This window comes from Algoriphagus sp. Y33, from assembly GCF_014838715.1.
Classification (GTDB): Bacteria; Bacteroidota; Bacteroidia; order Cytophagales; family Cyclobacteriaceae; genus Algoriphagus.
This window is the reverse complement of record NZ_CP061947.1, coordinates 4,849,043-4,964,385: the sequence shown is the minus strand read 5'-3', so window position 1 is coordinate 4,964,385 and position 115,343 is coordinate 4,849,043. Positions and strand designations below refer to the sequence as shown.

Annotated in this window: 111 protein-coding genes and 3 pseudogenes (2 of these 114 running past the window's edge); 59 read left to right on the top strand and 55 right to left on the bottom strand. The window is 41.5% G+C overall.

Going from position 1 to position 115,343, the window contains the following annotated elements:
• Positions 1-356, bottom strand: partial view of a LemA family protein gene (locus ID165_RS20265; protein ID WP_192347246.1) — the 5' portion only. The gene continues 235 nt to the left of window position 1, outside the view; the window shows 356 of its 591 coding nt (coding positions 1-356); the start codon lies at positions 354-356; its stop codon lies beyond the left edge, outside the window.
• A gap of 116 nt (positions 357-472) precedes the next feature.
• Positions 473-1,726: an aspartyl protease family protein gene (locus tag ID165_RS20260; protein WP_192347245.1), complete on the bottom strand. Its 1,254-nt coding sequence runs from the start codon at positions 1,724-1,726 to the stop codon at positions 473-475.
• A 211-nt stretch (positions 1,727-1,937) separates the two neighbouring features.
• Here ID165_RS20260 and ID165_RS20255 point away from each other — a divergent pair, with 211 nt between their 5' ends.
• Entirely contained in the window at positions 1,938-2,408 is a 471-nt protein-coding gene (locus tag ID165_RS20255; RefSeq protein WP_192347244.1) for a Fur family transcriptional regulator, read from the top strand.
• A gap of 233 nt (positions 2,409-2,641) precedes the next feature.
• Here the strand turns inward: ID165_RS20255 and ID165_RS20250 are convergent, their stop codons facing one another.
• The 8 genes and pseudogenes from ID165_RS20250 to ID165_RS20210 form a co-directional block, all read right to left on the bottom strand.
• On the bottom strand, positions 2,642-3,076 hold the full coding sequence (locus tag ID165_RS20250; RefSeq protein ID WP_192347243.1) for a hypothetical protein: 435 nt from the start codon (positions 3,074-3,076) through the stop codon (positions 2,642-2,644).
• Between the two features lie 4 nt (positions 3,077-3,080).
• The gene (locus ID165_RS20245) at positions 3,081-3,695 is read right to left on the bottom strand and encodes a cytochrome c oxidase subunit 3 (protein WP_192347242.1); all 615 of its coding nucleotides are present in this window, start codon (positions 3,693-3,695) and stop codon (positions 3,081-3,083) included.
• 120 nt (positions 3,696-3,815) lie between these two features.
• Positions 3,816-4,988 (bottom strand): annotated as a pseudogene (locus ID165_RS20235) (DUF4221 family protein).
• A gap of 77 nt (positions 4,989-5,065) precedes the next feature.
• Positions 5,066-6,205 carry a DUF4221 family protein gene (locus tag ID165_RS20230; protein ID WP_192347239.1) on the bottom strand — a complete coding sequence of 380 codons (1,140 nt, stop codon included), beginning with the start codon at positions 6,203-6,205 and terminating at the stop codon, positions 5,066-5,068.
• 4 nt (positions 6,206-6,209) lie between these two features.
• Positions 6,210-7,343 carry a DUF4221 family protein gene (locus tag ID165_RS20225; protein WP_192347238.1) on the bottom strand — a complete coding sequence of 378 codons (1,134 nt, stop codon included), beginning with the start codon at positions 7,341-7,343 and terminating at the stop codon, positions 6,210-6,212.
• Positions 7,344-7,349: 6 nt separating this feature from the next.
• Positions 7,350-8,492: a DUF4221 family protein gene (locus ID165_RS20220; RefSeq protein ID WP_192347237.1), complete on the bottom strand. Its 1,143-nt coding sequence runs from the start codon at positions 8,490-8,492 to the stop codon at positions 7,350-7,352.
• 6 nt (positions 8,493-8,498) lie between these two features.
• Positions 8,499-9,647 (bottom strand): DUF4221 family protein, encoded by a 1,149-nt coding sequence (locus ID165_RS20215; RefSeq protein WP_192347236.1) that lies wholly within the window; start codon positions 9,645-9,647, stop codon positions 8,499-8,501.
• 225 nt (positions 9,648-9,872) lie between these two features.
• The gene (locus ID165_RS20210; RefSeq protein ID WP_192347235.1) at positions 9,873-10,181 is read right to left on the bottom strand and encodes a DUF4286 family protein; all 309 of its coding nucleotides are present in this window, start codon (positions 10,179-10,181) and stop codon (positions 9,873-9,875) included.
• A gap of 112 nt (positions 10,182-10,293) precedes the next feature.
• Between ID165_RS20210 and ID165_RS20205 the strand changes: the two genes are divergently transcribed.
• The 10 genes from ID165_RS20205 (at position 10,294) to ID165_RS20160 (ending at position 20,862) form a co-directional block, all read left to right on the top strand.
• Positions 10,294-10,962: a carotenoid biosynthesis protein gene (locus ID165_RS20205; protein WP_192347234.1), complete on the top strand. Its 669-nt coding sequence runs from the start codon at positions 10,294-10,296 to the stop codon at positions 10,960-10,962.
• Positions 10,963-11,032: 70 nt separating this feature from the next.
• Positions 11,033-11,479, top strand: coding sequence for a sterol desaturase family protein (locus ID165_RS20200; RefSeq protein WP_192347233.1), 447 nt, complete (start codon positions 11,033-11,035; stop codon positions 11,477-11,479).
• Entirely contained in the window at positions 11,476-12,366 is an 891-nt protein-coding gene (locus ID165_RS20195; RefSeq protein ID WP_192347232.1) for a MerR family transcriptional regulator, read from the top strand. The genes ID165_RS20200 and ID165_RS20195 overlap by 4 nt, the downstream gene beginning before the upstream one ends.
• Before the next feature lie 668 nt (positions 12,367-13,034).
• Positions 13,035-13,547 (top strand): RNA polymerase sigma factor, encoded by a 513-nt coding sequence (locus ID165_RS20190; protein WP_192347231.1) that lies wholly within the window; start codon positions 13,035-13,037, stop codon positions 13,545-13,547.
• A 268-nt stretch (positions 13,548-13,815) separates the two neighbouring features.
• Entirely contained in the window at positions 13,816-15,294 is a 1,479-nt protein-coding gene (locus tag ID165_RS20185; protein ID WP_192347230.1) for an NAD(P)/FAD-dependent oxidoreductase, read from the top strand.
• Positions 15,295-15,315: 21 nt separating this feature from the next.
• A complete protein-coding gene (locus ID165_RS20180; RefSeq protein ID WP_192347229.1) occupies positions 15,316-16,158 on the top strand; it encodes a phytoene/squalene synthase family protein in 843 nt (280 codons plus the stop codon).
• Positions 16,159-16,160: 2 nt separating this feature from the next.
• Entirely contained in the window at positions 16,161-16,862 is a 702-nt protein-coding gene (locus ID165_RS20175) for a lycopene cyclase domain-containing protein (RefSeq protein ID WP_192347228.1), read from the top strand.
• A gap of 12 nt (positions 16,863-16,874) precedes the next feature.
• Positions 16,875-17,720, top strand: a complete 846-nt coding sequence (locus tag ID165_RS20170) for a 4-hydroxy-3-methylbut-2-enyl diphosphate reductase (protein WP_192347227.1) — start codon at positions 16,875-16,877, stop codon at positions 17,718-17,720.
• Between the two features lie 23 nt (positions 17,721-17,743).
• A complete protein-coding gene (locus ID165_RS20165) occupies positions 17,744-18,460 on the top strand; it encodes a fatty acid desaturase (RefSeq protein WP_192347226.1) in 717 nt (238 codons plus the stop codon).
• Complete coding sequence (locus ID165_RS20160) at positions 18,460-20,862, top strand: TonB-dependent receptor (RefSeq protein ID WP_192347225.1); 2,403 nt, start codon at positions 18,460-18,462, stop codon at positions 20,860-20,862. The genes ID165_RS20165 and ID165_RS20160 overlap by 1 nt, the downstream gene beginning before the upstream one ends.
• Before the next feature lie 2 nt (positions 20,863-20,864).
• Here the strand turns inward: ID165_RS20160 and ID165_RS20155 are convergent, their stop codons facing one another.
• Together ID165_RS20155 and ID165_RS20150 are read right to left on the bottom strand one after the other, a co-directional pair.
• Positions 20,865-21,320 (bottom strand): DUF1905 domain-containing protein, encoded by a 456-nt coding sequence (locus ID165_RS20155; RefSeq protein ID WP_192347224.1) that lies wholly within the window; start codon positions 21,318-21,320, stop codon positions 20,865-20,867.
• Between the two features lie 47 nt (positions 21,321-21,367).
• Positions 21,368-21,814 carry an outer membrane insertion C- signal gene (locus tag ID165_RS20150; RefSeq protein WP_192347223.1) on the bottom strand — a complete coding sequence of 149 codons (447 nt, stop codon included), beginning with the start codon at positions 21,812-21,814 and terminating at the stop codon, positions 21,368-21,370.
• Positions 21,815-22,151: 337 nt separating this feature from the next.
• Between ID165_RS20150 and ID165_RS20145 the strand changes: the two genes are divergently transcribed.
• A complete protein-coding gene (locus ID165_RS20145; protein ID WP_192347222.1) occupies positions 22,152-23,195 on the top strand; it encodes a putative zinc-binding metallopeptidase in 1,044 nt (347 codons plus the stop codon).
• Positions 23,196-23,199: 4 nt separating this feature from the next.
• Here the strand turns inward: ID165_RS20145 and ID165_RS20140 are convergent.
• From ID165_RS20140 to zwf, 5 genes and pseudogenes are all read right to left on the bottom strand, one after another.
• Positions 23,200-23,566 (bottom strand): annotated as a pseudogene (locus ID165_RS20140) (DMT family protein).
• A 61-nt stretch (positions 23,567-23,627) separates the two neighbouring features.
• Positions 23,628-24,953 carry a glycoside hydrolase family 28 protein gene (locus tag ID165_RS20135; protein WP_192347221.1) on the bottom strand — a complete coding sequence of 442 codons (1,326 nt, stop codon included), beginning with the start codon at positions 24,951-24,953 and terminating at the stop codon, positions 23,628-23,630.
• Positions 24,954-24,994: 41 nt separating this feature from the next.
• Complete coding sequence (locus tag ID165_RS20130) at positions 24,995-25,885, bottom strand: fructose bisphosphate aldolase (protein WP_192347220.1); 891 nt, start codon at positions 25,883-25,885, stop codon at positions 24,995-24,997.
• 369 nt (positions 25,886-26,254) lie between these two features.
• Complete coding sequence (gene pgl / locus ID165_RS20125) at positions 26,255-26,968, bottom strand: 6-phosphogluconolactonase (RefSeq protein WP_192347219.1); 714 nt, start codon at positions 26,966-26,968, stop codon at positions 26,255-26,257.
• A 180-nt stretch (positions 26,969-27,148) separates the two neighbouring features.
• Positions 27,149-28,654, bottom strand: coding sequence for a glucose-6-phosphate dehydrogenase (zwf, locus tag ID165_RS20120; RefSeq protein WP_225586848.1), 1,506 nt, complete (start codon positions 28,652-28,654; stop codon positions 27,149-27,151).
• A gap of 215 nt (positions 28,655-28,869) precedes the next feature.
• Between zwf and gndA the strand changes: the two genes are divergently transcribed.
• Positions 28,870-30,285, top strand: a complete 1,416-nt coding sequence (gndA, locus tag ID165_RS20115) for an NADP-dependent phosphogluconate dehydrogenase (protein ID WP_192347217.1) — start codon at positions 28,870-28,872, stop codon at positions 30,283-30,285.
• 290 nt (positions 30,286-30,575) lie between these two features.
• Here the strand turns inward: gndA and ID165_RS20110 are convergent, their stop codons facing one another.
• Positions 30,576-31,166: a carboxymuconolactone decarboxylase family protein gene (locus ID165_RS20110; RefSeq protein WP_192347216.1), complete on the bottom strand. Its 591-nt coding sequence runs from the start codon at positions 31,164-31,166 to the stop codon at positions 30,576-30,578.
• 288 nt (positions 31,167-31,454) lie between these two features.
• A complete protein-coding gene (locus tag ID165_RS20105; RefSeq protein ID WP_057936839.1) occupies positions 31,455-32,012 on the bottom strand; it encodes a peroxiredoxin in 558 nt (185 codons plus the stop codon).
• A gap of 101 nt (positions 32,013-32,113) precedes the next feature.
• Here ID165_RS20105 and ID165_RS20100 point away from each other — a divergent pair, with 101 nt between their 5' ends.
• A complete protein-coding gene (locus ID165_RS20100; RefSeq protein WP_192347215.1) occupies positions 32,114-33,043 on the top strand; it encodes a hydrogen peroxide-inducible genes activator in 930 nt (309 codons plus the stop codon).
• Positions 33,044-33,049: 6 nt separating this feature from the next.
• On the opposite strand, the gene ID165_RS20095 is transcribed toward ID165_RS20100, so the two are convergent.
• The 3 genes from ID165_RS20095 to ID165_RS20085 form a co-directional block, all read right to left on the bottom strand.
• Complete coding sequence (locus tag ID165_RS20095; protein WP_192347214.1) at positions 33,050-35,455, bottom strand: ABC transporter permease; 2,406 nt, start codon at positions 35,453-35,455, stop codon at positions 33,050-33,052.
• 198 nt (positions 35,456-35,653) lie between these two features.
• A complete protein-coding gene (locus ID165_RS20090; RefSeq protein ID WP_192347213.1) occupies positions 35,654-36,157 on the bottom strand; it encodes a hypothetical protein in 504 nt (167 codons plus the stop codon).
• Positions 36,158-36,438: 281 nt separating this feature from the next.
• Positions 36,439-37,005 (bottom strand): TIGR00730 family Rossman fold protein, encoded by a 567-nt coding sequence (locus ID165_RS20085; RefSeq protein WP_192347212.1) that lies wholly within the window; start codon positions 37,003-37,005, stop codon positions 36,439-36,441.
• A gap of 323 nt (positions 37,006-37,328) precedes the next feature.
• On the opposite strand from ID165_RS20085, the gene ID165_RS20080 reads away from it, so the two are divergent.
• The 11 genes from ID165_RS20080 to ID165_RS20030 all read left to right on the top strand — a co-directional run bounded on the left by ID165_RS20080 (position 37,329) and on the right by ID165_RS20030 (position 48,291).
• A complete protein-coding gene (locus tag ID165_RS20080; RefSeq protein WP_192347211.1) occupies positions 37,329-37,904 on the top strand; it encodes a non-canonical purine NTP diphosphatase in 576 nt (191 codons plus the stop codon).
• 271 nt (positions 37,905-38,175) lie between these two features.
• Complete coding sequence (locus tag ID165_RS20075; RefSeq protein ID WP_192347210.1) at positions 38,176-38,793, top strand: uridine kinase; 618 nt, start codon at positions 38,176-38,178, stop codon at positions 38,791-38,793.
• Positions 38,794-38,917: 124 nt separating this feature from the next.
• A complete protein-coding gene (locus ID165_RS20070) occupies positions 38,918-39,274 on the top strand; it encodes a hypothetical protein (RefSeq protein WP_192347209.1) in 357 nt (118 codons plus the stop codon).
• A gap of 92 nt (positions 39,275-39,366) precedes the next feature.
• The gene (gene secDF / locus ID165_RS20065) at positions 39,367-42,345 is read left to right on the top strand and encodes a protein translocase subunit SecDF (protein WP_192347208.1); all 2,979 of its coding nucleotides are present in this window, start codon (positions 39,367-39,369) and stop codon (positions 42,343-42,345) included.
• 139 nt (positions 42,346-42,484) lie between these two features.
• Positions 42,485-42,889, top strand: a complete 405-nt coding sequence (locus ID165_RS20060) for a molecular chaperone DnaK (protein ID WP_192347207.1) — start codon at positions 42,485-42,487, stop codon at positions 42,887-42,889.
• Between the two features lie 158 nt (positions 42,890-43,047).
• Complete coding sequence (locus ID165_RS20055; RefSeq protein WP_225586846.1) at positions 43,048-43,671, top strand: histidine kinase; 624 nt, start codon at positions 43,048-43,050, stop codon at positions 43,669-43,671.
• On the top strand, positions 43,658-44,413 hold the full coding sequence (locus ID165_RS20050; protein ID WP_192347205.1) for a sensor histidine kinase: 756 nt from the start codon (positions 43,658-43,660) through the stop codon (positions 44,411-44,413). Before ID165_RS20055 ends, ID165_RS20050 begins: the two co-directional genes overlap by 14 nt.
• A 55-nt stretch (positions 44,414-44,468) precedes the next feature.
• Positions 44,469-45,095: a response regulator transcription factor gene (locus ID165_RS20045; RefSeq protein ID WP_192347204.1), complete on the top strand. Its 627-nt coding sequence runs from the start codon at positions 44,469-44,471 to the stop codon at positions 45,093-45,095.
• Between the two features lie 2 nt (positions 45,096-45,097).
• Entirely contained in the window at positions 45,098-46,144 is a 1,047-nt protein-coding gene (locus ID165_RS20040) for a Gfo/Idh/MocA family oxidoreductase (RefSeq protein ID WP_192347203.1), read from the top strand.
• Positions 46,145-46,201: 57 nt separating this feature from the next.
• Entirely contained in the window at positions 46,202-46,636 is a 435-nt protein-coding gene (locus ID165_RS20035; RefSeq protein WP_192347202.1) for an outer membrane insertion C- signal, read from the top strand.
• A 188-nt stretch (positions 46,637-46,824) separates the two neighbouring features.
• On the top strand, positions 46,825-48,291 hold the full coding sequence (locus ID165_RS20030) for a glycine--tRNA ligase (protein WP_192347201.1): 1,467 nt from the start codon (positions 46,825-46,827) through the stop codon (positions 48,289-48,291).
• Positions 48,292-48,471: 180 nt separating this feature from the next.
• Here ID165_RS20030 and ID165_RS20025 read toward each other — a convergent pair whose 3' ends face one another.
• The gene (locus tag ID165_RS20025) at positions 48,472-48,810 is read right to left on the bottom strand and encodes a hypothetical protein (RefSeq protein WP_192347200.1); all 339 of its coding nucleotides are present in this window, start codon (positions 48,808-48,810) and stop codon (positions 48,472-48,474) included.
• Positions 48,811-48,914: 104 nt separating this feature from the next.
• Here ID165_RS20025 and ID165_RS20020 point away from each other — a divergent pair.
• Positions 48,915-49,172 (top strand): annotated as a pseudogene (locus ID165_RS20020) (phytoene desaturase family protein); the annotation flags it as partial.
• A 256-nt stretch (positions 49,173-49,428) separates the two neighbouring features.
• On the opposite strand, the gene ID165_RS20015 reads toward ID165_RS20020, so the two are convergent.
• The 5 genes from ID165_RS20015 to ID165_RS19995 all read right to left on the bottom strand — a co-directional run bounded on the left by ID165_RS20015 (position 49,429) and on the right by ID165_RS19995 (position 52,590).
• Positions 49,429-50,289: a protein kinase gene (locus ID165_RS20015; protein WP_192347199.1), complete on the bottom strand. Its 861-nt coding sequence runs from the start codon at positions 50,287-50,289 to the stop codon at positions 49,429-49,431.
• A 1-nt stretch (position 50,290) separates the two neighbouring features.
• Positions 50,291-50,710, bottom strand: coding sequence for a hypothetical protein (locus ID165_RS20010; protein WP_192347198.1), 420 nt, complete (start codon positions 50,708-50,710; stop codon positions 50,291-50,293).
• Positions 50,703-51,188 carry a hypothetical protein gene (locus ID165_RS20005; protein ID WP_192347197.1) on the bottom strand — a complete coding sequence of 162 codons (486 nt, stop codon included), beginning with the start codon at positions 51,186-51,188 and terminating at the stop codon, positions 50,703-50,705. The genes ID165_RS20010 and ID165_RS20005 overlap by 8 nt, the downstream gene beginning before the upstream one ends.
• A complete protein-coding gene (locus ID165_RS20000) occupies positions 51,145-52,320 on the bottom strand; it encodes a DUF4221 family protein (RefSeq protein ID WP_192347196.1) in 1,176 nt (391 codons plus the stop codon). Before ID165_RS20000 ends, ID165_RS20005 begins: the two co-directional genes overlap by 44 nt.
• A 105-nt stretch (positions 52,321-52,425) precedes the next feature.
• On the bottom strand, positions 52,426-52,590 hold the full coding sequence (locus ID165_RS19995) for a hypothetical protein (RefSeq protein ID WP_192347195.1): 165 nt from the start codon (positions 52,588-52,590) through the stop codon (positions 52,426-52,428).
• A 341-nt stretch (positions 52,591-52,931) separates the two neighbouring features.
• On the opposite strand from ID165_RS19995, the gene crtD reads away from it, so the two are divergent.
• Positions 52,932-54,398 (top strand): 1-hydroxycarotenoid 3,4-desaturase CrtD, encoded by a 1,467-nt coding sequence (gene crtD, locus ID165_RS19990; RefSeq protein ID WP_192347194.1) that lies wholly within the window; start codon positions 52,932-52,934, stop codon positions 54,396-54,398.
• A gap of 386 nt (positions 54,399-54,784) precedes the next feature.
• Here crtD and ID165_RS19985 read toward each other — a convergent pair whose 3' ends face one another.
• Positions 54,785-55,291: a regulatory protein RecX gene (locus ID165_RS19985; protein WP_192347193.1), complete on the bottom strand. Its 507-nt coding sequence runs from the start codon at positions 55,289-55,291 to the stop codon at positions 54,785-54,787.
• 72 nt (positions 55,292-55,363) lie between these two features.
• On the opposite strand from ID165_RS19985, the gene tpiA reads away from it, so the two are divergent.
• From tpiA to ID165_RS19960, 5 genes are all read left to right on the top strand, one after another.
• Positions 55,364-56,125: a triose-phosphate isomerase gene (tpiA, locus tag ID165_RS19980; RefSeq protein ID WP_192347192.1), complete on the top strand. Its 762-nt coding sequence runs from the start codon at positions 55,364-55,366 to the stop codon at positions 56,123-56,125.
• A 5-nt stretch (positions 56,126-56,130) separates the two neighbouring features.
• On the top strand, positions 56,131-56,958 hold the full coding sequence (gene prmA / locus ID165_RS19975) for a 50S ribosomal protein L11 methyltransferase (protein ID WP_192347191.1): 828 nt from the start codon (positions 56,131-56,133) through the stop codon (positions 56,956-56,958).
• A gap of 362 nt (positions 56,959-57,320) precedes the next feature.
• A complete protein-coding gene (gene recJ, locus ID165_RS19970) occupies positions 57,321-59,045 on the top strand; it encodes a single-stranded-DNA-specific exonuclease RecJ (protein ID WP_192347190.1) in 1,725 nt (574 codons plus the stop codon).
• A gap of 1 nt (position 59,046) precedes the next feature.
• Complete coding sequence (gene lptB / locus ID165_RS19965; protein WP_192347189.1) at positions 59,047-59,784, top strand: LPS export ABC transporter ATP-binding protein; 738 nt, start codon at positions 59,047-59,049, stop codon at positions 59,782-59,784.
• Complete coding sequence (locus tag ID165_RS19960) at positions 59,784-61,322, top strand: GH3 auxin-responsive promoter family protein (protein WP_192347188.1); 1,539 nt, start codon at positions 59,784-59,786, stop codon at positions 61,320-61,322. The genes lptB and ID165_RS19960 overlap by 1 nt, the downstream gene beginning before the upstream one ends.
• Before the next feature lie 82 nt (positions 61,323-61,404).
• Here the strand turns inward: ID165_RS19960 and ccsA (ID165_RS19955) are convergent, their stop codons facing one another.
• The 4 genes from ccsA (ID165_RS19955) to ccsA (ID165_RS19940) all read right to left on the bottom strand — a co-directional run bounded on the left by ccsA (ID165_RS19955) (position 61,405) and on the right by ccsA (ID165_RS19940) (position 65,401).
• Positions 61,405-63,927 (bottom strand): cytochrome c biogenesis protein CcsA, encoded by a 2,523-nt coding sequence (ccsA, locus tag ID165_RS19955; protein ID WP_192347187.1) that lies wholly within the window; start codon positions 63,925-63,927, stop codon positions 61,405-61,407.
• Positions 63,928-63,953: 26 nt separating this feature from the next.
• A complete protein-coding gene (locus ID165_RS19950) occupies positions 63,954-64,370 on the bottom strand; it encodes a cytochrome c maturation protein CcmE (protein ID WP_192347186.1) in 417 nt (138 codons plus the stop codon).
• A gap of 12 nt (positions 64,371-64,382) precedes the next feature.
• Positions 64,383-64,625 (bottom strand): CcmD family protein, encoded by a 243-nt coding sequence (locus tag ID165_RS19945; RefSeq protein ID WP_192347185.1) that lies wholly within the window; start codon positions 64,623-64,625, stop codon positions 64,383-64,385.
• 101 nt (positions 64,626-64,726) lie between these two features.
• Positions 64,727-65,401: a cytochrome c biogenesis protein CcsA gene (gene ccsA / locus ID165_RS19940; RefSeq protein WP_192347184.1), complete on the bottom strand. Its 675-nt coding sequence runs from the start codon at positions 65,399-65,401 to the stop codon at positions 64,727-64,729.
• A gap of 161 nt (positions 65,402-65,562) precedes the next feature.
• Here ccsA (ID165_RS19940) and ID165_RS19935 point away from each other — a divergent pair, with 161 nt between their 5' ends.
• On the top strand, positions 65,563-66,858 hold the full coding sequence (locus ID165_RS19935) for a serpin family protein (protein WP_192347183.1): 1,296 nt from the start codon (positions 65,563-65,565) through the stop codon (positions 66,856-66,858).
• A 118-nt stretch (positions 66,859-66,976) separates the two neighbouring features.
• On the opposite strand, the gene ID165_RS19930 is transcribed toward ID165_RS19935, so the two are convergent.
• Positions 66,977-67,642: a heme exporter protein CcmB gene (locus tag ID165_RS19930; protein WP_192347182.1), complete on the bottom strand. Its 666-nt coding sequence runs from the start codon at positions 67,640-67,642 to the stop codon at positions 66,977-66,979.
• Between the two features lie 289 nt (positions 67,643-67,931).
• Here ID165_RS19930 and htpG point away from each other — a divergent pair, with 289 nt between their 5' ends.
• The 11 genes from htpG to metK all read left to right on the top strand — a co-directional run bounded on the left by htpG (position 67,932) and on the right by metK (position 80,034).
• Complete coding sequence (htpG, locus tag ID165_RS19925; RefSeq protein WP_192347181.1) at positions 67,932-69,818, top strand: molecular chaperone HtpG; 1,887 nt, start codon at positions 67,932-67,934, stop codon at positions 69,816-69,818.
• 313 nt (positions 69,819-70,131) lie between these two features.
• A complete protein-coding gene (locus ID165_RS19920) occupies positions 70,132-70,548 on the top strand; it encodes an Rrf2 family transcriptional regulator (protein ID WP_192347180.1) in 417 nt (138 codons plus the stop codon).
• A 75-nt stretch (positions 70,549-70,623) separates the two neighbouring features.
• The gene (locus tag ID165_RS19915; RefSeq protein ID WP_192347179.1) at positions 70,624-70,896 is read left to right on the top strand and encodes a DUF2061 domain-containing protein; all 273 of its coding nucleotides are present in this window, start codon (positions 70,624-70,626) and stop codon (positions 70,894-70,896) included.
• On the top strand, positions 70,871-71,575 hold the full coding sequence (locus tag ID165_RS19910; RefSeq protein WP_192347178.1) for a phosphoadenylyl-sulfate reductase: 705 nt from the start codon (positions 70,871-70,873) through the stop codon (positions 71,573-71,575). The genes ID165_RS19915 and ID165_RS19910 overlap by 26 nt, the downstream gene beginning before the upstream one ends.
• Positions 71,576-71,789: 214 nt before the next feature.
• Positions 71,790-72,689: a sulfate adenylyltransferase subunit CysD gene (cysD, locus tag ID165_RS19905; protein WP_192347177.1), complete on the top strand. Its 900-nt coding sequence runs from the start codon at positions 71,790-71,792 to the stop codon at positions 72,687-72,689.
• Between the two features lie 203 nt (positions 72,690-72,892).
• The gene (locus tag ID165_RS19900) at positions 72,893-74,149 is read left to right on the top strand and encodes a sulfate adenylyltransferase subunit 1 (RefSeq protein WP_192347176.1); all 1,257 of its coding nucleotides are present in this window, start codon (positions 72,893-72,895) and stop codon (positions 74,147-74,149) included.
• Between the two features lie 111 nt (positions 74,150-74,260).
• The gene (locus tag ID165_RS19895) at positions 74,261-76,360 is read left to right on the top strand and encodes a HEPN domain-containing protein (RefSeq protein ID WP_192347175.1); all 2,100 of its coding nucleotides are present in this window, start codon (positions 74,261-74,263) and stop codon (positions 76,358-76,360) included.
• On the top strand, positions 76,357-77,127 hold the full coding sequence (gene cobA, locus ID165_RS19890; RefSeq protein WP_192347174.1) for a uroporphyrinogen-III C-methyltransferase: 771 nt from the start codon (positions 76,357-76,359) through the stop codon (positions 77,125-77,127). The genes ID165_RS19895 and cobA overlap by 4 nt, the downstream gene beginning before the upstream one ends.
• 219 nt (positions 77,128-77,346) lie before the next feature.
• Positions 77,347-77,925 carry a bifunctional precorrin-2 dehydrogenase/sirohydrochlorin ferrochelatase gene (locus ID165_RS19885; protein WP_192347173.1) on the top strand — a complete coding sequence of 193 codons (579 nt, stop codon included), beginning with the start codon at positions 77,347-77,349 and terminating at the stop codon, positions 77,923-77,925.
• 67 nt (positions 77,926-77,992) lie between these two features.
• Positions 77,993-78,574 (top strand): CPBP family intramembrane metalloprotease, encoded by a 582-nt coding sequence (locus tag ID165_RS19880; protein WP_192347172.1) that lies wholly within the window; start codon positions 77,993-77,995, stop codon positions 78,572-78,574.
• Positions 78,575-78,780: 206 nt separating this feature from the next.
• Positions 78,781-80,034, top strand: a complete 1,254-nt coding sequence (gene metK / locus ID165_RS19875) for a methionine adenosyltransferase (protein ID WP_192347171.1) — start codon at positions 78,781-78,783, stop codon at positions 80,032-80,034.
• Between the two features lie 50 nt (positions 80,035-80,084).
• On the opposite strand, the gene ID165_RS19870 is transcribed toward metK, so the two are convergent.
• Entirely contained in the window at positions 80,085-81,068 is a 984-nt protein-coding gene (locus ID165_RS19870) for a D-alanine--D-alanine ligase (RefSeq protein ID WP_192347170.1), read from the bottom strand.
• A gap of 324 nt (positions 81,069-81,392) precedes the next feature.
• Positions 81,393-81,632, bottom strand: a complete 240-nt coding sequence (locus tag ID165_RS19865) for a hypothetical protein (protein WP_192347169.1) — start codon at positions 81,630-81,632, stop codon at positions 81,393-81,395.
• Between the two features lie 107 nt (positions 81,633-81,739).
• Here ID165_RS19865 and ID165_RS19860 point away from each other — a divergent pair, with 107 nt between their 5' ends.
• Positions 81,740-82,219, top strand: a complete 480-nt coding sequence (locus ID165_RS19860) for a C40 family peptidase (RefSeq protein ID WP_192347168.1) — start codon at positions 81,740-81,742, stop codon at positions 82,217-82,219.
• A gap of 443 nt (positions 82,220-82,662) precedes the next feature.
• Here ID165_RS19860 and ID165_RS19855 read toward each other — a convergent pair whose 3' ends face one another.
• From ID165_RS19855 to ID165_RS19830, 6 genes are all read right to left on the bottom strand, one after another.
• Positions 82,663-83,718, bottom strand: coding sequence for an HmuY family protein (locus ID165_RS19855; protein ID WP_192347167.1), 1,056 nt, complete (start codon positions 83,716-83,718; stop codon positions 82,663-82,665).
• Between the two features lie 23 nt (positions 83,719-83,741).
• A complete protein-coding gene (locus ID165_RS19850) occupies positions 83,742-86,006 on the bottom strand; it encodes a TonB-dependent receptor (RefSeq protein ID WP_192347166.1) in 2,265 nt (754 codons plus the stop codon).
• A 54-nt stretch (positions 86,007-86,060) separates the two neighbouring features.
• A complete protein-coding gene (locus tag ID165_RS19845; RefSeq protein WP_192347165.1) occupies positions 86,061-87,107 on the bottom strand; it encodes a hemin-degrading factor in 1,047 nt (348 codons plus the stop codon).
• 2 nt (positions 87,108-87,109) lie between these two features.
• The gene (locus ID165_RS19840; protein WP_192347164.1) at positions 87,110-87,913 is read right to left on the bottom strand and encodes a heme ABC transporter ATP-binding protein; all 804 of its coding nucleotides are present in this window, start codon (positions 87,911-87,913) and stop codon (positions 87,110-87,112) included.
• Positions 87,913-88,974, bottom strand: a complete 1,062-nt coding sequence (locus ID165_RS19835) for an iron ABC transporter permease (protein ID WP_192347163.1) — start codon at positions 88,972-88,974, stop codon at positions 87,913-87,915. Before ID165_RS19835 ends, ID165_RS19840 begins: the two co-directional genes overlap by 1 nt.
• A 106-nt stretch (positions 88,975-89,080) precedes the next feature.
• Complete coding sequence (locus ID165_RS19830; RefSeq protein WP_192347162.1) at positions 89,081-89,941, bottom strand: hemin ABC transporter substrate-binding protein; 861 nt, start codon at positions 89,939-89,941, stop codon at positions 89,081-89,083.
• A gap of 300 nt (positions 89,942-90,241) precedes the next feature.
• Between ID165_RS19830 and atpD the strand changes: the two genes are divergently transcribed.
• Both atpD and atpC read left to right on the top strand, forming a co-directional pair.
• Complete coding sequence (gene atpD, locus ID165_RS19825) at positions 90,242-91,744, top strand: F0F1 ATP synthase subunit beta (protein ID WP_192347161.1); 1,503 nt, start codon at positions 90,242-90,244, stop codon at positions 91,742-91,744.
• A 112-nt stretch (positions 91,745-91,856) separates the two neighbouring features.
• The gene (gene atpC / locus ID165_RS19820; RefSeq protein WP_192347160.1) at positions 91,857-92,102 is read left to right on the top strand and encodes an ATP synthase F1 subunit epsilon; all 246 of its coding nucleotides are present in this window, start codon (positions 91,857-91,859) and stop codon (positions 92,100-92,102) included.
• A 118-nt stretch (positions 92,103-92,220) separates the two neighbouring features.
• Here atpC and ID165_RS19815 read toward each other — a convergent pair whose 3' ends face one another.
• The 3 genes from ID165_RS19815 to ID165_RS19805 form a co-directional block, all read right to left on the bottom strand.
• Complete coding sequence (locus ID165_RS19815; RefSeq protein ID WP_192347159.1) at positions 92,221-93,336, bottom strand: hypothetical protein; 1,116 nt, start codon at positions 93,334-93,336, stop codon at positions 92,221-92,223.
• Between the two features lie 6 nt (positions 93,337-93,342).
• Positions 93,343-93,543 (bottom strand): hypothetical protein, encoded by a 201-nt coding sequence (locus ID165_RS19810; RefSeq protein WP_192347158.1) that lies wholly within the window; start codon positions 93,541-93,543, stop codon positions 93,343-93,345.
• A 230-nt stretch (positions 93,544-93,773) separates the two neighbouring features.
• Positions 93,774-94,445 carry a hypothetical protein gene (locus ID165_RS19805; RefSeq protein ID WP_192347157.1) on the bottom strand — a complete coding sequence of 224 codons (672 nt, stop codon included), beginning with the start codon at positions 94,443-94,445 and terminating at the stop codon, positions 93,774-93,776.
• A gap of 185 nt (positions 94,446-94,630) precedes the next feature.
• Between ID165_RS19805 and rpsU the strand changes: the two genes are divergently transcribed.
• The 4 genes from rpsU (at position 94,631) to ID165_RS19785 (ending at position 97,754) form a co-directional block, all read left to right on the top strand.
• Positions 94,631-94,825, top strand: coding sequence for a 30S ribosomal protein S21 (gene rpsU / locus ID165_RS19800; RefSeq protein ID WP_057940466.1), 195 nt, complete (start codon positions 94,631-94,633; stop codon positions 94,823-94,825).
• A gap of 128 nt (positions 94,826-94,953) precedes the next feature.
• Positions 94,954-95,838 carry a tyrosine-type recombinase/integrase gene (locus tag ID165_RS19795; protein WP_192347156.1) on the top strand — a complete coding sequence of 295 codons (885 nt, stop codon included), beginning with the start codon at positions 94,954-94,956 and terminating at the stop codon, positions 95,836-95,838.
• 35 nt (positions 95,839-95,873) lie between these two features.
• Positions 95,874-96,179, top strand: coding sequence for a ribosome hibernation-promoting factor, HPF/YfiA family (hpf, locus tag ID165_RS19790; protein ID WP_192347155.1), 306 nt, complete (start codon positions 95,874-95,876; stop codon positions 96,177-96,179).
• A 69-nt stretch (positions 96,180-96,248) separates the two neighbouring features.
• Positions 96,249-97,754 (top strand): glycosyltransferase family 39 protein, encoded by a 1,506-nt coding sequence (locus ID165_RS19785; protein ID WP_192347154.1) that lies wholly within the window; start codon positions 96,249-96,251, stop codon positions 97,752-97,754.
• A gap of 2 nt (positions 97,755-97,756) precedes the next feature.
• On the opposite strand, the gene ID165_RS19780 is transcribed toward ID165_RS19785, so the two are convergent.
• Entirely contained in the window at positions 97,757-99,424 is a 1,668-nt protein-coding gene (locus ID165_RS19780) for a glycosyltransferase family 39 protein (RefSeq protein ID WP_192347153.1), read from the bottom strand.
• 295 nt (positions 99,425-99,719) lie between these two features.
• Here ID165_RS19780 and ID165_RS19775 point away from each other — a divergent pair, with 295 nt between their 5' ends.
• The 3 genes from ID165_RS19775 to ID165_RS19765 all read left to right on the top strand — a co-directional run bounded on the left by ID165_RS19775 (position 99,720) and on the right by ID165_RS19765 (position 102,857).
• On the top strand, positions 99,720-100,715 hold the full coding sequence (locus ID165_RS19775; protein WP_192347152.1) for a glycosyltransferase family 2 protein: 996 nt from the start codon (positions 99,720-99,722) through the stop codon (positions 100,713-100,715).
• Between the two features lie 13 nt (positions 100,716-100,728).
• Entirely contained in the window at positions 100,729-101,610 is an 882-nt protein-coding gene (locus tag ID165_RS19770; RefSeq protein ID WP_225586843.1) for a lysylphosphatidylglycerol synthase transmembrane domain-containing protein, read from the top strand.
• 71 nt (positions 101,611-101,681) lie between these two features.
• Positions 101,682-102,857 carry an ATP-binding protein gene (locus ID165_RS19765; RefSeq protein ID WP_192347151.1) on the top strand — a complete coding sequence of 392 codons (1,176 nt, stop codon included), beginning with the start codon at positions 101,682-101,684 and terminating at the stop codon, positions 102,855-102,857.
• A gap of 35 nt (positions 102,858-102,892) precedes the next feature.
• Here ID165_RS19765 and ID165_RS19760 read toward each other — a convergent pair whose 3' ends face one another.
• From ID165_RS19760 to ID165_RS19735, 6 genes are all read right to left on the bottom strand, one after another.
• Positions 102,893-103,282, bottom strand: a complete 390-nt coding sequence (locus ID165_RS19760) for a hypothetical protein (protein WP_192347150.1) — start codon at positions 103,280-103,282, stop codon at positions 102,893-102,895.
• A gap of 35 nt (positions 103,283-103,317) precedes the next feature.
• The gene (locus ID165_RS19755; RefSeq protein ID WP_192347149.1) at positions 103,318-103,875 is read right to left on the bottom strand and encodes a hypothetical protein; all 558 of its coding nucleotides are present in this window, start codon (positions 103,873-103,875) and stop codon (positions 103,318-103,320) included.
• 610 nt (positions 103,876-104,485) lie between these two features.
• Complete coding sequence (locus ID165_RS19750; protein WP_192347148.1) at positions 104,486-104,899, bottom strand: hypothetical protein; 414 nt, start codon at positions 104,897-104,899, stop codon at positions 104,486-104,488.
• Positions 104,900-104,902: 3 nt separating this feature from the next.
• A complete protein-coding gene (locus ID165_RS19745) occupies positions 104,903-106,363 on the bottom strand; it encodes a glycoside hydrolase family 108 protein (protein ID WP_192347147.1) in 1,461 nt (486 codons plus the stop codon).
• A gap of 164 nt (positions 106,364-106,527) precedes the next feature.
• Positions 106,528-107,370 carry an IS3 family transposase gene (locus tag ID165_RS19740; RefSeq protein WP_304503157.1) on the bottom strand — a complete coding sequence of 281 codons (843 nt, stop codon included), beginning with the start codon at positions 107,368-107,370 and terminating at the stop codon, positions 106,528-106,530.
• Positions 107,355-107,864: a transposase gene (locus tag ID165_RS19735; protein WP_192347146.1), complete on the bottom strand. Its 510-nt coding sequence runs from the start codon at positions 107,862-107,864 to the stop codon at positions 107,355-107,357. The genes ID165_RS19740 and ID165_RS19735 overlap by 16 nt, the downstream gene beginning before the upstream one ends.
• A 124-nt stretch (positions 107,865-107,988) precedes the next feature.
• Here ID165_RS19735 and pyrF point away from each other — a divergent pair, with 124 nt between their 5' ends.
• From pyrF to ID165_RS19710, 5 genes are all read left to right on the top strand, one after another.
• On the top strand, positions 107,989-108,804 hold the full coding sequence (pyrF, locus tag ID165_RS19730; RefSeq protein WP_192347145.1) for an orotidine-5'-phosphate decarboxylase: 816 nt from the start codon (positions 107,989-107,991) through the stop codon (positions 108,802-108,804).
• A 103-nt stretch (positions 108,805-108,907) separates the two neighbouring features.
• Positions 108,908-110,203, top strand: coding sequence for a DUF2851 family protein (locus tag ID165_RS19725; protein WP_192347144.1), 1,296 nt, complete (start codon positions 108,908-108,910; stop codon positions 110,201-110,203).
• Positions 110,204-110,257: 54 nt separating this feature from the next.
• The gene (locus tag ID165_RS19720; protein WP_192347143.1) at positions 110,258-110,893 is read left to right on the top strand and encodes an acetyltransferase; all 636 of its coding nucleotides are present in this window, start codon (positions 110,258-110,260) and stop codon (positions 110,891-110,893) included.
• 172 nt (positions 110,894-111,065) lie between these two features.
• The gene (locus ID165_RS19715; protein WP_192347142.1) at positions 111,066-112,034 is read left to right on the top strand and encodes a rhodanese-related sulfurtransferase; all 969 of its coding nucleotides are present in this window, start codon (positions 111,066-111,068) and stop codon (positions 112,032-112,034) included.
• Positions 112,035-112,042: 8 nt separating this feature from the next.
• Positions 112,043-112,900 carry a nucleoside phosphorylase gene (locus tag ID165_RS19710; protein WP_192347141.1) on the top strand — a complete coding sequence of 286 codons (858 nt, stop codon included), beginning with the start codon at positions 112,043-112,045 and terminating at the stop codon, positions 112,898-112,900.
• Positions 112,901-112,914: 14 nt separating this feature from the next.
• Here ID165_RS19710 and ID165_RS19705 read toward each other — a convergent pair whose 3' ends face one another.
• From ID165_RS19705 to ID165_RS19695, 3 genes are all read right to left on the bottom strand, one after another.
• Entirely contained in the window at positions 112,915-113,190 is a 276-nt protein-coding gene (locus tag ID165_RS19705; RefSeq protein WP_192347140.1) for a hypothetical protein, read from the bottom strand.
• A gap of 111 nt (positions 113,191-113,301) precedes the next feature.
• Positions 113,302-113,937, bottom strand: coding sequence for a response regulator transcription factor (locus tag ID165_RS19700; RefSeq protein WP_192347139.1), 636 nt, complete (start codon positions 113,935-113,937; stop codon positions 113,302-113,304).
• On the bottom strand, positions 113,930-115,343 hold the 3' portion of the coding sequence (locus ID165_RS19695; protein WP_192347138.1) for a sensor histidine kinase. It continues 404 nt past the right edge of the window; the window shows 1,414 of its 1,818 coding nt (coding positions 405-1,818); the start codon falls outside the window, past its right edge — the gene reads right to left on this strand; the stop codon is at positions 113,930-113,932. The genes ID165_RS19700 and ID165_RS19695 overlap by 8 nt, the downstream gene beginning before the upstream one ends.

Here is a 115,343-nt window from a genome sequence, read left to right as displayed (position 1 = left end):
TCTACACTAACCAATAATCTACCCAGGGCTCCCGATAGCTGATCCTGTGCTCCTTGGAATTCAGCCAATTTCTCCGGTGTAAGGTTCGATGCATCCACATTTACAGAAGTTGCTTTTGCCCGTGCTTCGATCACACCGGTCAATGTCTCTTGCTCAAAGTCCGCATACCCCTTCACTGTATTTACCAGATTGGGAATCAAGTCAGATCGACGTTGGTACTGTGTTTCTACCTCAGCCCATTGCCCATTGATCACTTCTTCCTTTTGGACAAAAGTATTATAGGTCCCTACGGCCTTCGTGTAGATGAAAACACCCACAACCACCAAAATCAGAATAGGAATAAGAAACTTTTTCATGTTTTATAATTGGTTTTATAACTTGGATACACACGTATTTAAGAATAGGAGGTTGGATTATTTTCCTGTCTTCACTCAAAATTACCGCTTTTATCTTAATACAACCCAAAAGGCTCCTAAATCTGTTTCTTTAGAATAATGGTGTATTTATGATCTGTCCAATTGCTTAGATCCTCTCCTTCGTATCTACGAATTTCAAGTTTGACTTCTTTGTCTGGCTCTGATTTTAGCAGTTTGTTAAGTTCGGAAAGTTCCCAAATGAACATAGGTACCCCATTTACCGATAATAGCTCATCGTAAATCTGTATCCCCGCACGCTGGGCCACTGATCCTTGGCGTAGATCGGATACATAGATTCTATTGTTATCATTGGGTATTTTTTTCAAAGTCATTCCGCTCATATCATATTCAAAAGGTGAATAAAAGTTCTCGGCTTTTCGCACCCAGAGACGGCTTCTTGGGTAATCGAAAATAAGCCGTGTTCTCCCCAGTACCTCTGCACCCAAACTGCCAAAGCGACCGGAATCTTTGATTACATAGCTGAATGCCGTTTCCTCGGGATAGGAAGTAAGCACATCATTCAATTTGAAATTTGCAAATTTCAGATAGTCTACCCGACCGATATATCCGTACAAAATACCACCGAGACTTTGGCCCAATGCCGACTCTATGAAAAGCGAGGGCATGGTGATTTTTTCTGTAGTCTCCCGATTGAGGAGCAACCCATGATTCGCACCTGTATCGATAAGCAGCTTGGGGTAGATAAAAGAGCCATCTTTTTGTTTGACTGTAGCATTGATATAAGGCTTGTTTTCATGAATGGCCATATCTAATTTTCTGAAGAAAAAAGGTTTCCATTTTAGGGCATTGGATCTGTAGAAAACTATTTTCTCTTGGTCGTAGTTAATTTTTACGGGATTGTATTTGAAAAATTCATAGCCCACAATCCCATAAACGGGAATTCCGATAACAGACTCCAATTCTAGAAATTCCTGTTCCAATACCAGTAGGCTTTGGAATATACCCTCTAAAGGCCCCAAGTCAAAGTGATTGATGGGAGAAACTGAAGCCATTAAGTTATCAGTGCCATCGGCGCCTACCAGCTTTAATCTTCGTGTATATTCCAGCCCCAAAGCATCTCCAAGCTTTTTGCTAAACAAAATGTTGGATCGGACTCCGGTATCTACCAGAAAATTCAGCGGGGTATTACCATTGATGGAAACAGGTACAATGATGAGACTATTGGAAGAATAGAAAGGGATCTCTACTTTACGTTTTTCTTCCTTCATAAAGAATCCAGGCACTTGAGCTAGACACAGAGCATGCGTGGCAAGAACAAATGCAAGGGATAGAAGTAGACGTTTATTCATAAATTTATGTAAACCCTGATGTCCCAAATAAGTTACTCTGTTTTTCGAGATTTAGAAGGATATTCAGCAAAAACTAGCGGTTTCGCCAGTTCTATTAATGATTTTGGCAATCAAGTTTTAATTAGATTGAAACCAAATTACAAGGATTATGCACTCAGGTTTGCCAAAAAATGGATTATGACTCATCTTTAATTCAAATTAGTACAAAAGCATGGCAGACAAGGCCCTCATAGAAAAGGCTAAAAAAATCTTTGAAAACTTCCTTACAAAGCAGGGAAGCAGGAAAACTCCTGAAAGATTTTCAGTAATAGACGAACTTTACTCTCTTCCGGAAGATGAGCACATGGATGTGGAAGGATTATTCTTGAGCATGAGAAACAAGGGATATACCATCAGCCGTGCTACCATTTACAATACGCTGGACTTACTGGTGGAGAGTGGGTTGGCAGTAAAACACCAATTCAAAGATAAGGTAGCGCTTTACGAGCAAGCACTGACTTACAAGCATCATGATCACCATGTATGTAATCAATGCCGGAAGATTAGGGAATTTTCTGATCCCAAAATCAACGAGATCAAAGAAGAAATAGGCAAGGCTTTTAGATCATCCATCAAAAGTCACTCGCTCGTGCTGTATGGGGATTGTGAAATAGAAAATTGCGAAAATCTGGAAGTGATTTAAGTTTATAACTGTAATGAGCATAAAGGGTAATGTATAGGCTACAAAGCTTTTCACATTGGGAGAACTTGGTTCTAGTCATCGCTTCGGTTCAGCTCTGTGAACGGAAAAATTGATATTCGTGAAGACCTGCCTACCGACAAGGTAGGCTCAAGTATCAGTAAAGTGTAATTCCTATCACTTATTCAACTGCGTTCTCTGCGAATAACTCTGTGCTCTTCGAGGTAAATTTTAATCTAAGAAAAAACCTTCTTATAAATAGGTTTACGGTACAAAAACTGCAGATAAATCAGTGGATATAAGAATAAAGTTGCTAGGCCAAACGGCCCTGAAAACTCCACTTCATCCCTGATTTCTGCATGATTTTCCAGATTTATGATCCGATGTTTGTGCCTCCATTTTTTTAGGAAAAAGGGGAGGACTATACCGATATCTATAAAGTAATATTCCTTTGGGGTCATGCTGTTCTCCGTGATTTTGCTTGTCCATTGCTGCTTGAAAAGTAAGAAACTCAACTCCAGCGAAACCAAGTCTCCGATTTCTGATCCGTCGAAGCGAAGTAATTTTACAGGAGGAAACGGGGGACTTAGCTTAGTAAAAAGGGTCTCATCAAAACCGTTTTTCACAGAGATGTAGTCTTGATTGACTTTGGTAGATAGATTAATCTTCATTTTTTCAGAAGCTTAAGACAAATAAAAGAAAGAGAATAAGCCAAATACCGTCCATGAAATGCCAGTAAAAGGTGAATAAGCGAACACGCATTTTCTCAAATGGATTGGTGTGAAGGATTAGTTTTTGAATTTCATCCTTTCTGCTTTTGTCCAGTTGGAAATACAGAATCAGCGCAAAAATCATCGCTCCCAACAGGTGGAAAATATGTATACCGCTCAGTACGTATAAAAAACTACCGCTTGGAATACCTGTGAATTCTATGCCTTTGGATTTTAATTCAAACCATCCAATTACCTGCAAGAAAGTAAATGCCAATCCCAGAACAACCGTATTTCTTAGCGGCCTAAGTAGTTGATCAGTGTTTTCTTCGTGGTAAGCAATTTTAATGGATGTTGCCGAAAACCCACTTACAACCAGCAAAAAAGTGGAAATCAGAAAGACAATGGGCATTGTCTGATTCATACCGGCAAGGAGATCTCGTGAGGAAAGGAGAAAAGCAAAAGTCAGGAATAAAAATATCAGCCCACTCCCGATCATTCCCAAATAGAGGAGCGTTTCGTATGGATGTAGCCGTTCAATCCGCTGAAACAGGGTTAGTTGTTGCTTTAATTTTGTCATTACTCAGAAAACAGCCAAATGAGACGAAGGTTCAGAGAATTGTAAAAGAACGTGGGCTTATAGCTTTGAGCCCACATTTTGAATCGAACTTTTGATTTTTATGAGAGACAATAACCAGCGCTAGTCATTTTCGAAGTTTGGTTTTAGCCGGATAAAAGCCAACTCGTTTTCTTTTTTTAAATAAGAGTAGATTGAACCATTGTGCACAAAAGTCTTCCTTTCAAAATATTTACCTAGAATCGGAATGCTGTTTTGTAGTTTCTGCTCATGAATTTGGTCTAGTTTTTCGTCAAATACAGTCAAAACAAAGGTGTACTTGTTCTTTTGAGGATCGTCGCCGTCCAGCTCGCGGCTATACCGGTAAAACCTCTGAGCCTTGTGATCCTTGATGAGCGGACCGAAAATCACCTCGTCGTTTTTTCTCTTGACCTAGTACATATAGAGGCGGTGGTCGGTGATGTCTTTTCGGTAGTTACCGGATTTTTGATTTGCGGTGAGTCTACTATGGTATTCCTTGTGGGTTACAGTCCCGCTTTCCTCATCATAATACCACAATTCATTGCTTGCTGAGGTAGATAGAATTACATCAGGGCCGTTCAATAGCAAGAATCTCATTTCGGGAGAGCTGTTTCTTTTACCGATATCATAATCTATCGACACGGTATATTTCTTCAATTGATCCCAAAAGTCAATGGGAACCAACTTCAGTGATTTATCCATCAGATTTACTTTTGCTATTCCCAGCACATCACCTCCTATCTTGAAGTTTCCATAGAAGCTTGCCAAGTAGGAGCCGTCAATGGATATCTCACCGAGCCCATCTATTTCTGTATCAAAAGGAAGCCTGTCTCCCGAAAGACCTCTGTTAACAAGCTCATAAGAATCTACTTTCTTCCCGTATGAATTAACCTTGTGGACTACCCGATATTCTTTAAAAAAGGTATCGCCAAGGAGCGATTTCTTTATTCCGAAGGGGAAATACTGTTTGACACTATTAGGTCCCCTGATCTTGTAGTGGATTACACTGTCAAGGGTCAGCTTTTCCATATTTATCACTTCCACTCTTCCTGTTTCTGGAGTCAGGTTGTACAAAAGCCCTTCGTGGGGGGAATAGTCAGACATGCTGAGATCCATATCCAGATAGATGTTGTCTTTGCCGGCATCGATATACACAGTATCCAGAATGTAATTGAAGTCTGGGGCAACATTGGCAACAGGAAGCTGTATTTCTACGGTTTTCTGCACGCAGGAGACTAAAAGCAGAAAAAGACCTAGAATACAGTATCGCTTCATGTTCTAAAAATTAGAGTCAAAATTCCGGAAAGTCAACTTTTTTGATGAATGTTCATAGGCAAATGAGTTACCAGAAGTTATTTTACTTCGAATTTTGGTTTTATTCTGACAAAGGCCAGTTCATCATCGATATTTAGAAAACTATACAGCATCCCATCTTTGAAGAAAGGCTTTCTGGAGCTATGAAAATTTTTTAGTTCTTGCTCTTTGAGCATCTTATAATCATCATCAAAAAAAGTAACCACTTGCTTGAAAACAACAGAATCCGCAATCATACGGTCTTTGTCGGTACTTACTCTCCAGAAGATACTTTGTTCAGGTATTTTGAAAAACGCTTGGAAAGAAACTTGTTCGTTTTTTGCTTTCTCAGCATCAAGCCATTCTTTATTTGAGCTTACCTGGTTAGGGAAATTTCGAATTTTTTCGTTGTCTGTGAGGGTTGCTTTAAACCTGAAGTGAGAAAGACTGTCAGTACTGGTATCATAGTCATACACTTCGTTATATGCCGAGGATGATATAATAAGATTATTGTCAATGAAACTCAAGTAGGTTGATTCTCCGGTATAAATACCAGGTGCATTGCCCACTTGATGAATGATTTCAAATTGTTTAAGCTCTTGAAATAAGTTCATAGGAACATAATTAATCGAGTCTGTATCTAACTCAATCACTACAATTCCTTTTGCCGGTTTTTTATATTCCTCATTGACAAGGGTGCTAGCGAATAATTTCCCGTCATCTGAAAACACACTGGTATTTCCAATTCTCTCGTCCGCATCCAGTTTGATTTGATCAAATTCAATTGAATTAACAAGTCTACCCTCCTCTGAGACGATGTTGATTTTATATTGTCCGAATAAGCAGATGTTGCCATTTTCCAGCACCTGAATTTTTTGATAATAATCATTACCAACACCATCTGGACCCTCTTTTTCCAGCTGGATGGTCTTTTTTAGTTTGAGATTATCCAAGTCCACAATCTCCAGCAGGAATGTATCGGGATTTAGGTTATAAAGGTATTTGCGGTCTTTGGAAATATCTGACAAACTCAAACCATAATTGAGGAAGAAGAAGTGCTCGCCTGCATCCACTATCACGGTGTCTACCTCGTAGGAGAAATCAAAGGACCTAGCTTGAGAGTTTTCCGCACCTTCCTTTGAAGCACAGCTGGCTGAGATTGCCAGAATAAATAGAAATAAAAGTTTAGTATTATTCATAGCATTAAAAATCAAAAGTGAATACAGCAAATCCCAACTCATCCTCTACATTGACATAGGAGTAAAGTTTTCCGTCTTTGAAGAAATAATGCAATGGAGTTTTTTCAAATGCATCAATTTTTTGTTCACCGATAAGACTTAGCTCCTTGTCGAATGCATAGAGAAAAACTTCCGATTTCTTGGAATCTGTTGAGAGTTTTTTGCTTCCGAGTCGGAAGTATTGCTTGGTACTGCTATCCCAGACAATTTTTCCGTACGTGATCTGCGCATCAATGTCCGCGATAATGTCATCATATTCCTTTTTGGAATTCACCTCTGATGGATACGTGCCGCTTTTTTCTACAGCAGTAAGTTTATGTGGAAAGTTGATGAATTGAAGACTGTCTGCTTGGGGATTATAAACATAAATCAAACTGCTGCTGCCCACGGTGATAGCCATTCCGTCATTTAGCTCATTTAAGTGAATATCTTCGGCCCTGAGGTTAAATGAGTCGTCAGAGTTGAGCTGTATCGTAAAATTCTTTGCCGAATTGAATTCGGGCAGTTCCCAACTTTTTAGCGATTTACTATCCAGATTGATTCGCACGAAGTGCCATATTCCTTCAAAGAAATCACCTACCAAAGCATATGCATACTTGCCATTAGGAGATACGTACATCTCATAAGGCATTTGGATTTCTTTTTGAGATTCATCCTCAGAAGCTGAGAATTTGGAAAGTGTCAGATCCAGTTCTTTGCTGCCATCTGATCGGAAAACACCTTGGGACTCAAAGGAAGCGATGAGAAAGCGGTCTTTAGCTAAGGGTTGAATAGTTAAGATGTATGTTCCTATCCCGTCAGGCCCTTCTTTTTCAAACCCAAATGAGGTATCCAATGCCCTCTTACCAAGATCTATTTTTTGGATTCTGGTTTTCTTCCCGTCAAACAGGTAGATAAAATTTGGATTGTTTGATTGACCCGACAATTGAACTAGACCGGATAAATCAAATAGGTCTTCCCCCGAATTGATGATCAGTGTATCTACTGAGAATGTCAGATTCTCAAGTGTGTTTTCAGATTTTTCTCTTTCAGCACTGCCTTTTCCCCCACAGGATGCAAGAACAACGAGTAATAAAAAAAGAGGAAGTAGTTTTTTCATAGCTTCTTAAAAATCAAAAGTGAATACTGCAAAGCCCAACTCGTCTTCGACATTGACATAGGAGTAGAGTTTACCGTCTTTGAAAAAGGTTGAATTTGGAACTTGACTTACTTCGTCAAGGAGTTTTTCCCCGATCAAATTCAACTCAGGACTATAGGCAAATAAATAGATTTCTGACTTTGTAGGATCTTCCTCTTTTTCTTTTGGAAGATTTTTTCTGCCAATTCTAAAGAAATGGTTGCTACTATCATCCCAGAGTAATTTTTCAAATCCTATCTGAGTGGATAGTTTCTCCATTTCATTCCTCCATTCTTCTTGGGAGGAAACAGTACTTTTGATAGTTCCGGTTTTGGCAGGAGGTACCAATTGATGAGGGAATTGGAAAAGAGTCAAAGAGTCGCGTTGATAATCATACCGGTAAATATCAGACGTCGCTGTATTGCTGATGTATAGTTTTTCGCCGATTTCCTGAAGGTTGACTTCTTCTATGTATATAGACATCATATCTTTGCTTTGTAATATAATTCTGAAGTCAGCGGCCTTATCCATCGCCGGGATATCGATAATCTCCCCGGATTGTTCTTCAGGGTTCAGAATTGCCAAATCTCTAGCCCCTTTCATAAAGTTTCCAGGAAGTGAAAAAAGCAATTTTGTATCGGAAGACTGGATAAGTTTGTGGTTCATTGGGGATTCGTCTTCAATATCTATCCCACTATAATCCTCTGGTTTAAGCTTAACATCTTGGATTTTAATGCCGTTTCGATTAAATATTCCGCATGTCTGAAAACTTGATATCAGAAATTTTTCATCAGCCAATAGTTGCATGGTTTGCACATATTGACCTATGCCATTGGGACCTTCCGTTTCAAAAGTCAGAAACTCCTCCAATGCTAAGTCTTCCATATCAATTACTGCGATTTGATGCTCCTTCTGAGTAAAAATGTATAGTTTCTTTTTGTCATCAGAGAGACTGGAAAGCCTCAAGCCTCCAGAAAGATCAATGATTTCCTCACCTGGATCCACGACTATCGTGTCTACGGAATAGGTTAGGTTTTTGAGAATATTGTCAGAATTTGTTTTTTCAAAACTGCTCTTTTCACCACAGGAAGCCAGAGCAATAAGCATTAGAAATGGTAGTAGTTTTCTCATAGTTCTTTAAAAATCAAAAGTGAATACTGCAAAGCCCAGCTCATCCTCCACATTGACATAGGAATAGAGCTTTCCGTCTTTGAAGAAGGGTTTTTGTGGGGGTTGATTTAAATCTTCTAACTGAGTTTCTCCGAGTAGATTTAAATTGGAGTCGTAGGAAAAAAGAAAAATATCGAAGCGTTCTCCCATATCCTTATTTTCATTTGGAATTTTCTTTCTAGCAATTCTGAAATATTGCTGTCGCTGATCATCCCATAAAAACTTCTCAAACTGTACTTGATATGCTATTTTGGCTGCCTCAGCTTCAAATTCTCTCTCATCGCTGACTTGATTTTTAATATCACTGGCTTTCCGGGGTGAAACTGATCTATGAGGAAATTCATATAATTGAAGAGAATCTTTCACATAGTCATAGACATATAGATCAGTGTAAGCTGTGCTGGTGATAAGTAATTTTTGATTAAGGATTTGAAGGTAAATGCGTTCGCTTATACCCATAAAGCGATCAGGTGTACTAAAAATCACATTGAATTTTAAGGTCTGTACCATTCTAGGCAAAGAAATAGTTCTTCCAGATTTCGATTCGTGACCTATAATCATCAGCTTGACCTCTGAAAAAGAAGGATTTAATCTCGGAAAGGCGAATAGGTACTTTTCATCGTGGGATAGAATCGCTTGATTTGTAATTAGTCCTTCCTCATCTACATCTAAACCTTCTATCTCCCGAAAATTAAACTTTAAGTTTATTTCCTTTTCACCATTCTTAAAATATGTAGCTACATTTATTAAGGGAGATACAAATAAAAACCGCTCATTTTTCAGGGCATAAATTGAAGGTGGATTAAAGCCAATAGAATTCGGACCTTCTCTTGAAAAAGGATGTTTTCCTACCAATTCAAGTTTATCAAGATCGATTTCATTGATAAGTGCTTGGTCGTGATCGAAATAATAAAACGTTTGTAAGTCTGAAGAAACCGTTGAATAACTAGCCCCAAATTTTAAATCTATGATTTCATCACCAGAATTTATTACCACCGTATCCACAGAATAAGATAAATTCTTAAGCATATTGCCTGAGTTCGATTCCGTAGAATCTGTGGATTTTCCGCAGGAAAAAAGTAAAGCAATAAAAATAAACAATAAAGACTTTTCCATTCTAAAGAGTTTAGGATGGAAAATAGTTAATTCATTGCAGAATAGTTAGTTAATAAATCTAAAAAACTAGTATATATTCAGCTTTCTACTAAATAAGGAGGTAAAAGCACCATAGAATTTGGTGAACTCTAACATTGAGGCTACTTCGGCCTGTCTGACGTACAGGAGTCTTCCGGCAAGCAAACCAAAAAAAAATGCCGCTGGCATCATTGCGGATAATCATATTCATTTATCCACTGACTCCATTAAGGTACGGAATGGGATCGCCTTCTCACCATACCTAGCGTGGGTTTCATGGCGCAGGGCATTTGCGAATCGGCTTTCATACTCGATCAGCATGCGGGTGTTTTCAGCAAAAAACTGTATGCTGTAATTAGTCACACTGTCGTCCGGGCTATTGAGCAAGCGAAAGAATTTATGCTCTATAAATAAACCGGTAGCAAAGATATCAGGGATGTGGGTACTTTTCATCCACTGGACAAAATCCTCTTCTATGTCATTGGAAACGGTGAATGTGATGTTGTAAAGAATCATATCGGGGAATTTTGGCAGGAATTTCGTTTTTTTGCAACCGGATTTGAGATTTCAAAGTTAGGAATCCAAACACAAAAAATTGAATTTACTTCCCTCAAAGCTCTCCCTAACTATGCATAAAATAGCCCAGACTCCTCCGGAGGCTCAGAATAAGCGATTGATTATCGCTAAAATCGTGGTGGTAGCATTGTATGCAGTCGGTGCTATAGGATTGAGCTTACCGGAATACAGAGAGTACTTTTTGATGCTTACTCCAACCCAGCTCTTAGTTACCATGGTGTTGCTTTTGGGATTTCACAGGGGATGGAGTGAAGCCTTTCCGATTTTTGCGGCAGCGGCTTTTTGGCTGGGATTTGGAGCTGAGCTAATCGGGATACATACGGGTTATATTTTTGGTGATTATGTGTATGGTCCTACGCTGGGGCCAATGCTTTGGGAGGTGCCGATTGTGATTGGGGTGAACTGGTTTATTTTGGTATACTTGACCGGCTCAGTGTTTTACAAAGTTACAGACAATGATTTCTATGCAGCATTGCTCGGGGCGACTGCCATGACAGCGCTTGATTATGTGATGGAGCCCGTGGCAAGTGCGCTGGATTTCTGGTATTGGAAATTTGATGTCATACCTCCGGGTAATTATCTCACCTGGTTCTTGGTGGCATTTCTAATCCATTACATTTATAGAAAAGGTAATTTTGAAAAGAGCAATCCGCTCGCGGCTTTGGTGCTGATTATGATGATTCTCTTTTTTGGAGTTTTGAATTTCACTGTGTTGGATTGAGTATTATAAGGAAAACCACTCTTGCTGTGGTTTAATAAAACAAAAAGCAGACTCTTGAGTTGTTACTCTGATGATTGAAGCGATAGGATATGCCTTATTGGGATTTGTCTTAATGGAACTGTCCGGATGGGCGATTCACAAATACCTTATGCATGGTCCTTTGTGGATGATTCATAAAACACATCACAAGCGTTCAGAATCATTTTTTGAGTTGAATGATTTATTTTCACTCTTGTTTGGGGGAATTGCCGTGCTATTAATATTCCTTGGAGTGGGTGAATTGGACTATAGGTTCTGGATTGGAGTTGGGATTAGTGCCTACGGTATGCTTTATTTCTTTCTTCACGATGTGCTGATTCATCGTCGCGTGAAGTGGCTGGATAGGCCTAAAGCTGGCTTCTTGAAGGGTATCTTCATGGCTCATCAAGCTCATCATCAGAGTAAAAGCAAGGATGGGGCCGTTTCCTTTGGGTTGTTTTGGGTGCCCAAGAAATATTTTAAGAAGACAGAAAGGTGAGCAACTACTCGATAAAAGATCTAGAACAACTCTCCGGGATCAAAGCACACACGCTTAGAATCTGGGAACAGCGGTATAACCTTCTCAATCCCAAAAGGACGGAGACAAACATCCGCTATTATGACGATACGGATTTGAAGTTGATCCTGAATGTAGCCATGCTAAATTCAAATGGATTGAAAATCAGTAAGATTGCTTCAATGAGCAGTACGGATATCAGTCAGGAGATCATCAGGCTAACAGATCAATCTGTGGATCATTCTGATCAAATTCAGGCACTTACGATTTGTATGATAGACATGGATGAGGTAAGGTTTGAGAAAATTCTCTCTACGAATATCCTAAAACTGGGTTTTGAGGAGACGGTGCTTAATGTAATCTATCCTTTTCTCTCCAAAATCGGAGTTCTCTGGCAAACAGGAGCAATAAATCCTGCCCAGGAGCATTTCATATCAAACCTGATTCGACAAAAATTAATTGTGGCCATAGACGGGCAATTAACTAGTGCACAGGGCAAAACCTTTATGCTTTTCCTTCCTGAGGGAGAATTGCATGAGCTTTCTTTGCTATTCAGTTCCTATCTGATCAAAAAGCATGGGCATAAGGTTATTTACCTTGGACAGAGTACGCCAAAGGCTGATCTGATTTCGGTGTATGAAATTCAGAAACCCGATTTTCTTCTGACTGTGATCACTTCTTCGCCCGCAGGTGATAAAGTACAGGATTATGTGAATATGTTGGGAAAAGAATTTGGAAACTCAGAGGTCTTTGTATCAGGTCTGCAAGCACTGGACCAGTCACTTATTATCCCCGACAATATTCGTTTGCTTACTTATGCAAAAGAGATCAAACGAATTCTTGTTCAGATGGATGAAAGTGTAGCTTAGTCCTGGCGAAAATTTATTTTAACCGCCATTTTTATGTTGTACTGCTTGTCTGAAAGTTGAATCTAATTTGCATTTTTTCAACCGTTTGCGTTGATCTGACATAGGCATGCAGGGAAATCGCAGTTAAAATTTTTTTCACCTCTTGGGATATAAATGATATTCAAGTCCAACGTTTTCTAGAAATATTCCTGCCCCGCTGTGGCGGGGATAACTAGATTGTAGCTTAAAACGTCTAGTAACCCCGAGGGAGTGGCATTATTTCTATCCAGCAAGATAAATGCGGTTTTCGTGCCTAGGCATGGCGTTCCTCAAAAGGGGGCTGGAAGTTCTGATTCGGGAATCTTTTCTTTTGATTATTCGCATTCATCCTAATTTCCCGGTAACCAATCGGGAAGTAGAACCCCCACCCACGGCTATGGGACTATTTAGGAAGTGAATGGTTGTAATTATTTTGTTGAAATATTTTTTAAAATAAATAGACAAATATTTTTTTTTGAATTTACTTTCTCCACCTTAAAATGGCTTTTATCCCGTTTTTATCCATGTTAAAACGGAATTCATGCTTTAAAAGTAATTATTATGTTTAACAATTATGAATTTTGTTTAAACAATTTCTTGTTATTTTGTTTAATGAATTGTAGATTTGTTTAAACAAAAAGAAAGAAGCCATGACCTCTTCCGAATTCAGTTATTCTTTAGATCAGATATCAGTAGTCTTGAAGCCATTTGCATTGAAGTTGACAAGAGATATGGACGATGCAAATGACCTGCTTCAGGATACGATGATGAAAGCCTATACCAATCAGGATAAATTTGCAGAAGGAACTAATTTGAAGGCTTGGCTTTATACGATTATGAAGAACACCTTCATCACCAATTACCAGAAGATGGTGAGACGGGCAACTTTCGTAGATACTACTGAAAATCTCCATTATATTAATTCCAGTGCCTCTTTGGTTGAAAATTCTGCTTATGGAGAGTTTGCAGTGGATGATATCTACCGGGCTATTGACAAACTGGATGAGATTTTCAGTACCCCGTTTTTGCTTTATTACCGAGGATTTAAGTACCATGAGATTGCTGATCGTCTCAGTATCCCAATTGGAACTGTGAAAAATAGAATTCATATTGCCCGTAAGTATCTTAAAGAGGATTTGGTAGTTTATAGGCACGCCAACTAATGAAATTGAGCCTGCCGGAGGACAGACATGACTCAGAACGTTAAACAGTAGGATGATTATGACCTATGCAAGGTTTCCCGTCGGATGCGAGCCGGGCATGTGACCATTAAAATCAGTTATAAACATTTGAAATCGAGCATGACGCTAGCGAAGAATAGGGGGCTGATTAGCCCCAAAGCGAGACTCCTCCAAATCAGGTTCGGAGCAGGTTATCCCGTTTCCTTTGTCACAGGAAAGGTTGTGGCCTCTGAAAGAAAAATATAAACACATGAAACAAAAACATGTGGTCGTGATTGGTTCTGGGTTTGCCGGACTTTCTGCCGCAACCCACCTCGCTGCCAATAACTTTTCTGTTACACTCTTGGAAAAAAATGATTCTCCGGGAGGAAGGGCCAGAAAATTTTCCACGAAAGGGTTTACTTTCGATATGGGTCCCAGTTGGTATTGGATGCCTGACGTATTCGAAGACTATTTTTCCAATTTTGGCAAGAAACCGTCCGATTATTATGAGTTGGTTAGGCTGAATCCTTCTTATTCTGTAGTTTATGGGCAGAATGACATTTTGGATATTCCTGCAAATCTCGATGAATTTAAGACTAAGCTGGAAGAGATAGAACCTGGAGCTGCGGCACAGCTTGATAAGTTTTTGGGTCAAGCCAAGTATAAATATCAAATAGGAATTCACGATTTAGTCAAAAAACCCAGTAGGTCATTGATAGAATTTGCCTCATTGGCACTGATGAAAGATATGCTGCGAATGGATGTTTTCCAGTCTATGTCCAGACATGTCCGTAAGTTTTTTAAATCAGAAAAGATCATTCGACTGATGGAATTTCCCGTGCTTTTCCTCGGAGAAACAGCAGAAAATATTCCTGCACTCTACAGCTTGATGAACTATGCAGATATAGTGCTGGGAACTTGGTATCCTAAAGGCGGAATGTATGAAATTATCAACGGGATGCTGGCTTTGGCGGAGGAAAAAGGCGTAAAAATCAGGTGTAATGCTGAAGTGGAAGAAATAGAGATCGAGAAGGGTGAAGCTAAGTGTGTGAGGCTGATCTCAGGAGAAAAGATTAAAGCTGACATAGTGATCGCAAGTGCCGATTATCACCATGTAGACAAGCATCTGATCAATCCAAAATATAGCAATTACAGCGAGGCTTATTGGGATAAGCGTGTATTGGCGCCATCCAGCTTGCTGTTTTATCTGGGGGTGGATAAGAAGCTGGAGAATCTTCGTCATCATAACCTGTTCTTTGACGAGCCACTTGGCCCACACGCAGATGCTATTTACACGAATCCAAGGTGGCCTGAAAAACCCTTATTTTATGCATGCGTTCCATCGGTGACTGATGATACTGTCGCCCCTGAGGGAAAGGAAAATCTCTTTTTGCTTATTCCATTGGCTCCTGATCTGGAGAATTCTGATGAGACCAGAGAAAAATACTATGATATGATCATGGATAGATTGGAGAAAATCACGGGACAGGAAATTCGTTCCCATGTAGTGTTCAAACGGTCCTATGCACACTCAGATTTTAAGTCAGATTATCATGCCTATAAAGGGAATGCCTATGGACTGGCAAATACACTAAAACAAACAGCGTTGCTGAAACCTTCACTGAAAAACAAAAAGGTAAGTAATCTGTTCTATACAGGCCAACTTACAGTTCCCGGGCCGGGTGTTCCTCCATCCTTAATCTCGGGCTATGTTGTTGCAAAAGAGGTTATTCGGGAAAATTCGTAGTAATACAGTATATTCAATATCATGGACGCAAAGGAGTTATTTGACCAAACAAGTTTAGATTGCGGTAAGCTGATCACACAGCGGTACAGCACCAGTTTTACACTTGGGATACAGACCTTGGACAAAAAATTCCATGCCCCTGTTTATGCCATTTATGGTTTTGTACGCTATGCAGATGAGATAGTGGATACTTTTCATGACCATGACAAGGTTAAGTTGCTTGCAGAGTTCAGACGTGAAACCTATGAGGCGATTGAGACGAAGCTCTCATTGAATCCGGTATTACACGGTTTCCAATTGATGGTGAACAAATTCACTATTGAGTTGGATCTTATAGAGTCATTTTTCCAAAGCATGGCGATGGATCTGGATTTTAGTACCTACAATGACAGCCGGTATCAGGAGTATATTTATGGTTCGGCAGAAGTGGTAGGGTTGATGTGCCTTAAAGTATTTGTTGAAGGGGATGATGCAATGTATCAGCGATTGAAAAGACCGGCGCAAATGCTGGGCTCTGCTTTCCAAAAAGTGAATTTTCTCCGAGACATCAAGAGCGATTACGAAGAGCGGGGAAGAGTGTATTTCCCAGGCGTGTCTTTTGAGTTGTTTGACAAATTGGCCAAAGGTATTATAGAAGAAGATATTCAGAGGGATTTTGATGAGGCACTTATCGGAATAGCTCAACTTCCTGACGGAGCAAAATTGGGGGTTAAGGTCGCTTACTTATATTATCAGAAATTGTTTGATAAGATAAAAGGACTTTCTGCAGAGACCATCACACACGAACGAATCAGAATCCCGAATTCCCAGAAGTTTACCTTGCTGTTAGGTACCTACTTTGGCAGTAAATTGGGCTTAAGCTGATCATGGAAAAGTACCTTTATTTGGCAGTAAATCTTTTTGCAATTTCCTTTCCCCTCATCCGCTCTTTTGAGCCAAAAATCAGATATGCCCGTAAATGGTATGCTTTATTTCCTGCTCTTTTGATTACAGCAGCCTTCTTCTTGGTATGGGACCACTGGTTTACTATCACCGGTATATGGGAGTTTAACCCCAGATATATAATCGGGATTTATATTTTTGAATTACCTATTGAAGAGTGGCTTTTTTTCTTTACCGTACCGTACGCCTGCATCTTCATCTATGAGGTATTGATCTATTTTTTTCCGAAGGATATTTTTCAGCCCTTAGGCAAGCCTTTCGTAGTGATAATGATTCCACTTTTGTTGATTCTGGCATTTTTGAATCTGGATAAAATGTACACCTTGGTCAATTTTGTCATAGGTGCCCTAGTACTTGGGATTCATTGGCTGGTTTTCAAGGGCAGGTACATGGGAAGATTCTTATTCGCATACTTAATTCATTTAATTCCGTTTATCCTTTGCAATGGTGTGTTGACGGGAGGTCTCACGGCTGAACCTGTGGTGATCTACAATAGTTCTGAAAATCTGGGTGTTAGAATCTGGACTGTTCCTGTAGAAGACACAATCTATTCTATGACATTGCTGCTTGTCAACGTATCCTTATTTGAATTTTTCAGAAAGAGAAAAACAATTCTCGGGGCTTAAAGTTATTAGATTATGAAAAATCTTCACGTTCATATTGATGTGCATTCAGGCTTCTGCTTCGGGGTAGTTTATGCTATAGAAATGGCTGAAGATATTCTTGATGAGTCAGGACATTTATATTGTCTTGGCGACATCGTTCACAATGATGAAGAGGTAAACCGGCTTAAGCGGAAAGGGCTGAAAATCATTGACCATGAAACCTTAAAGGAATTGCGGGATGAACATGTGCTGATTCGAGCGCATGGGGAGCCTCCATCCACCTACGAGCTTGCGATCAAAAACAACCTAACATTGATTGATGCAAGCTGTCCTGTCGTACTGAAGCTTCAGCATAGAATCAAAAATTCTTTTGACAAGGGTGATTCCATTTATATCTACGGAAAACATGCTCATGCAGAAGTGATCGGACTGCTCGGGCAGACGAATAATGAGGCTGTGGTCTTTCAGGATATTTCTGAGTTGGACTTGGACGCACTTCCCAAGAATATCACACTCTACAGTCAGACGACCAAAAGCACGGATAAATTTTACGAAATCAATACGGTGTTGAAAGAGAATGGAATCGCTGTGAATACCAATGACACCATATGCAGACAAGTTTCTAACCGTGACAAAGAACTACGTGATTTTGCTGCAAGATTTGATAAGATCGTCTTCGTGAGCGGTACCAAGTCTTCCAACGGAAAAGTGCTTTTCAATGTCTGTAAAGACACTAACTCAAGCACTTATTTCGTTTCGAATTCAGATCAGATTGAGTCTGGATGGTTTGGCGAAAATGACCGTGTGGGAATCTGCGGAGCAACCTCCACCCCCATGTGGCTTATGGAGCAAGTGAAGGAAAGGATTCTGACTTTTTGAGAAAAGATTCCCAAATTGCCCGTATGAAGCCGAAAATCATACATGCGTCTGTTGATCCGAAAGGAATTGTGATCGCTTCGGCTATTATTGGACTTTGGTTTTTTTCGTTGATAATGCTTTTGAACCATCCTATTTCATGGAAAGACCCATTGGTTTATTTGGGTGTTTTGATGCAAATGCACCTTTATACAGGACTTTTTATTACGGCACATGATGCCATGCACGGCTTAGTTTCCGGTGAAAAAAAACTCAATAATGCTATCGGGTGGGTTTCGGCACTTCTATTCTCATATAATTTTTATAGCAGGCTTTTTCCTAAGCACCACGAGCATCACAGATATGTAGCTACAGAGCAAGACCCTGATTACCATGATTCGGAAAATTTCTTCGCATGGTATTTCAGCTTCATCAAGCAGTATATTAGTGTTTGGCAGATTCTCTTGATGGCGTTGACTTTTAATATTCTGAAAGTGTTTTTACCTACAGAAAATTTGATTTTGTTCTGGATGCTGCCTGCGGTGCTATCCACATTTCAGCTGTTTTTTTTCGGTACTTATCTGCCCCACAGAGGAGAAAATGATAACAAACATCATTCTACTACCCTTCGGAAAAATCACTTTTGGGCTTTTATTACCTGTTATTTCTTTGGCTATCATTACGAGCATCACGATTCTCCAGGTACTCCGTGGTGGAGATTGTGGAGGGTGAAAGAAGCTCAGCCTAAAACAAAAGAATATTAATGAAACAGTTTTTCGTGCTGCTGGCACTAGTTCTCAGTTCGTTTCACACTTTTTCACAAGGAGTCATCCGTGGAAAAATCACAAACCCAATAAATAATCAGCCTGTTGCGTTTGCCAATGTTCTTGTATTAGGTACTGAGTTTGGAGCTATTTCGGATGAAAATGGCATGTATGAGCTTTCGAATATTCCTGCAGGGCTTTATAACGTTCGGGCGAGTTTTGTAGGATTCAAAACCAAGACTGCTTTTGAAGTGCAGTTAACACTGGCCCGCCCTGTACAATTGGATTTTGAACTTATAGAAGATGCTTCAGAGCTTTCTGAAGTAGTAGTCAATTCTGAGTTTTTCCGATCTGAAGAAACACCTCTTTCGGTAAGAAAGCTCAATTCCAACGAAATAGAGCGGTACCCGGGAGGGAACAGGGATATTTCCCGAGTAATCCAAGCACTGCCGGGAGTGGCAAGTACTCCAAGCTTCAGAAATGATATTTTGATCCGTGGAGGTGCTCCCAATGAAAATAAATTTTTCATTGATGAGATTGAAGTTCCTGTGATCAATCACTTTGCTACCCAGGGTTCATCGGGTGGACCTGTAGGGATTCTCAATGTGAATTTGATCAAAAATGTGGATTTGATTGCGGGCGGATTTCCTGCCAATCGTATGGATGCATTGAGCTCCTTCTTTGAATTTCAACTTAAAGAAGGCCGCAGGGATAAAATGGCAACCCAGCTGACCGTGGGAGCCTCTGAATTGACCTTGTCCAATGAAGGGCCTATTGGGGATAAAACCACGTATCTCCTTTCAGCCAGGCGTTCATACTTGCAAGGCCTGTTCAAATTGATAGGATTACCTTTTCTTCCCACGTTCAACGACTTCCAGCTGAAAACTACGACTAAAATCAACAATAAAACTGAACTGACTTTTATCGGTGTGGGAGCAATAGATAAGTTTGTGCTTAACATGGATGTGCCTAAAGACGAGACAGAAGAAGATCGGGAGAATCGACTTTACCTGTTGGATGTGCTTCCTGTCCAAAATCAGTGGAATTATGCTACAGGAGTGAAATTGAAGCGATATCGGGAAAATGGGTTTTGGACTTTCGTGCTGAGCAGAAATATGCTGAATAACCATTCTGTCAAGTATGCCGGCAACGACGAAAGTTCTCCTGACAAGCTGCTTTTTGATTATTTGTCCCAAGAGTCTGAGAATAAATTTCGGGCAGAAAATAGTGTTTTCAAAAAGGGTTTTACGGTTAAATACGGTGTCAACTATGAGTATTCGAGATACTACATCAAGAATTTTGACCGGTCTACGCTTGCGGGCATTGGGGAAGCGATCAATTTGGAATCCACTTCAAACTTCAATCTATATGGAGGATTTGTGTCTGCAAGCAAGTATTTTGACGATGAGCGCCTACTTATCTCAGCAGGATTGCGGGCTGATGGAGCAGATTTCGGAAAAACAGCAGAGAACCCGTTAAATCAGTTGAGTCCAAGAATTTCTTTCTCCTATCAGCTGAGGCCAAATCTTTTTGCTACTGCAAATGCCGGGATTTATTATCAAAAGCCCTCATATACCGTGCTGGGATACAAAGACAATCGGGGAGAGCTGGTCAATCAGCTCAATAATGCGCGGTTTATCCGGAACGCTCAGCTGATTACAGGAATAGAGTGGTTGATGCCGGAGAAAAACCGTCGATTTACGGTGGAGGCTTTTTATAAGAAATACAGCAATTATCCATCATCTGTAAGAAATGGGATTTCTCTTGCAAATTTAGGTGCTGACTTTGGAGTAATCGGAAATGAGCCGGTGGAATCCAATTCAGAGGGAAGGGCTTACGGACTTGAGATGTTGGCGCAGCAGCGTCTTTTTGAGAATTTTTATGGGATAGCTTCTTTTACTTTGGTTAGGAGCGAATTTACAAATCCGAACACTGCAGGCTATATTCCTTCCTCTTGGGACAATCGATTTATTGTGAGTTTGACAGCAGGAAGGCGCTTTGGGAATAACTGGGAAATCGGGGCAAGATGGAGATTTTTGGGAGGTACGCCTTATACTCCATATGACTATGAAGAATCAAGTCTGATCAGCAATTGGGATTTGAGAAATCAGCCTATTTTGGATTATTCACAAATCAACGCAGTGCGACTGGCGGGTTTTCATCAGCTGGATCTGAGGTTGGATAAGAAGTATTATTTCCGGAAATGGAATCTTAATTGGTATGTGGATATTCAAAATGCCTACAATTTCAAAGCAGAACAAGCCCCTCTGCTTATCCCCGTAAGAGATTTGGAAGGGAATGTTCAGATAGATCCATCTGATGCAAGCCGATATCAACTGAAATACCTGGATAATCCTGCCGGTTCGATTTTGCCGACGGTCGGTATAATAGTAGAGTTCTGATCCTAGCTACCCAGCGAATTTAAGAGCTTGATAATTCTGGTGGACCTGGCGTCTATATCGTCTACGCTGTAAATATAATTAACCCAGTTTTTCTGGTCAGGTGTAGAAAGCATTTCAAATAACTTTAACTTGCCAGGGTCATCTTTGAGACAATCGATCAATTCCTGAGGAATCTTGTCTGGAATTTCTTCTTGGAATAGTCGGATCAGTACGATATCGCCTTCTTCTTTCCCTATTTTTGTGCGGATAGGTTTAGCTATAGGTAGAAAAACAAAACCATTTCCCATAGGCATTAGGTGCTTTCCGTCAATAGAGAAACCATCCACTTGGCCATAGACCTTCATCATTCCAAAGGCTTTGGATGATGGCATGATTTCCTTGGGGAATTTAACGAAGGTCCAGCCACCTTTTCCCTGAAATCGCTCTAACAAAAATTCACCTTCTACTACAAGTTGCATAAAATAAGAGAGCGGGTAACCCCGCCTTCTAGTTAGGATTGTCAGTTTTATTTTCCAAATCTCCACCGGATATTAAGACCAAATTGATCTGCGAAGAAATTGGTGTTTTCTATCAGACGGAAATTAGGACGCCAGTCGGCACCAATTACGATAGGCACACTACGAAAAGGATATTCAATGCCTATTTCTCCAGCCACACCTAAAGAAAAAGGGTCACCTATAAACATTGAAGGGCCAAATCCCAGATAATAATTGAATTCACTGGCACCTACAGGTCGATAGATAGGGTTCCAAAGCGCATCGATACCTACTCCTCCCCCTCCAAAACTTACATCAGCATGAACTCTGCTGAATTGACCAAGAGCAAACACTCCATCTACGGCTACGTTGTTGCCATAGAAATTCCCAAAACGAATACCCAATTCTTGCGCGTTTGCTTGGGAGATACTTGCTATTGCTAAAAAGAGTACTAGTCCTAAGAGTTTATTTTTCATAAGATGTGATTTAGTTTTCAACTGTCTGTTCTATATTTTATATGGATGTTATGCTACTCTGAGCCGTAAATTACGATTTAGCACTATCGCAAGGATTGAGCCACAAGTGGCTGTTCTCATAGACATTCATAGCCTTGTTCTTTAGTGGCTAAGTATAGGATACGTGTATAGCTAATTGAGAAAGTCTGCATCCAAATCGTATGGAGATACTTGTTTGTACGAAGAATCAACTATTTATTTATTCTTTATGGAATAGATTTGAGATAATATAGGGAAACTTCACAATGGCCTGAAATGTGAATCAAACTTCTACTTACCTTTCATCAAATAGCTAGACATGAAAATTTTTGAATGTGGTAATTGTTCACATCCCCTGTATTTCGAGAATGGGAGTTGCGAAAAGTGCGGGCATCTAACGGGGTATCATGATACCAGTTTGAATATGTTGACTTTTGATTCGTCCAGTTCTTATTTGATTTCGGATAGCAACGGAAAAGCGTTTAAATACTGCCAAAATAAGGAATTGGGTGTTTGTAACTGGCTGATTCCTCAGCATGAAGAACATGTATTCTGTACGGCCTGCGAGCTTAATCGAACAATTCCCGACTTAACCGACAGCAAAAATTTCCCCAAATGGCAGAAATTAGAGGTGGCGAAACATCGGTTGGTGTATCAGCTTGCAAAGCTTGGCTTGAAAATTCTGCCTCAAGAAAGTCATCCCGAAACAGGTCTTTGTTTCGATTTTATTTCCAAGCAGGGTGATGATGAGATAATGACGGGACATGCCAATGGTGTGATCACCATTCTCCTTTCAGAGGCGGATTCTGTGCACAGGGAACAGATGAGGAAGCAGATGTCGGAGCCTTACCGTACGCTAATAGGTCATTTTCGCCACGAAGTGGGGCATTATTATTGGGATAGGCTGGTAGCTATAAACGAGAAGATGCTCAGTGAATTTCGGAATCTTTTTGGTGATGACCAACAGGATTATGGGCAGGCTTTGAATAATTACTACCAGACTGGTGCACCCGCTGATTGGCAGCAAAATTTCATTAGCCAGTATGCCAGTTCGCATGCTTGGGAAGACTGGGCGGAAACTTGGGCGCATTATCTCCACATCATGGACATGGCTGAGACTGCGTACTACTATGGGATTTCTGTCAGACCCAGAGTGCGGGAAAAGAGCCTTCAGGGAGACTTTGGGTTTGATCCATACAGGGAAAAGGATTTCGATAAAATATATAAAAGCTGGGCTCCGATTTCCTTTGCCATCAATAGCCTAAACAGAAGTATGGGTGTGCCCGATGCGTATCCTTTTGTGGTGAGCCAGGCTGTTGTAGACAAAATGAAATTTATCCATCATTTGATGCCCCCAGGGTAGCCTATTATTTTCTAAAGAAAAAGTAGACCGCCAAAATCAGAAAAACCGATCCAATAAGGTGATTGAGCCGGAAAGTTTCTGTCTTGAAAGCTATCAAAGAAAAAACCATAAAGACCACTAATGTGATGACTTCTTGGATAACTTTCAGCTGAACCAGAGAAAATGGGCCTCCATTTCCGCTAAATCCCATTTTATTGGCAGGCACCTGAAAGCAATACTCAAAAAGCGCAATACCCCATGAAATCAAAATGACAGAAGCCAGTCCAAGCTTGTTAAACCATTTCCATTCAGCAAATTTCAAATGCCCATACCAGGCAAGGGTCATACGTATTGGAAAGTATAAGCAGCGCGATAGTAAGGAATGCCTTCATAAGGGGATAAATAAGGATCCCGCAAATTTCATTATTTAAGCAATTTCTTGTATTTCTTAGCCTACTTTAATTTTTTGCCGTTAACCACCACATTTTTCACCTGAAATCCATCGACGATAGAAGTGTCAAACGCAGGGTTTTTGGTGCTGATAGTCAAGTTTTCAAATTTGAAATCTGCCAATCGGTCATGCTCCGTGATGGCTACATCAAAAAAGACTTCACAGTCCAACTCAATGTTTTTCATCGTGATATGATCCGAGTAGGAGAGTGGAACTTCAGTTTTTCCTTTCAAGTCAAAAAACTGAGTCCAAGGCTTTACATAAATAAAACTACGTGCCTGTCCTTGAATGTTTTCCACGGTGATGTACTCGTAATGCTGAGGAGTGTCTGGCCTCATCTTCAGCCAGAGCAATCTGACGGCATCCTGCACTTTGATATTCCTCATGATCACATTTTTGTTGTGGATGGATTCACTGCCATTGGTTAGAGCCGAGTGGCAAAAACCAAATTCACTGTCTTCGATGATGATATTGGTGTTTTCTCCATTAGTTGGATCTTCATCCGCCCAAGGCCCTTTTCCCCCTTTTAGTGCTATCGCATCGTCATTAACCGAGAGATAGCAACCTTTGATCAGTACATTGGATACCACATCCAGATCAATCGCATCAGTACTTGGAGCTTTCACAGGTTCGTGCGGAGAAGTAATCCTCAGATCCAGAAGTTTGACATTCTTGCACTGGTAATAATGACTGCTCCAGAAACCTGCGTTGATCAGTTTCACATCCTGTACTTGCACATCATTGCTTTTCCAAATAAATACCAGACGCGGTCGGGAAACTTCAAGGTTTGTACAATTTGGATCTTCCTTTCTTCTCTGCCAAAATGCCTCCCAAAACTTAAGCCCGTTTCCATCGATCGTCCCACCTCCGGAAATCGTAAAGCCATCAACCCCATAGGCATTTATCAAAGCGGCATAGTAATCCAGGGTTTGTCCTTCCATACGGGAAGGAATCAGAGGGTAATTGGCTATCTCATCAGAACCTCTTAAAACTGCGTCTTCAGCCATATGAAGATGGGTGTTCGGTTTGAAAAATAAGGCTCCACTCAAAAAAGTCCCTTTCGGAACAATCACTACTCCGCCTGTTTCTGCAGCAAGATCGATCACCGCCTGAATTTTCTCAGTTTGTAAAATGCTACTGTCATTCTTCACTCCAAAATCCGTGAGTATATAGGGCTTGCCAAGATCTTCAAGTTTCACTTTTGAATAATCATGAAACCAAGGCGAAATTTCAGTTCCGTCAGGCCAAAGGTCTTTGGAGTTGTCTTGGGAAAGGGAGGTAAATGTAAATCCACACAGCAATAGAATCAGTAATAATGAGTTTTTCATTGGAAGCAAAATTGACTTAATTGATTAGTATGATTTTAGATTTAGGTAATGGAGGCTTGATAAATTTCATCAATAGCCGCGGAAAGCACCTTGGAAAATTGGGCTGAAGTTTGGTCCACTTTGAGATCTTCCAGCAGTGCACGTGAAAAACTGGCTATCATGCCCCGGTTCTCGGCAAGTGTTCTAGCTGCCCTGTCCAGATCATACCCCCCCGATAAGGCAAATACTCTCATTACATTTTTATGCTGGATGAGTTCAGAATAGAAATTTGCTTCTGTGGGAATAGTTAGTTTGAGAAGAATCTTTTGATCGTTGGAAAGCTTATCCAGTTCAGCCAAAATTGCCTCCCTCAGCAAGGATTCAATGACCCTCTTCTCGTCAGACTGAATGTCCACTTCCGGCTCCAGAATTGGAATCAGTCCATGTTCCAGAATAACCTTTCCTACTTCAAACTGCTGTTTTACGATCTCGATGATGCCTGATTCGTCGTTCGCATAGATTACTGAGCGCATTTTTGTGCCAAAAATCCCTTTGCCTTTTGCTTCGTTTAGCCTCACGGAGAGATTTGGGATCTCCTTCATCAGTTTGACACCTTTTTCTATTTGTTGCAATCCTTTATCGATTTTCAGAAAAGGCACGATGTTTTTCTGCCAAAGAAATTCAGGTACAGGAATATCCCCCACAAAACCATTCATTGTTTTTTCAAATAGTATGACTCCCAATATTTTCTCTCCGCTAAAGGCGGGATCGGTCATAACCCGCACCCTCATTTCATGCATCAGGCGGTACATCACTTCTTCTCCGGAATAATCTTCCTCCTGAATGCCATAGCCTAAAAGTGCTTGGGGAGTGCTACCTCCACTTTGATCCAAGGCTGCGATGAATCCCTTACCTTCGGCTACCCGCCTGATTTGTTTTTCAAATTTTTCCATGGTGTTATCAGAGTTGGTTGTTAAGCTTTTAAGTTAAGAATCTTCGGAATGGAATGGAAATACGTATGGGGTTACTTGATTACAAGTCCTTCCTTGGCCGTTTTTAGTAATCGGCTCTTCGACTAATTCTTAAATATCCCCAAAGAATGGAATGCTGATATACTGAAACTTAAAACTTAACGGTGAAGACCGTTGTCCTAAAAATGAAAGGTATCCTGTTGACCCCTCCTGTTTTGTTCAGGCATAAAAGTACTCTCCTACAGACTTACATTGCTTGGGGTATGTAGCAGTGTGTCTTTCTAGGCTTTTCAGCAGACAAATCTGCCGGGATCAGATAGTATACTTGCCTCTTAGAATTTTCAATCAGAACTATGCAATCCCTTTGGCAGCATCATGATCCATAAACCAGATCAATTCACCGTGAAGTGGCTGAACCAGATTCGCAGGATATGATGCAAAATCTTTTTCTTTCTTGATGATTTCCTGCACTTTTTCGGCTTTTCCGGATCCGGTTACCAAGAAGGCAATGGACTTGGCATTATTGACAATTTTTCCGGTGATTGTTACACGCTTCTGACCGGAATCCGGATGAGTTGCTACCACACAATTTTCTTTGGCATCCCAAAGTGAAATAGAATCAGGAAAAATAGATACTGTATGACCATCATCGCCCATTCCGAGCATTACGAGATCAAACTGAGGAATGTCATTAATTTTTGGGAGTTCTGTATCCAATATTTGGCTGTAGCGTTCAGCTTCTCCGGCTGGATCATTCTCTCCCAAAACCCGAAAGATGTTGAACGAAGGTATGTCAATCTTCGAGAGCAAATGATCCGCGGTCATCTTGTAGTTGCTTTCAGCATCCGTAGGAGCCACACAGCGTTCATCACCCCAGTAGAATTTGATTCTTGACCAGTTTATTTCATTTCCGAAATGAGCGGCCAAATAATCGAAAATAATCTTTGGCGTACTTCCACCTGAAAGTGCTACGTGGATTGTGCGATCAGTTTCTGCCAGCTTTTTGAAGTATTCGGAAAACTCTTTGGCAACCTGCTCTTTGGTGTCGTATATCTTTAGTGTCATATGCTTTGTGAAATTATCTAACTATTAATAGATAAGACTTCCGGATTTGGGTTGAAGTGGTATTTCGCTCCTAGCGAGAGTTTAACTTGACTACCTGGCCATCTGTCTAGGATTTTTAGCGAAAGGATACATGAATCAGTGTTCTCTGCGTAAACCTCTGTGATCTCCGTGATTGATTTTTTATAGAATGCAGAATCCTGTTTCGTCCGTCAGGCGATTTCCGGGATTTCTCCAACCAAAATGCCCATCAAACATCTCGTCTGAATTTCTTGGCCCCCACGTTCCTGCAGCATAACCATAAGTCGGAACATCCTCATTTTCCCAATATTTCAAGATGGGATCCACAAACTTCCATGCGGCTTCCACTTCATCAGCTCTTGCATAAAGTGTAGCATCGCCCTGCATCGCATCCAATAGTAACCTTTCGTAGGCTTCCATAATCTCCGCGGAGTCTAGATCGGAATAGTAGAAGTCTAAATTCGCCTGCTCTACATTAAATCCTAAGCCTGGGACCTTCACGCCGAATTTGATCAAGATGCCTTCGTCCGGTTGGATACGGATAATTAGTTTGTTGTCCTTTTTATACACATCCTGACTTTTGAAAACCTCATGCGCCGGGGACTTAAAGTGAATCACCACTTCAGTTACTTTGGTAGGCATGTATTTGGCTGTACGGACGTAGAAAGGCACGTCCTTCCATCGCCAGTTGTCCACGAAAAATTTCACTGCTGCATAGGTCTCGGTTTTAGAATCCGGATCTACACCTTCTTCCTCCCGATATCCCTTTACTTTTTTGCCGTTTATGGTGGACGCTACGTATTGACCTTTCATGGTGTGTTTTGCCAACTCTTCATTGTCCTTCATGATTCGAAGTGATTTTAAAGCTTTGACTTTTTCATCACGAATTTCTTCCGCGCTGGAATTAATCGGCGGTTCCATCACAATAAGGGATACTACCTGAAGCAGATGGCTTTGGAACATATCCCGAAGCGCACCCGATTTATCATAATAACCGCCTCGCTTTTCCACGCCTACTGTCTCGGCATTGGTGATTTCCACATGATGGATGTATCGACGATTCCAGGTTGGTTCGAAAATCGAATTGGAAAAACGTGTTACAAGTAAATTTTGGACTGTTTCTTTACCCAGGTAGTGATCGATTCTATAAACCTGAGGTTCGTTGAAATACTTGTGCAACCCTTCATTCAGCTCTTTGGCAGTAGCTAGACTGTATCCAAAAGGCTTTTCCACAATGATTCGTTTCCAGCCCTTTTCTTCTTTTGTAAGTCCTGCTTCACACAGATTTTTGGCGATAGGCTCATATAGGTTTGGAGGAGTGGACAGGTAGAAAATGTAATTTTCTTCACAGCTCATCGCTTCATTTAACTTGTGGATTCTCTTCGCCAGCCCATCGTATTTGCTGTCGTAGTTGTCTCCTAAGTCCTCATAAAACATTTTGTCGGAAAAATTGGAGATAAATTTCTTATCCTCTTTGCCAATTTTGTCCTTCAAAAATTCGCTCTCCTGAACCACCTTCAGACGAAATTCCTCATCCGTCAATGCGCTTCGACTAGCTCCCAAAACCACAAAATTTTCGGGAAGATGCTTGCCTTTGTACAAGTTGTAGAGTGCAGGAACCAGTTTACGTGCAGTTAAATCACCTGATGCACCGAAAATTATTAGCATCTGATTTTGTGTTTTCTTCATCAGTATGGGCGTATTTTTATATTATTTGTACCAATACCCGTCTTCGGGTGTTCACAAATTTATCAATCTTACTAGAAAGCCAACCTGCAATCCATTAATTTTGGATGTAAATGATGCAAAAATAATCCATATTTATTTCTAACCTTGCCAGCGTGAAAGCTTAGAGGAAAATTTGAAAATAACAACACGATACAATGGAGTACACGAATTATGATTTTGGTTTAGTAGGCCTTGGAGTAATGGGGCGAAATTTTATTTTGAATGTTGCCGACAATAATTTCAAGGCTTTCGGCTATGATCTTGATCAGGATAAAGTTGATGCACTGAAAGAAGAGGGCGGTGATCTGGAGAAGGTGAGCGCTTCTACAGATATCGAAACTTTTGTGAAGTCTCTGGCTTCTCCAAGAAAAATCATGCTGCTCGTACCCGCAGGGAAAATTGTTGATCAGGCGATTGAGAGTCTTTTACCACTGCTAGACAAAGGTGATATCATCATTGATGGAGGAAATTCGTTTTTTACGGACACGGATAGACGGGAAGCTTATTTGAAAGAAAAAGGCATCCACTTCTTTGGTTCCGGTGTATCAGGCGGAGCAGAAGGCGCAAGAAAAGGCCCGAGCATCATGCCGGGTGGAGATAAAGAGGCTTATGCTTATGTGAAGCCAATTTTTGAAGCAGTTTCTGCTAAATACAATGGAGAGCCTTGCGTCGCTTATTTGGGGCCAAAATCGGCTGGAAACTATGTGAAGATGGTGCATAACGGCATAGAATACGCAATGATGCAGCTGACTTCAGAGATTTATGATTTGCTGGAAAAATCCTGTGACTTGTCAAACGATGAACTTCATCAGATTTATGATTCTTGGAACAAAGGGCGTCTACAATCTTTTCTGGTGGAAATCACTGCCGAAATTTTTACCCAAAAAGACGAATTGACTTCAGCCGATCTGGTGGATATGATCTTGGACAAAGCCAAGCAAAAAGGAACGGGAAAATGGACATCCCAGAATGCGATGGATTTGGGAATTCCTGTTCCTACCATAGATATGGCGGTAAGTATGCGGGAAATTTCTGCGCTGAAAGATGAGCGGGTTCAGGCCGACGAATTATACGATAGACCGGAAGTAGCTTCTATAGCAAAAGAGGAGTTGATCGCTCAGGCAGAGCAAGCTTTGTATTTCTCGTTTATTATTGCCTATGCCCAAGGGTTGCACCAGTTGATGTATGCTTCCAAAGATTATGGCTACGAACTTGATATGGCTACTATCGCAAAAATCTGGAGAGCCGGATGTATCATCCGTGCGGGATTGTTGGCAGATATTGCCGAGGCTTATACAGCGGATAATTCTATTCCGAATTTGCTGCTTTCTCCTTCATTTGTTCCTAAGGTTCAAGGAACATTGCCTGCCGTTCGTGAGGTAGTGGCTTTTGCTGCAAAAAGTGGAATTCCCGTCCCTGGCTTATCTAGTGCTTTGAGTTACTTTGATGCGTACACTTCAAGTAAACTTCCTCTTAACCTGATCCAGGCACAGCGGGATCACTTCGGTTCACATACCTACGAGCGAACTGATAGGGAAGGGATTTTTCATACGGAATGGGGGAAAGAATAGTTGGCAGGGATCAGTCACAGTATTCAGTAGCACAAAAGCCGCTAATCCTTAGCTGTGGTTTGCGTGTCCACAAACTGCCTCGCCCGGTTTTCGGTCTGTGGAGACACAGACCGAGGCGGCAACAGTTGACTTTTGTATATTAAGTATGTACTCAAGTCCGGCTTCCGGAGAAGCAGAACAACTGCCTGAAGGATAGAATAAATCAATTGCGCCCTCTGTGCACTCAGCGGTTAAAATAAAACCTCCCGATCTCTCAGGAGGTTTTGCATTTATACCTGACTATTGTTTTCTTAATAGATTACTTTCACCAAACTCGTAATGACAGAAGCCATACGGATGGATTCAAAGATTCTTTCTTCGCTTGTGCCCAATTCGATCAGGTGATTTTCGTGTGAAGCCACGCACATTTGACAGCCGTTTACAGCTGAAACTGCCGTAGAAATCAATTCGAAGAATTCTTTACCCAGCACAGGATTCATCATGATGTTCATGCGAAGTCTGGCAGGGATCTGTCCGTACTTTTCCTTTTCCACGAAGTGGCGGAATCTATACAATACATTATTGCTGCTGAGCAAGGAAGCACAAGCTACAGCTTCCCCGATCTCGGCTATAGTAGCTTCATTATCCTCAGCCAGCTTTCTGAAAAATTTCTGAAGTGGATTATTGGCTGCATTTGCCGCAAGCGCCAATCCCATCAAGGCAACTTCCTTTTGGTTCAGCTTTTCGCCTTTGAGGACAGTCTTGAAATTGAGTTTCAAATCTTTCACATATCTGGAATCAGCATCACCCAGATTTCTTAAAGATTCATTGGTAAATTCTTCAGTCAGCCCGACTACTTCCAAAAGTTCGGCGACTGATTGATTAATATTTAATACTTCCATGGAGATAGATTTAGGTTTGAAACGAGCAAAGGAGACCTTTTGACCTCCTTTGCTTGAACCCGAAATATGCATTAGCAATTCTACGCCACGGCGCACAAGTTATTACTGTCTTTAATTGCTTCAAAATCAGCCAGGAGGTTACTGTTTTCGACTTTACCAGAGCGATGCTATGACTCAGTCTTCAAACAGTCTGATTTTCTTGCAATTAGAGCCTGTCCCGATTTTAATCGGGACAGGCTCTAACGAAACCTAATGCAAAATTCGGGGTTAAAAGATTTTAGATCTGAATTAGTTCAAGTTCAAGGTTGCTTCTCCTTTTTCCCAGTTGCAAGGGCAAAGCTCGTCAGTCTGAAGCGCATCAAGCACTCTCAATACTTCCTCTACATTTCTTCCTACAGAAAGATCGTAAGCGGATACCCAACGAACGATTCCCTGAGGATCGATGATGAAGGTAGCTCTGTAAGCGATTTTCTCATTTGCTTCGAGAATACCAAGTTCTTCAGCTAGAGACTTAGAAGTATCAGCAAGCATAGGGAATTTGAGGTCACGAAGATCTTCGTGGTTGTTTCTCCAAGCTAAGTGAACAAATTCTGAATCGGTAGAAGCTCCTACCAAAACTGCATCTCTGTCTGCAAATTCACCTGCGTTTTTGTTGAATTCAGCGATCTCCGTCGGGCATACAAAAGTAAAATCCTTTGGCCACCAGAACATTACCATCCATTTGCCATCGGCAGTATGGATATCGTTGCTGATTGTCTTGAATTCTTGTCCTTTTTCTCTGGATACTACTGCTGTTTTTTCGAAAGCCGGGAATTCTGCACCCAAGCCAAGCATTCTGCTGTTCATAATATTGTAAGTTTTAGTTTTCAAATTTGTTGCACAAAGTTGTTTTACATTATCACATAAATCAAATTAATAATTGTTATCTATTCATAACTTTAGGTTATATGACGCTGACCCAACTTGAGTATATCGTTGCCTTGGATAATCATAGGCATTTCGTTACTGCGGCTGATAGCTGCAATGTGTCCCAGCCAAACCTGACTACGCAGGTGAAAAAGTTGGAAGAAGAGATCGGAGTCAAAATTTTTGACCGTGACACGAAGCCGCTTCAGCCGACAATTGCAGGTAATTTAATTCTAATGAAGGCTAGAAAAATTCTTAAAGAAGTATCTGAATTAAGGGAGTTTGTCCTTACAGAGAAGGAATCCTTGGAAGGGGAATTTACACTGGGGGTTATTCCGACCATTTCCCCTTACTTGCTTCCCTTGTTTTTGCCTGCTTTTGTCAAGGCAAATCCACAGACTAAATTGAAAATCCGTGAAATGCAGACTGCTGAGATCATTCAAGAATTGCAACGGGGAACCTTGGACGTAGGATTGCTTGCTACTCCTTTGGAAGAGAAAACCATCCGGGAAATCCCGCTTTTCTACGAGCCTTTTCTCCTATATCTTCCCGAAGCGCATCCATTTTTAAAAAGGAAGCATTTCATTCCTGCCATGTTGGATCCCAATCAGATTTTGGTTCTGGATGAAGGGCACTGCTTTCGTGATCAGATACTTTCGATTTGCGACAGCAAAGTCTCCAAAAACAACTTTGGTTTTGAGTTTCAGAGTGGTTCCATAGAATCACTCATGCGGTTGGTGGACAAAGGGGTGGGTTATACACTAGTGCCCGAAATGGCCCTGTTGGACAAAAAAGATAACAGACTGCTAAGGAGATTTGATACGCCCGAACCCGTTCGTGAAATCAGTTTGGCGGTGACCAAAAACTTCACCAAAAACGTGCTTATCCAGGCAATCAGAAAATCAATCTTGCTTTCTATCCCTGATCGCTTCCAGAAAGAGGAACAGTATAAGATGGTAAATTGGAAATAAATAGTATTACTCTGATCTCAGGGAATCAACAGGATTTGCCATAGCTGCCCCAAATGACCTGAATCCAACTGTGATAAAGGCAATCACAAAGGTGATCCCCAGCCCAATGAGGAAAATGGCAGGTCCGAGCGAAATCTGATACGCAAACTCCTTCAAAACCATTCTCATAACAAAAGCTGCAATTGGGCTTGCAATCGCAAAACCGATAAGAATCAGCTTCGTAAATTCTCTGGAGAAGAGCAACACAATACTTTGGGAAGATGCTCCAAGCACTTTTCTGATGCCAATTTCTTTAGTTTTATTGTTTGCCATGAAAGTGACCAGTCCAAATAAGCCAAGGCAACCTATGAAAATTGCCAGAGATGAGAAGAGTGCCAAGACGGTGGAGGTCTTTCTTTCGCCATTATACATGTTGAAAATCTGATCCTCTAAAAAGCTGTAGCTGAAAATATATTCCGGATAGGCCGCTTCCCACTTGCTTTGGATCTGAGTTAGATTTTGCTCAAAACTATTTCCTTCTATTTTCAGGGCAATGCTATGAAACCCACTCAGATTATTAAGTAGGATTACTGGTTCAACTGGCTTAGAAAGTGAAGTTGAATTGAAATCTTTGACTACACCGGTTACCGGCATTTTATTACCCCAGAGGTCGATTTGTTCACCCACCAAATCATTGTAATCTTCAAATCCGGCTTGTTTGGCCAACGTTTCATTAACCACAAATCCAGACATGGTATCCAGATCAGACAATCCAGCTCCTGCCAGCAATTCAAGTTCAAACAGTGCTATGTAGTCTCCATCTACTTCCTTTATTTGAGTACTGATCGGTTCGTCTTTGCCCGGAATACTGAAGCTAGTTCCCAATACACTGTTGGATGAAGGCGGAGCATTGTTCAGACTTACCATAGAGATACCGGGCAAGCGCTGCAATTCGGCTTTGAGCGTTCGCATCACACTTTCGTTTTGGATAGTATCTGTTTGCTCATTTATTGGGATTGGCAAGGTGACGATAGCTTCCTTCTGAAATCCAATATCCTTGTTATGCATATAACTGAACTGGGAATACATCACCAGGGTAGCGATGATGAAAAACTGGGAGATAAAAAACTGGACAACTACCAATGAGCTTCTTACTGAAAATCCGGATTTTTTTTCAAAACTAGTTGACGAATAGACCTTCCCTCCTTTGCCTGATGAAATGATCCAGGCAGGATACAATCCGGAAAGAAGCGTGACTAAAATCATTACGCCTATTAGGTACATCCAGGCAATATATTCTGATCCAAGGTTAAAAGATAAGTCCACCCCTAAGTATGGATTAATGAATTTCAAGAGAAATTCCCCAAAAATTATAGACAGGCCAGTTGCAATAAAAGTGATCAAGAATGTCTCACTAAGGAGCTGTGAAATAAGCTGGGTTCTGGAGCTTCCGAGTATTTTCCTGATTCCGATTTCTTTGCTACGCTTTACTGCAGCAGCAGTAGTCAGGTTTATAAAATTGATACAGCAGCTCACCAATAAAACCAGGCCGATGACCAAGAAAGTGATTTTGGCAATAAGAGGCATTTTTGATCCATAATTTCCGAATCGCATATCACTGTGAAGCGTGTTTAGTGGTTGGGCTATAAAGTTTTTCCCAAAGCCATTTGACTCTTTTTCTCCATAATATTTCTCGGCAAACCCGGGCAATTGAGCTTCCAGGTTTTCTATAGATGCATTTTCATTAAGTAAGAAATAGCAGTTGTCTGAGTCCGAAATACCTCCCCACTGACTTGATTCCTTTTGCTTTTTGATAGTAGCATAGGAGAGCATAAGGTCTATAGGCAAATCTGTTTTTGCGGGATAATCTTGCATGATTCCTGTGATTTTATACAGTTCTTCATCATATTTGATCAGCTCGCCTACGGGATCCTTTTCTTGGAAATATTCTTCGGCCCACTGGCTTGATATTAATGCGGTATTTGGGTTTTCAATACTCGCATACTCGCCTGTCAGTAGATGTCTGTCAAAAATCTCAAAAAATGATGGTTCCGCATAGGCCACTCCTTGAGACACTTCTACCTTGGAAAATGAACCGTCAGTTTTTGCAAAGCCTATCAAAGAATTGCGCCTGTAAGAAGTGAATGTTGCAGCTTCGACTTCGCCGGCAAAATCTTCTTTGAAGGCACTTACCAAAATAGGGGGAATACCCTGGGTGTATGATTCTCCACTACTGGTTTTCTCCGAAGTCACCACCCGGTATATTCTATCCTTGTTCTTGTGGTAGCTATCATAGTTGGATCCATTGTGTACAATTAAGAAAAGGATCAGGCTCCCTGTTATGCCTAGCATAAGACCCGCTATGTTGATGATGGAGTTGGTTTTCTCACGTCGGAGAATTCTGACTGCAGTTTTCAGGTAATTATTGATCATCACGGTGGCGTTTATCTTTTACTAGCTCGGGATTTGCAAAGAATAAGCCAGTAGAAAAAGGTCCATACAGCCTCTAATCTGGAATAAATCAGATTTCCTACGTACGATTACGGGCTTCATTGTCCAGCCACGGACAGAATCGCATAAAACTAACGCAGGAAGAGCCTTGTAAAATGGATAGAGTTAAAAAAGTCAGGATCACCCGACCTTTAGGCGAAGTTCGCCATGTCTTTTCACGACTTTCAAATCGAAGTGGTGATTGATAAATGCCTTACAGCGATTTTCCGCCCATTCCGCACGTGAATCTGTGTCAAAAAGCAAGGTCATTCTAAGCATCGTCTTTACGTATTGCTCATATAAGCCCAGTTCACGTACATAAGAAATAAAAGCAGCTGACCAGTCTTCTTGGAACTTTTCCAGATGTGTTCTCCCGTCAAAAAGCATTTCAAGCTGATTATCGCCGTGTTTGTAGCGATAGATGCCGCAAAGTTGGCGGTAGATCAATCTTACGCGCTCTCGGGGAAATACAAATGTATCAAGAATCTGGGCGTAGGTGGTATCCATCAGCTGTAGCGGATTATACAGGGAAGTATAGGAGCGCTTCAGTTCAAAAACCATCCGGTCAATCAACTCCTCTTCAAGCATGGATTGCGCCTGACGTAGGATGTAATTTTTGTCTAATGGGAAAAGTTTCTGGATCATTACATGGCAAAAGTAATAAATTATCTTTTTAGGATGATTTTAAATAAGTTTAATGTTAAGTGTCAGGTGCCGGATGTTTTTTAACCGCAGAGAACACGGAGTTTCTCGCAGAGGGCGTAAATGTTAATACAGTTGTCCCACTTCAGGAGAAGCAGGACTAAATAGGATCAAAATTTTATCTTCATTAGGCTTTCTAGTGTGCTTCAATCTTCGGCTTCCTTCCATGGCGGGCAAGCTACTCGGGCAAGTATCCCCCTCATCGGGCATCCAACATCGGACATTTAGCCCCAATCCGCAGGTCTTCTTGCTTCATATTCTGACATCCGGTCCAGCAGATCAACAGGATCGTCCGAGATTATCAGCAGTTCTTCTTGTTCAGGATACATAAATCCCTCCTCCATCGCATGGTTTAAAAAAGCAATCAGTTTATCATAATAGCCATTGACATTATAAAGTGCCAGCGGTTTTTGGATATAATGAAGTTGATTGAGCGTCATGATCTCAAAGAGTTCCTCCAGGGTTCCTATGCCTCCAGGCATGGCAATAAATGCATCTCCACGTTCCGCCATCAGCCACTTGCGGTCACGCATAGTTTCCACAATGATAAGCTCAGTGCAACCACGGTGGGCCACTTCCCGATCTACCAGTTTCTGTGGAATTATGCCCAAGACTTCCTTTCCCGCCCCAAGCATTTCGTCCGCAATCACTCCCATCAAACCTACTCTTCCTGCTCCATAGATTAGCGAGTGATCACGTTTGATCATCTCTTGTGTCAATGCTCTCGCAGCTGTTTCATAGACCGTACTATCTCCTTTTCGTGAACCACAGTAAATGGTGATTTTCTTCATATGATTGAATCCAAAGTGAGGATCGAAATTACGGGATTCTCTTTTTAATGCACAGGGATGCTTGAGGTTTTACAAAAGCTTAACGCAACACCTGTGAAGAGGCTACTCGGATTTTTGGAAAAAGGAATAGCGCAGGCAAGCATTTAACCCTATTTTTGAAACATGAAATCGAGCCTGCCTGAGGCAGACAGTCATGATCCCGTACTTTCGGGGTCGTGCCACTTGTCCCAGCCTTGTTTTTGGGATGGGATGATTATCCGTATGAGAGATTCCCTGTCCGGCGACAGGCTGGCATGTGACCATAAAAAATCAAATATAAACACATGAAAATCTGCTTTGCTACCAACAACCCGAAGAAAATCGAAGAAGTAAATGCTGCTCTTGCCGGGAATTTTGAGCTTGTTTCACTTACAGACATCGGTTGCACAGATGAGCTCCCGGAAACCGGTGATACATTGGAACATAATGCCTTTCAAAAAGCTAGGTATGTGAAAGAACATTTTGGAGTGGATTGCTTTGCTGATGATACGGGGCTGGAAGTAGATGCACTGGAAGGGGAGCCGGGAGTATATTCCGGCAGATATGCCGGCGAGCCTCGCAGTGATGAGCGGAATATTGATTTGCTTCTCAAAAATCTTGAGAATGCCTCTATCCGGACAGCCCGATTTAAGACCGTTATCGCATTGTTGCTAAATGGTGAGGAATACAAATTCGAGGGAGTGGCAGAAGGTGAAATACTGAATAAGCGTACAGGCAACGGAGGTTTTGGCTATGATCCCATTTTTCTTCCTAATGGCTATCAAAAGTCTTTTGCGGAGCTAAGTCTCGTTGAAAAGAATGCAATTTCTCATAGGGGAAAGGCAGTCAGCGAGCTTATTGCCTTTTTGAACCATATATAATTCTGCGAAATCGAGCCTAAACGACGGTAGGCAGGCATGTTTCAGGCAACATGCAGGGGTATGATTATAGGCGATGGGTGATTCTCCCGATCCGCCGCGGCGGATCGGGGCAGGCTATACGCCCATTAAAAATCAATTATAGATACATGAAATCGAGCATGTCTCCGTGGACACTCAGAGGTATGACTATAAACCCGGCGAGATTCACTCTGTCCTTTAAAAATCAAACTATAATCGGATGAAAAGCCGGAAATCACTATAACTTTGCCGGATGAAAAAACCATTCATCGTAGGCATTACAGGCGGCTCTGCCTCTGGAAAAACACTTTTTTTAGAGCGATTGCTTAGTTCTTTTGAAGACGGTGAGGTATGTCTGATTTCGCAGGACAACTACTACAAACCAAGGGAAATGCAGCCCATTGATGATCATGGGGTACATAATTTTGACAGGCCTGAGAGTATAGATTTTGAAGAGTATGCCTCTGATATTCGCAAAATCCAGGCAGGCGAGACTGTTCAGCGTGAGGAATACACCTTCAATAACTCTGCAAAAACACCAAAGATGCTGACTTTTACTTCTGCACCAGTGGTGGTGGTGGAAGGGATTTTTGTATTGTATTATCCGGAGTTGGCAAGTCTACTCGATTTAAAGGTTTTTATAGATGCCAAAGATCATATTAAGCTAAAGCGAAGAATCATCAGGGACAAAGTAGAGCGGGGATATGATTTGGATGATGTGCTTTATCGCTATGAGCAGCATGTGATGCCGACATATGAGAAATACATCAAGCCATTTATGAATGATGCGGATTTGATCGTGCCTAACAATCACAATTTCGATAAGGCCCTAGAGGTTATCCGGACTTACTTACGTGTCAAGACTACTTGATTTTTCTCCCATTTTTCACTTTAATTGATTGGTTTTAAGCATATTGTTTTGATATTTACAGTAGAAGCCAGAAATTCTTGAATGAGAATCACTCATTTTAAATAATTGGCTATATTTGCGGCGCATGAAAGTAACCAAACGAAATAGCAACTTATTCCAACAACGCCTTACGGTGATGCTGGCATTGCTGTTATGTTTGTTTATCTCCAGTGTGGAATATGTCCCTGATAATGGAAAGGCTGCCAAAGTTGAAAAGCAAGACAAAGCATCTTCCAGTGACAAGAACCAGACTTTCTTGGATGTAGCTGTAGATGCAGTTATCCCTTTTGTAGTGAATGTATCGCATCATACACTTCACCTTATCTATGAAATTGTACGGTTTGAAGGTTCTACGTTCATAACTGAATCTACTGCCGTTTTTCAGCCCAATCAGCTCATAGAAATACTTTTTGAGCGAATAATATCCACCAAAGGACCCTGATCCCAATTTTTTCCGAATCCCCAAAGAGCTTTTCTGATTTGCGGTTAAGCTATAAATCTGTATTTACAATCAATCAATAATTTCAATTTCTCATGCAAAACAAAGGTGTCATTGTGTTTTTGACAGTGATCGTTACGGCACTCTGCCTCTACTATCTGTCATTCACATTTGTATCGAATAATATCCAGCAGAAAGCACAGACTTATGCAACCGACGAGTCCGGCAACGTGGATTTCTCTAAAAGACAAAGCTATCTTGATTCTATTTGGAGAGCGCCCGTGTATAACTTTCTCGGCGCGGATTATACTTTTCAGGAAGTAAAAGAAACTGAACTGGGACTGGGGCTTGATCTTCAGGGAGGTATGCATGTTACCTTGGCAGTTTCCCCAGTGGAAATCGTGAAAGGACTTGCCGGTAATCCAAAAGATGCTGCTTTCAATAAGTCAGTGGAGGAAGCTCGCGAAGAAGCGAAGACTTCTGCTACCAAATACGTTGATTTATTCTATACTGCTTATCAGAAAAACAGCCCTGGTCAAAAGCTAAGTTCGATCTTCGCCACTGCTGCAAACAGAGGACGTATCTCCCTGGAGTCTTCCGATGCTGAAATCCTTGAAATCATCGACAATGAAATTGAAAATGCAATCGAGCGTTCATTCAATATACTTAGAACACGTATCGATAGATTTGGTACTTCGCAGCCTAATATCCAAAGAATTCAAGGTTCCGGTCGTATCCAAATCGAATTGCCTGGTGTCGACAACCAGGAAAGAGTAAGAAACCTTCTTCAGGGTGTAGCAAAGCTACAGTTCTGGGAAGTGGCGGAGACAAATGAAATCGGAGCTGCTTTAGAGGCAGTGAACGGTGCGTGGGTTGCAGCCAACAAATCAACACAGCCTGCTGCTGATACAGTAGCTACTGAAGATGCTGAGAATCTTACCGAAGAAGATTCATTGAAAAATGCACTGGAAAAGCAATTGGCTGAAATTGATCCTTCAGGATCAGGTGAAAACAATGTTTCTCCTTTGTTTAGTTTGCTTAAACCAAATTATGGTTTGGCATACGAGCTTCGCGATACTATGGCGATCAATCGTATTTTGAAGAATGAGGATTACAAGTCCTTATTGCCAAGAGATATCAAATTGCTGTGGGGAGTGAAACCGTTCAAAGCCGAAGATGGCTCTGAGACGTTGGAACTTTATGCGATTAAAGCAGAGCGGGGCACAGACGAAGCTCCGTTGGAAGGTGATGTTGTAACGGATGCACGCCAGGCATTGGATCAGAGATCAAGACCTGCTGTATCCATGCAAATGAATGCCGAAGGTGCTAGAAAGTGGAGAAAATTGACTTCTGAAAATATCGGCAGAAGAATAGCAGTAGTATTGGATAATTATGTGTATACAGCACCCGTAGTGAACGGAGAGATTCCTTCAGGACAGTCTGAAATTTCCGGTAACTTCACGGTACAAGAGGCTCAGGATTTGGCCAATATCCTGAAATCAGGTTCTCTTCCAGCTCCTACGCAGATTGTAGAAGAAAGCATCATTGGGCCGACATTGGGTAGAGAAGCCTTGAATCAAGGGTTGATCTCTATGGTAGCAGGTCTTTCCATTGTTATCCTTTTTATGATGGCTTACTATGCAAAAGGCGGCTTAATCGCTATTGCGGCACTGGTTTTCAACATCTTCTTTATTCTTGGAATCCTGGCGCAACTTGGCACCGCATTGACATTACCGGGTATAGCAGGTATCGTATTGACGATAGGGATGTCAATTGATGCGAATGTCCTGATTTTTGAGAGGATTAAGGAAGAGCTTCGAAACGGAGTCGGTTTGCTGGCTGCAATTGATGCGGGTTACAGCAAGGCTTTCTCTGCAATTCTAGATTCAAACGTAACAACATTCCTTACAGGTGCAATCCTGTTTGCATTAGGCCAGGGTCCTGTGAAAGGCTTTGCAATTGTATTGATGATCGGTATTGCATCTTCTTTCTTCTCCTCGGTATTCATCACCCGGGTGATTGTGACTTGGATGAGCAAGAAAGGAGACAAGAGCTCTATCAGCTTTGCTACTCCATTTGCCAAAAATGCATTGAGTTCATTGAACTTTGATTTCTTGGGTAAAAGAAAAGTGGCTTACCTGATTTCTTCCGCAATTATCGTAATCGGTTTGGGTATCGCTGCTGTCAATGGATTGAAATTTGGAGTTGACTTCACAGGTGGCCGTTCTTACGTGGTAGCCTTTGACGAGCCAATGGCCGCATCAGATTTGAAATCCGGGTTGGATAGAGAGTTTGATGGATCTGTGGAAGTGAAAACTTACGGTTCTAATAATGTATTGAAGGTAACTACTTCGTATTTGGTGAATGAAGATGATGCAGAATCCAATCTTGAAGTAGAAAGCAAAGTAAAAGAAGGAATTGCGGCAGTCACCGGATTGGCATTCACTGAGGATGCGACCTCATTAGCTTCCGGGCAATTTGCGATTACGGGCTCATCCAAAGTAGGTGCTACAGTGGCAGATGATATTAAGGCATCTTCCGCTGAAGCGATGATAGTGGCATTGATTGCCATCTTCTTATATATCTTGCTGAGATTCCGTAAGTGGCAGTTTTCTCTGGCCTCTATCATCGCCTTGATTCACGATACCTTGTTTGTAATTGCTGCCTTTGCTATCGCAAGTGCATTGGGGGCTACATTTGAAATTGATCAGGTGTTTATCGCCGCGGTGCTGACGGTGATCGGTTACTCGATTAACGATACAGTGATTGTATTTGACCGTATTCGGGAAAATATAGAAAATCGTGGTACAAATAAGCTGGTAAAAGTATTCAATGATGCCATCAACCAGACATTGGGACGTACCTTGATTACTTCATTTACCACGTTGATCGTGGTGATAGTATTGCTGATATTCGGGGGCGAAGTATTGAGAGGATTCTCTTTTGCCTTGTTTATCGGTATTTTGGTAGGTACTTATTCTTCTATTTACATCGCCACTCCTATAGTAGTAGATTTGATGAAAAGAGAATTGGATCAGGAAAATGCAGCAAAAGAAGCTAAAAAACTTGCTTAATTGACATTTTAGCGGTTTTTAAAAGGAGTGGGCTACGTTCCCACTCCTTTTTTATTGCCTAGCTGCAGATAAAATTCTTATCTTTTGGGGTGAATTCTATCGTTTACGCTATTTCTTAATTTTATCAGAATCCCAATCCATGAAAATCGACAAAAAAGACTTTGAAGCAATGAAAGCCAAGTACGACAATGAAGTCAAACAAGGCAAACCAGCAACAGGAACTAAAAAGAAAGACAAAACCAATCAAACCGACTGGATATTTTTTGATAGAGAAACGCTGGAGGGGCTATTGGCAAAAGCTGACAAAGATCCTAAAGTAGGTGGTATCCAATTTTACTTTACCGAATACACCGAAGAAACTGCTAAGAAAGCTTATCCTAATGAGGGTGCTGCCTATTGCGGGCAAATGACCTTAGTGATGCGTGCGGCTAATTTGATATCCAAAAAAGTAATTAGTATTGAACTGGATGGAGATGAGGATGAATATCAAAATAGAGGACTCTCATGTCCTTATAATTGCGAGGAAGAACCTGGCGATTGTTAAGATAAACTTGGCAATAATTAAGGATGGAAAGCAAGGTTTTTCAGTTTTTTTTTAGTCCGTATTTTATCCAAATAAATATACTCGCGATCGCGGGGGTGTTTTTGTTTTTCCGGCTTCCAAAGGAACAAAGAACTCGTAGGTACATTTGGCTACCTTTTTTGATCTTGATATTTACGGTGTTTTATGAAAATTTTGCTATCAATACCAAAGTTAATTTTGAGTTTAATAAGTCGGTAAATGCATTCTTAGGGAATATAGAGTTTCCCAGATACAATCAATGGCTATATAATGTCGCTAATAAACAAGTATTGACAATTCTCTACCTGTTTTTAATAAAGTCTTGGATTGAACCCTCAAAAAAGAAATACATCAACTGGATGCTGATTGCGTTTGTGGTAAGCAGTCAGATTATACAGTTTTCAGGAATAGAGCCTATTTACTGGTTTCAGCCGATCATATTCACCATAGGTGCTAATATGATTCTGGTAGGGAGTGGGCTCTACTTCGTCGGATTGATTTCGAATGAGGCGTATCTCAATTCAAATCCTATGAGATTGACCTCCTTTTGGCAGATGACGTTTATACTCTTTACCTACTCTTTGACTTACATCAATGATGTTGCCATGCCATTTATGGTGACTTACAATTATGAACTTGGTAAGTCGATGTCCCAGATCAATAGTATAATGAGTGTTTTCAATTTGGCAATATTAGTATTGACCATTGCCTCTCCAAAGCTTCCTAACCTATTTGAACGAGAGCCATCCTATGGATTCAGTTGAAAACCAAGTATATGTAATTATCTACTCCACCTTGTTTTTGGGAGGGATCATGTCCACCTTTGTCATCTCCATGGTATTTATCCACAGACAGCGGCAAGCTCAAAACCGTCAGAAAGTGGATCAGATCAAATCGGAGCATGAGAAGACCTTGCTGAATATAGAAAATGAAATACAGCAAGACACGCTTACGCAGATTGGAAGAGAATTGCACGATAATATCGGCCAGCTGCTTTCATTGGCCAAGCTTAATTTTGGCTCCCTCAAGCCAGAGAAGCATGCCGAGGGAAAAGAGATTTTGAATCAGGTGATTCAGGAAGTTCGTGGCCTGTCCAAGACGCTGAATCTCGACTGGGTGGAGTCTATTAGCCTCAGTGAATTCATCGAACAGCAGCTAGAACGAATAAATAATACAGGTTTTTGTGAGACAGTACTGGAAGCAGACGTTGAACTTGTTGATTTGCCAAAGGACCAAAAACTGGTGCTGATTCGTGTGATTCAGGAGTCTCTTAACAACGCCATTAAGCATGCTTCACCGGATAAAATTGGAATAAAAATTTATCGGGATGGGCTGAATAGGCGAATCCGGATACAGGATGACGGGAGTGGATTTGATACCTCCCTACAGACCAATGGCAGTGGAATGCACAACCTCAAGAAGAGAATGGATACTATTGGGGGCGAATTTAAGCTGACTTCTGCTGTAGGAGAAGGAACAGAAATCATATTAACCTTGCCTAATTAGATTTAAGGGTATAATTTGAAGCTTAATCTCCCCAAAATACTAATCCCCCTTACTCATGATCAGGATTGCCCTGGCTGATGACCACAAATTATTTGCAAAAGGAATAGAAGGCCTCCTAGAGGAAGAATATGACTTGATCGTCGTCGGTGTCTTCCCAAACGGCAGAGAACTGTGTGATTATATAGCCGAAAACCAAGTAGATGTGGTTCTTACGGATCTTAATATGCCGATAATGGACGGCTTTGGGGTTTTGGACCATTGCAAAAAGAAGCATCCCCAAGTGAAGGTAGTCGTACTTTCTATGTATGATGAAGAGAAGATTTACAAAAAGTGCATCGGGCAGAAAGCAGACGCTTTTATCCTGAAAGATGCAGATCCGGATGAATTGATTTTTACCATTCGTGAAGTTTTCGAAGGGCGCCATGTGCTGAATTTTGACCGGGTAAAAAAACAAGCTATGCAAGGAGCTTATTTCGATGCTTTCAGAATGAAGTATAAGCTCTCACGCAGGGAGACCGAGATCATCCAATTGATCAGAGATGGGATTCAAAATAAAAATATTGCAGAGATGCTAAATCTAAGCAAGCAAACCGTGGAAACGCATCGCAAGAATATCCATCACAAGCTTCAAGTCAGCTCGAGAATTGAGCTGGTGAATAAGGCACACGAAATGAACCTTTAATTATGAGTAACCCTGTTAAAACAGCTATTGTTGGCTTTGGCTCTGTAGCTGAAAAAATGCATGCCCCACTTATAGATGTATGCCCAGACCTAGCGCTTGTAGCTTCTGTGGAGCGTCGCACCAATCGCTGTGAAGAATTGTATCCAGGGGTTATCACTTTTAGGAATTTGGATGCTTTGCTGGAGGCTGATGCGGCAGAGCTAATAGTGATCACTACGCCAAATGAATATCACTATCCGATGGCTAAGCGATGCTTGGAAGCAGGGAAACATGTGGTGGTAGATAAGCCTGTTACGATTTTCTCCCATGAGGCGGAAGAACTGAACAAGCTGGCCGAAGAGCGGGGGTTGATTTGCTCTGTTTTTCATAACCGTCGATACGATGGAGATTACATGACCTTGCAGAAATTGGTACGTGAAGGAGATTTGGGTGATCTGGTTTATCTGGAATCCCATTTTGATCGGTTCCGTCCGGATGTTTCGGAGAATTGGAGGGAAATGGAAGTTCCGGGAAATGGAATCACATTTGATCTCGGCTCGCATTTGATCGATCAGGTAGTACTGCTCTTTGGTCTGCCGGATTGGATTCAGGCAGATATCCGTAAGCAGCGAACCGGAGCCATCGCAGACGATTATTTTGATATTATTCTGGACTATGGCCCGCTCAAAGCCAGAGTGACGGCTGGCGCCTTAGTGAATGTGCCTACACCCAAGTTTTTGCTATTGGGCAAAAAGGGGGCATATCAGAAGTTCGGTCTGGATGTGCAGGAAGCGGCTTTCAAGCTCGGCCAAAAGCCGGAAGGAGCAAACTGGGGTGTGGAAACTGAGGAAAATTGGGGAAAGGTTTTCCTCAATGAGGAGCCAAAATCCTACCAAACCCTTCCCGGCAACTACCGTGTGCTTTATCAGAACGTGGCCGACGCTATCTCAAAAGGAGCAAAGCTGGACATCACCATATCCCAGGCCATCAGTGTTTTGAAGATCATAGAAGCGTCTTTTATAAGTGCTCAGGAAGGCAGAAGGGTTTCAAAAGAAGACGGAGGCTGGTAATGTTGCCTTTTTTTGGCAGAGGATTTGGATACTGGGGTTCAGATAAAATAACTGAATATGAAAAAACTAGTACTTCTATCCCTTACGCTTTTTGCATTTATATCCTTTGCAAAAGCTCAAATCAGTGCAGGCGTGAATCTGCAAAGCTCTGAGACTTTCGTGACTGTAGGCACGGATCCGTATAAGCAATTCTTCGGTGAAGGCCGTATCGGCACAGGAGGTGATATCGGTATCGAACTGATGGGGGCATATAATATTGTTCAGAAAGACGATGTGAATTTCTACGCAGGGTTAGGTTTGGGACTTGACAATGATCGTCACAACAACCATCATGACGACGACGACATTTATGTGGCTATTCCGATCGGTCTTTTGATCACACCGTTTAACAGTAAAAATCTGGGGCTGGTCCTCGAAGCAGCGCCTATACTTGCCACGGATCATGGAGACTATTTCCGGGCGGGATTTGGGTTCAAATACACGTTTAGATAAAGCAATTAACCACCAACAACCAAAAAAGGTCAACTCAATAGCTGAGTTGGCCTTTTTAAGTTTTCAGGGAGTTTTACTTATTGTTTAGAAAAAAGGAAACGCCGAGGTTGATGGAGGAAGTGTTTAGACCAATAGGAAGACTTTCATTTTTCTACGGGTATTCATTCATTTTCCCTATTTTTGCGACTATGGCAAAAACAGCAACTCCTGCGGAAAACGCGCAATTAAAAGATATTATTTCCCATGCCAAAGAGTATGGATTTGTGTACCCTAGTTCTGAAATCTACGATGGCCTTCAGGCGGTGTATGATTATGGTGCTTACGGTGTCGAGTTGAAAAATAACCTTAAACGCCTATGGTGGGAGACCATGACCCGCGTAGAAGGCAATATTGTGGGCATCGATGCGGCGATTTTTATGCATCCTACCACCTGGAAAGCTTCTGGCCACGTGGATAGTTTCAATGATCCCATGATCGATAATAAAGACTCTAAGAAGCGTTACAGGGCGGATGTGCTTGTGGAAGAGCATGCGGCCGTCTTCGAAAGAGCCGGTGATGTGGCCAAAGCAAATGAACTTACAGGTGCTTTGGCGAGATTGCTGGAAGCTGAAGATCTGGCTGGTGTGAGGGATCTGATCGTGAATGAGGGCATCAAGTGTCCGATCAGCGGTACGGCCAATTGGACCGAAGTTCGTCAGTTCAATCTGATGTTCTCTACACAAGTTGGCTCTGTGGCGGAGGATTCCACTACGATTTACCTTAGACCTGAGACTGCTCAGGGGATTTTTGTAAACTTTCTGAATGTACAGAAAACTGCCAGAATGAAAGTTCCTTTTGGAATTGCCCAGATTGGTAAGGCTTTCAGAAATGAAATAGTAGCCCGCCAGTTTATCTTCCGCATGCGTGAGTTTGAGCAGATGGAAATGCAATTCTTTGTACGTCCCGGCACCGAACTGGAATGGTATCAGAAATGGGCGGAAACCAGGATGAAATGGCATTTGGCGCTGGGAATTCCTCCCGAAAAGCTCAGAAAGCATGACCATGAGAAGCTAGCCCACTATGCCAATGCGGCGATGGATATCGAATTTGACTTCCCTTTCGGTTTCAAAGAAGTAGAAGGAATTCACTCCAGAACTGATTTTGATTTGAAGTCACATCAAGAATTCTCTAAAAAGAAGCAGCAGTATTTCGATCCGGAGGTGAATCAGAACTACATTCCTTATGTGATCGAGACATCAATCGGAGCCGATCGTCTGTTCTTGTTGACGCTTTGCAATGCGTATACTGAAGAGAAAACTGAGGAAAAAAGCAGAACTTATTTGAAGCTTCATCCGGCTATCGCTCCGGTGAAAGCTGCGATCCTTCCTATTACAAAGAAGGATGGTTTGCCTGAAAAAGGCCAAGAGATCGTAGAGTTGTTGAAATATGACTTCAACATCATCTATGAAGATGCTGCTTCTATCGGTAAGCGCTATGCAAGACAGGATCTGATCGGAACTCCATTCTGTATTGCTGTAGACCACCAGACGCTTGAAGACAACACGGTCACTATCCGTCATCGGGATACCACTGAGCAAGAAAGAGTGCCTATTTCCGAACTTCATGGAAGAATCGCTGAAGCGACTAGCTTTAGAAGGATTTTCGAGAAGCTGTAAGTATCGGGAAGCTCTTCGGGGGAGCAAGGGCTCTTCGGGATTTGCAATCCCTAAGTTATGACGTAGGATACAGTTTTAATTCCAGCAATAGCTTCTCAGATAAGTTTAGGACGGATTGGAAATTCTACTGCAGTACCTCAGGATTTCCAATCCGGAGGGTACTGCAGTAAAGCGTAGATTTTACTTGATCCACAGAGCTCCATCGCGTTCATTTCGAAGAGTAGCATTATCTACATAACGAAATACTAACTGACTGATTACTTCATCGGCTTTGGCTACGATTATTTTTTCGCCCCTTATTTTGTACGTGGTTCTGTAAATAATATCTCCACTGGGAAGGATATCGGCTATTCCTCCTTCAGATAGTGTGACAAAACTGCTGCAATTCAGCATAGGATCGTCAGAGGGTACACATCCCTCCGGGATATGCGTATAGGTGCCTAAGATCTCAGGCTCATCCAGTTTTTCACAGGAGAAGAAAATTAGTCCTAGCAGAGAAAGTAGTAGTAAGTTTTTCATAAAAAAGAAGTTAGGTATGCAATTGAGACGAGACTAAGCCTCGGCATGCTACACAGGAACCAACATTTTTCAAAAAATGCTAGTTTAGAGGTCTATACAAGTTCATGGAAAAAAAAGCACTTATCATCGGCTCCGGTATTGCCGGCATAGCTGCGGCTATTCGATTAGCACTGAAAGGTTATGCTGTAGAGGTATTCGAAGCGAACTCCTATCCGGGGGGCAAACTCAGCGAGATTACGCTGGGGAACTACCGGTTTGACGCAGGACCATCACTTTTTACCCTTACTGAGCAAGTGGATGAATTGTTTCTGCTGGCGGGAAGAAATCCCGAAGATTATTTTAAGTATGAGAAGCTGAATGTGACTTGAAATTATTTTGGGTATCTGACCAACTATCTGATTACGCAGTTCTACACTGAAAATGCGCTGAGGCTTAATTTGAAATCCTTTTTTCATCTTAATTGGTTTTTTGTACCAACATGTGTCAACTTTTTTCAGGCATTGTCATTTCAATGCTAGGGTTTTCCGAATCCTATAATCATTTTATTGCTCTACTGGAAGAAAAGCGAATATGCATATTAAATTTCTATTGTGTCTTACCTATCTATGAAAGTTTGTTTTAAGGTGATCTTTTAAAAACTAATCTGAACCAATATCTTAAAAAATAAAATGGATCCATTATGAATATCAATAAACCTAAATTTCCTATTCGTTCCTGACGTTCTTTCTTCAAACAAAGGGATATGGGAATTCTCAAGGGTGCAGGGACTTTAGAAAAGTCAAAATTACTATTCAAAACTTCTTTTTTAACTTCTTCAATAGACAAATTATTCTTTCTGGTTTGAAAAGGCATTTTGCCTCCAAAAATCAAAAAAAGCACCAATCCAATAGACCAAATTTCTGCTTTTACGTCATAATCAGAATAGGTATTAACTTCAGGCGCAAGGAATTCCGGTGTGGTAATAAGTCTTTGATTTGCTGCACAGCCCATGAAGTCAAAATCAATGATTTTAAAATTGTAACCTCCTTTGTCCTCAAAAATCAAGATGTTATCTGGCTTCACATCTTTATGGAGGACTTTATTGTAATGAAGAAAATAAAAACCCTCAAGTAATTTCAAAACCATTTGTTTCAAATGAAGTGGAGAAATTCCAATCTTAAGAGGATCATTCAGCTTAATGGTACGAACCAACTCCAAAACTTCTAATATATCAAAATTAATAACTGATCTATCTAGTTTATGGATGTTGTAGTGAGTAAGAATACTTGGATGATACTTTAATTTTGAGATCATCAAAAAGTTAGCAATGTAAGAATCAACTAATTCATCATCTACTCTCGAAAACTTTAGAGCAACAGGCATATTATCCTGTTTTTTAGATCTAGCAGGTAGTATCAGCTTGGAGTCAGATACATAAATTGCCTTCTGATTTTCAATCTCCAATTCATAGTTTATCAAAAGAAAATTTTTATCGACCATTTTAGAATTTTATGGGTAGGGTTTGAAAGGATGATACGGGCTCTCCATTTACTCGGCCAGGTTTCCAAGTTGGTGATTTTTCCAGAATGGATTTTAATTCCCTTTCAATGCCTAGAGGAAGTGGTGTTTTGAGAGTTACTTTACTTACATTTCCTTCTTTATCGATTACAAAATCGATAAATACCTTTTCTCCTATAGAACCAAATGTACCTTTTGGGCTTTCTTGGATGCCTTTGATTATATAGGTTATAAAATTCTCGTAACCTCCTTCGAATTCCGGCTTTTCATCCAACTCATTCAGCAGAAATATTTTCTCCTCCTCTTTGTCGGTTGCTTCTGGTTCATTACATGAAATCACAGACAAAAGGAATAGCGAAACTAAGCATGAAAATGCAATCAAAATTTGTCCCTTTTTACTCATGGTTTGATAAATAGGAGATTACATCATTTACCTCATCAGTTTTAAAACAGAAGTAATGAATAGTATCAGACTTAAATAGTAATAGTGCTGGCCTTTCAAAACAATCATGCGCAATAGGTTCGTGTTTAATTTCGGCTCTAATTTCTATACTTGGATTATCCAAAAAATCTTGGCCATAATTAAGCCGAAGATCTCTTTCCCTACTTACTCCTATCATAGCTAGTTTTGTTTTGATCTTTTGCTCTTTGTATTTTTCTATTAGCTGATTTATACAACTACTACATCCTATTTGAGGAACCAACAACTGTAGGCTATCCCATTCCGAATAGTTGTATGAATAAGCCTCCTGAGAGCTGATGGCAATATACTGAAGCTCTTTTTCCGCACTACTTTGGCAGGCATAGCTTATGCAGATTCCTATGAAAAAAACAACACTAAAGCTTAACTTCAAAGATTTCAAATATATTTTTGTTTTCATTTTCAGATTGTACTCGAATAAGAACTCCTTCTTTTACTACCCGTATAAAATCTACCCAGTACTTTTTTTTATCCAACTCGATGACTCCTAGCTCATTGAATTCCCTGTCAAAAACCATAATTTTCCTGTCAGGATATTCATTGTCATCGGGGAGCCTTCTAAAATTGGATTTTTTCCTTTGTTCTATAATCTCCTCTGGGTAGGGCCCCGAGAAAATCCGGTAATATAAATCCCTGTATGGATCGAAAAGAATTGCTTTGTTGGTTGGGTTGGAAAAGATATGTGGATAAAATATATCAGGCTCCATGGTGGGTTCAGGTAGGGAATGAAACTTCCCATCATAATACTCCCTAAAAAGGGATGGAGAATCTACCGGTCTCAAATCAAAATCATAGACCATTACCCGGTCTTCAATCGAAAAACTCTGCACCACTAGTGAATCTTTGAAATTAACGGTGGAGGAGGATATTTCTAGTGGCATTCCCCAAAAGCCCGAATTGATATAGGAATCCGGATATCCCAGCTTATAGCTGAACTTTTTGGTATTTAAATCCAGCAGAATCCCTGTTTTGTAGGACTCAAGCCTGTAATTCTCTAGCGTATTTACATCAGGCCTAGCCGGGAAAAATAATTTGGAACCAAGATCAACAATCTGGGAAAAGGGAAACGGAAATGGAAGGTAGGTGATTTCGGAGGGCTCCTGAAGATTATCCCCTATCAGTGGATACATATCCCTGACGGTGCCGGATGTGTCGATAAGGTATAGGCGGTATGCATATTGATTCAAGACAAAAATGCTGTCCAAATTCTTCACATGAAAGCTATCCAAATGACCTACACCGTTGGGTCCGTCTAAAGAAACATTGACCTGAAAAGACCTTCCTTTTTCATTTATATGGGCAAAATGAATTTTCTTCTCCCTGGACTTGATCTGATCATGAAAAACCAGGTATTCATCCTCTCCCAGATTTAAGTATTGTAATGTACCCCAAGTGCTAGAGGTATATTCATCCAAGGGGATTTCGATGATTCTTTTTGAAACCAGTTCTAAGATTTCATACTTCTCCTCTGATCCAGTACATCCAATGATCCAAGAAATTAAGATAAGTAAAAGTAAGGGCTCCTTTTTCATAACTGAGAAAAACTAAAATTTCAAAGTGGGAATTATTGAGACTAGTTAAAAGTAAAAGATGCTCAACAATTCCCGGATTTTGATAGGCAGAGGCTGCTGGTCTAGCTATTTTTGGGGATATACAATCACGGTCGGAAGACAAGTACCACCGTTGTCATAACATGCATAATTCCAGACATCGTCTAGCTCAATGTAGGCCCAATTTCTATAAGCAAAGGAAGAACTGACCGAAAAAACCAAGGCGAAGAACATTAAGATTAACTTTTTCATTGTAATTTTATCTTGGATGAAAGACCCACTGATTCACATCTTTCTTTAAGGCAGGGGTCAATAGACCTTAAAAAAAGTGAGTCCAATCACGGCGCCTGTTATGAACTACCTTTAAAAGGTACTGCCCCCCCCCCCCTTATATTTCCAAATTTTTTAGCAACTTTTTTAATATTTTTTAAGGTAGCTGATTTTTAAGCACATTTTTGCTATTTGGTACTTCAGATTACAAATCCTACCTAGCCCCATCCGAATTTACAATTCAGAAGAACCAAAAGCCACTTTTATCTTTTTTCTACCCAACTTCCGAACCCATTGCGTATTTTAGAAACAAAGCTTGCCTTATGCCCCAAAAAGCACTTATCATCGGCTCCGGTATTGCCGGCATAGCTGCGGCTATTAGATTAGCACTGAAAGGTTATGCTGTAGAGGTATTCGAAGCGAACTCCTATCCGGGAGGCAAACTCAGCGAGATTGCGTTGGGGAACTACCGGTTTGATGCCGGACCATCACTTTTTACCCTTCCTGAGCAAGTGGATGAATTGTTTCTGCTGGCGGGAAGAAATCCCGAAGATTATTTTAACTATGAGAAGCTGAATGTGACTTGCGACTATTTTTGGGAGGATGGTACTAGATTGAAAGCATATTCCGATCTCAATAGATTTGCTGAGGAAGTACAGACAAAGCTGGGAGAACCTGCTTCAGCGATCCGGGATGCACTCAGACAATCAGCTTTCATCTATGACAGCTTAGCTCCTCTTTTTATGAACCGTTCTCTTCATAAGCTGGATACCTGGACCAATTCCCAAGCTTTAAAGTCCTATTTGAGAATGGGTAAACTGGGGATTTTTTCGACCATGAATGAAACAAACCGAAGGCACTTCAAGCATCCCAAATTGGTGCAACTCTTCAACCGCTATGCGACTTACAATGGGTCGAATCCGTATGAGACTCCGGCCACGCTCAATATTATTCCTCATTTGGAATTTAATATCGGCGCCTATTTTCCAAAAAAAGGAATGCATGACATTACGCTAAGTCTCTTCAAGCTATCGGAAGAACTTGGGGTAAAGTATCATTTCGGACAGAGAGTAGATCAAATCTTCGTTGAAAATGGAAATGTAAAAGGGATAAAAGTAACCGGTAAAGAAATCCTTGCTGACCTTGTGGTGAACAATATGGATATGGTGAATGCTTACAAGACTATACTCAAGGATCAGAAACAACCGAAGCTTTTGCTTAAACAGCCCAAATCAAGTTCAGCCTTGATTTTCTATTGGGGGATCAGACGGAATTTCCCTGAATTGGGTCTTCATAATATTTTTTTCTCTGATAATTATGCGTTGGAATTTGAACATATTTTCAAGCGGGGGACTATTTATGAGGATCCCACGGTTTATCTCAACATTACCTCGACACATAAACCGGACGATGCGCCGGAAGGATGTATGAACTGGTTTACTATGATCAATGTACCCAATAATCAAGGGCAAGATTGGGATACGCTAATAGCCTTAGCCAAAAAAAATATAATCCATAAGCTTAACCGCATTTTAAAGACCGATGTGGAGTCGCTGATTGAGGTGGAGGAAATTCTAGATCCGCGGAAGATAGAGTCCAAGACCTCAAGTGCCCGGGGAGCGCTCTATGGCAACAGTTCAAATAACAAGTTTGCAGCCTTCCTGCGTCATGCAAACTATTCTTCCTCAATCAAAAACCTTTACTTCTGCGGGGGATCAGTTCATCCCGGAGGTGGAATTCCGCTTTGCCTGCTTTCTGCAAAAATCATGAGTGAAATGATTGAAAACTAGTAGGCAGAGTTCAGTTGCAGTTTATACTTCCTACACTTGTTCAAGTCTTCAGACTTGGACATATTCTATTGAAGTCTTCAGACTTCTATCAGTTTAAACAATCAGAGGCAGTCAGAAGACTGCATTGCATCCCGGCACAAGTCTTCTTCTCCTACCTCATTGCGAGGAGGCACGACGAAGCCTGCCTTCCGCAGGCAGGCAATCTCATTTTGGTAAGCACAGAATCTTTTACAACATGTGCAATGAGCTAAAACGGGATTGCTTCCCCGACTCATCGGCGCAGGCTGTTCCTCGCAATGACGGAACCCAAAAGTCTTTCTAAAGGGATTGCTTCGTTCCTCGCAATGACGCCAAAGTTGATGACTGCGACTTACTACTGCGACTGATCACTGCGACTGCAAACTATCCCAAGCTTCTTTCACCAGATCCATCTCAAAGCCCTTGTTTATCAGGTATTGAGTGACTTTGAATTTCTTTTTGTAGTCATCAGCTTCATGCGTGCTTTCCCACTTTTTCTCGGTTTGGGTCAAAAGGGTATCGAAATATTCCTCCGGATCGATTTCGGAAATTCCCTTTCGGATGAGTTCCTCGGAAATTTCCCGCATTTTCAGCTCCATTCGGATGCGGTTTCTCCCCCATTTTTTCAGTCTGAATTTGCCTCTGGCAAAGGCTCTTGCATAGCGCTCTTCATCCACAAATTCTTCGTCAATCAATTCAGCGATTAATTGCTCAGCAAGCTCATCCTTTATGCCTTTTTCGTAGAGTTTGCGACGGATTTCCCAAGGGCAGCGATCCTGATAGGCGCAGAAGGTTGTGAGCTTTTCAAAAGCTTCCTCCCGGGACCAGGAGTTTTTTCCTGACTCATTTGGCTTATATTTTCCCCAACTGGACATTTTCCGTAATTTTAGACCAAATTATCCCTAGTTTCTTTTTTATCAAACCTTATTAAATTTTCAAAACACATTATGCGTAAGAAAATCGTAGCCGGCAACTGGAAAATGAACATGACTTTCGAAGAAGGTCAGACCCTTACTTCCGAAATATTAAACATGATCAAGGACGAGCATTCCGGAGATGCTATCGCAGTACTTAATCCTCCTTTTCCCCATATTTTCCCTGTTAAAAAACTCATAGGAGAATCAAAAAGTGTGTTTATTGGAGCTCAGAACTGCTCTGATAAAGAAGCAGGGGCATTTACAGGAGAGATCTCTGCCAAGATACTAGCTTCTTTTGGCGTGCAATACGTGATCATTGGACATAGTGAGCGTCGGGAATATTTCAAAGAAGGCAATGAAATGCTTGCCGCAAAAGTGAAGCTTGCTTTGGCAAATGGCTTGATTCCAATCTTCTGTTGTGGAGAATCCCTTGAGGTTCGAACTGCCGGTACACATGAGCCAAATGTGAAATTTCAGTTGACAGAAGGTCTTTTTGACTTAAGTCCTGAGGATTTTTCTAAAGTTGTGATTGCTTATGAGCCGATCTGGGCTATCGGAACAGGTAAGACTGCCAGTTCTGAGGAAGCCCAGGATATGCATGCAGCCTTGAGAAGACACATCGCTTCCAAATATGGAAAGGACATCGCAGATAATACGTCAATCCTTTATGGAGGTAGCTGCAATCCAAAAAATGCGCAGGAGCTTTTTGCTAAGCCTGATGTAGATGGCGGATTGATCGGTGGAGCATCACTGAAGTCTCGTGATTTCGTAGATATTATCAAATCCTTCTAATAAAAATGGATTACCTGGAGTTTAGAATCAAGTGCCTGGAAGAATTCCGGGAAATCCTTATTGCTGAATTATCTATGTTGGGCTTTGATTCCTTTCTCGAAACTGAGGAGGGAATCGATGCTTATACACTGGAATCTGATTTTGACCGTCAGTCCTTTGATGAGGTGATAGCCCAGTATAAAGAGAAGGCCGAAATCACCCTGGAAGAAGGTGTAATGCCCAAGGTCAACTGGAATGAAGAATGGGAGAAAAATTATGATCCTATCGTTGTGGACGACCTCGTGTATGTGCGGGCTTCTTTTCACCCAAGCAAACCTGATTTTAAGTATGAGATTGTGATCAATCCAAAAATGTCTTTTGGTACTGGGCACCATGCTACTACCTTCCAGATGCTTCGTCATCAGGGGGAAATCGATCACTTGGGTAAAAGAGTGTTGGATGTGGGATCGGGTACAGGAATCCTCGCTGTGATGGCGCATTTGCTTGGAGCCAGTGAGGTCAAAGCGTTTGATATTGATGATTGGTGTGTGGATAATGGAAACGAGAATTTTGACCTAAATGGATTGACTACCCGAATGGAATTGGGGACGATCCGGGAAGTGAATCCGCTAGGCGAGTTTGACATCGTCTTGGCCAATATCAATAAAAATGTCCTTTTGGATGAAATGAGCATTTATGTGGATTTGCTGAAGGCCAGCGGTTACTTGTTGCTCAGTGGCTTTTATACAGAAGATATTGAGGATTTGAACGATTGCGCAAGACCCTTGGGATTGGAATTGATCTCTCAGCAAAGCAGGGATAATTGGGCTGCGTTGATTTTGCGGAAGGTTTGATAAGATATTAGACTTAAGACAAATAGAATTGAGAATCGGTACCTTACAACTTTAATACCTTACAACTCAAGTGACAGAATTGATTATTTACGCCGCCGTATTTGTGTTATTGACAGGGCATTGTCTCTTTGCGGGGAGGATGTACCGTGCTGTTCATGAGGATACCGGACTGACATTAGCCGAGCGGAATGATTGGAAACTTAAAGCGCTTGTTTTTCCGGTTTATTTTTGGGGAAAATACAAGAGGGAAAAAGGCTAGCTTTTTTTGGTTTGGAGTAAACTTTTAGGCTTCCATAGCCGATTATAGAACCAATACTTTTAATTTATAAATCACAATAATCTTAGTTTACTAAATTAGCTTCATGGAGTACCTCTGGAAACAAAAGCCCAAAACCTCACAATTGGCAATAGATCGCCTGAGCAAGGAGATCAATGTCAATCCAACATTGGCAAACATGCTGATTAATCGTGGAGTGGGCAGTTTTGAACAGGCAAAGAGTTACTTCCGGCCATCTTTGGTTCAGTTGCACGATCCTTTTCTGATGAAAGATATGGCTGAGGCTGTGGACAGAATCCAGGAGGCGATTGCAGGTGAAGAGAAGATCATGGTTTATGGAGATTATGATGTGGATGGTACCACCGCAGTGGCACTGATGTACGGTTTCCTGAAGACGTTCTATCCCGATGTGGTTTTTTATATCCCTGATCGCTATAAGGAGGGCTATGGCATATCGGAAAAAGGTGTTCGATTTGCCGCTGAGAATAATATTAAGTTGATCATTGCGCTGGATTGTGGTATTAAGGCTATAGAGAAGGTTGCTTTAGCCTCACAGCTAGGAATTGATTTTATTATCTGCGATCACCACACTCCGGGAGATGAACTGCCCGCTGCTGTGGCAGTCTTGGATGCCAAACGCAGCGATTGCAATTATCCCTACAAAGAACTTAGCGGTGCCGGTGTTGGCTTCAAATTGATCCAGGCTATAGCTGCAAAACGTGGAATCGACAGTTCTCAGTTGGATGCCTATCTGGATCTGGTAGCAGTAAGTATCGCGGCGGACATTGTTCCGATCACCGGTGAAAATAGAATTCTTGCTTATTATGGACTCGATCGGATAAATAATACACCCCGTCCGGGATTGAAAGCCTTAATGTTGAGCAGCAATTTGGAAAAGGACATAGGCATCTCTGACGTGGTATTCAAAATTGGCCCGAGAATAAATGCTTCAGGAAGATTGGAACATGCCAAGGCATCCGTGGAGTTACTTATTTCTTCAGATTTGGAAGGGGCGATGGAACGGGCCAAAGTCGTGGACGAAGTGAATGCCACCCGAAGGAATTTTGATGAGAACATCACAAAGGAAGCCTTTGAGATGATTGCTTCCCGCGAAGAACTGACCATGTGGAATTCTACTGTGCTTTTTAAAGAGGATTGGCACAAGGGCGTAATCGGAATCGTCGCCAGCCGCTGTATTGAGAAATACTACAGGCCCACGATCATTTTGACGGAGTCAAATGGAAAAGCCACCGGAAGTGCTAGATCTGTGGTGGATTTTAATATTTATGAGGCAATAGAAGAATGCGCGGATTTACTGGATCAGTTTGGAGGTCATATGTATGCGGCTGGATTGACGCTTTCTGTGGAGAATGTTCCTGCTTTTCAAGAGAAATTTGAGGCGGTGGTAAAGAGTAGAATCGAGGAAGTTCACCGCAAGCCGGTGATAGAAGTGGATGATGAATTGCTGTTAGATCAGATAAATTACAAGTTTTATAATATATTGAAGCAAATGGCGCCTTTTGGCCCCGGAAATACTGAACCGATCTTCCGTATAGCCAATGTATATGCAGAGGATGTGACAGTGCTTAAAGACAAACATTTGAGATTTAAGATCGTCCAAGACGGTCAGGTGACTACACCTGTGTGTTTGGGATTTGGAATGGCAGACCGGGCAAAAGATCCCGACTTGACTACCGTAAATATGCTTCGTGGAAAAATGCGATTTGATATAGTCGCTGAAATGAGAGAAAATGTGTTTCGCGACAAGAGCAGTTTGCAACTCTACGTGAAAGACATCAAATTTGACTGATATGATTCTTCGTGCCGAACATTTAGTAAAAATCTATAAAGGTCGCCGGGTGGTGAATGACATCTCTGTGGAGGTAAGCCAAGGCGAGATCGTTGGGCTTTTAGGGCCTAATGGTGCTGGCAAAACCACTTCCTTCTATATGATAGTTGGATTAATCCAGCCAAATGAAGGGAAAATTTTTCTGGAAAATGAAAATATCACCAAGCTTCCCATGTATCGAAGAGCGAAGTTGGGGATAGGTTACTTGGCACAGGAAGCTTCAGTATTCAGGAAGCTTTCAGTAGAAGAAAATATCATGGCTGTGCTGGAAATGACCAAAATGCCCAAGCAGGAGCGCAAAGAAAAAGTAGAGAGCTTACTCGAAGAATTCAGCTTGACGCACGTGCGCAGAAATCTGGGAATGGTTCTTTCAGGAGGTGAGCGTAGAAGAACTGAAATAGCCAGAGCATTGGCGGTAGACCCCAAATTTGTCTTATTGGATGAGCCTTTTGCAGGTGTTGACCCGATAGCAGTGGAGGAGATTCAGACCATTGTGGCAAAACTCAAAACGAAAAATATCGGCATTCTGATCACTGATCACAACGTGAACGAAACACTTTCAATTACCGATAGAGCTTATTTAATGTTCGAAGGAAAACTGCTAAAAGCAGGAACCGCAGAGGAACTTGCGGCAGATGAACAAGTGCGAAAAGTATACTTGGGTAGTAATTTTGAGCTGAAACGAAAAGTTTTTAATTAATGGCAGTCCTCAATTCCTTTATGACCTGGATCTTTAAGAGCCGCTTGGGTCAAATTGATAATTTCAAACATAATCCTATTGCCGTTCAAGAGACTATTTTTAAGGAACTGATAGAGGCAGGAAAGAGGACTGACTTTGGAAAAGAACATGGCTTTGGCGAGATTAGAAGCTATTCTGATTTTGCGGCTAAGGTACCCATCAGGAATTACGATAAGTTTAAACCCTACATTGATAAAGCAATGGAAGGGAAAGAAAACGTAATCTGGAACACGGAAATAGAATGGTTTGCAAAATCATCAGGCACTACCGCTAGTCGAAGTAAATACATTCCGGTGACGCACGAAAGCTTGGAGGAATGCCACTACAAAGGAGGAAAGGATATGGTTGCGCTTTATATGGCCAACTACCCTGATTCTAGAATGTTTGCGGGCAAAACGCTCACTATTGGTGGCACACTGGAAAGTAACCCGCTTAACCCTTTAGGAACAGCCAGAGCAGGGGACATCTCTGCAGTGATCATGGAAAACCTGCCTTTTTGGGCGTATTTTGTCCGAACACCTTCTAAGGAAACTGCCTTGATGGGTGAATGGGAAGCCAAAATCGAGAAAATGGCCCGGGAGACCATGGATGAAGATGTAACATGTATGGCGGGAGTTCCGACTTGGACTATTGTACTTTTGCAGAAAGTGTTGGAGTTAAAGAATGCCAAGCATATCACTGAAGTTTGGCCCAATCTGGAGATTTTCTTCCATGGAGCAGTTGCTTTTGGCCCCTATAGAAGTCTATTCAAGGAGCTTATTCCTTCAGAAAAAATGAGGTACATGGAGACCTATAATGCTTCTGAAGGTTTTTTTGGTATACAGGATCAGAAAGATTCTGATGAGTTGTTGCTCTTGTTGGATTATGGGATTTTCTATGAATTTATCTCGATGGAAGAGTGGGAAAATGACAATCCGGACGTAATTCCCCTGTCCCAAGTGGAAGTGGATAAGAATTATGCGCTGGTGATCACCACCAATGGCGGACTGTGGAGGTACAAAATCGGTGACACCGTTAAGTTTACCTCTACCTCTCCTTACCGATTCAGAATAACGGGGCGCACAAGACATTTTCTCAATGCATTTGGAGAAGAAGTGATCGTGGAAAATGCCGAAAAAGCAGTTCAATATGCCGCCGAACATACGGAAGCGATGATTTCTAATTTTACGGCTGCTCCAGTGTATTTTGATGGTTCTGGATCAAAAGGTGCCCATGAATGGATTATTGAGTTTCAAAAGAACCCAACAGACCCAGCTAAATTCAACCGACTTCTTGACGAGCATTTGAAAGAGATTAATTCTGATTATGATGCAAAGCGTCATAAGGGGTTAGCACTGGTAGAGCCGATTATTCATCATGCACCGCATGGCTTATTCGAAAGGTGGATGCGAAAAAGAGGGAAATTGGGAGGGCAGCATAAGGTGCCTAGACTTTCCAATTCCAGAGAGTATCTGGATGAGATTTTAGGGATGGCTGAAAATTCTAAAGCCGGAGTATAGAATTCAACCTATCACGGAAACAATAAAGCACGACGATATTTTTGCCGGGCTTTATTATACTTCAGACTTTAAATTTCTGACTTTACACTTCCAATCCTTTATCCCTCATCTTTTTGAACTCATCAAATCTTCTGAAAATAGCTACCGTGAATCCTGTAAGCATAATGATCGTTCCGATCCAAAGTATGTTGATATATGGTTTCACGATTGCTTTCATTACCACGTAGTCTTTTTGGTATTGATTCACCTTAAAGACAAACTTGTTTTGTTCGGGTAAGATATTTTCCAGCGTTACTTTTATGCCTAATTCAGTATCGATCACAGGTAGCTTGCCGACCTGATTATTGCGGATTATGAAAGTCGGTTGCAGCAATTTTTCCACATCGTAATCCAACACTCTAAGGTTAGCTCTCACCGCCACATCGCCTTCTTGAAGGACGTAGCCATCAAGTTCGTTCAGTACGTCCGCACCATCAAAATAGGTAACATAATCTGCTATGTGGAATTGCTCTCCCGGTGCTACCTCATAGATTTCATCTTCTTTCCAATCGGGGTCCTCAGGGTCATTCATGGCTGCTACGTAGGTGTAGAGATCCTTGTCAATGAAAATTCTGGAAGCAGGAGATGAAATCAATCCACCCATGCCTTCATTGAATTGTGACATAGGACTTAGTGAGAATTTCAATACTTCATTTTGGTAATATTCGATCTGAAAATAATCATTCTCTTCCAGTACTATATCTACTTTGTCTCCCTTTTGAAAGTGATCCTTGTAATCCTCCAGGGCAATGGCTTCATTTACTTTTTCTGTAGGTTTCAGAATCTTGGAAGGAACATATTCGGAAATGCCTTTGATTTTCTTCTGACGGCCTCGGTAGATCACGGTGTAATCTTTCATCTGCGTCGGCTTGTTGATCCAAAGTAATACATGCTCTTTGTTCAGCTCATCTTCCCAGCTGTTTTTGTAAGTGAGCCCGGACATATTGATAGAAATAGTATCGGAGTATCCTGAACTGAACATGATTCCGATAAGAATCATACCTAGGCCGATATGTGCCAAAGAGCCTCCTGCCAGTTTGAAGGAAGACTTCTTCAGGATTTTAAATAGAATTACTGAATTGGCGGTAATCGTGAAAGTACCTGCAAGTACTACGATCATGTATTGCCACATAAATACTTTTGCTAAAACTATAATTGCAGCGGAGAGTAGAACTGAAATAATATATGGAGTCAAGAGTGCATCTTTAAGTGCCTTCTTGTCCATTTTTTGCCACCAGAAAAATTGCCCTACAGCGGTAAGCATAGCCAAAGCTACCGCAAACCAAAGCTGGAATTTGGTATAGAACTCTACCTGATCCGCAGGAGGAGCCATATTGGAGATCCCTCCAAAGCTTTCCACCATCGCATTCCAGGCTGGAATAGAAGTTGGGAGAATTACCTGAAAAGCCATCAATGCCAATGTAGTAGCACCAATGAAAACCCAAAATTCTCTGGAATAAACTGAGGCTTCTTTATCTGAAGAAGGGATGTGCTTCCATACTCTCACACATAGCACTACCGCGATGACAAGAAAGAAAAGCATGTAGATCAATAGCTGTCCTGACAGACCAAGATCGGTGAATGAGTGTACTGAAGCGTCCCCAAGCACACCTGATCTTACCAGGAATGTTGCATACAGCACCAGAATAAAAGTCATAATAACCAATACAATGGAAGTCTTTAGTGCAGTTGCGCTCTTCTTATACATGATCATGGTGTGGATGGACGCCACGAGAATCAGCCAAGGGACATATACCGCATTTTCCACAGGATCCCAGTTCCAATACCCGCCAAAGTTCAGCGTCACATAAGCCCAATAGGCACCCATGATAATTCCCATTCCCAGGATCATCGCTGAGAAAATGGCCCAAGGCAAAGCCGGACGAATCCACTCTGAGTATTTTTTGGTTACCAATCCACCCATCAAGAAAGCGAAGGGAACTAGGGTAGAGGCATAACCTAAGAACAGTGTAGGTGGGTGAATAACCATCCATATGTTTTGCAAGAGTGGATTCAAGCCTGTCCCATCTTCCGGCACAAAATCAGGATTCATCTGGAAAATCGGTGCCTGTGTGGCATCTCTCAATAGAATAAAAGGAGAACTGCCAATTTTCAAATCTCCGATCACCACGCCCAAAATCATAGAAACCAAGAATGCCTGAACCAGTGCAAAAACCACCATTACCGGAGCCTCCCAGTGCTTATTGGTGAAAATCAGGATGGTTCCCAGCACTACATTCCAGAAGATCCAAAGAATGAAAGCTCCTTCTTGACCTTCCCAGAAGCTGGATACCATGTAGTGAACCGGAAGAGCTTTAGAGCTGTGCGAATACGCATAAAAGTATTCGAAGCGGTGATTATAGATGATTTCAAAAAGTGAAATAGCAATCATCACTGCTGAAATGCCATGGATAGTGAAGCTGACTCTACTGAATCTCCTCCAGCTGGCTTTCTCCAGCTCGTTTGCCCTGAAATACTGTATGTAAGCGTATGCGGTAGTCAGTGCACTGACGAAGGCCACTATGGCCATGAAGTGGCCAAGGTTACCGATAAAGGTATTGATCATGGATTTTTTATTCTAGCTGCCTCGATTCACATTCCTGCTGACTGCACTTCAGTTTCTTGATATTTTGAAGGGCATTTCATCAATATTTTGTCGGCAATAAATATGTCGTCATTCTTGTAAGAACCAATCACCACCACAGATTCTGATCGGGTGAAATCTGCAGGTACAGGTTCATTGTAAAAAACTTCCTGCTCTACACCTTCATTGTCCACCAGCATAAAGGTGAAGGAAACTTTGTCCTCCCGGACATTCAACCCGGTGACCTCACCGCTTGCATCCTTTTTCAGCTGACCTACTACGTGGATGGCCTTGTCCTCACCCTTATGCTTCATTTCTTTGGCAGTGGTAAAACTTTCATAGCTACTTGCGTCACCGATAGAAGTCATTATGATGACTATTGCTATCGCAATAATTCCTAATCCTAAGAGATGTCCTTTTTTCATTTGTACTGAAGTTTAGGAATGAAGATTTTTTTCAAGTTTGCTGATCTTACGATCGGTGCTGACTAGATACACAGTGATGCCTGCGAATATGAGTACGATCACTCCTACCAAGACATAAATTTTGCCATTTGATCTCATGGTGTCTGCCATCTCCACTGAGCTATTTGTATAGTCAGCATCAGTGACAGCGATTTTCTCCTGCGCCAAAGCGGACAGGCTGAAAACCAAAAGAACTATTGTAAGTATTTTTTTCATTTGTTAGTAATTGATCCTGTCCCGAACTTAATTCGGGAGAATCCAGGATGGTTTATAATCATTCCTGTTATTCTTTTTTGCAACATACTCGATTTCATCGATCAGGAATTAATCATTCGATCTTCAATTGTCCTCTCCACCCTACGCATTCTGACGCGTACAGTTGCGATCCAGCTACCTAAAAGTGTCCATCCTACAATTGCAGGATAGAACACTGCCCGCAGTTTGGAATCCAAATCGTAAGCATTAAAGCCAGGGTTTCCACCATTTCCCGGGTGTAAACTGTCTGTTAATCTTGGTAATACAAAGATAAGAGGGATAAATGCCGCAAATGCGAAAATATTGTAGATGGCTCCGATTCGGGCTCTTTGCTGTGAATCGGTAAGTGAATTTCTTAGAATTAAATAAGCGAAATACATTAAAATTCCTATGGCTGCAGCATTTTGTTTGGGATCTCCGCTCCAGTAATCTCCCCAAGTAAACTTGGCCCAGAGCATACCTGTGACAATGCCCAAAACACCAAACAAAATAGCTGAGTTGGTAAATTCGATTGCCATATCATCATTTCTGATGTCGTTGGTTCGGAGGTATTTGATACTGTAATACACAGCAGCTACCAGCATTAGGATCATCCCAAACCACATGGTCACGTGAAAGTGGAGTGCACGGATAGTTTCGTTAAGGATCGGAAGGCGGGGGGCTTCCATCAGCAAGCCTGCGATTAGCGTGTACAGCAGCAGGGCAATTGCAAGAATTTTCCACCAGGATTGGCGCATAGGGTATTTTTGCTAATTCAAGTGCAAAAATAAGGCATAAGTTCCTGAAAACGCTGCTTTTTGTAAGTTCTTTTAACGACGGAGGTCACAGAGGTTAGCGCAGAGGTCGCCCAATTGTAGCATTTTGAAGATATCCAACGTCTGGATGGAAAATGCTAGCTATGAAACCATTCTTTATAAATACTTACAGAAGCACTAAAACTGCCGCAAGCCTATTTATTGTTTCAGCAATTTTATTCTGCTTGGGCTGCGTTTCCGGTGAGGACAACTCCCCTTCGGGAAAAGTAGAAGCAAATTTGAGGGAGTTGTCTTTAGATGAAAACAGACTCTCTGAATCAAATACCCGGTTTGCGACCAACCTTTTCCAACAGCTAACAGCCAATGGGGATTCCAAGAATCTATTTTTCAGCCCATATTCGGTTCACCAGGCATTGGCTATGGCTATGAATGGCAATGACGGGGAGGTTTTAGAAGAGTTTATCCAGGTTTTGCAAATGGAGGGCATGAGCCTGGAAGAAGCAAACCAGGCGGTCAAAGACCTTACATCATTCTTACTTGAGGTAGATCCTAAAGTAAAATTAAGTATAGCCAATGGCATTTGGTATAAAGAAGACTATCAAGTAAAAATCCCTTTCAAGAATGCTGCCCAGCAGTATTTTAATGCTGAAATTGCTCCACTTGATGTATATGACCCAAATTCTGTGGATATCATCAACCACTGGATAGAAAAACAGACCAATAACCTCATTAAAGATATGCTGGACTTTATTCCCGCAGATGCTGTGATGTATTTGGTCAATGCAATTTATTTCAAAGGAGACTGGACCTATAATTTTCCAAAAGAAAATACCCACAAAGAGAAATTCACGCTCCGCAATGGTGAAGAAATCATGACAGACATGATGAATTTGGGTGAACCTGCGGGATTTAAAGCATTTAGCACTTCAGAATATACTTATTTGGAAATACCCTATAGCTCCGAACAATATTCAATGGGGATTCTAATCAATGAAAGCGGTGATCTTTCGGAACTATACCCTCACTTCACTTTGGAAAATTTGGATGAATGGAGAAGTAATTCCAGAGAGGCGAATTTGATTTTGAAAATGCCAAAATTTAAGATTGAATATAGAATCGATAACCTTTCTGGCGATTTACAAGCTATGGGCTTAGTGAGGCCATTTAGTTTTCATCGAGACAACTTCACTCAATTATTCTCCAACCCAACCCATCCTTTAAAAATCAGCAGAGTAATCCACCAAGCGCTTATAGAAGTAGATGAAAAGGGTACAGAAGCTGCAGCGGCCACTATTGTTGAAATCGGAGTGACAAGCCTACCTCCTGATACAACCCCTTCTATTTTCACCTTGGACAGGCCTTTTATCTTTTTTATCCAAGAGAAGCACAGTGGAGCGATGTTGTTTATGGGGAAATTGGAGAATCCTTTGGAAAGTTAGGCAATTGCACAATGATCGGAACCTCGATCCTTTTGTGACTCACTTGGGATTGAGGTGTATTATTTAAAATAAAGCCATCGATTACGTGTAATTGGGGAAATCTTCCAATTTTCCAATCTCAAGACCTCCACAAATAAGGAAACAAAATATATCCCGTCACGGCGACAATCGCATTGATTGCCAGAAGTGTCACTAGCTTATCTACACTTACACTCCAGTCCAATCCGTCCATGGCATTTTTGGAAATGCGGATGGCCATCAGCAAAATCGGGATAATTACAGGAAAACTCAAAATCGCCATCAGCGTGGCGTTATTACCTGCTTTCGAAGCTATGCCGCTTACCATGGTCAAACTCGCAGAAAAGCCCATTGCTCCCAGAACCAAATTGAGAAGGAATAAGCTCTGATCTTGGACAGGATTGCCAAGAATCACAGAAAAGACTACATAGCCCAATAGTGCTAGAATCAATGTGAGACCGGTATTATAGATGATTTTGGAAAGAATAATCGCCTCAGGTGAAGCAATCATGTAATAATACAATTGGCGCCCCTGATGCTCTTGGACGAAACTTTTGGCGACGGCATTTACCGCCGAGAAAAGAATAATAATCCAATATAAGGCATTCCACGTGGGTGCGGTAATATTTCCCTGCTTGGCTCCCACACTCAAATAGGTGATGAAAACGGCAGAAACCACGTAAAGCAAAATCCCATTCAGCGCGAATTTCTGTCGCCACTCCAGCGTGACTTCCTTGCTAATGAGAACTGAGATTTGTTTCCACATGGGTCAAAGATAGGTGGATTGAAAAATTATAAGATTGAAAAATTGAAAAATTCAGGTATTCTTAAAAAGGAAGATGACGGTCTTTATGTAGAAGAAGTGTTGTAAGGTGGCAAAGTTGTAAAGTCTGGAAATTATTTTTAAGTACATGGCAAATTCTGAACAAAAATCCGAAATCGTAAATCCAACATCCGAAATCGAAACTGCCAAAATGACACCCAAACTGCTTTGGAACAACAGTTGCAATTCTGTGCCCGACAAACCTTGTGTTTAACTAAACTAATTTATAGCCATGCAGGAAAAAGGCACGATCTCGATCCATACCGAGAACATTTTCCCGATTATCAAGAAGTTTCTCTATTCTGATAACGAGATTTTTCTAAGAGAACTTGTTTCCAACGCCGTCGATGCGACCCAAAAAATCAAGCGTTTAGCGACATTAGGTCAGTATACAGGCGAATTGGGTGACACAACAGTCGAGGTGAGTTTCGACGAGAAAAAGAAAACCATCACCATCTCTGACCGAGGACTTGGGATGACCGCTGAGGAGATCAAAAAGTACATCAACCAGGTCGCTTTCTCAGGCGCTGAGGAGTTTGTAGAGAAATTCAAGGATGCCAAAGATGCCAATGAGATCATCGGTAAGTTTGGTCTGGGTTTCTATTCGGCATTTATGGTTGCAGATAAAGTGGAAATCAACACGCTTTCATATCAAGAAGGCGCGGAAGCTGCAAAATGGACTTGCGACGGATCTACTTCTTTCGAAATCTCCAAAGGAAAAAGAAAAGAACGCGGAACCGACATTATTCTACATATCAACAAAGATTCTGAAGAATTCTTGGACAAGTGGAAGCTTCAGGGAATCCTTGACAAATACGCAAAATTCCTTCCTGTCCCGATAAAATTTGGCACGAAAACCGAATCTGTAGAAGATGGAGTGGATGACAAGGGCGAGAAGAAATGGAAGTCAATAGAAGTGGATAACTTCATCAATACTACCGCTCCTATCTGGACCAAGTCTCCTAGTGATCTAACAGATGAAGATTACCTGAAATTCTACAAGGAGCTGTATCCTATGTCTGAGGATCCGCTTTTCTGGATTCACTTGAATGTGGATTATCCGTTCAACTTGACGGGGGTTCTGTATTTCCCGAAAGTGAAAAACGAATTCGAGCTTCAGCGTAACAAGATCAAATTATTTAGCCGTCAGGTATTTATCACGGATGAGGTAAAAGACATTGTTCCTGAATTCTTGATGCTCCTTCATGGTGTGATCGACTCTCCGGATATTCCTCTTAACGTGTCCAGAAGCTTCTTGCAGGCCGATGGCAATGTGAAGAAAATCAATTCCTACATCACCAAGAAGGTGGCGGATAAACTTGCTGAGCTTTACAAAAAAGACAGAAAGGCTTACGAAGACAAGTGGGATGACATTGGCCTTTTCGTAAAATACGGAATGATCTCTGAGGAGAAATTCTACGAAAAAGGAAAAGATTTCGCTTTGCTGAAAAACACCAAAGGGGAGTTCTTCACCATCGAAGAATATCAATCTAAAGTGAAGCCAAATCAGACAGATAAGAATGACCAGGCGGTGATCTTGTATGCGACAGATTTGGATAAGCAAGACAGTTTTATCCAGTCTGCCAACAAGAAAGATTATGATGTATTGGTGATGGATTCGCCGATTGATAGCCATTTTATCCAAAACTTAGAATCCAAGTTGGAAAAAACACAACTGAAGCGTGTGGATGCCGATGTAGCTGAGAAGCTAATCCAGAAGGATGAAACTTATGCCAACTTGCTGACCGAAGATCAGAGCAAGGAAGTGAAAGAAATCTTCGATAAGGCGATCAACAACAAGACTTACACAGTAGAAGTGGAAGGCTTGAGTCCTGAGGAACTTCCGGTTACGATCACTATGGAGGAATTCATGCGTAGAATGAAGGAAATGGCTGCTACAGGTGGCGGAGGAATGGGCTTCTACGGTTCACTTCCTGATGCCTACAAAGTTGCGATCAACGGAAACCATCCGGTAGTGGATAAAGTTCTAAAAGCAGCAACTGAAGAAGAGAAGATAAAAATAGCCAAGCAGGCATTTGATCTGGCGCTTCTTTCTCAAGGATTACTTACGGGTAAGGATTTGACTGCCTTTGTAAAGAGAAGTGTGGAGTTGCTTTAAATAAGAGTGATTCATTGTGAAAATTAAAACGGGTGTGGTTTCATACCCGTTTTTTTTTGCCAAATCCTTTAAACCCGGATTTTGCCTTAGGTTTCGTTAAGAGACCATTAATTGCAATAAAATCAGGCTGTTTGGAGACTGAGTCCGCCGCAGCGGATATGGTGAAGTCGAAAATTGCAACGCAGTGACTGATTTTGAAGCAATATATTGGTCGCAATAACTTGTACGCCGTGGCGTAGAAATGCTAATGCATAATGCGGGTTAAAGCCTAGCTCCACACTAGGGTATTCCGCCAAAAAGCTTATTTTTGTCTATGCTTTCTAAAAAGACCAAATACGCCCTACATGCCCTGACCTATTTGGGCAAGCACAAAGACGAAAAGACGGTGCTGATTCAGGAGATAGCCGAAGAGCATGGGATTTCACATAAGTTTTTGGAAAATATCTTATTGGAGCTGAAAAAAGCCGGAATGCTGGGAAGCAAAAAAGGAAAAGGCGGAGGATATTATCTGATCAAAGAACCTAAAGATATTCCACTTTCCAGAGTGATTAGATTGCTGGATGGCCCCATTGCCTTGCTTCCCTGTGTAAGTTTAAACTACTACGAACCTTGTGATGAATGTAAAAATGAGGCGGTTTGCGGAATAAATCGAGTGATGATCCAAGTTAGAGATGAGACCCTTAAAATACTGGAAAACAAAACCTTAGAAGATATTTTGAAGGAAGAGTAAATTTTTTTTATCATAAACCCTATATATTTTATAGGGTTTATATACTTTTGTCCTTTACTCTCGTAATAACCTAGTATGATTTTAGACCAACCACTTAAAAAGCTGTTTGCAGGAAAGCCGGGAAAAGATAGCAATGCCAAGAGCTTGCTGAAATCTATTTCTTGGAGAATCGTCGGGACCATAGATACGGTCATTATCTCATATTTCGTGACCGGGGAATTCGTGATGGCGATCTCGATCGGGTCGGTTGAAGTGTTTTCTAAAATCATCCTCTATTATTTCCACGAACGTGCTTGGGAAAGCGTCTCAAAAGTAGAATCCAATGACACAGATAAAGAATTTGCATGAGTTAGAAGCTCAGTTGGAACAGCTGAGCGCACAGGAAGGGTTGGCATTGATCGCGGATTTATTTCCCGGGAAAGTCACTTTCTCCACTTCTCTTGGTCAGGAGGATCAGGTGATCACCCAGTTGATCGCTGCTGGGAATACGCCGGTCAAGATCTTCTCTTTGGACACGGGACGTCTTTTTCCTGAGACGTTGGATCTGCTCTCCAGAACAGAAGCCAAATACAAGCGACGTATCAAGGTATATTATCCTACTACCGATTCTGTAGAAAAGCTGGTTTCCGACATTGGGATCAACGGATTTTATGAATCAGTGGAAAATAGAAAATCCTGCTGCTTTGTACGCAAAGTGGAGCCGCTTAAAAGAGCTCTGGCGGGAAATGAGGTGTGGATCACCGGTCTTCGCGCTGAGCAGTCTGCCAATCGTAGCGATATGAAACGTATAGAGTGGGACGAAACCAATCAGATCATAAAGTATAATCCTCTGTTGGACTGGACCTTTGAGCAGATGATCGCATACATTGATGAGAAGAATATTCCGTATAACCCGCTTCATGACAAAGGTTTTGTAAGTATTGGTTGTGCCCCCTGTACAAGAGCCATCATGCAGGGCGAAGATGCCCGCGCAGGCCGATGGTGGTGGGAAGATTCCAAAAAAGAGTGCGGATTGCATGCTAAATAAGACGGGAGACCGAAGACGGAAGTCTTTCTCGTCGCTGTTCACCATTCATCATTTGATATTAAAAAATAAGACACAAGACAATAGATTTAAGAAATAAGATCGCTTTTAACCTGAACAGCCGGTAGGCAAAGGCATAAAAGCCGAACAATTATAATAGCTATAGTTTGAGGTGCAATTTGAACTCGTAAATCGTACTTCGTAAATCATACATCATATGAACAACCTATTAATACCGAATCCAAAAGAAGCAGAATCGATCCACATCATTCGCGAAGTGGCGGCGCAGTTTGAGCGTCCGGTTTTGCTTTTTTCCGGTGGAAAAGACTCCATTACGCTAGTGAGACTAGCTCAGAAGGCTTTTTACCCGGCGAGAATTCCTTTTCCATTACTACATGTTGATACGGGACATAATTTCCCTGAGACCATAGAATTCAGGGATAGACTTGTGGAAGAGCTTGGATTGGAACTGATCGTACGGAATGTGCAGGATTCTATTGATCAGGGTAAAGTTCGTGAAGAGCGCGGTAGATATTCCAGCAGAAACTCACTTCAGACTACCACGCTTCTCGATGCGATCGAAGAATTCAAGTTTGATGCTTGTATCGGAGGGGCCAGAAGAGACGAGGAAAAGGCAAGGGCGAAAGAAAGGGTTTTCTCGGTACGGGATGACTTTGGCCAATGGGATGAGAAAAACCAGCGTCCGGAGCTCTTTGATATGCTAAATGGAAAAATTCATGTAGGACAGAATGTGCGCTGTTTTCCGATTTCCAACTGGACTGAACTCGATGTGTGGGAATATATCAAAACTGAAAATATTGAGATTCCTTCCATCTACTTTGCGCATGAACGTGAGGTGTTCTTCCGGGATGGAATGATCTGGACTGCCAATGAGCATGTGTTCAGAGAAGAGCATGAAGAAGTGATGGTGAAAATGGTCCGATTCAGAACCGTGGGCGATATGACCTGTACTGCGGCAGTGCTTTCGGAGGCAGTTTCCCTGGACGATGTAGTCGGGGAAATCAGAGACTCTACCATTTCAGAGCGTGGAGCCAGAATAGATGATAAACGATCTGAAGCTGCAATGGAGACGAGAAAGAAAGTCGGATACTTCTAGAAGTGAGAACGTCATTGCGAGGAGGAGGTACGACGACAAAGCAATCTCCTATCGACTTGACTGCTTCACTTCGTTCGCAGTGACGGTAAACATTAATGTCGTTATGCTGCTTCTCCAGAAGCAGCATAAGTCAAATGCTCAGTATCAGAATTAAGCTTAGTCCAGCTTCTGGAGAAGCAGGACAACTGAAAACTAGAAACAACATGTCTGAAAATAGAAAACTTATAAAAATCGCCACTGCAGGTTCTGTCGATGATGGCAAAAGCACGCTGATTGGTAGATTACTATACGATACCAAGTCACTGACAACGGATAAAATCGAAGCAATCGAGCGTAGCTCGAAGCAACGAGGATACGATTACCTTGATTTCTCTTTGGCTACTGACGGCTTGGTGGCTGAGCGTGAGCAAGGGATAACGATTGATGTAGCCCATATTTACTTCAACACCGCTAAAACAAATTTCATCGTAGCCGATACTCCGGGACATGTGGAGTACACGCGAAACATGGTGACCGGAGCTTCGACTTCTCAGGTTGCGATTATCCTGATCGATGCGAGAAAAGGCGTGATCGAGCAGACATACCGTCATTTCTTCATTGCCAATTTACTTCGAATCAGCCATGTGGTCGTAGCGATCAACAAGATGGACTTGGTGGATTATGATGAGGAAGTATATCTGAAAATCAAAGCGGATTTTGATGCCTTGGTGGCTAAGTCAGATTTTGCCGAAGATCAGATCACGTTTATTCCTGTGTCTGCTCTGAAAGGTGAAAACATCGCCAGAAAGTCAGAAGAGATGCCTTGGTATGTGGGAAATACACTTTTGGACCATTTGGAAGTGTTGGAGCCGGCAGATTTGGAGCCGAGCTCTGTAGCGAGATTTCCTGTACAGTATGTCATTCGTCCCAAAACAGAAGCTTGGCATGACTTCAGAGGTTTCTCGGGAATGCTCTATGGAGGAAATCTAAAAGTAGGTGATGAAGTAACACTATTGCCTTCACTTACTACCTCGACGATCAAAAGCATTCACTATTTCGATCAAGAGATTCAAGAAGCTGCTCCCGGCAGTTCCATTGTGATCACTCTGGCAACAGAAGTGGATTTGAGCCGTGGGGATATGCTGGTGAAAAGTGGGGAATTACCGAGAAGTGATAAGCGCTTGACCGCTACCATCTGTCAGGTAAATAGCAAGCCACTTAGAATAGGGGGTAAATATTTACTTCAACATGGTGTCAACCGTGTGATGGCAAAAGTGGATCAGATCGAATCCAGAATTCATACGGATTTCACGGGTACAGAAGAAGCGGCGCAGCTGAAGCTGAATGATATCGGAAGAGTTCATTTTCGCCTGAGCAAGCCTATCCATTTTGATTCCTATCATTCAAATAAATCAAATGGGAGCTTTATCCTAATAGATGAAGCAGAATACGATACAGTTTCGGTTGGATTTATAGAATAATTACGGGTTACGAATGGCGATTTACGCCATTCGATAGGTTATTGAAATTCTTTTGATTCCCGACTTTAACTCATCTCTATACCAGCCCTTACCATTAAACCTATTACAGCCATGCAGAGCTTTAGAACCGAACTCGAAAACAATATAGTAGAACAAGATATCATCGATTTAGAAAAGAAAATTGCACTTTTCAAAGGTGGTAATATAGATGAGGAGAAATTCCGTAGTCTCCGTCTGGCACGTGGTATTTACGGGCAGCGTCAGCCGGGTGTACAGATGATCCGGATCAAATTGCCTTACGGGCGTGTTTCTTCGGATCAGCTTCGCAGGATCTGCAAAGTCTCAGATGAATATTCTACCGGAAGATTGCACATCACTACGCGCCAGGATATACAGATTCACTATGTGAGTTTGGATAGAACCCCAGAGCTTTGGGCGGAATTGGAGCGGGATGATGTCACCATCCGGGAGGCTTGCGGTAATACGGTAAGAAACGTGACGGCTTCTGAAACTGCGGGTATCGATGCCAATGAGCCATTTGATGTGACTCCCTACGCTGATGCTGTTTTCAAATACTTTTTGAGAAACCCGATCTCTCAGGAAATGGGTCGTAAGTTCAAGATTTCCTTTTCCTCTTCTGACGAAGATACAGGATTGAGCTATCTGCACGATTTGGGTTTTATTCCCAAAGTGAAAGTGATCGACGGTGCCGAAGTTCGTGGGTTTAAAGTAATGCTTGGAGGAGGTCTGGGATCTCAGCCCCGTCATGCGGATGTGTTTTCTGAGTTTGTAGAAGCAGACCGGATTATTCCTTTTGCGGAAGCTGTGATCCGAATCTTTGACCGCCATGGAGAGCGCGCGAAGCGTATGAAAGCCAGAATGAAGTTCTTGATCAAGGATATTGGATTGGAAGCATTCTTGGAATTGGTGGAAAATGAGAAAAAAGCACTTCCATTTAAGTCATATCCGATCGATCATGAGTCCTATGATGTTACGCAAAAGCTTCCGGATGCTCCTGTTGCTGTTGTAGAGGAAGAGCTTGGACTTGACTTTGAGCACTTCAAACTCACCAATATTTTGCCTCAAAAGCAAAAAGGATTTGTATCTGTGGGAGTTAGAGTTCCGCTAGGTGATTTCTATACCGATCAGGCTAGAAAATTGGCTGACTTGGTGGAGAAATATGCAAGTGCGGAAGTTAGATTTACCCTTCGTCAAAACTTCCTGATCCGTGACGTCCGTGAAGACTTGGTCCCTTATTTCTATAAAGAATTGAAGGAAATCGGGTTGTCAGCTGCAGGATATAACAGTCTTGGAGATATCACCGCCTGTCCTGGCACGGATACCTGTAATCTTGGAATTGCGAGCTCCACGGGAATTGCGGCGGAATTGGAAAAAGTGATTTTGGCAGAATATCCCCAATACCTGAAAAATCAGGATTTGGTAATCAAGATCTCAGGCTGTATGAATGCCTGTGGCCAGCATAATATGGCTCATATAGGCTTTCAGGGCATGTCCATGAAATCAGGGAAAGTGGTTATCCCAGCACTTCAGGTTTTACTTGGGGGAGGAAACATGGGAGATGGAAATGGCCGTTTTGCAGATAAAGTGACCAAGATCCCTAGTAAAAGAGGTCCTCAGGCTTTGAGGATTTTGCTGGATGATTTTGAGGCAAATGCAAAAGGACAGGATTTCTTGAGCTATTATGATGAAAAAGGACAGATCTACTTCTATGAATTGCTGAAAGAACTTGGAGATGCTTCTACAGTAACTCCGGCTGATTATGTGGATTGGGGAAATACAGAAGAGTACAAAATCGCAGTGGGTGTGGGTGAATGTGCCGGTGTAGTTCTTGACTTGGTTGCTACCTTGCTTTTGGAGGCCAAAGAGAAAATTGACATTGCGCAAAAATGTCTGGAAGAAGGACGTTGGTCAGATAGCATCTATCATCACTATGCAGGCTTGATCAATGCTGCTAAAGCGATCTTACTTAGTGAAAGTGTGAGTACTAATTCCTATGCGAATATCATCAAGCAGTTTGATGAGGTATTTGTGGAAAGTGGGAAAATCAATCTAGGAGGTACTTTCGCAGAAAAGATCTACCAGATCAATCAGAACGAGCCTACAGAAGAATTTGCGAAAGCCTATGGAAATCAGGCTTTGGAGATCTACGGTTTGCTGAAAAGCTACCGTGAGGAAGAGGTGACTGCATGAAGTCTATGATTCAACCGAAAGTAACATTGGTCGGAGCCGGTCCGGGTGATCCTGAATTGATCACCCTCAAGGCCGTTTTGGCGCTGAATAAGGCCGATGTGGTCTTGTATGATGCACTGATAGATCCTGTGCTGCTTGACCATGCACCGGAGACAGCACACAAAATCTTCGTGGGCAAACGTGTTGGGCGGCATTCTCAGCCTCAGGGGGATACCAATCAACTTTGCGTAAGCTTGGCCAAAAAGTATGGGCATGTGGTTCGCTTGAAGGGCGGAGATCCATTTGTCTTCGGGCGTGGCTCCGAAGAGATTGAATACATAGAGGCATTTGGGATTAGTACGGAATTGATACCGGGAATTACTTCGGCAATAGCAGTTCCTGCAGCGGCGGGAATCCCTGTGACAAAACGGGGAATTTCCGAAAGTTTCTGGGTAGTAACTGGCACAACTTCAGCCGGAGAACTTTCCCGTGATCTGGCACTGGCTGCGCAATCCACTGCAACTGTTGTCGTGTTGATGGGCACTAGAAAGTTGGTTGAGATTTCGCAGGTTTATACTAAGTTTGGAAAAGCTGATTTGCCGATAGCGATTATACAGAGCGGCACCACAAGTGAGGAGAAAATTGTAGCGGGTTATATTTCTGATATTGAACAAAAAGCTGAAGAGGCGAAGGTGGAAGCCCCTGCCATTATCATCATCGGAGAAGTGGTACGGGAAAGCATGAAATTGGCTGAAGTGTATCGGGAGTTTGTGAAATATAACCTTTGAGGTTTTTTCTAACCTCGAAGGTTTTGATAAAGTATATCGTATTCTAAACAAAAACTTCGAGGAGATTTCTCTCTCGTTCCTCGGTCGAAATGGCCTCTTTGGGGATTCGAAAATGTACTTTGCGCTTTCATCTTAATTTCGAATGATGAATACTGAATTTCGAATAATAAAGTTTCAGTAGGTCTATTGTCTTGATTCTAACATCTTGATTCTTAAAAAATGAACCACTTATATCCCATATTCTTAAAAGTCCATGAGCTCAATACTTTATTAGTAGGTGGGGGAAATGTGGGTACGGAAAAGCTGCAATTTTTACTGAAATCAAGCCCAAATGCTCAGGTGACGGCAGTTTCGAGAGAATTCTCCCAATCTTTTTTGGATCTTGCTTCAAGTACGGATTCTGTGACTATGATTGAGGATGTTTACCATGAGAAGTATCTTGGAGGCAAGCATATAGTAATTGCTGCCACTGATGATAAGGGTGTTAATAGACAGATCAGAGATGAAGCCAAAGAGCGTTTTCTTTTGGTAAATGTGGCTGATACGCCGGATTTATGTGATTTCTATTTGGGTGGAATTGTCACTAAAGGAAACCTGAAGATCGCTATCAGTACCAACGGCAAATCCCCTACAGCTGCCAAGCGACTCCGTCAGCTGCTGGAAGAGGTGCTTCCGGATGAATTGGACGACTTGCTAAATAATCTGAACGCATATCGCGATACTTTGAAAGGCGATTTTGAATACAAGGTGAAAGCGATGAATGAGATCACCGAGGGGCTGGTGAAAAAACCAGGTTGATTTTTGAGGGTTTAGGCTGGTTTGTTAAATTGAGGGAATTTCATTTTTAACGCTTCTATTATTTCAAATGCTTCAGCCTGTTTTTAAAGATTTTCTGGCATTCTTAAAAAATCCAACTAAGTCTGATTCCTATACCAAAATGCCCGCAAGAAGTTTTTTGGGGCTGCTAATTGTTGTATTGGCTTTTGCTATTCCATTTGCCTTTTTGATGGATTGGTTAGGCGCAGATCAGTTTGATTCAATAATGGAACAAATGCTGGCTGAGAACAAGTTGCAGGTAGTTTTTGCTGTGGTTTTCTTGGCTCCTTTACTAGAGGAATTGATTTTTAGACTTCATCTTGATTTGAAAATAACATCTATTTGCTGGGGGTTGGGCATGTCTATTCTAATGATTAGTCAACAATGGTATGTAACAGCTGTATTTGTAGTTTACCTTGTCTACCTGCTAATTAGAGTAATGCGACAGCAGCCCCCGAACCTCAAATTTGTTGTCTTCATCTCCTCAACTTTCTTCGCTTTAATCCATTTGGGAAATTTTTCTAATTTTGAATTAGCAGACCATTTTTACTGGATTCCTTTTCTGGTAGCGGCTCAGTTTTTCATAGGGTTGATTCTCAGCTATATTCGGCTCACTCATGGGATTTGGTAGGCGATTTTGTTCCACGCAGTCTATAATGCAATCCTGATCATTCCCACTGTTTTACTTTATGAGTCTTGAATACTTCCCGGAAGAATTAAGAAATTAAATGATTGTGTCTATATCAGCCTCCCTAATCTCCTTTTTCCGGTTTTTTATTTCACCCGGTTCCCGTATTTTTGGACTTCCTTTACAATACGTATTACCAACATTTATTTATGGCATATCTATTTACCTCAGAGTCCGTTTCTGAGGGGCATCCTGATAAAATCGCAGATCAAATTTCTGACGCGTTAATTGACAATTTTTTGGCTTTTGACCCAAACTCTAAAGTAGCTTGTGAGACATTGGTCACAACAGGTCAGGTGATTCTTGCAGGTGAGGTGAATTCCGATATCTACTTGGATGTACAGAAAATCGCGCGTGATGTGATCAATAGAATCGGCTACACCAAAAGCGAATACATGTTTGAAGGGAACTCATGCGGAGTGCTTTCTGCAATTCATGAGCAGTCTTCCGAAATCAATCAAGGTGTAGTTCGTCAGAGTCCTGAGGAGCAGGGTGCGGGAGATCAGGGGATGATGTTTGGCTATGCTACCAACGAAACCGAAAATTACATGCCATTGGCTTTGGATCTTTCTCATATGATCCTTCGTGAATTGGCAGAACTGAGAAGAGAGAATAAAGATATCACCTATATCCGGCCTGACTCAAAAGCTCAGGTGACTATAGAATACAGTGACGATAATGTACCTCAGCGGATTGAGGCTATTGTAGTTTCCACGCAGCATGATGATTTTGACGAAGAGGAAAAAATGCTTGCGAAAATCAAATCAGATATCATTTCCATCTTGATTCCAAGAGTGGTAGCGAAACTGAAGCCGGAAATTCAGAAGCTTTTCACTTCAGAAATTAAGTACCACATCAACCCAACAGGGAAATTTGTAATTGGCGGACCACATGGAGACACTGGTCTGACGGGTAGAAAAATCATTGTGGATACTTATGGGGGAAAGGGCGCTCATGGTGGAGGGGCTTTTTCAGGAAAAGATCCTTCGAAAGTAGACCGCTCTGCTGCCTATGCTACGCGTCATATTGCTAAGAATATGGTTGCGGCAGGAGTTGCAGATGAGGTTTTGGTACAGGTTTCTTACGCTATCGGAGTAGCTAAGCCAATGGGTATTTACATCAATACTTACGGAACTGCCAAAGTGAACTCAAGCGATGGGGCTATAGCGAAGAAAATTGAGGAAATTTTCGATATGCGTCCATATGCGATCGAGCAACGCTTAAAGCTGAGAAATCCTATCTATGAAGAAACTGCCGCTTATGGTCACATGGGGAGAACCAATGAAGTCGTGACCAAAACTTTCTATTCCCCTTACAGGGATGAGATCAAACTTGATGTTGAGTTGTTCACGTGGGAAAAACTGGACTACGTGGACAGAATAAAAAAAGCATTTGAGCTATAAAAACAAAGGCTTCCGGAAGAACTGGAAGCCTTTGTTTTTAACTTCGGTCTTCAAAACATCTCTTCAATCAACTCCGTATAAAAATCCCTCACTTCCATTCCGATTGCCCGTACTTGCTGGGAAATCAGACTAGTTTCAGTTTGCCCCGGCACCGTGTTTATTTCGATAAAATAGAATTTTCCGGTTTCATTTTGAAGAAAATAGTCAATGCGGACAGCACCTTTACAGTTGAGCTTTTCATAGATTTTTGGGATAATACGATTCACGCGAGTTGACTCTTCCTCTGATTGTCTACCGGGAGTGATTTCTTCCGTTACACCGGCAACGTATTTAGCTTCGTAATCAAAAAACTCTTTGCTACTGACGATCTCAGTGGCCGGAAGAACGGTGATTTCTCCCTTTCCTCTGTAGCATCCAATCGAAAACTCACGACCGGATACGAATTCTTCCACCAATACCTGTGAATCTTCTGCAAAGGCTTTTTCCAAGGCTTCCGGCAATTCTTCCCAGGTTTTTACTTTGCTCATGCCAATGGAACTCCCGCCATTGTTAGGCTTGATGAAAAGCGGTAGGGTCAGCTCATTTCCCACCCGTTTGAGATTTGCCGGAGAGTTTTCAAAAAGCTGAAGCGATTTGGCAATGTGCAATTCCTCTATATCATCCACAATGGCTTTGGTGTAGCCTTTGTTCATGGTGATAGCAGATGTTAATTGATCGCAGGTCGTATAGGGTAATCCGATCATATCGAAATAGCCTGCGAGTTTCCCATCTTCTCCCGGTGAACCATGAAGGATATTGAAGACTCCATCAAACGTGATTTTATCATCGCCAATCCGGATGCTGAAGTCATTCAGATCTATCGGAATTTTTTCTCCCGAAACGGAAAGAAAATGCCAATCCCCAGGATAAATCAGAATTTTGTAAACGTCGTAAAGATTTCGGTCAATGGTTTTTTCCACCACAGCGGCACTTTTCAGAGAAATCACAGATTCTCCAGTATATCCACCTGTCACCAGGGCGATTTTTCTCTTCATTAGGTATTAGAATTAACGGTACGAATTACTTGAATTTTTCGTGATTTCCCGCAGATTGTTGCGGATAACTCTAACAGATTATAAACGACTGGCAATTTAAGTTTCTTGCCCGCAGATAAAAGCAGATAATTTACGAAGATTATATCCTGTCTCCCGCAGATTGACGCAGATAACAAGCGCAGATTTTCGCAGATGCTTAGGCTTGGGAATAAAAAATCAGCGAAGATCAGCGTATTTTCAGCGCGTATCAGCGGGGAAATTGAAGTCTTTTTCGGCGTAAATCAGCGGGAAAATTTTTGTCAATTAGACTTTAACGGGAAGATACTACGCCAGCTTAATCTGATCCAGATAGAATTTCATTCTTGTATGATCGCGTGGCAAAAAGTCAATCTTATCGATTTTGTCCTGCTTGTGATTGTAGAATACCTCCACGTATTCATTTTCCAGCAAATACAAATTCACCTTATGCTTGTAATAGCGGATAGCCACAACGAAAGTACCTTCGGTGTAGAGGGTTGCTATTTTTTTGTGGAAAGGAAGATTGGTGAATTCTTCTTTGCTCATAATCTTCAATTGCTTTCGTTAAGGTAAGGAAATGAAACGCTTTTTTTGACAAAAAAAGATTGATTCCTGTTCGGCTTCGACTTATACTTGAAAGAACAAAAACCACTATGCTGCGCAAACAATTCCGTTTTACCGCTTTTTTTCTTGTTTTAGGATTGATGCTTGCCGCATCCTGCGCATCCAAAAAGAAAGTAGCGAATGAGCCTTTTAATACTGTGATTCAGACTGCTAGAAGCTATACGGGAACTCCCTATAGGTATGGTGGAACTACCCGCTCGGGGATGGATTGCTCTGCTTTAGTTTATCATTCTTTTTATTCCGTAGGAGTTACCATGCCCAGAATTTCGGCAGATCAAAGCAAAATGGGTAAGAGTATCCGCACCAACGAGATCAAACCCGGTGATATATTATTTTTTGCTACGGGGAAAAAAAAGAAGGGGGTGACCCATTCCGGAATCGTGACTGAGACTTCACGGGGAGATGTCCGTTTTATCCACTCTTCCACTTCGCTCGGTGTGTCCGAGGATTACTTGAGCAACCGATATTGGTCAAATGCTTTTCTTTTTGCCAGAAGGATTTTGGATTGAGGCTTTTCTAAACCACAAAGTGCACAGAGGAGCGCAAAGATTATTGTTGGCTTGCCCTTGACCATTGAATTTGAAAATTGATCATTTTCTAAACCACAAGGTAAACAGAGGTTTTGCTGAGCACGCAGTTTATAAATGGCCATCATTGCTCCATTAAAACTATCTTGCTTTGGGGCTTTAATTAGAAAAAATAAAGGGAAAAGTCCAGCTTCTGGAGAAGCAGGATAACAGTATAGTCTGTGATCATCCAATCCCTCAACCTCCATCCCCTTTAACCCTTAATCTATTAACCTTTTACACTTTTAACTCCAACCGCTCCGTGTATCTCACATTTCCTCTGTGACCTCTGTGTAATCCTCCGTGACCTCAGCGGTTAAAAATAAAAAAACCAAGAACAGCTTTCGCTATCCCTGGCCTTTCCGAAATATTGAACCTAATAATTGTTATTGTGTATCCGATACAAGCTCGAATTCCAAGCTTGGCTTGCCTCTTTCACCGTCTTTGGTAAGAGATAGGAATCTTACTTTGTAGATATTTCCTTCGGAGTCTTTAACAATGTAATATATCGTATCAAAAGCGTGCGGAGGAGTTTCTGAAGGCTGTGTTGTCCTCCAGCTTGAACCAATAGTCAATCTATCTGTGGTATTGAAAGTGAGTGTCTCAGCATCTTGTTCTGTAAAGTTTTCATAAGCAATATCTTCTTCAAGGACCTGAGCAGCTCCTGCGCCACCATATATATTATGATAAACTAGATCTTGGAAGAAATATGCCAAAGGTGCGCCTCCAAAACTTGTGGATGAGGTACCTGCAGTCCATGCTATATCCCAAGACGCTTTGCCTGGCTCTACGTCTACAATGCCATCTTCAAAACTGAAATAAACAAAGTTTAGGTCGTTGTTCTTCGCAATATCCACACTGACAAAAGCAGTAGCATCTGCATCCGCATGCTGAAGCGTATAGCCTTCACCGTTTCTGATGATTCTAATTTTCTTAAGAGGTTTTGCATCGACTGCGCTGGCACCTCTCGAAAGAAAGTAAACTTCATTGCTTTCTTCCGTAGCACTTACTGTAGAAATCGTTGGACTTGAAAGTGGGTTAGACGCATCGTCCACGTGTTGAATTCCTACTAGGTTAGTGAAGCTTAATACCAAAGCAGCAGAATCAGCTGCTGTCATATCCGCAGCAGATACTGTATTGATATCAGTTTCTCCGGTAGCAGAAGCCATGGCTCCTGTAGTTCCGTTGATCAAAACTTTAAAGTCAGATCCTGTGGAGAAGGCAAGATCCCATGATTCTCTGGCTACTGCCGTCTGAGTGCCAGTTCGGAATTGGATGTATGCGGTATTGGGATAAGCTGCTCCGCCACCATTCACTTCGATCAGACCCGACTCTGTGGGAGGTACCACCACAGGTTCTGGAGTATCATCATCATTGCATGATGAGAGGAGCGTTACGCTAGCCATTAGGGCTGTAAAAGTTAGAAATCGATACTGTTGCATTGTGTTTAAGTTTGGAGAATTAGTTATTTATTTAATTGATAAGTGAGGCCGAGGAAATATGATCTTCCGTAGCCTACCGGTCTTTGGGCTCCACCTCCATGGGCGTCTCCGCCTCCGGAAGTGCTACTGATCTGTTTTACATCCAGCATATTTCTGGCACCGGCATTTACTGATAAGTGTCTGCCTATGTCTTTTTTGAAAGAAATGTCCATCCAATGGTATCCGTCAAGCATGATTTCTCTGGCAGAGGGATTGCCATTTGAGTCAGCGACCGTTTCGTATCCCGGCAGCGCACCTGTCCATTTGTAATAAAGTGTGGCTGTGGTTTTCCATGGTAAAAACTGATAGGTCAGATTTGTATTTACCTCAGGTGTCCAGCTCATTTCCGGCACTATGGTCTGTTCTTGAGAAAGGAGATTGTATCTGCCGATGTATGAGAAGCCCACATTGGCGGAGAGATTTTTGAAGGACTCTGTATGGTTCAGCGTAAAACCTGTTGTCTTGTACCGTTCTACATTGAAGAGCGTGGTGACTTGAATATTGCTAGGATCCTGGCCGTATGCGATTCGGTCTTTTACGTTATTGTAAAAAGCCCCCAAAACCGTTGAAATCCTCCAGTTTGGATTGATTTGCGCTTTCCAGTCCAGGGAACCATTAAAGCTATTTGAGGTCTCTGCTTTCAAGTCGGGGTTGCCTGTGATGCTGTGACTTGCGTCAAAGAAGTTGAAATACAATTCACGGATCGATGGTGCTCTGAAGCCATTGGCGTACGCCAATCTTAAATCCAGATTTTCACTCAGCACAAACTTGGTATTCAACGAAGGAATCAGAGCTGGCGCATCGTATGCAGAATTCCAGTTTTTGCGAATTCCCGGCTTTATCTTGATTGCGTTGAAAGGTGTCCATTCTCCTGATAGAAATATGGCATAGTCTTGAATGCCTTCATTTTCTTCAATTCTTTCTCCTGAACCGGTCTCTGTATTCAGGTCTATTCCGGGCTGCAGTTTGAAGCGGTCAGCGATCTTCCAGTCCCCGATCATTCTCCAGCTGAAACCTTTGTAGTCAATGGTGGTATTTGCTCCGGGAGCTTGGGATTGGTAATGCTCGCCGGTTCGGACATTGCTCACCCAAGTCTGGCTTTCTCTGCTGTAATCGGTAAATGCTCCCTGCCATGTCATACCAAATTTGGAATTGGTATCCCATCTTCCACTGAGTCTATGCATCCAGCGGGAGGTGATGAATTCTTGATCGAGGATTTCTAACCTGGCCTCGGGGCCATAAGCGAATACCGTCTCATCCAAAAAATCCAGTTGATATTCCAAGTTTAAGGATTTGCTTCCCCAACCTGTTTTGAGATTAAAGAAATTCTGTTCTTTGGGGAGCCATTCATATTCTCTGTCTGTTTTTTCACCTTTCCATCCGCCGAAATTATTCTGTGAGAAAGAGGCTCCAAAGTCCCAGTTTTTTAAGCGGTAGCTTCCCGTCACACTTCTGATATGTGTTCCTTTCCCGTCAAAAGGGCTGTATTCGCTGCCTACAGTTTCTTCTTGGACTCTGGCTTTTACATTAAATTTCTCAACTCTATCAGACTTGGTAATAATGTTGATCACACCGGCTAAAGCATCTGCGCCATAGACGACCGACATCGGGCCTTCCACTATTTCAACCCGCTCTATGCGGTTGATATCGATCTGGTTGATGTTGATTTCGTTGGAAGTTCCCTGACGGCCTACCATCGGAATACCGTCAATCAGGATCTTCACGTTTTGACCGGACATACCGAGCAGTTCCAGATTGCTGGATCCAAGCGCATTGTCTTGGGAAAAGCGAATTCCCAATTCTGTGTTCAGTACCTCCTGAATATTGCTTGGAGCACGGTTTTGGATGACTTCAGAACTGATCGTACGGACTTGATAAACCGATTGCTTGGCCGATTGCGGCTCAAAACTCCCGGTCACCACCACTGTTTCCAAATCCGAAATTGCTGCTATCAGCGAAAAGGTTGCCGTGGTTTCTCCTGGCGGCCAGTTTGCTACGATGGTTTCAAATCCTACTGCAGAGATCTTGATTTGACCGTCTTTAGGAAGTCTTGCAAGTGAAAATTTACCTTGCTCATCCGCAACTTCAACTGCGAGCTCAGCCGGCCATACAGTAGCATGAGGAACTGCATTTCCCTGCGCATCCACTACTTTTCCATTCAGCACAGTTTGCGCCTGAAGGAAAAGTGGCATTGCCACCAGCAGTAGGAAAAGCAGAACGAAGTATTTATTTAGATTAAATCTATGCATGTGCATAAAATTTTTTGAATTGACGGGAGCCGAAAACTCCCGTCGGATAATTAATTAAAGGCTATCTACCAATGCTTTCCACTCGGGTTTCTGAGGAAGTCCCGGTTTTCTCAATCCGAAGAATTGGGCAACCATTTCACCGGTTTTGTCGAAAAGCTCGACTGCCGATACCAAACCATCTTCCGTGTTTTTGTGGACCACATAGGCTTTATCCACTACATTTTCATTCAAGTGCATGTTGAAATCCGGATCGAGGACATTTAGCCAATCTCCCATCTGACGCACAGTCTGCACTTTGCCTTGGTGGATTTGGATGTTTCCTTTGTTTCCCGCAAAAATCATAATTGGAAGCTTGGTGGCTGCGGCAGTCTCTACAATTTTCCGCGCAGCAAGTCTGTCCACTTCATAAGCCCACTTCTCACCGATCCATTTTACAGCGTCTTGTCTGTTAAGTTTGTATTTGCGCAGCATGCCGAAGAAGTCATGTGTGTCCTTCATGTTCTCCCAGTCCTGAGTGAATCCTTCAAAGTCCAATTCGGCTCTTGAAGTGTATTCCGGAGTAGGAAATGCCTCTAATTCCAAGTCGGCAGATTGATCAGCGGCGGTGTTGTTTTTTACCAGTTCTTCGTAAGCATCTCCATTTGATTTTTCCTGCAGATAGACTTTCATTACAGCTTCACCTGCTTTGTCGAAATACTGCAAGCTCTTCATAGTTCCTCTTGGAGTCTCAGTAGTCACTGCAAAACCGAATTTCCAACCTGCGAAAAATACTCTTTGTTCGATTGGTCCGATTACAGTTGCGATCTTGTTCGGCCCTGCTTGATGCATTTCTATTTTTTGAAAGGGGCCTTTATGCTCCAATACACATCCCTCACTTCTGGTCAATGACATCACGCGGCCTAGCTTTGGGAATTCTTCCAGTTGTTCCGTAAAATTTTCTGTCAAACGGATCACGTTGGCACCGATACCGGTAGCTAAAAGTTGTGCTTCCGTCACTCCGAGTTTGGCAGCAGCATCGCGGATTCTAAGTTGCGGTTCAGATTCTTTCAGATTGTCCCATGCTTGCTTTAGGGATTGTTCGGATTCTTGGATAGTTTCCATGGTTAAGCTTGTTTAAATGTGGGTATGGATGTATGTGTCTCTGCAGCGGAGGATATGAGCATTCCCCCAGTGACAGGGTTTTTAATTAGATGGATGGGATGATCAAAGACATATTCTAGGATTTTCTCTTCCAGAACTTCCTCTACTGTTCCTGTTTTTGCTATTACCCCGTTTTTCAGCAACGCAATTTTATCTGCATATTGAGCAGCGAGATTCAGTTCGTGGAGAATCACCAGAATTCCAATGTTTCTTGATCTCAGGGTTTGGAGTATTTTCAGAACGGCATGCTGCTGTGCTATATCCAAGCTTGAAGTTGGTTCGTCGAGCAGTAAATATCTAGGGAAGGGCTTGGTTTCCCAGATTTGAACCAAAACTCTAGCAAGTTGCACCCGTTGTTTTTCTCCTCCGGAAAGGTTATTGAAAACCTGATCTCTTAGATGAGCAGTGTTGGTAGCTTCCAGCACTTCCTGTATTAAGACAGAGGGCTGCTTGACTTTGGTGCTGATAAGACCCAGTTCCACGACTTCCTGTACCGTAAATGGAAAACTGACCTGTGTATGTTGCGGCATCACTGCTCTTACTGCTGCAAGTTCGCCCGCTTTTAGGCTACGTATGTTGTGCCCATTATAGGCTATAGATCCATGTTTACACGGGATTTCTCCTGACAGGATTTTGAAAAAAGTTGACTTTCCGGCTCCATTTGGCCCCAATACTGCCAAAATTTCTCCTGAATTCAATTCTAGGCTGACCTCATCTACAATAGGCCGTTGCTTGATACAAAAGTGTACTCGGGAGGCTTGAAGCATTATTTTTTAGATTTATTCAGGTTGAAAATAAGCCAGATAAAGAAGGGAGCGCCGATAAGTGCAGTGATTACTCCTATTGGCATTTCGGCAGGAATTACGATCACTCTTGCAATAAGATCAGCAAAATTCAATAGAATGGCCCCAAGAAGAAATGATCCCGGCAGTACCAGTCTGTGATCTGCTCCAAATAGAATACGGATCAAATGGGGGACTACCAATCCTACGAAGCCTATCATTCCTACCATAGATACTCCTACGCCTACGATCAATGCGCTGCAAATAAGTAGACGGGATTTAACCTGTTGTACATTCACTCCCATATGAAACGCTTCATGCTCTCCTAGTGAGAGAGCATTCAGTTGTCTGGAATTACCTAGCACTAGAAGGGAAGGCACAGCGATAAGGGCCAGCGTCACCGGAATTTTACCCCATGTGGCTCCTCCCATATCCCCAAGACTCCAGAAAGTAAAACTTCGCAGTGCTGAATCATCTGCAAAGAACAGTACCAAACCGATTAAGGCTGCTGCCAAAGCGTTTATTGCTACACCGGCCAATATCAAAGTCGCCCCATCTGTTTTTCCTTGGGATTTTGAGAGCTGGTAGACTGAGACCATGCATATTAAGCCTCCTGCAAAAGCAAATAAAGGCAACCCGAGCATTTTTATCCAAGCCAATGAAGCAGGTGCTGCCGGGATAAAAACCATAAAAATCACAGCAAATAATGCAGATCCTGTACTTACACCGATCAGCCCTGGCTCTACAAGAGGGTTTCGGAACATGCCTTGAAGTGCTGCTCCGGCGATCCCCAAGCCACCGCCGACTAGAAGGGCCATCAAGACCCTGGGAGCGCGGATCTGTAGAAGCACGTTTGCTTGTTGGGCTTCAAATGTTCCTGTTTTGATACTGATCTGATCAAACAAGATGGCAAGAGTCTGAGGTAGCGGAATGCTAAAAGCGCCCAAAGAGAGAGAAGCCAGCACAACGAAAACCAACACAAACCCGAAACCAATTAAGGTAAGGTTTTGACTTTGGATCTTCTTATGGTTCAATGCGGTGATCATTTTATTAAATGGCTGGAAGACGGATGATCGAAGCGACTCAACGCTTGATTTTAAATCGTCTTTTAATACTTTGATTGCTTGTCGGCGGAATAGTGATATGTATGTATTATTGTCGAACTGCTTTAGCTAAATCCAATGCTGCTTTTCCCACTCTTGGTCCAAAACCTGAGAGGTATTGTCCGTCAAGTGCAATGATATGTCCTTCTTTGAATGCGGTGGTTTGATCTATGCCCTGTATCGCCATCAAGCCATCTTTTCCACCGACACTTTGAATTCCTGATTCAAAAAACACCAAGTATTCCGGATTCATGGAAACCAATGATTCAGGGGTCATTGGAACAAATTCGTCAAAGCCAGTTGCTGCTCTTTCGATTTTTGCCAACTCAAACATCTCTGTCGTAAATGTTTTGTCACCCGCAATGAATACTGTTTCAGGGCCTCTTGCCATTAAAAAGACAGCATTTGGTTTGGATTCCTGGGTATCTAAATAGGTTTTGAGCTGGGCTATATCAGCATCGATTGCTGAATTGATTTCTTTTCCTTTTTCTTCTTCATCAAAAAATGTAGCAATCTCAGATATCAGCTTCTTGGAACCTTCCACTGTACTTGGCTTGACGAAAACCTCAATAGCCACCTTTGCAGCCCTTAGCTGCGTCACTACATCAGGATTGAGATATCCTTCTTCTAAAAGTACAAGATCAGGACCCAAAGCTAGAATGCCCTCAGCTTTTATTTGATTTCTATAGCCTATGGAAGGGAGGTCCTTCATGCTTTCAGGGAAAGTAGAGGTGAGATCCGTAGCAATGATTTCATTACCGTGACCGAGCGCAGCTACTACTTCAGTTACTGTGCCTCCTGCAGTTATGATTTTTCGCTGTTCTGTAGTGTCCTCTTGTTTTGATGATGGGGAGCAAGCGGCGAAGATTGCGGTTACTACAAGTATAAGTGGGAAAAATGCCTTTATCATTATTTAGATTGATTTTAAATACTGTACAAATGTACGCTTAACCGGATTGAATCCAAATAAAGACAGGGCTGAAATTGTTAAAAAATAAGGTCTATTACAGGAATGGTGTCTTATGAATGATGTTTTTACATGTCATGCCTTAGCAATTGAGAATCATATAGTAAGGCTGTAGTACGTAGAAGCAATTAAATATGGAAGGGTTGCAGATTAATTTCCCAAATATCCTTTGGTATTAGCCTTTTCTGCTTAATTTTGCGGTCGAATTCAAAAAGCATATCCTTTTTACATTTCAATTATCAAATGGCAAATATTGGAAAGATAACTCAAGTGATCGGGCCCGTAGTGGACGTTTCCTTTGAAGGCGGTAAGCTGCCAAATATCCTTGACGCGGTAGAAGTTACCAAAGAAAATGGCCAAGTGGTCGTAATGGAAGTTCAACAGCACTTGGGTGAAGATCGGGTGAGAACCATTGCAATGGACTCATCTGAAGGGATGGTCCGTGGTATGGAAGTAAGAGATCTTGGTGAACCCATTTCAGTTCCTACAGGAGAGGGTATCAAAGGCCGCCTTTTCAATGTAGTTGGAGAAGCTATCGATGGATTGCCATCTATTCCAGCTGGCAAGAGACTTCCCATACACAGATCTGCTCCGCGTTTCGAGGATCTTTCTACAGCTACAGAAGTACTTTTTACGGGTATCAAAGTAATTGACCTGATCGAGCCGTATGCAAAAGGGGGTAAGATCGGTTTGTTTGGCGGTGCCGGTGTTGGTAAAACTGTATTGATTCAGGAGTTGATCAACAATATAGCGAAAGCATATGCCGGTCTATCCGTATTTGCAGGCGTAGGTGAAAGAACAAGAGAAGGAAATGACTTGTTGAGAGAGATGATCGAGTCCGGTATCGTGACTTACGGTGATGACTTCATCCACAGCCTTGAAGAAGAAGGTGGTTGGGATCTTTCTAAAGTTGATTTGAAAAAATTGGAAGACTCTAAAGCAACCTTTGTTTTCGGTCAGATGAACGAGCCTCCGGGAGCACGTGCGCGAGTGGCTTTGACAGGTTTGACTTTGGCAGAGTATTATAGAGATGGTGATGGTGAGGGTGACGGTAAAGATATCCTATTCTTTATTGACAACATCTTCCGGTTTACCCAGGCAGGTTCTGAAGTGTCTGCACTTCTTGGGCGTATGCCGTCTGCGGTAGGTTACCAACCAACTTTGGCTACAGAAATGGGAGCCATGCAAGAGCGAATTACCTCTACAAAGCGTGGTTCAATTACGTCTGTACAAGCAGTATATGTACCTGCTGATGATTTAACTGATCCGGCTCCAGCGACCACGTTCGCCCACTTGGATGCTACAACTTCACTTTCACGTAAAATTGCAGAGTTGGGAATTTATCCGGCTGTGGATCCTTTGGAGTCATCTTCGAGAATCATGTCTGCCGACATTATTGGAGATGAGCACTACAATTGTGCGCAGCGTGTGAAAGAGATTCTTCAGCGTTACAAAGAATTGCAGGATATCATTGCGATTTTGGGTATGGAGGAGCTTTCTGAAGAGGATAAACAAGTCGTACACAGAGCGAGAAGAGTTCAGCGTTTCTTATCCCAGCCTTTCTTCGTAGCAGAACAGTTCACAGGCTTGAAAGGTGTATTGGTTGATATCAAAGATACCATCAAAGGCTTCAACATGATCATGGACGGTGAGTTGGATCATCTTCCGGAATCAGCGTTCAACTTGGTAGGCAGCATCGAAGATGCTATTGCCAAGGGAGAGAAATTGTTGGCTGAAGTAAGATAAATCGGTTAAGGAGGTTAAAAGTTGAGGGTTGAATGTTTAGTCAATCCTAATTGGCGTATTTCAATTCAATGAAAAGACTTTAGCCTTTAATAACTAAATAAAAATTGAGCATATGCATTTAGAAATCGTCACACCGGACAAAAAAGTATTTCAGGGTGAAGTATCCGAGGCCAGTTTCCCAGGTGCCAACGGATCATTTCAGGTGCTGAACAATCACGCTCCTCTCGTTTCGGCCTTGGCAAAAGGAACTGTTTCCTTTACCACTCCCGAAGGAAAGCAATCCCTAATCGTGGATGGCGGAGTAGTAGAAGTAAAAGACAATGTAATTGTACTGCTGGCTGAGAAAGTAGTCGCGTAAGCAATTTATTTACTACATATAAAAAGGTCTCCCATGTGAATGGGAGACTTTTTTTGGTTTTATTGGGCTCAAAGAGCACTAAGAAAACACAAAGAAGTTGGCTTCGATAGAGGTGAGTCTATTCTTCAATAGGTTTCAGCACAGCCCGTTTGATGTATTTTTCGTCTCTCCACATTGAGTTTCCTTCGACAAAATAGATAGTGTCATTTTTTACTCCAATAAGTATTCCCTGAGTCAGAAAATTCTTTACCGATGCTGTTTCGAACCACTTATCTTTTCCTTTGTCAAATATGAAAAGATGTGTTCTTAAATCCAATATCTCTAAATCTTCCAGATTTTTAATCCAAGTTGAAACCATTATATATTTTTCATTTTCATATATGTTGTCAAAAAAATTTGATGTGGGAAGCTCGGACATACTTGGGCTAGTTAAATGATTGTATTCGTTTTCTAGAAAATTTAAACCAAAATCAAAAAATATACTTTTTTGTGGCATCGACTTATACAATACCCACTTATCGTTTTGATATTTGCTTATCTCTCCTGTAGAGGGAGTAGCAACTAAGTTGTTTTCTAATCCGCCAGATTGGGTGATGTGCTTATAAGGTAAAATGGGTTTCGATAAGTGAGTTAATGGTAAAGGGAAATCAAAAGTATTTCCAACAAATTTCCCTTTACCATCAAAAAGGCCTAATGGAGAGTTGTTCTTATAGAAAGCGGTTTTATACTGCATTGTTGGATCACTACTATATTGTTCGACTATATAGTTATTATTTGATTCAAAGAATACTGATTGAAATGGTTTTAAGGTTTTTCCTATAGGGAAATCCAGCTTTATTTTCTCAATAATCTCGTTATTTTCTAGATTTATAACTAAAATAACATTTCCGGTTTTGTTTAAAATTTTAACTGTTGGATAATTGTCAATTATCAAACCGCTGACGATTATGGGTTCATCCCAAATTTCTTTTGAAACAATGCGATTTATGATTTTATTTTTCTTAAAATCATAAATCCATATTCCTGATGGGGATTTATGGCTTGAAAATACAATTAAGCTATCATTTATGAACTTAGCTTGGGATATTGGACTAATGAAGAAATTACTTTCATTGATTTTGATTGAGTCGGTTATAGATAATCTAATTAAATCATAACTTTCATTTTTTAAAGATTGTTTGCATGCAACTAAAACGGCGATCAAGATAAAAAGGGAAATACAGCGCTGTATCATGTTGTTTTAGCAGGCTTTTACTATTGGTTTACCAGGACAGCCTGTCAAGATGCACCCACTTCCTTCGCATTCATAAATTGTACAACCAGAGGGATCTTCCATAATTGGGGGACAACTTTCTTGTTGAGCCATCACTGGCTGCACCACCGCAAAACTACCCAAGACCATACCCAGTACGGCAAGGGTTAAAATCATCATTTTTTTCATGATTTGTTTGTTTAAGTTAAAAGATAATTAAAAAGCTAGCTTAGTTCAAGCTAGATATACCATAGCGGAATTACAAATTTTTAATTCCCTGATTTTATAAGCGGTTAATTTTAATGGGGGGGTAAATAGTTAGTTTGAAAATAGCTTGGTTGGTGCCTCAATGGATTGTGTAATTGGTTACTATGAATTTTTCGTCTAACAAAAAAGTATTTCAGGGAGAAGCGGTTTTTTTATGGAGCAGCGAGAAAATCCCCTAATATTCCGGCATCAAACCATGCTTCTTTATGTAGAATTTTTCCTTCTGTGGAGATCACTATTGTCATATTTGGAGCTTGCCCGGCCTGACTCCAGAATTCGTTTTCAGGACCATCCAGAAGTATGGGCGTTTTGATTCTTTGTTCTGCTTTCCATCGTTCGGCCAAGTCCATTCTTTCCTTCATCGTGTTAGGCTGGTGGGCTTCGATTCCCACTTCAAGATTGTCCTGGGCCAACCATGGTTCAGGCTCGGGAGAATAGGGACTTTGGATATTGTTGGGATGTGCTTCTACCGTGTTTACGATAAAGAAATTGATGCTGTCTTGATAAATTTTAGAGAGACTGTCTATTGATTGGAGATTCATCCTGGTTTTATCACAGGTATAGCTGCCTGTGATCAAGACAGCCCCTTTTTCTCCGGCTGTGATTTCACTTAATGCAACGGTATTTCCGGAGATGCACCATAATTCTAAGTCTGGGAAATTATCTCCAACCTGAAGTCCTATAGAGCGGAAATCATAATTGTTCATCACACCTTGTGAAATCACCCAGCTGATGCTTGCAGACTCTCTTTTTGAGCAGGAAAATAAGGATAGTGCTACAATCAAAAAAAGGGTATTGAAAGTACTGTATAGTTTAGCGTTCATCGCAGATCGAAAAATATTGAGACTCAATCAGATTAAAAAACAAGTGTAATAAAATTAAAAAATAGGTGAACGGAGGATTTCGTATATGAATTGCTTTCCCGGAACTTAGTGAAGGGATTTATAGATAGTTTGTTTCCGTATTATTTATTCTATACCTTTGCAGCCACGAAAGGGGGTGTATAGATATGATCATAGTTAACGTTAAAGAAAACGAATCAATCGAGAAAGCGCTAAAGCGTTTCAAAAAGAAGTTTGACAAGACTGGTGCAGTCCGTGAACTTCGTGCGAGACAAGCTTTCACTAAGCCTTCCATCAAAAGAAGAGCACAAGTAATCAAAGCGGCTTACAAGCAGCATCTTCAAGAAGAAGCGGCGAAGTAATCAGTTTTGATCTTCCGATATCAAACGCACTTGTCATCAGGCAGGTGCGTTTTTTTATGCCCTTTTGTGATTTTGGTCAGCAATTATTCATTTTTTTCCTCTAACTTATCTTTCGAGTTACCTGACATATGATCGATTCTTTCATCAATTATTTGGAGTTTGAGAAAAAAGCCAGCCCACATACGGTAGATGCTTATCGCCGGGATCTGAGACAATTAGAGGAATTTGTGGGGCTTTCGTTCGGAATAAATGAAATTTCCGGGGCAGAGCATCCTGAGCTTCGGGCATGGGTGATCGATCTGGTAGATAGTGGGTTAAGCACTACTTCAGTCAACCGTAAAATAGCCACTCTGAGGTCCTATTATAAGTTTTTGCTTAGGTCCAGAATCATTTCCAAGGATCCAACGTATAAGTTAAAAGGTCTTAAAAACCCGAAAAAACTTCCCGAGTTTGTGCAGGAATCGGCCATAGAATCCGTTCTAAATGAAAGCGTCTATGAACCGACCTTCGAAGGACAGCGAGACAAGATGGTGATGGAGTTTCTTTACCTCACCGGAGTCAGGCTTTCAGAGTTAATCGGCTTACAATGGTCGGATATTAATCTGATAGAGGATTCGGTCAAGGTGCTTGGGAAAAGGAAAAAGGAAAGAATTATTCCGATAACAAAAGGCTTAAAACAGAATATTTTGCTGTACAAAAAAGTATTTGAGGAAAGGTTTTCAAAAGTAGGTCAAAGTGAGTATTTTATTGTCAGCAATCAACAAAAGCAAAGTTACCCTATGATGATTTTTCGTATCGTCAGGCATTATTTGGATCTTTTTGCGCAGACTTCAAAGCGCAGCCCACATGTGCTGAGGCATACTTTTGCTACCCACCTTCTCAATAAGGGAGCTGATCTGAATGCTGTCAAGGATTTGCTGGGGCATGCAAATCTCGCCGCCACTCAGGTATACACGCACAATTCCATGGAAAAACTTAAGGCTGTGTTCGAACAGGCACATCCCAAAGCATAAATAAATTATTTGTTCACCACTAAATGCAATTGAATATGAAACTGCAGATGCACTCCATCCACTTCGACGCCGATCAAAAATTGATCGATTTTATTCAAAAAAAAGCCGACAAGCTGGATACTTTCTATGATCAAATAATAGACGGAGAGGTTTTTTTGAGACTTGATAAGAATGATAATAACGATAATAAAATCGTGGAAATAAAATTAAACGTGCCGGGGAAGCAGTTTTTTGCGAAGAGTCAAGCGGATTCTTTTGAAGCGGCTTCTGACGATGCGATCGAAGGACTTAGACGTCAAATCAAAAAATACAAAGAAAAAGTAGTGCTGGCTAAGCAGTAACAGTTTAGGATAGTAATTTTACGGCACCTCTCAGTTTCTGGGAGGTGCTTTTTTTATATAAATTACCTTATGCAGAAGTCTCCTAATTATTCACTTTACTTTTGGCTGGTCTCCATTGGATTGGTCATAGCCAAGGTCCTATTTACGCTAAGGCCGGAGATTGACCTGTTTACAGAAGAAGCGCAATATTGGCTGTGGTCTCAGAATATGGCATGGCATTATTATTCCAAACCGCCTCTAGTTGCAGTGCTTAATTATACTTCCACAGCTATTTTGGGAAACACGGAACTTGGGGTGCGGCTAAACGCCATACTGCTGGGAGTCGGGATATCTTGGGTGACTTTCCTATTGGGCCGACATCTCTACTCTTCCAAAGTCGGGTTTTGGTCAGCCATGATTTTGCAGGCAATGCCCATGTGGTGGCTGGCGTCTACTTTTCACATGACGGATTCCTCGCTCACCTTCTTTTGGGCTTTGGGACTCTACTTTGCATATAGAGGAGTAGCCGATGGAAAAAAAAGCTGGTGGATCTGGGCAGGTGTAGCCACAGCTTTTGGACTGATGGCCAAAGTGGTTATGGGATTGATCTTCCCTTTTCTACTTATCTATCTACTATATACCGGAACTTGGAAGGCTCAAAGCAAGAATTACGCTGTGTTTTTTTTAATCAGCTTATTGGGGTTTATACCTGCATTAGTTTGGAACTGGCAGAATAATTTCGATACGTTTAAGCATTTGGCTACTCTTGGTGGAGGAGGGGGAAAGTCGGGGGCATTTGATGCTGCTAAGGCAACTGCAGGATTTTTCGAGTACGTGGGAGGCCAACTTGCAATGATTTCCGTGTTTTTACTTCCACTCGCTGCAGGAGCGTTTAGAGGCACAATTAAGTCTAATGATCACGTGAAAATCTATTTGTTTTTGCCGGTACTGATGTCTTGGACAGGTTTTGCATTCTTGAGCTTTATGACCTCAATTGAAGTGAATTGGCCGGTGTTTGCTTATAGCAGTTTGGCGATTTTGATGGCCGCGTGGGTTACTGAGCAAAGTCTGACTTGGCGGAAAATCCGTAATTGGGGTGTGGGGTTGAGCATAGGTTTGCCCTTGCTGTTTATTCTTCCTGATTTCACTTTTCTGAAAAGTATTAAACCCATAAAGAAAGCCGAAAAGTCTGCGTTTAGGAGAATGGCAGGTTATCAGCCTCTGGCGGATAGACTGGTTTCACTGCGTGATAGCTTGGGAGTTGAAGATGCTTATGTGTTCTCAGAGACTTATCATATGGCTTCGGAACTGTCATTTTACCTGCCTGATCATCCGCAAACCTACATGTTGAATATGGGGTCAAGAAAAAACCAGTTTGATCTCTGGCCAGGCTTGGAGCAATTTGTCGGCCAGGATAAAGTTGGGATTTTTGTAAGCTGGAATTTCGATTCGCCCGGTGAATTTGCCGATTTTCAGGAACTGCTTTATGAAGAAGAATTGCCTGTTACATTCCGGGGTGAACCGCTGAGAATAGCCAAAATCCAAGTATGGAGGAAGCTGGAGGAGTTCAATCCATATCAGCCAGACTCTTATTAATTCTACTTTGATACTCTTTCCAGCCAATAGTATTTCTGTCCTTTTTCCTCTAATATTTTTTTGAAATCAGGATTTCCCGCATTTGTCAATAAATCAGGAATCTCACGTGATGCCCAGTTTAGCGAAGCTGTTTTCATATGAAATCCTGCAGTATCGATGGAGTCTAAGTATTTGTCCTCGATGATCAGCCGGTCATAATTTTTAATTTCAATTTCCAATTCATGAGGGTTTAAATCGACCATCTGAAAGTCTGTACCCAATCCAATCCTGATCTTGCTGCTGGTATGCAGATTTCCTATGAAACCAATTTTACCGGTAGGGTCAATTTTTTCTTGTGTTGCAAAGGCTTTTACCTGCTGACCTTGGTCTGGCAAGGAAATCTGAAAAGTGCCTGTGGAAAGTAAGAAAAAGAGCAGCATAAACCCGTACGCGATCGTATTCGGAAGTTTTTTGGATTTGATAGTAGTTTGGCCAAGATAAAGTAGGATGAGAAGGCCAATTCCGAGCTGTGTATAAATAAGAAAAGGAGCTCCTAGATTTATATTCAGCCAAAGACTAAACAAGAAAATCACTGAATTCAGAACGAGGAAGAACCAACCGGTAATTTTTAAAGCAGTGCTTTTATTTCCAAATTCTGCTTTTATCAGAAGCCATGCAAGCAAAATTGCCAGAACCGGAGCGACTGGAAGCAAATAGCGCTCATAGAATCTGCTAGTCATCGCTCCCATTCCGAGAATCGCCAGTCCCCAAAGTATCGCAAACCAGAAAAACACAGGAGCCTCTTTTCTGGCCGCTGTGATTGAACTTTTGGCTTTTGCAACAGCAAAAATGACCCATGGAAGAAAGATAAGGATCAGAATACCCATGGCCAAGAAGCCGTTTTGACTGATTAGTAGATAACGTGAGGCTACACGTGTACCGACCTGGTCTTCCAGAAAGCTGTCCAGATAAGTGGGCCCATGGATTTTCCACATCGCTACAAACCAAAACAAGGCGATGAAAATACTGACTAGAATAGAAGGGAAATGGAAAAGCGTCTTGGGTGAGATTTTTTTCCAAGGATTGAAAAGTAAATAGATCAACCCAATTCCACCCAAAGCTGCAGCGGGAAGTCCTTTCACCTCAAATGCCAATGCCAAACTGATGTAAAGTATCCACAGGTACTTTTTCGGAGTAGCATTGCCATGCCGGAGCAGCCCTGCAAATCCGAGAGCACTTGCTGTCATAGTCATGACTAGCAATACATCGGGAATGGATCGTGTTGCGCTGAAAATCAAAACGGGATTCGACGCCATAATCAGGGCGGAAAGCCCGGCTATTCGCTTGTCTTCAAATAGAGTTTTTGCTGTCCTGTAGGTCAGCCCTATTGTCAAAGCCCCTGCGATCAAAAAGAAAAACCGGGATGCAAAAGGATTGACTCCAAACAGTTTAAATCCTGCTAGAACAGTCCAGTAGGTTCCTATGGGTTTTTTGAACCTGAGTTCGCCACTGCCCAAATAGGTAGTCAGGTAGTCACCGTTTTGGAGCATTTTGACTGCCGCATCGGTATAATACATTTCATCCGGATAATGCATGTGAAAGCTCAATGCGAAGGGGCCAACCAATAGGACGAAAGCAATCATGGTTACCCAAGGGTTGATTTGAGCGTTTTGGGAGGAGGCTAAAGACATGATACAAAGATAGGCGGATTGAGTCCGGTTTTGCATTAGGATTCATCTTGAGGGCTAAAATTGCAAGAAAACCGGGCTGTTTGGAGTCTGAAGAATAGCACCGCTAAGGTGAACCTACCTATGGCAGACAGAAGCGAAGCTCCTGATTTTAAAATAATTCTAACCTGCAAAAGAGATGCTAATGCATGCTGTGGACTGGAATTGTTACACCAAATTTCCGTAGGCATATGAAAGCCATTACAGGCTTTTTTGTCCTAGGAAGTATTTTAGCGTATTTTTGACAAAATTTTATAGCATGTCCAAGCCACTTATTTCTATAGTAATCACTGTTTACAACGAAGAGGATAACATCAAGCCTTTATTGGAAGCCACTTATTCCGCTTTGGAAGAAATTGACTACGAAGTGATTTTGATTGAGGATGGGTCTACAGACAGTACAGTGGCTGAAGTAAAAAAACACGCCAATAGCAGGACTAAGCTGATTATTTTCAACAGGAATTTTGGGCAGACCACTGCGCTTGCGGCAGGTATCGATATGGCTATCGGTGAATACATCGCTACCATGGACGGAGATCTTCAAAATGACCCGACTGACATTCCATTGATGCTGAATAAGGCCATCGATGAAGAGTGGGATGTGGTTGCGGGACGAAGAGCCGACAGAAAGGATGGCTTTGTACTACGTAAAATTCCAAGTAAAATCGCCAATTGGGTAATACGAAACAGCACTAAAGTATATTTGAATGATTACGGATGTACACTTAGGGTTTATAAGGCGGAGATAGCGCAGGGCATGGGGCTCTATGGTGAACTTCATCGTTTCATCCCTGTTTTGGCAAAGCAACAAGGTGCCAAAATGACTGAAGTGGATGTGAAGCATCATCCAAGAATTCATGGGGAGTCTAAGTATGGTCTGAGCCGTACCTTCAAAGTGATGTCGGACTTGATCCTGATGCTGTTTTTTCAGAAGTATTTTCAGCGTCCGATTCATTTGTTTGGTGGGATTGGGCTGATCGCATTTATGGTCGGCCTAGTGATCAACTTCTATTTATTGATTTTGAAACTTTTGGGAGAAGATATCTGGGGTAGACCGCTTATGATTCTTGGATTTATTTTGGTGCTGGGGGGTATTCAATTCGTTACCACAGGGATTATCGCGGAGATTATTGTCCGTACTTATTTCGAATCTCAGAATAAAAAGACCTACACCATTAAATCTGTTTATCAGGGGATCCAGGAACCTGTAGGGGATTTACAGATTCTTCCAAGTGACAAGATGGATTCCAACTAGCGACTGAATTTTGGTGAAAATAGGGAGTTCTCTCAAGAAAAAACTAACGACTGCCTTAAAGCTGGTTTTGACCGGTTTGGCTCTTTTTCTGGTTTTTAGGAAAATAGACACAGACCAGCTCTGGGAAATCACCAAAACCATTCGCTGGAGTTGGTTAATTCCTGCCATTTTGATCTTCGTGCTGAGCAAGCTGTTTACTGCATTTCGGCTAAATCTCTATTTCAAAAACATCAATCTGAATATCCCTGAAAAGCTCAATATCAAGCTTTACCTGATAGGAATGTTCTATAACCTGTTTTTGCCAGGAGGAATAGGCGGAGATGGATACAAGGTGTATTTGCTGAACAAGCATTACCGGACTCCCGTCAAACCGTTGGTTCAGGCATCTCTTTTGGATCGTTTGGGGGGATTGGTTGCAATTATTTTTTTACTGCTGCTATTGATCCTTCCTGCGAATCTGCTCTTGCCTTATGATTCGTCGGTTCCTTGGAATCTGCTGATAGGGATAGCGGCTTTACTCGTATTTCCCGGTTTTTGGTTGATTCAAAAACTGATGTTTAAATCATTTTTACCGTCTTTTTGGAAAGCAAATGGCTGGTCCATGGCCGGCCAAGTGACTCAACTGGTGTGTGCTTGGTTTATTCTGAAAAGCTTGGGTGTGACAGAGAATTTTCTTGCCTACCAGCTGGTTTTTCTACTTTCCTCTATTGTGGCAGTGCTTCCTTTGACGATCGGTGGAATCGGGGCAAGGGAGCTGGTATTCGTCTATGCGCATACCTATGCGGGGATAGAAGAAACTACCGCAGTTGCTTTCAGCTTAATCTTTTTCTTGATTACAGCCGCAGTTTCACTTGTTGGATCTATGGTCACAGTTAATTTTGATAAAAACAGTTAATCATCTGTATTTCAGATTAGTAATTTAAAATCATCCTTGCAAATTTAAAATCAAATTTTAAATTTGCAAGGATGATTGTACGCGATTTGACTTATAAACTCCAAGAATTGATGCAGGATTTTCCGGCAATAGCTATTCTTGGACCACGCCAAGTAGGAAAGACAACCTTAGCTCAGGAGCTTGTGAAGAACATAGATCCCCAGTCTATGTATTTGGATCTGGAAAGTCCGTCTGACCGAAGTAAGCTTGTCGAACCTGAGCAGTATTTTGATCTTCACGAAGGGCGCTTGATCATCTTGGATGAAATCCAGCGTATGCCAGACCTGTTTCCGCTTTTGCGAGGCGTGATAGACAGGAGGCGGAAGAAAGGTTTGCGGGCTTGTCAATTTTTGATTTTAGGTTCTGCATCATTGGATTTGATCCGACAGTCTTCTGAATCACTCGCAGGAAGAATCGCATATGAAGAACTTTTCGGGTTCAATGTTTTAGAAGTTGATTCGATGGAAGGTCATGTAGAAAAGTTATGGCTGCGTGGAGGTTTTCCGGACAGTCTTCTGGCGAGGACAGATAAATCCAGCATGACTTGGAGAGGGAATTTCATTACCACGTATTTAGAAAGAGATATTTCGCAGATTGCGCAATTTGTACCGGCAAATCGTCTTCGTCGCCTTTGGACAATGCTCGCCCATCAGCAAGGTCAACTGATCAATCTTTCCAAACTTGGAGCAAGTCTCGATTTGACTTCACCAACTGTGAAAAGTTACGTGGAAATGCTTGAGGATCTTTTGCTGATTCGTTCTCTTAGACCATGGCTGGTGAATGTGGGCAAGCGACTGGTAAAATCTCCGAAAATCTATATCAGGGATTCCGGGGTTACACATGCCTTATTGAACCTGACAAACCTTGATGATCTGCTCGGGCACCCAGTGGTAGGAGGTAGTTGGGAAGGATTTATCATTGAAAATATCATTTCGGTTTTGCCAAAAGGTGCCGAGTATGGCTTTTATAGAACTGCAGCAGGTGCTGAACTTGATTTTGTGATCAGCTTGGGCGGTAAGATTTGGGCAATAGAAATCAAGCGGACATTGAGCCCCAAACTATCCAAGGGGTTTTTAAATGCTGTGGAAGACATATCGGCAGATCATCGATATTTTATCTATGCAGGGAAAGATGAATTCCCGTTGGGCGGAAATACTCTTGCGATAGGTCTTGCCAGATTTATGGAAAAAATGAAAGGGGGTTTTTGAGAAGCCTTTCTTTTCCTGTTATCAAAGTGTGAGTGCTATTTTTCTAAAATGGCATCATAAGGAAAATAAAATTGCCCCACTCCTTTGATTACCTGCCAATTGATTTGGTTGGTTTTAGGAGAATATAGTATGCGAATTTCGGAGATCCCGTCAGAATAAGCGCTTTTGATTGTGCCGGTGAAGCTATTGTCTCTTTCTTTTTTCAGGAAAATAGAAAGCTGATCAGCACAGTCTATTCTGCCTCCGTTATAGTACTGTCCGCAATGCTCTCCTATTAAATCATATGACCCCAAAAGTTCATCATCAGACTCGGGCTTGTATAGAAAGATTGTGAATGCCCTATCTTGTTTAAACCATCGCCAAGAACCTGTAATATCTTGCGATGTGGAATCATGGGAAAAGAGAAGAAACAGTACGAACAACACAGGAAACCCTCTTTTACACCTATTGAAACATAAAATCATTTATATATTTCTGTAATAATACCAGACTTAACCTCGACCAATATAATGATTGAATCTTCATCTTCATAGACCGATCCTTCCTCAGAAGTAGTTATTCTTATTACTCCATATTCCTCTTTTGTACCATAATCTATTTCAATTTTTAGTTCATAGGGAGGGAATAGCTTTGATACTGCTGTGTGATGATCACCTAATTTTATAAAATATTTTCCATTCCCTATTGAAAATCTGCTGTCTTTCAGATGGAAGGCATCGAGTTGTGCATCTAAGAAGTAGAATTCATTATTGGTGTAGGTGATTAACCTAGCCATCTTTTCATCTATCTCATAATAATAATCTTCGTTTTTGTCAGGGCTTGGAAATTCTTCTAAAAATGCTGATAGGGTGGTTTTAAGAACACTGAACTCTTTGTGAACTGAATCTGATGATTTGATAATGAGATTGTTAATATCAAAGGTCAGGATGGATGTGTCTTCATTATACCCTTGGACTTGACAAAATGAAGTAGCATGAAAGAAGAAAATCAAAACTATGAAAATCAAAGGATGCTTCATGTGTGAACTGAAAATAAAAACCGATTAGGGTTCGGCTAATTTGGTGCCATAAAAAAGCCTCCTTTCATAGCCGCATGACATTGGGCATGCCGTAGACGACACAAAGACTCCCCGTAAACAATCTTTTTAGAATTTGAAGGGTTTTTTATAGAGATAGTAGAAATTTATATCGGCGTAGGAGCCTCCGATAACTGGGTTGTACAGAAGATAAGGACAAGTAATAGTATTCGATTTTTCATAATAGCTACTTGATCATATCCTTTTAACCAATTACATAACTAATCTTCTTCCAAGGTCAGTTGGAAATATTGAAGATTTTACTAATAAAGATAAAAAACTGTTTTAGTTATGCGTGTCCCATTTGTTTTGATTTTTAGGCTTTCATCAATAAACCACTTTTCCCCATTTTGTAGTGGAGAAATGACAATACAGGCTTACTTTAATGCATGTTGAAAGAAATCTGTGAAATGGTACTGCCATTTGTCTTAATTAAAATGGCACCGTCAATTTCTCCTTGCGTGGACTTAACACAATGACATAATTATCCCCTGTCTATATATTTGGATTTGTAAAGTCCATCTGACCGAAGTAAGCATAGTACTTTCAATCTTCACCTTTGTAAAATTACATTTTTAGGCATATAGATTTGTCCTGGCCTTTCTTTGGTTATTTCCCATCTTAATTGCCCGCTTGCCGGGAGGTATGTGACTTTGATATCATGAATACTTCTGGAATACGCACTAAGGATTGTTCCTGTAAATACATTTTCACTTATTTTATCCAAAGAGATTGTAAATTCATCAACAGTACAATCCATCCTCGCCCCATCTTCAAAAACACCACAATGTTTCCCTTTGAAATTGGTCGGAATAGCTGATCCTACAGTTCTATATTTTTTTATAAGATCAATTTCGAAATGTCTTCTACCGTTATCCAGGCTCCACCTCCATGATCCTGAGATATCTTGTGAATAAGAAGTGTTTGAAATTAATAGTATTATAAGTATTGTTATTATATTTTTCATCTTTTAACAATTTACGTTTAAATAATTATCTACAGTCTTTTCAATAAATTCTTCAACTCTATTGATCCAACCATCTCTAAATCTACGTTGAGTTTTTGATTTCAATTCAGATTCTGTTGCATTTGGAAATCGAGCTAAATATCTATTGACACTGGTTGTGACTATGTTTTCTAAGAAGGATATTCTGGTAGCCTTATACTCATTGTAAAGTTCAATACTATTTTCATAATCATTTATGAAATTCAAGGTGTTTGTACCAATGATTCCATCTACAGTCAAATCTGCCCCTAGCTGATTTAATAATTCCTGCAGTTGGTAAATCGCATTTGGACCTGAATTTATATGAAAATCAAAAAGTAACCATCTTAGATCTCCATCTTCAATTTCAGAAAGTCTAATAGAATCCCAGTACAAGACTTTGTAAATAGCTTTTGCATCGGCAACAGTTATATTTTCTAAATTTTCTAAGGTAGGTTCTTTACCTAGTATAGGTTGAGCTGCATTAGTCCGTGTTTTCCAAGCTATACCTTTGTTTGTTGCACCGCCTTTGTCGATAGGATCGTTAACAAAACCTCCTTCGGTATTCAGTACTTTGTCTACTAAATCTTCGAAATTATTGCATGGATCTGGTTCATCATTACATGGAACCACCAATCCCTCAAAATTCGGATGTGGCTCATAACACCCCGGATGTTCTCCTCCTCGGGTATCTTCTGGACCGGTAGGAGCCATTGATAGGGCAAACATACACTCATATGTCTCATATCGCTCTACGATTTGAGGCTCTCCTGTACCAGCTTGTACGTATGTGGTGTAAGTCGTCACAGTGCAGTTATAAGTCCAGCCACTTACTCTTGTATTAGCTATTGTATCAGACTTTGTGCTTGCGGGTTTTGAAAAAGAAACGGATTTGATACGTTCTCCTTTTTCTATAATCCATGACCCGACAAATCTTCCATCGAGATGAAAGAAGGAGTAGTTACCACTGAAGTCGGATGGGATTTCCATCAGACTGAGTTTGTTCACATTCTTAAATTTGGGATTTATGCTGTCCTCCTCACTTTCTACTTTCATAAGGTAAGGCTCAAATGCATTTGGTCCAATTCTAAAAAGAAGCACCCGATAATCCCCTGCTTGTTCTTTCCATTGTTCATTTTTGAGGGAGAAGAGATTTTTCACGTTTAGTCTTACAGGTATTTCCAAGGCTGGTTTTCCCATGTAGAAATGCTCCTTTGCTTTATTCCATACCGGCTCCCCCTCGATAAATGTGACAACTCTAGAATTTGGGCCAGAATCTAGTTCAGTCTGGTGTATAAACCAACTTTTTGCTTCGCTAAGCAATTGCTTGTTTGCCGATGTCTCAAAGAGGTCATCTTGATCTTGTAATGTACAGCCAAAAAAAATGACTAGCATCCCAAGGGTATACCCCCATTTATACAGGGGAGTCTGTGTTTCTGGTTTCATAAATTAAAGAATTAATGAAGAATAGAAACCTCGGCCAAGATTGCCTTTAGAACTAAAGACTATTCAATCTATTATTATTATCCAAACTATTTTTGTCAGAAAAGAATGTTTTTAAAATCAATACCCTGTACTGGACTAGCCCCCGATTTTTGGACATTTTTTTATTAAGTTGAATTTAGTGAATGGATTCGATAATTGACTGGACTCATACCATCTAGATTCAATCGAATTCTTTTGTTGTTGTAGTAATGGATGTACTCTTTGATTTCCATTTTGAGTTGCGAGATTGATTTATACTCTTTGAGATAGAACAGTTCGCATTTAATAGTACCAAAGAAGTTTTCGATGATTGCATTGTCAAGACAGTTCCCTTTTCTCGACATGCTGGGTACAATATTCTTCCTTTGTAATGCCTCTTGATAGATTGCCATTTGATAGTGCCATCCTTGATCTGAGTGTAATATCACTGGTTTATTATCAGTCATAGTACTTTTTACCTGTTCGATCATATCTATAACCGGCTTGATTTTAGCGTTTTCCGCCATTGTATAACTTATTATCTCCCCATTGAACAGGTCGATGATTGGAGATAGGTATAGTCTTTTATCCGAGACCTTAAATTCTGTAATATCCGTTGCCCATTTTTGATCTGGCAATGTGGCTTTAAAGTCGCGGTTAAGTAGATTCGGTGCGACTTTCCCCAATTCCCCTTTATAGGACTTATATTTTTTAGTCCGAATTAGACTCTGGATGCCCAACTCCTGCATCAATTTCAAGACGGTTTTATGATTGATATATCTCCCCTCATTTCTGAGTGCAAACTTGATACGTCTGTACCCCATCCTCCCTTGATGTTCTCTGTAGATTCTTGTAATGTCCTGTTTGGCTTCAAGATATTTATCCGGTTTTTTGGATTGTTTGAGATGATAATAAAACGTACTTCTCGCCATCCCCGCATGCAGTAATAAATGTGACAGTGCATGGGCATGCCTTAATTCCTGGATGATTTCCGATTTTCTTCTTTCTCTTTTTCGGCTTGAATTAAGGCATGTAGCTTTTTTAAATAGGCGTTTTCAGCTCTTAAGGAAGCTAGTTCCTCCAATAGTTCCTCTTCCTTGGTCTTTGGCTTCTTAGTTCTTTTGGTCATAGGCAACTTCGTTTTTCTTTCTTTCCTTGCAAAACCTTCAGCTCCATTTTCATCATAAAGCCCTATCCATTTTACCAGCGCTCCAGTGCTTCGAATATTAAACTGAATACAGGCTTCCAATAAAGATAGGGACTTCTTCCTCATGGTTTTGATAACCTTGACTTTGAATTCAGGTGGATATTGCCTTTTAGAAATAGGCATAAGTCCCATGATCCCATGCCTTTGATACAACAGAACCCATTTCCTGATAAGGGATTTATCAATACCTAATTCCTGACCAACCTTTAGTACTGATCGTTTGTCATAGATGACTTGGTCAACAGCCTCTTTCCTGAAGAGAACTGAATACTTCATTTTACCTCTCATAAGTAGCTTCCAAATAGTGTCTAACTTTTTGGGGCTATTCTAGTACTTGGGTACTTTTCATTTCTTTTCTAAGCCAGCTTGGTTTCCTACCTTTGTCAAAATCCTTAAATCCATGACCCGAGCCGAGCTTTTCTCCCAAATCCAGAAAAAATCATCCTTTTTGTGTGTAGGTCTTGACACTGATCTCTCGAAAATTCCAGCCCATCTGAAAAGTGAAGTAGATCCGATCTATAGCTTCTGCAGGCAGATCATAGAAGAGACGGCGGATTATGCGGTGGCTTACAAGCCGAATATTGCTTTCTTTGAAGCATTGGGACCTCAGGGCTGGGAGACGTTGCAGAAGGTATTGGAGATTATTCCAAAGGAGATTTTCACCATTGCAGATGCGAAACGTGGGGATATTGGTAACACTTCTAAACTATATGCCAAGGCTTTTTTCGAGAAAATGGACTTTGATTCGGTGACAGTAGCTCCATATATGGGGGCGGATAGTGTGACACCGTTTTTGGAGTTTAAGGAAAAATGGGTAATACTTTTGGCTTTGACTTCAAATGCGGGTTCTATGGATTTCCAGCTGATCAAAGACGAAAATGGCAAGCCGTTATATCAGGCGGTTTTGGAGAAAAGCCAAGAATGGGGTTCTCCCGAAAATCTGATGTATGTGGTGGGAGCTACACGTGGAGAACTGATCGGAGAAGTGAGAAAATTGGTGCCGGATAATTTCTTTTTAGTGCCGGGGGTAGGGGCGCAGGGAGGCAGCTTATCCGATGTTGCCAAGTACGGAATGAATTCGCAATGCGGGCTATTGGTAAATTCCAGTAGAGGGATTTTATATGCGTCGGAGGAAAGGGATTTTGCTCAAATGGCCAAGCGGGAAGCAAAGAAACTGCAGGTGGAAATGGGAGAATTGCTAGGAAAACACCTTTAAACTCACTAACGTTTTACTATAAAATAATGAAAGTCAGGGTTTCCTGACTTTTTTGTTTTTTAGTTTTTGGTTAAATTCAATTTGATTTTTAACCTCGGCTTTTATGACATTCAAAGAAGACTTTTTACAACTCGTATGGAAGTATCAATATTTCCAGAAGGACAAGCTCTATACTACGAATGGCGATGAATTAAAAATAATCCAGGTAGGATTTCATAATCAGAGCGAGGGGCCTGATTTCAGGGATTCGGTTGTGGTAATCGATGGGGTAATCTTCCATGGGCATGTGGAGGTGCACAGGCTGGCAAGTGAATGGAAGCAGCATGCACATGGCGGGAATCCTGCCTACAATTCTGTCGTGCTTCATGTAGTGTGGGAAGATGATAGGAAAGTTCTGCGGAATGATGGAACTCCAATGCCGACGTTGGAGCTAAAAGGGCTGATTTTTTTGGATATCTGGAGAAATTATGAGCGGATGCTGGATTATAAATCTGACTTGCCCTGTGCTCATGGATTAAAGGGAGCACCGGGAATTGTGAGATTTTCCGCCTCGGAAAAGGCGTTGGTAGAGCGACTTCAGGAAAAGTCAGCACTGATTTTGGAAATTCTAAGATCTACGACCGACGATTGGGAGGAAACAGCGTACAGGTGGCTGTTTGTTTGCTTTGGCTTCAAGAATAATAGTCTGGCAATGGGGGAATTGGCCACATTGGTTCCTTATAAAATCCTTCAAAAGCACCGTGACCAATTGCCGGTTTTGGAGGCAATCCTGATGGGGCAGGCAGGTCTGCTGCCCATGGATTCCGAAGAACCCTATGTACAGCATTTGATCCGGGAATATGATTTTTATAGAAAGAAATATAAATGGGAGTCGCGGATGAAGCGGCAGCATTGGACATTTATGGGTGTTCGTCCAAGTAATTTTCCTACAGTCAGAATCGCACAATTGTCGGCAATATTGTCCAATGCACCCAATTTACTTCAATCGGTGATACAAGATTCCCATGATTTCGCAAGTTTCAGAAAGTTGTTGAAAGTGAAGCCAAGTGATTATTGGAAGCATCATTATAGTTTTGGCAAACCTTCGGAAAGACAGGCAAGTGCGGGGATTTCCAGCATGGCACTGGATCTTTTGGTGATTAATTATGTGATTCCGCTCTGGTTTGCATACGGGCGATATTTCGAGGAGCCTGACTGGCAAGAGCGTTGTTTTGATTTGTTGCAGGAAGTGTCTGCAGAAAACAATCACATCACCCGGTGCTTCCAATCACATGGTTGGTCTGCAGAAAATGCATTTGATTCTCAGGGGATGATTGGGCTTTTTAAGAATTACTGTCAGCCCAAGAAATGTCTGCAATGCAAAATAGCCCAGTCGCTCATCAAATCAGAATCCAAATGATTTTGGGTAAGCCGGTGAATTCCTGTATTTTTGCACCCTGAATTGCAGAAAATTATGGAAAAACCGGTAATAATTTTTGGTGCTAAAGGCATCGCCCATCCCGCACTTGAGATATTCAACAGCAACAATGTCGTTGTTTTTGGATTCTTGGATGAGGACGAGAAAATTTATGGGACAGAAATCAATACTGTGTCTGTACTTGGAAATCCTGAGGATGATGGTTTCTTAAAACTCATAGGCCAGAAGACTGAGGCGTTTGTGGCAGAAGAAAATCCGAAATACCGTAAGTTCTTGGTGGAGTTGTTGAATGATCGCAGAAAGGTACAACCTGTTAACGCGATCCATCAGCGTTCTTACATTTCTACAGATGCGGTCATTGGTCATGGTAATTTCATCAATGCAAATGTCAACATCGGTGCAGGTGCTGAGGTTGGAAGCCACTGCATCATTAATTCCGCCGCGGTTATTGAGCATAAAGCCAAATTGGGCGACTTTGTTCAAATCGGAGCCGGATCAGTGATCAATTCTGAAGTGACTATCGAAGAAGGTGCTTTTATCGGTTCGGGTGCTACGATTGTATCCGGAGTTACTATTGGTAAAAATGCGAGAATTGGAGCTGGCTCAGTGGTGATTTCTACTGTGGGAGCGAATGAAACGGTTTTTGGAAATCCTGCCGCAAAAGTTAAATAGATTTACGATTTTTGATTTACGAATTACGAGATTCAGCTCAGAGTTGAGATTTTGTATTTTGTTGATCATCATTAACTATTGAATGTCGAATATCGAATGATAAATAATGAAGATGTTCAAATTAATTTAAACCAAACATCCTAAAACACCCTGCCGCAACAGGGCTACAGTTATGGAAAACAACAACTATCACATCCTTCTTTATTACTGCTACGCCAAGATTGAGAATCCTGAGGATTACCGCGAGCAGCATCACTTGTTCTGCATCGAAAATAACATCCGGGGTAGGATCATTATTTCCGATGAAGGTCTGAACGGAACGGTTTCCGGATTGGTGGAAGACTGTGAGAAATATATGGCCTATATTCATGCAGATCCACGATTTGTCAAGACAGAGTTTAAAATTGATACTCATCACAAGCATGCATTTACCAAAATCCATGTACGCTACAAGCCGGAGATTGTACACAGTGCGCTAAGACATCTTGATCCTAATGTAAAAACGGGAAAGCACCTTGATCCGGAGGAATTCAAGAAGCTGAAGGATCAGGAAGATGTAGTGATCTTGGATGTCCGCTCTAATTATGAGCATGAATTGGGGCGCTTTAAAAATGCGCTGACGCTGGATATTGACAACTTTCGTGATTTTCCAGAGAAAGTCAAAGAGCTGGAGCATCTGAAAAACAAGAAAGTATTAACCTACTGTACCGGCGGAATCAAATGTGAAAAAGCTTCTGCTTTTCTTTTGGAGCAAGGTTTTGAAGATGTGTACCAACTTCATGGTGGCATCATCAAATACGGGATGGAAGCCGGGGGTGAAGATTTCGAAGGGAAGTGTTATGTGTTTGACAACAGGATAGCTGTAGAGGTGAATAGCGTGAATCCGAAGATTGTGTCTACCTGTCACGTTTGCGGTACGCCTTCCGACCGTATGGTGAACTGTGCCAATCAAAGTTGCAATGTGCATGTGCCAATGTGTGAGAAGTGCGGATGGGAAATGGAAGGGACCTGCTCCGCTGAATGCAAGGAAAACCCTGAAAAACGTCTCTATGACGGAACCGGCTATTACCAGAAAAATACCAACGGGTACAATCCGTACAAAGGACTGAATCGTAGAGTCAAAGAAAAATCAAATGCTTAACTTGTAGCGTGAGCAGACAAATTCCAGAATCCGAATTGATATTGAATGCTGATGGAAGCATTTATCATTTGCATTTGAAGCCGGAAAATCTGGCTTCTCTTGTTTTTACCGTAGGAGATCCGGATCGGGTAGCCCTTGTTTCCAAATACTTTGATCAAATTGACTTTAAAGTAAGTAAGCGGGAATTTGTCACTCATACAGGTAGAATTCGAGGTAAGCGTGTCACCGTAATGAGTACAGGTATGGGGACTGATAACGTAGAGATTTTGATGACGGAACTGGATTCTCTGGTCAATGTGGATCTCAAGACGCATACAGTCAAACCTACGCAAGAAAGCTTGGAAATAATCCGCTTAGGGACATCAGGAAGCATGCAGGAAGATTTGCCTGTTGGTAGTCTTCTGGCTTCAGAGATAGCTATAGGTGTGGATACATTGATGCAGTTTTATCCAAAACTTGAAGGAAGTCAAGCCTGGTCAAACTTGGTGAAAGATACCCTTGACCTTACTTTTTTGCCTTATCAGGCGTCAGCTTCATCTAAGCTATTGCAGAAATTGCCAGGTGAATTCTATCGTGGAGTTACACTTACCGCTCCGGGATTTTACGCACCCCAAGGCAGGGAAATAAGGCTCAAGCCAAAGATGGAAAATATGATAGAACGCCTGGCAGAATTGGAGGTTGCAGGGCTAAGGATGACTAATTTTGAAATGGAGACGGCGGGTTATTATGCGATGGGACAGCTTTTGAATCACAGGATGTTAAGTCTAAATGCGATTGTGGCGAACCGTCCCAGCGGGGAGTTTGATAAAGAAGCTGAAAAAACGGTAGATCGTATGATCCGCGCAGCCCTAGAAGTTTATTGCTGAAAAAATGTCACCCTTTACGCTTGGATTTGATTTTGAAGAATGGACTTCTCCACTCTGAAATCTTCCCATTCATTGTAATCAATATCGTGAATTAGTTTGTTAAGAAATTCGGCACATTCTTGTTTGCATAGGTATATACCAAACAGTGAGTTGCTTTTGTCAATCAAAAAAGCCCTGCTGCTGTCAAAAATCCTTACGAGATCTTTCCACGAGCCTAATACAAGCAGCTCATCCTTATTTCTAAGAGTCTGGATTACTTTAAAATCTCCCTGAAGGCTTGATATTTTCATTTCGTAGAAAATTGATTACTCTGAAATATTTAATCAAACCTATACAATAATACAGGGGTGCTCAATACGTATAAATACTTATATTTTGCTCTGATACTAGAGGAAATACTGTTAATTTATAATGTGGCGGTTCTTTTGAGCCCATACTAACAATGAATTGTGCTTTTTTTCCAGATGTAGCTTTACAATCATATTGCTTCTGTGCTTGTCGACTGTCCTTTCAGAGATGAATAGTTTTTCGGCTATATCTTTAGTGGAGAGTCCTTTGGCTATTAATCTGAGTATTTTTGCTTCTGACGGGGTCAAGGGGGGGGCGTCCGATTGGAATTTATTTTCCTTAATTCCTTCAAAAATTTTTTCGCTGAAAAATTGTCCGCCATCCAAAATAATAGAGACGGCTTTGGAAAGGTCGTCCAGCGCGAATTCTTTTAGAATGTAACCTGATAGATTCAATTCCTTAGCCTGGTGATAGAGGTAAAGTTCCTTATGAAGTGTGAGTAAAATGACTTTGGTGTCGAGTTCTAATCTCTTGCAATATGAGGCTATTTCGAGCCCTGTTTTATTGGGCATCTCCATATCCAGAATAGCAAGTTGAGGACTGAGTTTGATTATTTGATTAATAGCTTCTTGTCCCTCATTGGCGGTGCCAACTACCTCTAGTCCAATTTCGAACAGGAAATCATGCAAGCCCTTCAGCAAGATTGGATGATCATCGGCAATCACTACTGTGGGTTTTTGTTCAGGCATAAACTATAAAACTTAAACTGGTTCCAACTCCTTTTTCACTGCTCACTTTCATAGTTCCATGAATTGCGGCAATCCGCTCTTTAAGCGTTTTTAGTCCGAGACTTTGAAAGTCATTCAATTTTTCGGAAAAATCAAACCCTTTTCCATTGTCTTCGATTTTCAATTCTACTCCCTTGTCAATTCTTTGAAAGAAAACCCGCAATGCACTAGCCTCTGAGTGCTTTAGGACATTATTGATAGATTCCTGTAATATTCGATAGAGGTGTAATTCCTCTTCTTTTTTCAGAGCACCCTTCATTTCCTCAATCTCAGAGGACACAAATATTTCTGTCTCACGGTCTATCTGATCTAGTAAATGTTCGACGGCTTTACTGAGTCCGAGTTTTTCCAATTGCATGGGGTGAAGCGATCTGGCGATTGACCGCAGTTCACCGATAGCTGTATCTAATAGCTCTCCTGTAGTATTGTCTTTGGATAAGGCTATTTTGTTCTTGATCAAAAGTAAACTTTGGCCTAATCCATCGTGAAGATCTTTGGAGATTCGGATCCGCTCGGTTTCCTGATTTTTCAGGAGCTCCTGCGAAAATCTTGATTGCATTTCTTTTTTCTTCTTCTCATGCTGAAGATTCTTCCAGAGGAAAAACAATACAGCTGAACTGATCAGAATAAAAGAGATGATAGCAAAAACTGTAAATCTTGCTTTGTTATTTTGCTTGATTGATTCGATCTCCTGCATTTTCGTCAGGATTTCTTTCTCTTTTCTTTCTGTTTCGTAAAGCGTTTGATAGTAAGCAAAAGTAGTCGCCTGATTCACTGCGAAAATGGAGTCGGTATAATGTGTCAATGCCAGCCTGGTTTGATAAGCTTCGGAAGACTGCCCCATAGCATCGTATGTTTCGCCAAGTAGACGGTAAGCTTTGATCAAATGATCCATATTTTTAGATTCTTTGGCAGCAATAAAAGATTCTTTAGCTAGTTGATTTGCAGTAGAAAAATGGTTTTGAGAATATTCTAAGCGTGCTTTTGCGTTAAGATAGATAGGGTTGGTAGTAGCAATTCCGGGTACTTGGGGAATCATTTCTTGAGCTTGTATAAAATATTCCGACTGTTTTTCCGGGTTTCCATTCTCTCCAAAATAATTGCTGAGAGAGAGTTTAATCATACTTTCTATATAGAAATCCCGGGGATCAAATGGAGTCAGAGAGTCAGCTTTGAGTAGGTACTCTAGCTGATTTTCAGCCCTTCCCTGTCGCTCATAGTCTTCAGACTGATTATAGAACTGAATCGCAACATTAGACGGGGCATCACTTTTTGAATAGGTAGAGATTAAGGAATTCCTGATTTTTTCCGCTTCGCCATATATGGCAAATTTGCTATACAAAATGGCCATTCCGGCATCCACATGG

What these genes read in the sequence shown, in the direction of transcription:
- ID165_RS20260 (WP_192347245.1), bottom strand. Translation starts at nt 1,726, where the DNA reads ATGAATAAACGTCTACTTCTATCCCTTGCATTTGTTCTTGCCACGCAT.
- ID165_RS20255 (WP_192347244.1), top strand. Translation starts at nt 1,938, where the DNA reads ATGGCAGACAAGGCCCTCATAGAAAAGGCTAAAAAAATCTTTGAAAAC.
- ID165_RS20250 (WP_192347243.1), bottom strand. Translation starts at nt 3,076, where the DNA reads ATGAAGATTAATCTATCTACCAAAGTCAATCAAGACTACATCTCTGTG.
- ID165_RS20245 (WP_192347242.1), bottom strand. Translation starts at nt 3,695, where the DNA reads ATGACAAAATTAAAGCAACAACTAACCCTGTTTCAGCGGATTGAACGG.
- ID165_RS20230 (WP_192347239.1), bottom strand. Translation starts at nt 6,205, where the DNA reads ATGAATAATACTAAACTTTTATTTCTATTTATTCTGGCAATCTCAGCC.
- ID165_RS20225 (WP_192347238.1), bottom strand. Translation starts at nt 7,343, where the DNA reads ATGAAAAAACTACTTCCTCTTTTTTTATTACTCGTTGTTCTTGCATCC.
- ID165_RS20220 (WP_192347237.1), bottom strand. Translation starts at nt 8,492, where the DNA reads ATGAGAAAACTACTACCATTTCTAATGCTTATTGCTCTGGCTTCCTGT.
- ID165_RS20215 (WP_192347236.1), bottom strand. Translation starts at nt 9,647, where the DNA reads ATGGAAAAGTCTTTATTGTTTATTTTTATTGCTTTACTTTTTTCCTGC.
- ID165_RS20210 (WP_192347235.1), bottom strand. Translation starts at nt 10,181, where the DNA reads ATGATTCTTTACAACATCACATTCACCGTTTCCAATGACATAGAAGAG.
- ID165_RS20205 (WP_192347234.1), top strand. Translation starts at nt 10,294, where the DNA reads ATGCATAAAATAGCCCAGACTCCTCCGGAGGCTCAGAATAAGCGATTG.
- ID165_RS20200 (WP_192347233.1), top strand. Translation starts at nt 11,033, where the DNA reads ATGATTGAAGCGATAGGATATGCCTTATTGGGATTTGTCTTAATGGAA.
- ID165_RS20190 (WP_192347231.1), top strand. Translation starts at nt 13,035, where the DNA reads ATGACCTCTTCCGAATTCAGTTATTCTTTAGATCAGATATCAGTAGTC.
- ID165_RS20185 (WP_192347230.1), top strand. Translation starts at nt 13,816, where the DNA reads ATGAAACAAAAACATGTGGTCGTGATTGGTTCTGGGTTTGCCGGACTT.
- ID165_RS20180 (WP_192347229.1), top strand. Translation starts at nt 15,316, where the DNA reads ATGGACGCAAAGGAGTTATTTGACCAAACAAGTTTAGATTGCGGTAAG.
- ID165_RS20175 (WP_192347228.1), top strand. Translation starts at nt 16,161, where the DNA reads ATGGAAAAGTACCTTTATTTGGCAGTAAATCTTTTTGCAATTTCCTTT.
- ID165_RS20170 (WP_192347227.1), top strand. Translation starts at nt 16,875, where the DNA reads ATGAAAAATCTTCACGTTCATATTGATGTGCATTCAGGCTTCTGCTTC.
- ID165_RS20165 (WP_192347226.1), top strand. Translation starts at nt 17,744, where the DNA reads ATGAAGCCGAAAATCATACATGCGTCTGTTGATCCGAAAGGAATTGTG.
- ID165_RS20160 (WP_192347225.1), top strand. Translation starts at nt 18,460, where the DNA reads ATGAAACAGTTTTTCGTGCTGCTGGCACTAGTTCTCAGTTCGTTTCAC.
- ID165_RS20155 (WP_192347224.1), bottom strand. Translation starts at nt 21,320, where the DNA reads ATGCAACTTGTAGTAGAAGGTGAATTTTTGTTAGAGCGATTTCAGGGA.
- ID165_RS20150 (WP_192347223.1), bottom strand. Translation starts at nt 21,814, where the DNA reads ATGAAAAATAAACTCTTAGGACTAGTACTCTTTTTAGCAATAGCAAGT.
- ID165_RS20145 (WP_192347222.1), top strand. Translation starts at nt 22,152, where the DNA reads ATGAAAATTTTTGAATGTGGTAATTGTTCACATCCCCTGTATTTCGAG.
- ID165_RS20135 (WP_192347221.1), bottom strand. Translation starts at nt 24,953, where the DNA reads ATGAAAAACTCATTATTACTGATTCTATTGCTGTGTGGATTTACATTT.
- ID165_RS20130 (WP_192347220.1), bottom strand. Translation starts at nt 25,885, where the DNA reads ATGGAAAAATTTGAAAAACAAATCAGGCGGGTAGCCGAAGGTAAGGGA.
- pgl (WP_192347219.1), bottom strand. Translation starts at nt 26,968, where the DNA reads ATGACACTAAAGATATACGACACCAAAGAGCAGGTTGCCAAAGAGTTT.
- zwf (WP_225586848.1), bottom strand. Translation starts at nt 28,654, where the DNA reads ATGCTAATAATTTTCGGTGCATCAGGTGATTTAACTGCACGTAAACTG.
- gndA (WP_192347217.1), top strand. Translation starts at nt 28,870, where the DNA reads ATGGAGTACACGAATTATGATTTTGGTTTAGTAGGCCTTGGAGTAATG.
- ID165_RS20110 (WP_192347216.1), bottom strand. Translation starts at nt 31,166, where the DNA reads ATGGAAGTATTAAATATTAATCAATCAGTCGCCGAACTTTTGGAAGTA.
- ID165_RS20105 (WP_057936839.1), bottom strand. Translation starts at nt 32,012, where the DNA reads ATGAACAGCAGAATGCTTGGCTTGGGTGCAGAATTCCCGGCTTTCGAA.
- ID165_RS20100 (WP_192347215.1), top strand. Translation starts at nt 32,114, where the DNA reads ATGACGCTGACCCAACTTGAGTATATCGTTGCCTTGGATAATCATAGG.
- ID165_RS20095 (WP_192347214.1), bottom strand. Translation starts at nt 35,455, where the DNA reads ATGATCAATAATTACCTGAAAACTGCAGTCAGAATTCTCCGACGTGAG.
- ID165_RS20090 (WP_192347213.1), bottom strand. Translation starts at nt 36,157, where the DNA reads ATGATCCAGAAACTTTTCCCATTAGACAAAAATTACATCCTACGTCAG.
- ID165_RS20085 (WP_192347212.1), bottom strand. Translation starts at nt 37,005, where the DNA reads ATGAAGAAAATCACCATTTACTGTGGTTCACGAAAAGGAGATAGTACG.
- ID165_RS20080 (WP_192347211.1), top strand. Translation starts at nt 37,329, where the DNA reads ATGAAAATCTGCTTTGCTACCAACAACCCGAAGAAAATCGAAGAAGTA.
- ID165_RS20075 (WP_192347210.1), top strand. Translation starts at nt 38,176, where the DNA reads ATGAAAAAACCATTCATCGTAGGCATTACAGGCGGCTCTGCCTCTGGA.
- ID165_RS20070 (WP_192347209.1), top strand. Translation starts at nt 38,918, where the DNA reads ATGAAAGTAACCAAACGAAATAGCAACTTATTCCAACAACGCCTTACG.
- secDF (WP_192347208.1), top strand. Translation starts at nt 39,367, where the DNA reads ATGCAAAACAAAGGTGTCATTGTGTTTTTGACAGTGATCGTTACGGCA.
- ID165_RS20060 (WP_192347207.1), top strand. Translation starts at nt 42,485, where the DNA reads ATGAAAATCGACAAAAAAGACTTTGAAGCAATGAAAGCCAAGTACGAC.
- ID165_RS20050 (WP_192347205.1), top strand. Translation starts at nt 43,658, where the DNA reads ATGGATTCAGTTGAAAACCAAGTATATGTAATTATCTACTCCACCTTG.
- ID165_RS20045 (WP_192347204.1), top strand. Translation starts at nt 44,469, where the DNA reads ATGATCAGGATTGCCCTGGCTGATGACCACAAATTATTTGCAAAAGGA.
- ID165_RS20040 (WP_192347203.1), top strand. Translation starts at nt 45,098, where the DNA reads ATGAGTAACCCTGTTAAAACAGCTATTGTTGGCTTTGGCTCTGTAGCT.
- ID165_RS20035 (WP_192347202.1), top strand. Translation starts at nt 46,202, where the DNA reads ATGAAAAAACTAGTACTTCTATCCCTTACGCTTTTTGCATTTATATCC.
- ID165_RS20030 (WP_192347201.1), top strand. Translation starts at nt 46,825, where the DNA reads ATGGCAAAAACAGCAACTCCTGCGGAAAACGCGCAATTAAAAGATATT.
- ID165_RS20025 (WP_192347200.1), bottom strand. Translation starts at nt 48,810, where the DNA reads ATGAAAAACTTACTACTACTTTCTCTGCTAGGACTAATTTTCTTCTCC.
- ID165_RS20015 (WP_192347199.1), bottom strand. Translation starts at nt 50,289, where the DNA reads ATGGTCGATAAAAATTTTCTTTTGATAAACTATGAATTGGAGATTGAA.
- ID165_RS20010 (WP_192347198.1), bottom strand. Translation starts at nt 50,710, where the DNA reads ATGAGTAAAAAGGGACAAATTTTGATTGCATTTTCATGCTTAGTTTCG.
- ID165_RS20005 (WP_192347197.1), bottom strand. Translation starts at nt 51,188, where the DNA reads ATGAAAACAAAAATATATTTGAAATCTTTGAAGTTAAGCTTTAGTGTT.
- ID165_RS20000 (WP_192347196.1), bottom strand. Translation starts at nt 52,320, where the DNA reads ATGAAAAAGGAGCCCTTACTTTTACTTATCTTAATTTCTTGGATCATT.
- ID165_RS19995 (WP_192347195.1), bottom strand. Translation starts at nt 52,590, where the DNA reads ATGAAAAAGTTAATCTTAATGTTCTTCGCCTTGGTTTTTTCGGTCAGT.
- crtD (WP_192347194.1), top strand. Translation starts at nt 52,932, where the DNA reads ATGCCCCAAAAAGCACTTATCATCGGCTCCGGTATTGCCGGCATAGCT.
- ID165_RS19985 (WP_192347193.1), bottom strand. Translation starts at nt 55,291, where the DNA reads ATGTCCAGTTGGGGAAAATATAAGCCAAATGAGTCAGGAAAAAACTCC.
- tpiA (WP_192347192.1), top strand. Translation starts at nt 55,364, where the DNA reads ATGCGTAAGAAAATCGTAGCCGGCAACTGGAAAATGAACATGACTTTC.
- prmA (WP_192347191.1), top strand. Translation starts at nt 56,131, where the DNA reads ATGGATTACCTGGAGTTTAGAATCAAGTGCCTGGAAGAATTCCGGGAA.
- recJ (WP_192347190.1), top strand. Translation starts at nt 57,321, where the DNA reads ATGGAGTACCTCTGGAAACAAAAGCCCAAAACCTCACAATTGGCAATA.
- lptB (WP_192347189.1), top strand. Translation starts at nt 59,047, where the DNA reads ATGATTCTTCGTGCCGAACATTTAGTAAAAATCTATAAAGGTCGCCGG.
- ID165_RS19960 (WP_192347188.1), top strand. Translation starts at nt 59,784, where the DNA reads ATGGCAGTCCTCAATTCCTTTATGACCTGGATCTTTAAGAGCCGCTTG.
- ccsA (WP_192347187.1), bottom strand. Translation starts at nt 63,927, where the DNA reads ATGATCAATACCTTTATCGGTAACCTTGGCCACTTCATGGCCATAGTG.
- ID165_RS19950 (WP_192347186.1), bottom strand. Translation starts at nt 64,370, where the DNA reads ATGAAAAAAGGACATCTCTTAGGATTAGGAATTATTGCGATAGCAATA.
- ID165_RS19945 (WP_192347185.1), bottom strand. Translation starts at nt 64,625, where the DNA reads ATGAAAAAAATACTTACAATAGTTCTTTTGGTTTTCAGCCTGTCCGCT.
- ccsA (WP_192347184.1), bottom strand. Translation starts at nt 65,401, where the DNA reads ATGCGCCAATCCTGGTGGAAAATTCTTGCAATTGCCCTGCTGCTGTAC.
- ID165_RS19935 (WP_192347183.1), top strand. Translation starts at nt 65,563, where the DNA reads ATGAAACCATTCTTTATAAATACTTACAGAAGCACTAAAACTGCCGCA.
- ID165_RS19930 (WP_192347182.1), bottom strand. Translation starts at nt 67,642, where the DNA reads ATGTGGAAACAAATCTCAGTTCTCATTAGCAAGGAAGTCACGCTGGAG.
- htpG (WP_192347181.1), top strand. Translation starts at nt 67,932, where the DNA reads ATGCAGGAAAAAGGCACGATCTCGATCCATACCGAGAACATTTTCCCG.
- ID165_RS19920 (WP_192347180.1), top strand. Translation starts at nt 70,132, where the DNA reads ATGCTTTCTAAAAAGACCAAATACGCCCTACATGCCCTGACCTATTTG.
- ID165_RS19915 (WP_192347179.1), top strand. Translation starts at nt 70,624, where the DNA reads ATGATTTTAGACCAACCACTTAAAAAGCTGTTTGCAGGAAAGCCGGGA.
- ID165_RS19910 (WP_192347178.1), top strand. Translation starts at nt 70,871, where the DNA reads ATGACACAGATAAAGAATTTGCATGAGTTAGAAGCTCAGTTGGAACAG.
- cysD (WP_192347177.1), top strand. Translation starts at nt 71,790, where the DNA reads ATGAACAACCTATTAATACCGAATCCAAAAGAAGCAGAATCGATCCAC.
- ID165_RS19900 (WP_192347176.1), top strand. Translation starts at nt 72,893, where the DNA reads ATGTCTGAAAATAGAAAACTTATAAAAATCGCCACTGCAGGTTCTGTC.
- ID165_RS19895 (WP_192347175.1), top strand. Translation starts at nt 74,261, where the DNA reads ATGCAGAGCTTTAGAACCGAACTCGAAAACAATATAGTAGAACAAGAT.
- cobA (WP_192347174.1), top strand. Translation starts at nt 76,357, where the DNA reads ATGAAGTCTATGATTCAACCGAAAGTAACATTGGTCGGAGCCGGTCCG.
- ID165_RS19885 (WP_192347173.1), top strand. Translation starts at nt 77,347, where the DNA reads ATGAACCACTTATATCCCATATTCTTAAAAGTCCATGAGCTCAATACT.
- ID165_RS19880 (WP_192347172.1), top strand. Translation starts at nt 77,993, where the DNA reads ATGCTTCAGCCTGTTTTTAAAGATTTTCTGGCATTCTTAAAAAATCCA.
- metK (WP_192347171.1), top strand. Translation starts at nt 78,781, where the DNA reads ATGGCATATCTATTTACCTCAGAGTCCGTTTCTGAGGGGCATCCTGAT.
- ID165_RS19870 (WP_192347170.1), bottom strand. Translation starts at nt 81,068, where the DNA reads ATGAAGAGAAAAATCGCCCTGGTGACAGGTGGATATACTGGAGAATCT.
- ID165_RS19865 (WP_192347169.1), bottom strand. Translation starts at nt 81,632, where the DNA reads ATGAGCAAAGAAGAATTCACCAATCTTCCTTTCCACAAAAAAATAGCA.
- ID165_RS19860 (WP_192347168.1), top strand. Translation starts at nt 81,740, where the DNA reads ATGCTGCGCAAACAATTCCGTTTTACCGCTTTTTTTCTTGTTTTAGGA.
- ID165_RS19855 (WP_192347167.1), bottom strand. Translation starts at nt 83,718, where the DNA reads ATGCAACAGTATCGATTTCTAACTTTTACAGCCCTAATGGCTAGCGTA.
- ID165_RS19850 (WP_192347166.1), bottom strand. Translation starts at nt 86,006, where the DNA reads ATGCATAGATTTAATCTAAATAAATACTTCGTTCTGCTTTTCCTACTG.
- ID165_RS19845 (WP_192347165.1), bottom strand. Translation starts at nt 87,107, where the DNA reads ATGGAAACTATCCAAGAATCCGAACAATCCCTAAAGCAAGCATGGGAC.
- ID165_RS19840 (WP_192347164.1), bottom strand. Translation starts at nt 87,913, where the DNA reads ATGCTTCAAGCCTCCCGAGTACACTTTTGTATCAAGCAACGGCCTATT.
- ID165_RS19835 (WP_192347163.1), bottom strand. Translation starts at nt 88,974, where the DNA reads ATGATCACCGCATTGAACCATAAGAAGATCCAAAGTCAAAACCTTACC.
- ID165_RS19830 (WP_192347162.1), bottom strand. Translation starts at nt 89,941, where the DNA reads ATGATAAAGGCATTTTTCCCACTTATACTTGTAGTAACCGCAATCTTC.
- atpD (WP_192347161.1), top strand. Translation starts at nt 90,242, where the DNA reads ATGGCAAATATTGGAAAGATAACTCAAGTGATCGGGCCCGTAGTGGAC.
- atpC (WP_192347160.1), top strand. Translation starts at nt 91,857, where the DNA reads ATGCATTTAGAAATCGTCACACCGGACAAAAAAGTATTTCAGGGTGAA.
- ID165_RS19815 (WP_192347159.1), bottom strand. Translation starts at nt 93,336, where the DNA reads ATGATACAGCGCTGTATTTCCCTTTTTATCTTGATCGCCGTTTTAGTT.
- ID165_RS19810 (WP_192347158.1), bottom strand. Translation starts at nt 93,543, where the DNA reads ATGAAAAAAATGATGATTTTAACCCTTGCCGTACTGGGTATGGTCTTG.
- ID165_RS19805 (WP_192347157.1), bottom strand. Translation starts at nt 94,445, where the DNA reads ATGAACGCTAAACTATACAGTACTTTCAATACCCTTTTTTTGATTGTA.
- rpsU (WP_057940466.1), top strand. Translation starts at nt 94,631, where the DNA reads ATGATCATAGTTAACGTTAAAGAAAACGAATCAATCGAGAAAGCGCTA.
- ID165_RS19795 (WP_192347156.1), top strand. Translation starts at nt 94,954, where the DNA reads ATGATCGATTCTTTCATCAATTATTTGGAGTTTGAGAAAAAAGCCAGC.
- hpf (WP_192347155.1), top strand. Translation starts at nt 95,874, where the DNA reads ATGAAACTGCAGATGCACTCCATCCACTTCGACGCCGATCAAAAATTG.
- ID165_RS19785 (WP_192347154.1), top strand. Translation starts at nt 96,249, where the DNA reads ATGCAGAAGTCTCCTAATTATTCACTTTACTTTTGGCTGGTCTCCATT.
- ID165_RS19780 (WP_192347153.1), bottom strand. Translation starts at nt 99,424, where the DNA reads ATGTCTTTAGCCTCCTCCCAAAACGCTCAAATCAACCCTTGGGTAACC.
- ID165_RS19775 (WP_192347152.1), top strand. Translation starts at nt 99,720, where the DNA reads ATGTCCAAGCCACTTATTTCTATAGTAATCACTGTTTACAACGAAGAG.
- ID165_RS19765 (WP_192347151.1), top strand. Translation starts at nt 101,682, where the DNA reads ATGATTGTACGCGATTTGACTTATAAACTCCAAGAATTGATGCAGGAT.
- ID165_RS19755 (WP_192347149.1), bottom strand. Translation starts at nt 103,875, where the DNA reads ATGAAGCATCCTTTGATTTTCATAGTTTTGATTTTCTTCTTTCATGCT.
- ID165_RS19750 (WP_192347148.1), bottom strand. Translation starts at nt 104,899, where the DNA reads ATGAAAAATATAATAACAATACTTATAATACTATTAATTTCAAACACT.
- ID165_RS19745 (WP_192347147.1), bottom strand. Translation starts at nt 106,363, where the DNA reads ATGAAACCAGAAACACAGACTCCCCTGTATAAATGGGGGTATACCCTT.
- ID165_RS19735 (WP_192347146.1), bottom strand. Translation starts at nt 107,864, where the DNA reads ATGAAGTATTCAGTTCTCTTCAGGAAAGAGGCTGTTGACCAAGTCATC.
- pyrF (WP_192347145.1), top strand. Translation starts at nt 107,989, where the DNA reads ATGACCCGAGCCGAGCTTTTCTCCCAAATCCAGAAAAAATCATCCTTT.
- ID165_RS19725 (WP_192347144.1), top strand. Translation starts at nt 108,908, where the DNA reads ATGACATTCAAAGAAGACTTTTTACAACTCGTATGGAAGTATCAATAT.
- ID165_RS19720 (WP_192347143.1), top strand. Translation starts at nt 110,258, where the DNA reads ATGGAAAAACCGGTAATAATTTTTGGTGCTAAAGGCATCGCCCATCCC.
- ID165_RS19715 (WP_192347142.1), top strand. Translation starts at nt 111,066, where the DNA reads ATGGAAAACAACAACTATCACATCCTTCTTTATTACTGCTACGCCAAG.
- ID165_RS19705 (WP_192347140.1), bottom strand. Translation starts at nt 113,190, where the DNA reads ATGAAAATATCAAGCCTTCAGGGAGATTTTAAAGTAATCCAGACTCTT.
- ID165_RS19700 (WP_192347139.1), bottom strand. Translation starts at nt 113,937, where the DNA reads ATGCCTGAACAAAAACCCACAGTAGTGATTGCCGATGATCATCCAATC.